Here is a 115,343-nt window from a genome sequence, read left to right as displayed (position 1 = left end):
CGTTCACGCCAACCCACTTGATGCCTCCATTCGACGAGCCAGTGTCACGCTAACCTACGCAACCGTAGGTTAGGCGACGCCGTCGCGCCAGATGAGGTAGGTCACCTGGACCATCAGTCACCGCCGACGTCGCCCGGTCAGAGCAGCTCGAGCAGGAACGGTAGCTCCTGGGTGGCATACCAGCCCAAATCGAAGTCTTCGACGTCGCCGACCGCGAGCTCCGAGTCCTCGTCGCCGAGGTCCGCGGAATCGACCAACGCGACGGCCCGGATCACCTTGTCCTCGGCGTCTGCGCCGTCGACGAGAATCGATGCGACAGCCGAAAGGGGCACCACTGCGCCGACTTTCACGACTGCGGCATCGAGATCCGGGCGCAACTTGACCTCGTCGATGTCGGCGGCAATCACCACTCGACGCGCGGGCAACGCCGGCGTATCCGTGGGCTCGGCGGGCTCGTCGTCGCTGTCGGCGGCGATGAGTCGCAACGACGCCCGCGCCGCCTCGCGGATGGCGGCTTCGGCGAGCTCCTCGTCGTCACCGTCTACATACGATTCACGCAGAGCGGGGGTGAGCGCGAACGCCGTACCACCCACCGGCCTGAAGTCGCCGGATTCGTTGAGCGCCACCAACATCGACAGCGTGGCGGGCAGATAGATTCTCATGTGACCTTTCTCGGGGCACGGCGGGTGCGGATCACCGCGTGCGGGGAAGCAATTCTTCGAACGAATCAGTGAGATACTCGCTCATCGCACCCACGTCCCACATCACCGTCCGGTCGGCGTTGAAGGCGAAGTAGATCCGGCCGTTGTAGGACGTGAGTCCCACCGACAACGCACGATTGGGGACCAGGACCGGCACTGGATAGACGGCCAAGATCTCGTTGCCCGCGAGATACTGCGCAGTCCGAGGCCCCCTGGCGATGGTGATCGGCACGTTGAACGACCGCCGCGACAACGACGCGGCCACCCGCGCTGTCATCGCGTGGAGTGTTGCCGGACCGATCTCAGGGATCCACGGTTCACCGACCGGCGAACGACGGTTCGAGTGCGAGTGTCGCTCGGCCAATTGGGCGACCTGCGACAACCGCACCGCGGGATTTGGTTCGCCCACCGGAAGGTCCGTGACGAAGCCGTACAGCCCACCCGCCATCCAGTCCCTCGGGGCTCCGGAACCCTGGGCATCGAGGTCCGCGCCAGAGTCGATGGCCTCATCGTCCGCGGGATACGCCGACATCGGCACCATGGCACGGACTGTCTCCACCTGATCTACGGCTCGCTCGCGAGACAACAGCCAACGTCGCAGTGCACCCGCGATCGCAGCCAGGATGACGTCGTTCGGGGCGCACCCGTGGCGCTCTGCGATGTCGACACAGTCATCGGCGGAACAGGAGGCAACCGTGAACCGCCGGGCAGGTGCGGTCCCACCGTTCAACGGACTCGGCGGCGCCGAACTGGTGGCCATCTTCATGACGGTCTCGACCCGTCGGGCAGCACCGAGGAGCGCCTGGCCCACCGAGGTGACCTGGTTGGTCGCGGCGCGGACTTGATCGACCATCTCCCACGGTCTGGTCAGCACGTCCGTGATCGCACCGACCACCAGCTCCCCATTGCCGGGCTCCCGATCGGGCAACCAGAGGTCTTCGGGCATTGCCGGGGGCTCACGGGTGTCGTCGACGATGATCTGGTTGATCTCCAGCGCTTCGTGACCGTCGACCAACGCCCGGTGGGTCTTCGTCAGGATCGCCATCCGATCGTCGGCGAGCCCCTCCACCAAATACATCTCCCAGAGTGGCCGGGTACGGTCCAGCGGCCGCGACATCAAACGCGCGACCAGGTCGTGCAGTTGGTCGTCGGCGCCCGGGCTCGGCAGCGCGGATCTGCGGACGTGATAAGTGATGTCGAACTCGCGGTCGTCCACCCACACCGGACGGGCCAGACCGAGCGTCACCTCACGAATCTTCTGCCGGTACCGCGGAACCAGCTGCAAGCGGCTCTCGACAGTACTGAGCAACGTGGGGTAGTCCAGACCACCGGGATGACGCTCGAGGATCAGGAGCGATCCCACCTGAGTGGTGGCGCCGCGCTCGTCCAGGTAGTAGAACATCGAGTCCTGAGGCGACAGCCGGTTCACATCGGCAATCGTAGCCGCCGGGTGAGTTCGCGGCGCGGCACGGCAAGGGCGTGGCGAGGTGGGCGCCGGGCGATTCACTCGACGGTGATCGCGACCAGCATCCAGCGCCACTGTTTGCGACGGGGTGCGGTCGGTGTGGCGGCAGGCATGGTGATCCGACGCCTCTCCACTCGCGCGCCCATCGCGTGCACCCGCTCCCCGCGCCGATAGACCACGGTGATCTCCGCTGCGTCCGGCCGGGAACTCTGACTGTGCACCCGCAGCAGGGTGGAGGTCGCAGGCGCCCTGGTGGTACCGCCGGCGTTCAGTACAACGCGGAACTGGTCGGCGATGTGCGGCAGCGCCACCCGGGCCAGATGGCCGATCGGCCGCCTTCGATCCATGACCTCCAGAACCAATTTGATTGCCCCGGTGGCGAATTGCCGGATCTCGACGTTCACGGCCTCCGGACGCGGCGGCGCCGTCCGTCGCCGGATGGGCGCCATGAGAGGCTCGCGGAGCCGCGAACCCGATTCGCGGGCCTCGGGCTCGTACCGCGGCACCGGTATCACCCGCAGACGCTCGGCCGGCTGGTCGAGGTAAGTCATCTGGGTACTGCGAGCTGAAGTCATTACGCCCCCCGGCGAGTTCGCGACACCGACCGGCATCGCCGGCCCGGTACCAAGAGAACCCGGGTACCAGCAGTACGACGTGTACCGCGGCACCCGGGTTCCCTTTCGAACTCAGATCGTCAGCGTTTGCTGCGAGCGTCAGCGCTTTCTGCGCGACTTCGGGGGCTTCGAGCCCGACCCCTTGGACCCTGCCCGGGCCGCCGCACGCCGCTCTTTGCGGGTCCCATCGGCCTGACCGTTCGACGCCCCACCCGTTTGCCGGACCGACGTGCCACCGGACTCCGAGGGGCCGCTGTACGTCAGGCGAGAATTGTTGTCGTCGTCGATCCCCTTGGCCCGCAGCGCAGCAGGTGCAGCCTGCTTCGGCGCCGCCTGCTCGGTCGGCAAGGGTGCCGGGGCGGCCGGGGCCTTCGTCGTGGACACCGCGGGCGCCGCGGCAGCCGGTTGCGCAGGCGTGGTCTCGACACTGACGTTGTAGAGGAATCCGAGGGACTCCTCCTTCAGGCCCTCGAGCATGCCCGTGAACATGTCGAAGCCCTCACGCTGGTATTCGACCACCGGATCACGTTGAGCCATCGACCGCAGATGGATACCTTCGCGCAGGTAGTCCATCTCGTAGAGATGATCGCGCCACTTGCGGTCGAGCACGCTGAGCAGGATCGTGCGTTCGAGCTGCCGCATGGCGGAGTCGCCTGCGATGGCTTCGATTTCTTTCTCGCGCTTGTCGTATGCCGCATGGGCATCGGCCACGAGGGTCTCGCGCAGTTCCTCGGCGGTGATCTCTTTGCGCTCGCCGAACTCGTTCTCCTCGAGGATCTCCTTGTAATCGAGTTCGATCGGGTACAGCGTCTTGACCGCGGTCCAGAGCTGTTCCAGATCCCAGTCCTCGACATAGCCTTCCGCTGTCGCACCGTCGACGTAGGCGCCGACGACGTCGTCGATCATGCGCTTGACCTGCTCGCTGTGGTCCTCACCCTCGAGGATGGTCCGGCGCTCGGAGTAGATGACCTTGCGCTGCTGGTTCATCACCTCGTCGTACTTGAGGACGTTCTTACGGACCTCGAAGTTCTGCTGCTCCACCTGCGTCTGCGCGCTGCGGATGGCCTTGGTGACCATCTTCGCCTCGATCGGTACGTCGTCGGGCAGGTTGACCCGGTTCATGATCGACTCGAGTGCACCGCCGTTGAACCGCCGCATCAGCTCGTCGCCGAGCGAGAGGTAGAACCGGGACTCACCGGGGTCACCCTGACGGCCGGAACGACCACGCAACTGGTCATCGATGCGCCGCGACTCGTGACGCTCGGTACCGAGCACATACAGACCGCCGGATTCGCGAACCTTGGCCGCGTCGTCGGCGACCTCTTGCTTCACCGCGGCGATCACCTCGTCCCATGCGGCCTCGTACTCTTCCGGCGTGTCGACCGGGTCGAGCCCGGCCTTGCGCAGCCGGATGTCGGCGAGGATGTCCGGGTTACCACCGAGCACCACATCCGTGCCGCGGCCGGCCATGTTCGTGGCCACCGTCACTGCACCGCTGCGGCCCGCCTCGGCGATGATCTGCGCTTCTTGCTCGTGGAACTTGGCGTTGAGAACGTTGTGCGGGATCCCGCGCTTCTTGAGCTGGCGGGCCAGGTACTCCGACCGCTCGACGCTGGTGGTACCGATCAGCACCGGCTGACCCTTTTCATGGCGTTCGGTGATGTCGTCGACCACCGCGTCGAACTTCGCCTCTTCCGTCTTGTAGATCAAGTCGGTCTGATCAACCCGGATCATCGGCTTGTTCGTCGGGATCGGCAGCACACCCAACTTGTAGATCTGGTCGAGCTCGGCAGCCTCGGTCTGGGCCGTACCGGTCATGCCGGACAGCTTCTCGTACATGCGGAAGTAGTTCTGCAGCGTGATGGTGGCCAGCGTCTGATTCTCGGCCTTGATCTCGACGCGTTCCTTGGCCTCGATCGCCTGATGCAGTCCCTCGTTGAAACGGCGTCCGTCGAGGACACGGCCGGTGAACTCGTCGACGATGAGCACGTCACCGTTCCGGACGATGTAGTCCTTGTCCTTCTCGAACAGTTCCTTGACCTTGATGGCGTTGTTCAGGTAGCTCACCAACGGCGAGTTCGCGGCCTCGTACAGGTTGTCGATACCGAGCTGGTCCTCGACGAACTCGACACCTTCCTCGTGCACACCGATGGTCTTCTTACGGATGTCGACCTCGTAATGGACGTCTTTCTTCAGCAGCGGGGCGATCCGCGCGAACTCCGCGTACCACTTACTCGACGAGTCGGCGGGGCCGGAGATGATCAGGGGCGTCCTGGCCTCGTCGATGAGGATCGAGTCGACCTCGTCGACCACGGCGAACGGATGCCCGCGCTGCACCAGATCGGCGAGCGAGTGCGCCATGTTGTCGCGCAGGTAGTCGAAGCCGAACTCGTTGTTGGTGCCGTAGGTGATGTCGGCGTTGTAGGCCTCGCGCCGCTGGTCCGGCGTCATTCCGGTCAGGATCACAGCGGTCTCGAGTCCGAGGAAGCGGTGCACGCGACCCATCCACTCGGAGTCACGTTTGGCGAGATAGTCGTTGACGGTCACCACGTGCACGCCGTCGCCGGCCAGCGCGTTGAGGTAGGCGGGCAGCACGCAGGTGAGCGTTTTGCCCTCACCCGTCTTCATCTCGGCGATGTTGCCGAAGTGCAGTGCCGCGCCGCCCATGATCTGCACGTGGAAGTGCTTCTGGGACAGCACGCGCCACGAGGCTTCCCTGGCGACCGCAAAAGCCTCGGGCAACAGCTCGTCGAGGGTCTCACCCTCTGCGATCCGCTTCTTGAACTCGTCGGTCTTTGCCCGCAATTCCTCGTCGGACAGAGCCTCGGTCTCTTTGTCGAGCGTCTCCACGTGCGAAGCGATCGCATCCAGGCGTTTGACCATTCGGCCTTCACCGACGCGCAGCAGCTTGTTGAGCACTGGTTTTATCCTCAATCCGATCGACTACACACGAAATCCGACCTACAGATCCCCGCAGGTCGGACTCCATGGTAGCCACGCTCGTGGCAGGGGTGCCCCAGTGAGGCCGATCAACCGCCGGGGAATCGCCCGGTGAGGTCGATCAGCCCTGCACCGAGCCCTCAGGCGAGGCGGATCAATCCGTAGTCGAAGGCGTGTCGGCGGTAGACGACGCTTGGTTTGTCGGTCTCCTTGTCATGGAACAGGAAGAAGTCGTGACCGACCAGTTCCATTTCGTACAGCGCATCGTCGACGGTCATCGGGATCGCCTCATGCTCTTTGATGCGCACGATCTGTCCCGGACCAGCGGCCTCGGGAAGATGATCGGCCCAGCGATCGTCGTCTGCGGAGTTCGTCTGCTTGAAGGCCTCGCCGTTGAGGATCGGGTCGGCCGCGGCGGTGGCCTCCGCCACCGAGATCGGGGTACGCAAGCCGTGGTGGACCTTGCGGCGGTCCTTGGTCCTGCGGAGTCGGGACTGCAGTTTGTTCAGGGCCGCGTCGAGGGCGGCGTAGAAGTTCTCGGCGCACGCCTCGCCTCGCACCACCGGGCCCTTACCCACGGCGGTGATCTCGAGACGCTGACAGATCTTCGACTGTCTGCGGTTCTTTTCGTGATGAAGTTCGACGTCGAACCGGAAGATCGACGGGTCGAAGCGTTCGACACGTGAGAGCTTGTCCATCACGTGGATTCGGAAATGTTCGGGGATTTCGACGTTCCGGCCACTGACCTGCACTTCGGCGTCGGGTCGGGACAGTTCATCTGAGTCGGATCGGACGTATATGCCCGGGTCGAAGGGATCGGCGCTCGTCGTCGGGTCTGAACCCGGATCGGGGCTGACACTGTTGGCTGAAACGGCATTCTTGCCGACACTTGTCGTCACTGCGGCGTACCTCCTGGGTTGGTGAACAGGACTTCCGATACCGCGACCGCACTCGGCCACATACCGGTCTGAGAGTTGGGCCTCACCTCCCCACGTCACCCGATGGGTGATCTGACCTCTGGCTTTTCGAGAGTGCACCCCCGACGTTAGTCTGCCGGGCAGGTGTTCGCCACACTTTCGACAACGCATGTTCACTTACGCGTCCAACCGGTACCGGGTCGGCCACCGCGCCGGCCGGTATTCATCAATCGCTATGCCTGCCAATCATTTCGGTACCTTCGGCTGCTCACGCGGCGGCCACCACCAGGACGAGGTGCACCTGGATCCCGGCGCGTCGTAACACCTCGATCGAGTGTGCGGCGGTACTGCCGGTCGTGAGCACGTCGTCGACCAGCACGACTGCGGCTCCCCCACCGCAGGCGGAGAGATCGGCACCCCGTCGCAATCGGACGGCACCGGACAGGTTCTCACCACGCGCAGGCGCCGACAGCCCTGCCGAATCCCGCGCCCAGGACGAGGTGAACAACGCGGGCATCACGCAGACCCCGGAACCGAGTTCACCGGCGGCGGCCGCCGCGAGCGCGGTCACGGGGTCGCCGCCCCGGCGGCGCGCGGCCCACCATCGGGTCGGCGCCGGGACGAGGACAAGGCGCGCCGACCTCGGCAACTCCGCCCACCGGTCCAGCGTCCGCAGTGCTGTTGCCAGCGCGCACCCGATCGGGACGGTGAGATCGGTGCGCCCGTGCTCTTTCAACTCGAGGATCGCCCGTCTGCGCGCTGCGGTGTATCGGCCCAGCGCGTAGGCGGGTACAGGGAGCACCACGCTCGTCCTCAGCTCGATCGGGGTGTCGGCGAACACCAGGGCACATCGGCGGCACCACCGCGTGCCCGGCGCCCCGCATCCCCCACAGATCGTCGGGATCACCAGGTCCACCACTGCGCCGGCGACCCTGGCGCCGGCGTCGTGAAAACGCATCCGCTCATCATCACCCCGCGAAGGACCTCGCCGACGGCGCAGCCGGGTGTCGCGGCGGGTTGTCCACATCTCACCGCGCCATCCACAAGGCCCGCGCCCTCGCGCGCACCGAATGCGTCGGACCTAGTGCGGCAGAACAGGTATCGCGTTCGAACCCATCGTCGGGGTGATTTCGCTCCAGTACTGATCCGGTTCGTCGTTGGTGCTGCCCAGACGCAGCACGCCGCGACTGTCGGCAGCGTAGATCGTCGACTGCCCGGCGACCACCGACGTGACCGGCGGGGTGAGATTGCCGCTCGGCAGCGCCCCCGGTGGCGTCCCGTCGATACGGAGTTGCACCACCGGACCGTCCGCGGCGTTACGGGCGATGACCAGGGTCTCGCTGCTCAGCCAATCCAGGGACACCGCGCCCGCGATGTTGAGCGCAGCAGCGCCGCGCGGGTTCGAGAGCACCAGCCTGCCGTCCGCGCGCCGCTCGACGATCGCCAGGACGACCTGGCCACCCACGATCATCGCCGCCCGGGCACCGTCCTGCGAGATCTGCAGTTCGGTGATCGCGCCTTGGGCCACCGACCTGATGGCGGTCGAATCCACCTCGGCCTCGGTCACCTGGCCGGCGCCAGAACTCTGCGTCACCTGGGTGACCCGGTCCTCGTCGACCACGACCCAGACGGTCCGGCTGTCGCCTGCGAACGACGGACGAGTGATCGTCTCGCCTTCCAATACCGGTGTCATGTCGGCGCCGTAGTCGCCGATCGTCAGGGACAGTCGCGGAGCCGGCCCCGGGACGACATTCTGCGAGACGGCGGCAACGCGGCCGGCATCGGCGGAGATGTCGGCCGCCAGAAGGCTCCTGGTCGAACCCAGCGGTCCGGGCACCGGCGCGACGGTGTTGTCCGCGACGGCCTGCAAGGATCCGCCGCGCACGATGTGCAGTCCCAGGGCCCCGGCCGGCGGACTCGGGTCGAGTGATTCGACGTCGCGGGTCTGCCAACCGGCGGCACGGCGTTCGTTCAGCGGGGCACCATCGGCGTCGATGACATACGGACCGGAGATGTCGGAGTCGCTCAAGGTCCAGATGATCTGAGCAGCGAGCCGGTTGCGGTCGGCATCGCCGAGGCCGTTGAGCCCGGCGAGATCGAGCCGGACGCCTCCCGAGGGCAACGACTCGATGGAACCGTGCAGCGACGACCTGGCCGGGAACTCGTTGGTCACCGCACCCCGCAGATCCTCGACCGGCCCGGCGATGAGCAGCCCGATCAGCTGGTCGGAGAGCTGGTCGGCCCCGGCATACAACCAGCGCGGATCTGCGACGAGATGCTGGTCGTCGGTGCTCGGATAGTAGAGAACGTGTGGGCGGTAGGAGGCCTCGAACTGTTCGCGGTCCATCATCACCCCGACCGGGAGCGGCCCGTCGATCCGCCACTGGCCGTCGACGCGGCGCAGCGACAACCGCGTCTCGATACGTCCGGAACTGGGGATCAGTTGCCCACTCGGTTGTAGTTCGCCGGTGTTCTCACCGTTGACCCGAACGGTGATCGTGTCGTCGGTCCGGTCGTCACTGAGCACGTTGATCTCGTCGAGCAGCAGCGCCCCGCCCTGGTCGTCCCACGAGTTCGAGGCGTCCTGGGTGAGGAACTGCCGCGCTGCCAAGTGGCCCGAACCGGGTTGCACCGACGCTTTCAGGAAGTCACGGACCAGGGTCTCGGGGTCCATCCCGGGACGCGGGGTCGGAACGTTGCGGGTCGGCTGATGTCGTTCGAGCGATCCGAGAGGCTGCGGGCTCGAGTTGTTGGGGATCGACACACACGCCGAGAGCAACGCCACCGCGACGAGGCCGACCAGCAACACGATGGGCCGACGCGCCCGGCCATACCGTCCCTCAGCCATTGCCCTGCCCCTGATCTCGCGCGGCCCTGCCCCGGCCCGGAGGTTTGAGCGGCAGCGGACTGCCGAGCACCTTGTGGCCACGGACCAGCGGCAGCGTCAGCCGGAAGCAGGCGCCCTTGCCGGGTTCGCCCCAGGCCTCGAGCCGGCCCTGATGCAGTCGCGCATCCTCGACACTGATCGCCAGACCGAGCCCGGTACCACCCGAGCGGCGGAACCGAGACGGATCAGAACGCCAGAACCGGTTGAACACCAACTTTTCCTCGCCCGGCCGCAGTCCTATGCCCCGGTCGCGGACGGTCACCGCGACCGCATCGCCGTCGCTGCGCATCGTCAGCGTGACAGGCTGCTGCTCCCCGTGGTCGATGGCGTTGGCGAGCAGATTTCGCAGGATCCGCTCCACCCGACGCGGATCGATCTCGGCGATCACCGGCTCCGCCGGCAGATCGAGGATCAACTCGGTGTCGGTCTCGTCCGCGAGGTGCCGCACCGTCTTGACCGCCGCATCGATCGGGATGGTCATGTTCAGCCTGTCTGCGGCGAGTTCAGCGACACCGGCGTCGTGGCGCGAGATCTCGAGCAATTCGCCCAGCAGGGTCTCGAATCGGTCGAGTTCCATGTCGAGCAACTCAACCGAACGTTTGAGCACCGGTTCGAGGTCCTCGCGACTCTCGAACAGCACGTCCGCAGCCATTCTCACCGTGGTCAGCGGGGTACGCAGCTCATGGGAGACATCGGAGGTGAACTGCCTCTGCAGACCGCCGAACTCCTCGAGGTGAGTGATCTGTTTCGACAGGCTCTCGGCCATGTCGTTGAACGACATGGCGAGTCTGGCCATGTCGTCCTCACCGCGTACCGGCATGCGTTCCTTGAGCCGGCCGTCGGCGAATCTCACCGCGATCCGCGAGGCCGACCGTACTGGTATGACCACCTGCCGGGAGACCAGGATCGCGATCGCGGCCAGCAATCCGAGCAAGACCAGACCACCCGTGAAGATCGTGCCGCGCACCAGGGACACGGTGTTCTCTTCGTTGGTCAGGGGGAACACCAGGTACAGCTCCAGCCCCGGGATGTCGGAGTTCGTCGGGGTCCCGATGATCAGGGCCGGACTCTGAGCTCCGCCGGAGCCGGTCACCGAGGAGTAGCGATAGGCGATCTGACCGCCCTGCACCATCTGCCGCAGATTCTCGGGGATCTCACCGATCGGACCCACACCGGTTGGTCCTGCGGGTCCGGATCCGGGTGCGAGCAACACTGTGTCAAAGGTACCGACCACACCGGAGGTGTCGCCGGAGTCGACGTCGCGGTCGGTCAGGATCGAGCGGGTTTGCCGCAATCGGTTCGTCAGGGAGGTGTTGCCGTCCGCGCCGGAGAGGTCGCGCTCCACGGTCACCCGCGTGCGCTCGAGCTCCTCGGTGGCGGCCTGCAGCTTGAGGTCGAGTAGACGGTCGGTGATCTGGCTGGTCAGCACGAAGGCGAGGATCACCAACACGACGAACGACAGCACGAGGGTGGACACCACCACGCGCAGCTGGAGCGAACGACGCCACAGTTGTCCGACTGCTCTACCGACCGAGCCCACGCGCCGCATCGATGGCCCGAAAGTGCCATTGATACGACGCCGAGGGCGTCCGATCACGGTGGTCCGGCCTTGTAGCCGACCCCCCTCACCGTGAGAACCACTTCAGGGTTTTCCGGATCGTTTTCGACTTTGGCCCGCAGGCGCTGTACGTGCACGTTGACCAGCCTAGTGTCGGCCGGATGCCGGTAACCCCAGACCTGTTCCAGCAGCACGTCGCGGGTGAAGACCTGCCGCGGCTTGCGGGCGAGTGCAACCAGCAGATCGAACTCGAGCGGGGTGAGCGAGATGGGCACACCCTCGCGGACGACCTTGTGCGCAGGGACGTCGATCTCGACCGGTCCGATGGACAGCAGTTCGGCGGGCTCGTCCTCGGTGCGACGCAGACGCGCCCGGACCCGGGCGACCAGTTCCTTCGGCTTGAAGGGCTTGATCATGTAGTCGTCGGCACCCGACTCCAGGCCCAGCACGACGTCCACGGTGTCGGACTTGGCGGTGAGCATCACGATCGGCACACCCGAATCGGCACGGAGCACCCGGCACACGTCGATTCCGTTCATCCCGGGCAGCATCAGATCGAGCAACACCAGGTCGGGACGGATCTCGCGGACCGCGGTCAGTGCCTGGGTGCCGTCGCCCACCACAAAGGGCTCAAAGCCCTCTCCGCGCAACACGATGGTGAGCATCTCCGCCAATGCAGCATCATCGTCGACAACCAGGATCCTGGGTTTCATGGGCTCATGGTGTCACCGAATCGTGATTAATTGTGGCTGACGCGCCGACCGCGGAGCGGCTCGGCTGCGGCGGTTATCCATCGGACGCGGTTACCCTTCGAGTGTGGGCGTATTGATTGCAGTCGAAGGTGTGGACGGAGCCGGTAAGCACACGTTGGTGACCGGGCTCGTCAACCGTTGGGCCGCACAGGGTTACCGAATCGCGACACTCACCTTTCCGCGGTATTCCGAGTCGGTCACCGCGGACATTGCCGCCGAGGCACTGCACGGACAGCACGGCGACCTACGTTCGAGCGTTCACGCCATGGCACTGCTCTTCGCACTCGATCGCAGAGACGCCGACACCGAGCTCCGTAAGTTGTTGTCTGCCAACGACGCGGTGATCCTCGACCGGTACGTCGCCTCGAATGCCGCCTACAGCGCCGCCCGACTGGGCCAGGACGCGGACGGTGAGGTCGTGAACTGGGTGGCAACCCTCGAGTTCGAACGCTTCGGTCTACCGGTCCCCGATCACCATCTGTTGCTGGACGTACCGACCGATGTCGCGATCGGACGCGCACAGTCGCGCGCCGAGAACGACGCCTCTCGCAGCCGCGACCACTACGAGCGCGACCACGACCTGCAGGAGCGAACCGGCGTCGTCTACCGCGCACTCGCCGAACGCGGATGGATGTCTCCGTGGTCGCGACTGGGCACCGAACCCGACCCGGACCTCGCGGATCGACTCATCGCCATCTGACCCGGGGTAACGACCTGGTCAAGACTCGGCGACGGCCACCGTTATGTGCGCCCGTCACCGCTGCAGGCAACTAGCGTCACACCCGACGCACACGTTGGACCGGCCACGACCGCCGGCCCGGTGGGAGGTCGGTCGATGAGTCACCTCATGCTGCACCCGGTTCACCACGTACCGGTCCGGCAGACCGTTGTCCTGTCCATGGCGGTCCTGCTGGCCAATCTCGCGTTGGTCTGGTTCGCGCTGAGCATCCGGTCCGATCCGGCCGACGACGCCACTGCGATCCGAACCGTCGTCGCGCAGCAGATCGACGCGCTGAACGCTCGCGACGCCGCCGCGTTGCAACTGACGTACTGCAGCCGGCAGGGCGAGGTCGCCGGCCTGATCATCGAGGCGCTCGGTCCCCGCACCGCCAACCGAACACTGCGTGTCGCCCGGATAACCGACATTCAGCGCATCGGTTCGACGATGGCGACGGCCCGTGTCCAGGTCGAATTCACCGGCGCCGACCTCGCCGCGATCGAGTTGCGGCCCGATACGGTCAGCACGTTCCGCAAAGGCGAAACCGGCTGGCAGATGTGCGATCCGGGTGATGGGTCGACTGATCTTCTCCACGTCTGATCGCCGCGCCCACGACCGGCACCGTGACTCGCGTGAACATCACATGTCAGCATCAGTGTTCGTGTCTGATTTCGGGCGGTGTTGTTGGCTGTCCGAAGCGGACAGTAAGGTTCGATCAGCAGCAAAGCACCGCTGCCCAAACGCTATTCACACTCGCCCCGAGCAGTGGTCCATCGCTCACGTTCTCGCCGGAGGTCCCGAATGACGCAACCACCACAAGGTCCCTACGGATCCGGCGACAACCAGGGCGACCCCCAGTGGGGCCAGGGGCCCGGCGACGGGTCACAGCAGCCCCCTTGGGGTGGACCGCCCGGGCAAGATCCCCAGTGGGGCGGAACGCCGAACCAACCGACCTGGGGTGGCCAGCCTGCGTCGGAACCGACCTGGGGTGGTCAGTCCGCGTCCGAGCCGACCTGGAGTGGACAGCCCGGCGGCGCCCCCGACTGGGGCAACCAGCCGCAGCCACAGTTCCCGCCCACCTCTGACTACCCGCAGCCGGGACAGACCGGCCAGTATCCCGCCGGCTACCAGCAATATGGGAACAACCCGCCGCCCGGTGGGCCGGGTGGCCCCGGCGGTTATGGACCACCTCCCGGCGGTGGCAAGTCGAACAAGACTCCGTGGATCATCGGGATCGCGGCGGCCGCCGTGGTCGTCCTCGTGCTCGCCGTGGTGCTGTTCGTCGTCCTCGGCGGCGACGACTCGTCCGACACCAGGGCCACCGACACCACCTCCTCGGTGACGACGACGTCGTCGCAGTCATCCGTGGCGCAGGCCGAAGAGGAGGTGGAGACGGCCATCCGGACCTACACGACCGCATTCACCGACCGGGACTGGGACACCGCGATCTCGGTGACCTGTGGCGCCGAGCAGGCCACCGTGCGAGAGATCCAGACCGACAACAGTGACACCGCGGGGATGAAGCTGAACTCCGTGACAGGTATCGAGGTCACCGGCGATTCGGCCGAGGCCACCGTCTCGTTGACCTTCGTCAACCCGGCCGACCAGGCCGCTCTCGAGACCAACCGATATACATTCGAGATGGAAAACCGTTTAGGGGACTGGAAGATCTGCACCACCCGCAAGATCTGATCGGTGTCCGAGGGAGGACTTGTTGAGTTATCCGCCAACCGGCCCGCCGGGATGGGGCACTCCCGGGCAGCCAGGTCCCGCGGGCCGGCCGCCACAGCAACCCGGACAGGGCAGGCCACAGCAGCCTGATCAGGGTCCGGGCAACCCGTACTGGCCGCAGGGCCGTCCGCCACAGCAGCCGCCCTATGGCAGAGCTCCGGGTGCTCAGGGCCCGGGCGCTCAGCGTCCAGGCGCTCAGGGGCCGGGGCGACCGCAGGGTGCCTTCGGCCCGCCCGGAGGTCGGTTTCCTCCCGGCCCGCCCGGACCGCAGGGCCCCTGGGGCCCGCCACCGCAGCCACCTCGAAAGACTCGCACCGGTCTGATCATCGCGGGAGTGATCGCGACACTGGTCGTGCTGGCCGGGGCCACCGTCGCCGCAGTGACCCTCACCGGCTCGGGTGACAGCGATACGGTCGCCGATCCGTCCACCTCGGTCTCGGCGACGACCACCTCGGGCGACGCAGGTGGTGGCAGTACCGACGAGAACGCCGTGCAGGCCGCCGCCGAGAAACGCGTCCAGCTGATCAACGATCAGGATGCTGCCGGGCTGCACGACATGGCGTGCGACGCCGACTCACGCACCGAGTCGAGAGCGGGTTACGAAGAACTCTTCGACCGCAACGGCAGCATCTTCGCCACCATCGACGTCCGAGATGTGAACGTCGACGGCAAAGTCGGCAAGGTCGACGGCGAGATGGCCATCGACAGCGAGACCGGCGACATCCATTGGGCGTTCAAAAAGGAAGACGGTGAGTGGCGGTTCTGCCCGAGCCTGTCTGAGCGACGCTCCAGTGCGGCACCGAGTACCGGCGGCGACGACATCATCACCGGTTAGCCCCCGGAAACCGAAAATGGTGGGTTCTGGCGAGTGTTTCCGCTGGTCGCGGTCGCCAAAACCCACCATTTCAGGTGTGCCGGGTGTCAGTAGCGGTAATGCTCCGCCTTGTACGGACCCTCGACGTCGACGTTGATGTACTCGGCCTGCTCCTTGGTGAGCTTGGTCAGCGTTCCACCGAGCGCCTCGACGTGGATCTTCGCGACCTTCTCGTCGAGCACCTTGGGCAGGCGGTAGACCTCGTTGTCGTACTCGTTGTTCTTGGTCCACAGCTCGATCTGGGCGATGACCTGATTCGAGAAGCTGTTGCTCATCACGAATGACGGGTGACCCGTGGCGTTGCCGAGGTTCAGCAACCGGCCCTCGGACAGGACGATGATCGCCTTGCCGTCCGGGAACACCCACTGATCGACCTGCGGCTTGATGTTGATGCGGGTCATGTCCTTCGAGGACTCGAGGCCCGCCATGTCGATCTCGTTGTCGAAATGACCGATGTTGCCCAGGATCGCCTGGTGCTTCATCTGCTTCATGTGATCGAACGTGATGATCCCGAGGTTGCCGGTCGACGTGATGATGATGTCGGCATTGCCGATCGCGTCCTCGACGGTGACGACGTCGTAGCCGTCCATCAGTGCCTGCAAAGCGTTGATCGGGTCGATCTCGGTGACCTGCACACGCGCGCCCTGTCCCGCGAGGGATTCAGCGCAACCCTTGCCGACGTCGCCGTAGCCACAGATCAGGACCTTCTTGCCGCCGATGAGGACGTCGGTGCCGCGGTTGATGCCGTCGATCAGCGAGTGGCGGGTGCCGTACTTGTTGTCGAACTTGCTCTTGGTGACCGAGTCGTTGACGTTGATCGCCGGGAACACCAGTTCACCCGCTGCGGCGAACTGGTAGAGCCGCAACACGCCGGTGGTGGTCTCCTCGGTGACACCCTGGACCGACTCCGCGATCGCCGACCACTTGCCCTTGTCGGTCTCGAAACGCTCGCGCAACAGCGCGAGGAAGACCTTGTACTCGGCAGAGTCGAGGTCGTCGTCGGTCGGCGGGACGGTTCCGGCCTTCTCGAACTGCGCGCCGCGCAGGACGAGCGAAGTGGCATCTCCACCGTCGTCGAGGATCATGTTCGCCGGTTCACCGGGCCAGGTGAGCATCTGCTCGGCGGCCCACCAGTACTCCTCGAGGCTCTCGCCCTTCCACGCGAACACGGAGACGCCCTTCGGCTCCTCGACCGTGCCGTACGGCCCGACGACGATGGCCGCGGCCGCTTCGTCCTGGGTCGAGAAGATGTTGCACGACGCCCAACGGACCTCGGCACCGAGCGCCACCAGCGTCTCGATCAGGACTGCGGTCTGCACAGTCATGTGCAGCGAACCTGAAATGCGAGCGCCCTTGAGCGGCAACACATCTGCGTACTCACGACGCAGGGCCATCAGACCCGGCATCTCGTGCTCGGCCAGCCCGATCTCCTTGCGGCCGTACTCGGCCAGCGAGAGATCCGCCACCTTGAAGTCGATGCCGTTGCGGCTTTCCGCGGTGAGCGGGCCGTTCTGGACCGATGTCATATACCACTCCTCAAAGTCCCACCTGAATGTTGCCTACCAGGCTAACCGGTGGACTCCCGGCGCCCACCCCCGGCTGCGGCATCGACGACCGGCCCGAAGATCTCGGCCACATCGTCGGCGACATCGCGGTCGGCCTCGGGGGGCATCGACACGTAACTCAACGCCATCCGCACGATGGCCCTGGCGATGAGGATGGCGGCGGTCTCATCGGCCTGAATCCAGCTGGTCCGCAGCAGGGAGACTATCCGGGTGCTCGCGGTGGTGATGAGGGGGTCGGCGTCCGTGGTGATGAGCCGCAACAGGTCGGGCTTGGCCTGTCCGGTCAACAACGACTGAATCAACGGGTCGTCCGCCGCGATCGCGAAGAACCTCGAAAACCCCTCAGCCAGAGCCACCTTCGCCTCGCCCTCATGGGCCAGGACCGCATCAGAGACCTGATCGACGAAGTGGTCGGTGAGTCGGAGTGCATACGCCTCGGCCAACCCCTGCCGAGAAGCGAACTCGTTGTAGACGGTCTGCCTGCTCACGCCGGCCGCACGGGCGACATCGGCCATCGTCACCGACGACCAGTCCCGCGTACGCAGCAGGTCGCGCATACCGTCGAGCAGACTGTTCCGGAGCAGCTTCTTGGTGGCCTGTGCATAGGGCAATGCCGGTCCACCCGCAGCGGACACCACACCGGCGGACACATCAGGCATACCGGCCAGCGTAGCGGTCACCTGGTCGACCTCCGCTCCGCTGCGTCTCCGGTAAACAGGGTCGAGCTCCGCTCCGCTGCGTCTCCGGTCACCCGGGTCGAGCTCCGCTCCGCTGCGTCTCCGGTCACGAGCGGGTGACTTCCTCCATGTAGAAGTCAGCCTTCGCCGCCCCACAGTCCGGGCAGCTCCAGTCGTCAGGGATGTCATCCCACCGGGTGCCGGGGGCGATGCCGTCTTCCGGCCACCCTTTCTCTTCGTCGTACTCGAACCCGCACTGCATACAGACGTACAACTTGAAGTTCATCGCTTTTCCTTCACACTCGGCTCGAAATCGACCTTCTCCCGGACGCCACAGTCAGGGCAGGGCCAGTCGTCGGGCACGTCCTGCCAACTGGTTCCGGGCGCGAACCCCTCCCGGGGAGCTCCGGTGGCCTCGTCGTATTCGTAGTCACAAACCGGGCAACGGAAGGCGCTCACCGGGCACCGCCCGCATGCTTGGCCAAGATCTTCTCGCGCCGCCGGGGCACGATGTTGGCCTTCCCGAGGTCTCCTGCGTAATGCTCGATCACCCTGTGATCCATTACTTTTCGCCAGATCGGCGGGAAGTAGGCCAACGTGATCATGCTTGCGTAGCCGCTCGGCAGGCTCGGTGCCTCGTCGAAGCTGCGCAGCGTCTGGTAGCGCCGGGTCGGATTGGCGTGATGATCGCTGTGCCGTTGCAGGTGGTAGAGGAAGATGTTGGTGCAGATGTGATCGGAGTTCCAGCTGTGTTCCGGGGCCGCTCGCACGTAACGGCCGCTCTCGGTCTTCTGCCGGAGCAATCCGTAGTGCTCGAGATAATTCACCGTCTCCAGCAGACTGAAACCGTAGACAGCCTGAATCACCATGAACGGCAGGATCTGCCAACCGAAGACGGCCGTCAGGACACCCCACAGGACGACGGACATCAGCCATGCGTTCAGTACGTCATTCCGGATGTTCCAGACCGAATGATCGAGTCGCTGCATCCGGGTGCGTTCGAGCTTCCACGACGACTTCAGGCTCCCCCACACGCTGCGCGGCAAGAAGGCCCAGAAGGTCTCACCGTATTTCGCGCTGGCCGGGTCCTCCGGCGTCGCCACCCGCACGTGGTGACCGCGGTTGTGCTCGATGTAGAAGTGGCCGTAAAACGTCTGCGCCAGGGTGACCTTCGACAACCAGCGCTCGAGTGAGTCCTTCTTGTGGCCCAACTCGTGGGCGGTGTTGATCCCGATGCCTCCCATGACCCCGATCGACAGCGCGATCCCCAGCTTGGAGACGATCCCCAGACCGCCGTCAATCCCGAGCCAACTCAGATCGCTGGCGGTCCAGAGGTAACAGGCGAAGATCAGACTTGCCAGCTGGAACGGGATGTAGACGTACGTGCAGTAGCGGTAGTACTTGTCGTTCTCCAACTGCTCCATCAGTTCCTCTGGCGGATTCTGGCCGTCCGGGCCGAAGAACACATCGAGGATCGGCAGCAGGACGTAGACGAGCATCGGCCCGATCCACCACCAGACCGGTGACACCGTGTCGAGTCCGAGCCCGTTGAACCCCGCGACCAACGCGGTCGCAAGGAAGAGTGCGGTCGGCGGTACGAGACCCAGCAGCCACAAGTGGCGCTTCTTGTCGCGCCACTGTTCGGGCGCCGGCCCTGTGTCGGGGCCACCGGCACCCCCGGTCGTGAGATTGGTGCTCATCAACTGCCTCCTTGCGGGATTGAACACGACTAACTGAAACCTGTTATGGACAGTACCGCCGCCTTCGTCGTATGTCTATACATATAGGCATATTTGTAAAGTGCCCCAGTTCACAAAAAAGGCCCCCGCCGAGGGAGAACCTCAGCAGGGGGCCCTTCTGGCCGTAGAAAGGTCAGCCTTTGCCGCGCTTCTCCAGATTTGCGGCACGCGTCGCGTCGCCGACTTCGTCCGACAACTCGCCGCGCTCTCGTTTGCCGACCAGCGAGTGCCGCTGGCTGTACGCGAAGTAGACGATGACACCGATGACCATCCAGATCACGAAACGGATCCAGGTCAGAGCCGACAGATTCAACATCAGCCAGACGCACGAGATGATCGCCAGAATCGGGATCACCGGCATCCAGGGCACCGAGAAGCCGCGCTGCAGGTCGGGCCGTGTCCTGCGCAGCACGATCACGCCGGCAGCCACGACGACGAAGGCGAACAGGGTGCCCACGTTGACCATCTCTTCGAGCTTGTCGATCGGGAAGAATGCCGCCACGACCGCGACCGCAACACCGACGATGATCTGGATTCGGGCCGGGGTTCCGAACTTACTGGTCTTGGAGAGTGAACGGGGCAGCAGACCGTCTCGGGCCATCGCGAACAGCACCCGCGACTGACCGAGCATCAAAACCATGACGACCGTGGTCAGACCCGCCAGCGCACCGATCGAGATCACCTTCTCGGCCCAGGTCACACCGTTCTCACCGAACGCATAGGCCAGATTCTTCGGTTCACCGTCACCCGCGGACGTTGCGAGTTCCTTGTAGTTGAGCATGCCGGTCACCACGACCGTGACCAGGATGTACAGGACGGTGACGATGGCCAGGGAACCCAGGATGCCGCGTGGCACATCCTTTCTCGGGTTCTTGGTCTCTTCCGCGGTGGTGGCGACCACGTCGAATCCGATGAACGCGAAGAACACGATGGATGCGGCTGCGAGGACGCCGTACCAGCCATAGCTGGAGTCACCGCCACCTGTGATCAGCGAGAACAGCGTCGAGTCGACCGACTTACCACCTGAATCGGAGGGCTGCGACTCTGGGATGAAGGGCTTGTAGTTGTCGGCCTTGATATAGAAGAAGCCCACGACGATGACCAGCAGTACGACTGCGACCTTGATGGTCGTGACGACGGCGCTGAACGTCGACGACAGCTTGGTACCGAGGACCAGCAGCGTCGTGATCACCGCGACGATGACCAGCGCGCCCCAGTCGACGTCGAGGCCGGCGACTTCTACTGTCCCACCGGAGAATCCGAAGACAGTTCCCAGATAGCTGGACCAGCCCTTGGAGACCACGGCTGATCCGACCGCGAACTCGAGGATGAGGTCCCAGCCCAGGATCCAGGCCAAGAACTCACCGAAGGTTGCATATCCGAACGTGTAGGCCGAACCGGCCACCGGGACCGTCGATGCGAACTCGGCGTAACAGAGCGCGGCCAGCGCACAGGCGATGGCCGCCATCACGAACGACAGCGAGATCGCCGGGCCGGCCTTGTCTCCGGCAGTCGACGCGGTGATGGTGAAGATACCGGCGCCGATGACGACAGAGACGCCGAAGACGGTGAGATCCCACCAGGTCAAACTCTTTTTCAGCTGTGAACCGGGTTCTTCGGTATCAGCCATGGATTGCTCGACGGATTTTGTCCGTGTCAGCGGATTGCTCACTACACAGCTCCTCACTTGACGGGAAGACGCTGCGGGGTGCGCAGGGTCTGCATGCGAAACTATCGGACCGGAAGGGTAACCGTTAGGCAATCACAGGACGCGAGTCGTATCCCCCGCACCGAGCGACTTCAAACGCGCTTCGGTCGGTTGCGAACCCACTGCCCGTCAGACGCCGAAACCCGCCGAAGCAACACTTCGACGGGTTTCGGTGGTACCGGTGGTCAGCTGAAGTAGCCTGCCGTCCGCTGATCCGCTGCCTGCATGTTGGTCGACGCTTCCGTCACCTTCGACGACAGGGTGGTCAGCAGGGTGCGGGAGTCGGTGAAGCTCGTATCCCAGGTCTGCTGAGCCGAGCCGTAAGCCTGTGAGGCCTGCTGTGACTGCCAATTCTCGTGCAGCCGGGCGACTTCTGACTTCAGAGTGGTCGCCAGGTGCTCCAACTGGTTGAAGTTGCTGTTCAACTGTGCGGCCAGCTCTTCCATCCGCGGGTAGTTGTACTGGATGATGCTCATGGGTAGATCCTCTCGATCTGAGTGTGGTGGTCGGTGTCTGACGCGGGCGCTACAAGCGGAGGCCGGAGCCACCCGAGACGTTGTTGAAGGTGCCCGCGGTGTCCTGGTCCTCGGCGTCGTAGCCGTTGAAACCGGTGGACAGTGAGGTCTTGAGGCCCTCGAGAGCCGTCTGCAGCTGGGTTGCCTCGTCTTTCCAGGCGGTCACCGCGGTCTGGAATGCCCCGCTGGCATTGCCCTTCCACAGAGCGAGCGCTTCATCGGCGTCGGCCGTGATACGGGCGAGCACCGTACCCATGTCGGCGACGATGTCCCCCACCGATTTTGTCGAGGCCAGGCCGGCCGAGACGTCGAGTTCGAGACCGTTGGTCATCTTTCTTCCCCTTTTTGTATGGCTGCCGCGGCATCAGATGATGTCCACGGATCTAACGTCTGGCTGCACCCCCGCAGACGCGGCGAACAAGGACTGCGTTCGCAACCTGCGTCCGTCTGTGTCCTGCGGATCATGGCAACCACCTCCCCGACGGCAGTGTTTCCACGAGAAGCTCGACTGCCTGAGAAATCCTGTGCGGACTACCACCCGACAACGTCGTCCAGATCCTTCCGTCCGGAGACTTGCTCGGACCTGCGAGAATCCGGCCGCGCACGGTGTCGTATATCGCAACGGCTCCGGCGGATCGAACCGTCCGCTCTTGTCCTGACTCGATGGCGACGATCTCGGCATGGCCGGTGCATGATTCGAACGCCGCGGCGTAGCCGGCCGCCATCTGATCGCCTGCGCCCATGGCGTGGAACGCATCCGTGTAGTCGGCTGCTGACCGTGCGCGATCGAGTCGCATGCGCAGTTCGTCGGCCGGAGCGCTGAACGCCGGGAGAGGCGGCGTCTCCGCCGACCCGAGGTGTTTCGAGACGATGGCACCCACGTCCTTCTCGGAATGAACCGATACCTCTCGGACCTCGACACCCACACCCGTGCGTCTGGCCAGTACATGCCTGGAACCCTGCCGGGCGAGACACGATCGCGCACATCCTACGGAAGCGAAAACCCTTATCTCGATGAGTCTCTCCGGATTTGCGAGGACCGATAGCGCGTCCGCCAGCGGTTCGGCCACGCCTCGGTCTGCATGCGGGTCGTCGCACAGGATCCCCAGCGAGACCAGTTGGTCCGCGGCCGACAACAGTGCGGCATCACGCGCCGGGACATGTTCGTGTCCTGGTCCGATGGCCAAGACCACAGGCCACGTCTGATGTCCCAAAAGCGATCCGAGATGATCCAGGTGGTCGTCGGTCAGTTCATAACCGGGCGCGGTCTCCATCGTCCACATGTCGCTCACCGGTCCTGATTCCCCGCGCCGAGCACTGCGGGTATCGACGTGGCCGCCGGCAGGTCGAGCAGACCGCTGCGGTACCGGGGATCAGGATGCTCGACGGCGGCAGCGGCAGGTTGATCGAAATGGGCCCAGTCGATCGTGGTCGTCGCGGCCTCGGTTCCGGCGGAATCGATTCCGGCCGCCGGCACCGAACGCGGTTGACGCACTGGTGTCTCACTGTTCGGCACAAGACCGCCCGCCATCGGAGCCATCGGCGGAATGGGAGACGTCGGCCTGGCTGGTGTGGTGGAAGCCGCGGGCTCCGCGACGATCGGCCCGGCACTCGATCCTGCCACCACCGTGGCCGCGAATCGAGACTTCTCGCGAGATGCGGTCACGGCGACCGGCATCGCAACAGGCCCCATCCCTGCCGATCCACCTGGCACCGCCGGCGACACCGGCGCCGTGGGGGTGGCGCGGTGCTGCCTGAACGCCTCCTCCGATGTCAGGGCGGTCGGCGAGACGACCTCCGGTGGAGAGTGATTCGTCCACGGACGGGCCAGCGGTTCCGACGCCGACTCGTAGGTCTCCATCACGCGGGCGGCTCGTTGCTTCTGGTCGTGTAGGGCACGTTCGGCGTCGGCTGCCACACCTCCGATAGGTGTCCCCAAAACTGCTCCGACAGCAGCGGCCGTGTCCCGCACTCCTGTGGTCACCTCTATCTCGGGAAGATTCGGCATGGCGAGCCGGGCGACTGTGGTGGCCGCGCACTGAGCCGCGACCCGTCCCGCATTGTCCGCCGCGGCCGTGGCCGCGTCGCCGAACCACGGGGCAAGTGCCCCGAGCTTCGCGAACGCCTGATCCGAATGCGCCGATTCCCACGAGATACCCAGCCTGGCCAAGATTTTCAGATAGTCGGCACCGGAGTCGGCGAGGACTGCCGACAATCGGGTCCAGCCGACGCCGGCATCTGCGAGCGAACCCACCCCGGCGCCGTCGCCGAGATCCCTCGCCAACTGCTCGGTCGGTCTGGCCTGCCAGACCACATTGGTGAAACCTGTCATCGTCTGTCCTCACCGCCTGGTCAGAGGCGGAAGGCCTCCTCGATCGTCTCCTCGGCCCCCCGGTATCCGACGGCCTGCGCACGCAGTACTGCGGCGATCTTCCGAAGCTCGTGTACGCCGGCAGAGGCTCCCCCGACAAAGGTCTCGGCGACCGCCGACAAGGTGGTCGCCGCCGCGACCGACACCTCGTCACGGCCCGCCGGGTCGACCGACAAGTTCGGCTTCTCCTGCGCCAGCGCGACTTCCAGACCGTCGGCCAAGGTGTCCAACTCGCCGGCGGCCCTCAACAACTCGTCGGAATCCACATTCAACTGATCGTTGCCCATTGTTGCCCCCCGTTGCTCTTCGGTCAGAAAATTCTTTGGTCAGACTTCTTGATCGCGGGCCGGTTGCCCCAGCCGCAGCCGCACATCCGGCGATGGTGCGGGATCAGGTGTCTGCGTCTCGCCGATCACGGCAGGTGCGACGTCCGAGATCTCACCGATGATGCGGCTCCCGTTTAGCTCGGTCACCAGGTAATCGGCGGTCTCGTGCTGATCATCTGACGCACCGGCGCCGCGTCCGGCTCCCATCGCTCCCATCGGAGCCATCGGACCCCCCATCCCGGCGGGCACGACGGCGCTCTGAGTGCGATTCGACGGTCGGACCCAACGGACTCGACTCGACGAGATCGCGGATGGTCGGATCCAGCGGCGCCGCCGCCGGATTCGGTGTGAAGTTCGGTGTGCTCACGTGGTCCCCCGACCGGTCGCTACAGCGCTGACTCGATGGCCCTGAACTGGCCGCCCGCTCCGTCGTCGGTCTCGGTGAATTCGGCGGCGGTCGCCAGGGCGGCGGCTGCAGTCCCCGCGTGCACGGCCGCAAGCTGGCCCACCGCCAGCAGATGGCCGGCCTGCGCCTGCGCGAAAGCGAGCAGGAACTCCTGGCCGATGAGGCCGAACACCGGAACCATCGTCGCGACATTGGCGGCCGCATTGATCGACCCGGCGGAGGCCACCGCCGCGGACATCACCGCGGCAGTGTCTGCGTAGGCCTCTATCGCGGCTGGCACCGCAGTGATCTCGGACATTCTTCCCCCATGTGATGTGAACCCGGAACAGCTGATGAAGTGGTTCCCAGATACCGCTCGCCAGGACCCGCCGGCCGCTGCATCTGGGTATCTGACGCCTAGGACGCCGATCCGGTTCCCCGCGTCGACGGAGTCGATGTCAGAGATGCCGGCCGCGACTCGACGAGTTCGGCGAACGAGGTGTTGAAGTCCTCGAGTATCGCGGCGCGGCGGGCGAATGCCCGACCTGCTGCGACCCCGGCAGTGGCCACGATCAGCTCGCCGAGGGCACCGGCGCCGAGGGTCAGCGCCGACGGCGCGAACCACAATCCCGTCAGCGTCCCCACCCCGTCGACCTCAGCGGTGACGTGATCGCCCGGCGATGTCTCGCGCGCGGAGATCGCGGCCAGGCGCTCGTTGACCTCGTGCAGTCCGTCGAGTTGTCGCCGGGCCCTGGCCTCCAGTTCATCCATCGCCCAGCTCATACCGACCTCATCCAACTGCTCGGCGCGCCGGCGTCGGCATCGTCCCGGTACTCGGCCCGCGCCAGATCGTCGGCCCTCGGCAGTTTCATCTGGTCGATGATGTCGGAACTCACACCGGCTGCCTTGAGCTCCTCTCGACGCGCCACCCCCGCATGCATCGATGCCTGCTGACACAGGCGAAGCACCTCTGCGGCCAGGATCGATGGATCCTTGCGTAGTTCCGTCGGTTCCAACCGAACAGCCGTCGGCAAACCCTGGTCTGTCGTCACCACTGTGATGGTCCCGGTGCGCGAAGTCGCCGCAGCCATGGATGTCCCCCCTTGTTCGACCCCTGGATCGAGACAATACCCATAACACCGGCGAAGTGGTGCTCAGACATCCACCACTTCTCCCCTTGGTCTATGCTGCCCATAACAAACGGTCGGGGGCGGCTAGAAAGTGGACAGTTTGCCTGCGTCGATTTGCCGCAGATGACCGAGCGTGCCAACAGGGGGCTGTTCCGTGAGCTACAACAATGCCGATGTGCCGGCGCCGCCGCCGTGGTTGCAGGCCGACGCCGACATAGATCTTTCGCAATTTGAACGATCGGGAATCCCAGCGCGACAACCAGATCCATCGTCCGCATTGCCGAACATCGAGGCCGACCCAGGCCGGCACGGCACTGATGACGCGCCGCAGGGAAATGCGGTCGAGCGTCAGCCATCCACCGCCGCTCCGCAGGCGGATGCACAACCCGTTCCGCCGCAGCCGGGTCCGCCCTTGCACGCACCACCTGGGTACCCACAGCCGCAGTCCTACGGAATTCCTGCGCAGTCACCGGGCGCGCCGTTCGCACCTGCACCCCTTCACGCAGAAGTGACGCCGCCCGCCACGCCACCGGGGAGTCCGGCTCAGTTCACCTCGGAACCCCGGCACGGCCAGGGCTTTGCGCCGCCGGCGGCCTATGCCCCACCGCCCGGACCCGCCCAGCAGGGGCTGCCGCAGCCCGGACCGCCGCAACCCGTTCCCGGACAGCAGTATCCCGCGGTCCAGCCCGGGCCACCCCAACCCGGACTGCAGCAGCCCGGGTACGGCCAGCCCCCGCCCTACGGCAACACTGGGTACGGCCCGGCGAGCCTCGATGAGGTCGCCCTCCTCCGTAAAGCCCGCCGCGCCCCTGCGAGCGGCTGGAGGCGTACGGTCCACAAACTGTCCGCGGGCACCATCAATCCGGGTGAGTCGCCAGATGACCTGGTCTACAAACAATTGCTGGAGCGCGTCAACCAACCCGTCCGCGGCGACTATCGCATCGCGGTGCTCTCCCTCAAGGGCGGGGTCGGGAAGACCACGACCACAGTGGGACTGGGTTCGACCTTTGCATCCTTGCGGGGTGATCGCGTGATCGCCGTCGACGCCAACCCCGACCTGGGCACACTGGCCCAGCGCATTCCGCAGCAAACCCGTTCCACGGTGCGCGATCTGCTGTCCGATGAGTCGATCTACCGCTATTCCGATGTGCGCGCCCACACCTCACAGGCGCCGAGCAGGTTGGAAGTTCTTGCCTCAGAGCGTGATCCGGCAGTTGCCGAAGCTTTCAGCGAAACCGACTACCGCGGCGTGATGACTGTGCTGCAGCGGTTCTACAACATCATCATCACCGACTGCGGCACCGGTCTGAGCCATTCGGCAATGAATGGTGTTCTCGACATGGCCAACGCACTCATCCTGGTCACCTCGCCGGCGATCGACGGCGCCCGGAGTGCGGGGGCCACGCTCGACTGGCTTCAGGCACACGGTTTCGGGCATCTCGTCAGCAGTGCAGTGGTGGTATTGAGCTCATCACGTCCGGGTGCATCGTCCATCGACACAGATCAGCTCAGCGCACACTTCTTGACCAGATGTCGGGCCGTACAACAGATCCCATTCGACGATCATCTCGCCGAGGGCGCCGAGGTCGACCTCGACCTCCTCGGCAAACAGACCCGGCGGGCACTGGTGGAAATGGCTGCCACGGTGGCGGACGACTTCCCGTCCACCACGATCAGGCGCAACGAGCCGTACACCAATTCCTGAACTTTCCCCGCCGACCGGTAAGGTAAAAAGATGAGCTATCCAGGGCCCTACGAGAATTCGGGCACACCGGAGTGGCAGAGCAGTCAGCCACCACAGGGTTCACCGGGATACCCGGCACCCTACGAGGCGCCGATGCCGATTTATCCGGCACCTGCCCCCTACGGACAACCCGCATATGGGCCTGCCGCGTTCGGGCCTGTCGCCGGATTCTCCGGCGATCCGGGCGCACCTTTCGGACGCGATCCGTACTCGGGCGAACCCCTTTCGGACAAGTCGAAGGTGGTTGCCGGTCTGTTGCAGCTGTTCCTCGGCGGCTTCGGCGCCGGCCGCTTCTACATCGGCTCCAATGGCATCGCGATCGGGCAGTTGTGCGCTCTGATCGCGGGATGGGTCCTCGCGATCGTCCTGATCGGATACATCATCCTGCTCGGGCTCGGCATCTGGGTGATCGTCGACGCGATCATGATCTTCACCGGCAGCGTCCGCGATTCCCGCGGACTCAAACTCAGGGATTGACGCCCAGCCCCCGAAAGTGTGTTGTTCTGGCGGGCCCCACCTGTGCTTTTGTTCGCCAGAACAGCACATCATCGGGGAGGGTCAGTCGCCGCAGCAGCCGTTCGGGTCGATAGCGGTGCGGGTTTCACGGGTCACGGCATTACGCAGGGCCAACTTGCTGTCGGCCGGGTAATCGACACCGACGAGACTCAGACCGCAGGCCGGCGCAACCGGGACCTCACTCGAGCGGCTCCGTTGCTGCAGCAGTCCCGCGCACCACTGCACTGATCTGCGCCCCTCACCCACGGTCGCAACTGCCCCGACGAGTGAACGCACCATCGACCAGCAGAATGCGTCGGCGCTGACGTGGGCGACGAGTACCCCGAAGTCGTCGCGCATCCAGCTGAAGTGCTGTAGCTCGCGCACTGTGGTGGCCCCGTCACGCCGGCGGCAAAACGCGGCGAAGTCGTTGAGCCCCAACAGCGCAGCCGATGCTTCTTCGAGTAGATCGGCATTCAGGGGGCGAGACCAGGCCGCGGTCGTCCGCGCCGCCACCGGTTCGGCGCCCCACGGGTCATCGGCCAACCGGTATTCGTAGTGTCTGCGGAGCGCAGAGAACCGGGCATCGAATTCGACAGGGGCCTCTTCGATGTCCTTGACCCGCACATCGGTGGGCAGCATCTTCGCCAGTCGGCGCACCAGCTTGCCCGGATCCCCCGCGATCGACCGGGTCTGAAACGATGCCTCGCTGACGTCGAAATGCGCGGCTTGCCCGGTCGCGTGGACGCCCGCATCGGTGCGGCCTGCAACCGTGAGGGTGACCGGCTCACGCAGCACCGTACTCAGCGCTTCTTCGAGAACCCCACACACCGTCCGCTGCCCCGGCTGTCTGGCCCATCCGGCGAAGTCGGTTCCGTCGTAGCCGATCTGCATCCGCAACCGCATAGCGGCCCTTCTTCTATGACGAAGCCCGCCACCGGAAATACCGGGTGGCGGGCTCGTCAGAAACGTTGACGCGCAGGCGTCTTACTTCTTGTCTTCGTCGACGATCTCGGCGGCGCTCTTGGCCGTCGTCTCATCGGTCAGACCCTCGGCGACTGCTTCGGCGTTCTCGACCTCGGCATCGGTGGCGTCGGCCTCGACGGCCTCGACCACGTTGTCGTCAGCCGAATCGGCTTCGACGACAGCCTCATCGGCCTTCTTCTTCGAAGCGGCAGCGCGGGTAGCGCGGTCGGCCTCCGACGAAGCGGTCTTTTCCTTCACCAGTTCGATCACTGCCATGGGGGCGTTGTCGCCCTTGCGTGGCAGCGTCTTGATGATGCGGGTGTAGCCACCCGGACGGTCCGCGTAGAACGGCCCGATCTCGGCGAACAGGGTGTGCACGACGTCCTTGTTACGGATGTCCTTGAGCACCTCACGACGGTGAGCCAGGTTACCGGCCTTCGCGTGGGTGATCAGCTTCTCCGCGTAGGGACGCAGCTTCTTCGCCTTGGCTTCGGTCGTGGTGATCCGGCCGTGCTCGAAGAGCGAGGTGGCGAGGTTCGCCAGCATCGCTTTCTGGTGCGAAGCCGACCCGCCGAGGCGGGTACCCTTTGTGGGCTTGGGCATTTCGAACTCCTAGGGTTCGCTCTCGACCTCTCGGTCGTGAGCTGGGGGTCTGGTTAGAGCTGTTCGGTTTCCGCGAAGTCTTCGCCGGCAGCGTCATCGGAGAAAGCAGCGTCGTCGGACCAGGTGCCGGTGGCAACGTCATATCCGGCCACCTGGGACGGATCGAAGCTGGCCGGGCTGTCCTTGAGCGCCAGGCCCAGTGCGTGCAGCTTGACCTTGACCTCGTCGATCGACTTCTGCCCGAAGTTCCGGATGTCGAGAAGATCCGATTCGGTGCGGGCCACGAGCTCGCCGACGGTGTGCACTCCCTCACGCTTGAGGCAGTTGTACGACCGGACGGTGAGTTCCAGGTCCTCGATCGGAAGGCTGAAGGACGCGATGTGATCGGCCTCGGCGGGCGAGGGGCCGATCTCGACGCCTTCTGCTTCGACGTTGAGCTCACGTGCGAGTCCGAACAGTTCGACCAGGGTCTTGCCGGCCGAGGCCAGCGCGTCCCGCGCGGTGATGGAGTTCTTGGTCTCCACGTCGAGAACGAGCCGATCGAAGTCGGTGCGCTGCTCGACGCGGGTGGCTTCCACCTTGTAGGTGACCTTGAGCACCGGCGAGTAGATCGAGTCGACCGGGATACGGCCGATCTCGGCGCCGGACGCCTTGTTCTGGACGGCGGGGACGTAGCCGCGACCGCGCTCGACGACGAGCTCGATCTCCAACTTGCCCTTGTCGTTCAGGGTGGCGATGTGCAGATCCGGATTGTGCACGGTGACACCGGCCGGAGGCACGATGTCAGCGCCGGTGACCGCGCCGGGTCCCTGCTTGCGCACGTACATGGTGACCGGCTCGTCTTCTTCCGAGCTCACGACCAGGCCCTTGAGGTTCAGGATGATGTCGGTGACATCTTCCTTGACTCCCGGGACGGTGGTGAACTCGTGCAGCACCCCGTCGATCCGGATGCTGGTGACAGCAGCGCCGGGGATCGACGAGAGCAGGGTGCGACGGAGCGAGTTACCGAGGGTGTAACCGAATCCTGGCTCAAGCGGCTCGATGACGAACTTCGAGCGGTCTTCCGCGATGATCTCTTCGGACAGTGTGGGTCGCTGTGAAATCAGCATGTATCTTCTTCTCCTCTTGAACGCCCGCTATATGACGTCCTAGACAATGAAACTGTGCGGCGGTTGCCGCGGAAACCGAATCAGCGCTGGGCTGGTTCGTGGACTACTTCGAGTAGAACTCGACGATGAGCTGTTCCTGCAGCGGCACGTCGATCTGTGCGCGCTCAGGCTCTGAGTGCACCAGGATGCGCAGCGTGCTGGGCACGACCTGCAACCAGCCCGGCACCGGACGATCGCCCTGGATTTCCTTGGCGATCTGGAACGGCGTGGTCTGCAACGACTTCGGGCGGACATCGATGATGTCGTAGCGAGAGACGCGGTAGCTCGGGACGTCGACCTTCACACCGTTGACGGTGAGGTGTCCGTGGCTGACCATCTGACGGGCCTGACGACGGGTACGAGCCAGTCCGGCGCGGTACACGACGTTGTCCAGACGGGTCTCGAGCAGACGCAGCAGCTCGTCACCGGTCTTGCCGTTGCGACGATTGGCTTCTTTGTAATAGAGACTGAACTGCTTTTCCATCACGCCGTAGGTGAAGCGAGCCTTCTGCTTCTCCTGCAGCTGGAGCAGGTATTCGCTCTCCTTGATCCGCGCGCGGCCATGCTGGCCGGGCGGGTAGGGGCGACGCTCGAACGCCTGGTCTCCGCCGACGAGGTCGACGCGCAGACGGCGAGATTTGCGGGTTGCGGGTCCGGTATAACGAGCCATTTTCTAGTCCTCTTCTTTCCCGTTAGACCCGACGCCGCTTGGGCGGACGGCAACCGTTGTGCGGCTGCGGGGTGACATCGGAAATGGTGCCGACCTCGAGGCCGGCGGCCTGCAGTGATCGAATTGCGGTCTCGCGGCCCGAACCCGGGCCCTTCACGAAGACGTCGACCTTCTTGACGCCGTGTTCCTGCGCCTTGCGGGCAGCACTCTCGGCGGCGAGCTGCGCGGCGAACGGGGTGCTCTTACGCGAACCCTTGAAGCCGACGTGGCCCGAAGACGCCCAGGCGATGACATTGCCGGCCGGATCGGTGATGGAGACGATGGTGTTGTTGAACGTGCTCTTGATGTGCGCGCTGCCGTGCGGGACGTTCTTCTTCTCGCGACGACGAGTGCCCTTCTTGGGGCCGGCGCTACGTGACTTAGGAGGCATGGATTACTTCTTCTTCCCGGCGATGGTCTTCTTCGGGCCCTTACGGGTCCGGGCGTTGGTCTTGGTGCGCTGTCCACGGACAGGCAGTCCACGACGGTGACGCAGACCCTGGTAGCAGCCGATCTCGATCTTGCGACGAATGTCGGCCTGCACCTCGCGGCGTAGGTCACCTTCGACCTTGACCGAGGCCTCGAGGTACTCGCGAAGCTTCAGAACGTCTTCGTCGGTGAGATCCTTGGCCCGCAGATCGGCGCTGAGACCGGTCGCGGCAAGGATCTCCTTGGAGGTGGTACGACCAACTCCATAGATGTAAGTCAGTGCGATCTCCAGGCGCTTTTCGCGCGGGAGGTCTACACCAGCAACACGTGCCATGTGGCGTTTCCTTTGGTTCTCGGAGGTCTGCTCCCAGTCCGTCCCCTGCTCTGCGAGGGGCCCCGGCCTCCGTGCCGGGGGTAGGCGGTGATCCGTTTATCGCCGCTGGTGCTGGGAGGTCTTCTCTAGCCTGTATTCAGTTGTGTCTCGCTCTTGCAAGCGATCTTGCGAGGGTGCTGATCAGCCCTGACGCTGCTTGTGACGCAGGTTGTCGCAGATCACCATGACCCGGCCGTTACGCCGGATCACCTTGCACTTCTCGCAGATCGGCTTGACGCTCGGCTGAACCTTCACGTCTCGATCTCCTTCAAAGCCCCGAGGCGCAGCGCAAAGCTGCACCACAGCTGGTGTTCTTACCCGGAGGTGTCCGGGAAGCCTTTACTTGTACCGGTAAACGATGCGGCCGCGGGTCAGGTCGTAGGGCGACAGCTCCACGACCACGCGGTCCTCGGGCAGGATGCGGATGTAGTGCTGCCGCATCTTGCCACTGATGTGGGCGAGCACCTTGTGGCCGTTCTCCAGCTCAATGCGGAACATTGCATTGGGCAGGGGTTCGACAACTCGACCCTCGACCTCGATCGCGCCTTCTTTGGCCATAGCCTCCACGATTCTGGTGTGTTCACCACACCTGAACAGTTCTGTTCGATTACCTTCATGGCACGCCCGTGTCCCGGATATTCGAGTGACAGCTGGCAGAGGACTCGACAGAGTTCTGCGGATCTGGGCACGAAGACAACCCGGCGCGGGTGCACCGTTGATCAACTTTACGCTGCTGCGCTGCTCAGGACAAATAAGTCCGATATCCCCCACCGTCGGCCAACCCGCCCGGCTCGAAACTGCCCCTTGACGCGATCACATCTGCCGGTTTACCGTGACTCCACTCACAAATTGAAACGTTTCAACAGCGTTTCGTCACTGACAGGCACCACATGCACAGAGTGTGTTTCACGATGAATCTGCAACCAGATCGCATCGACGACTACCTCGCCGCCCACGAGAATGTCTGGCCCGAGATGCTCGAGGCCCTTCGCTCGTCCGGCTGGCACAACTACTCGCTGTTCCTACGCCCTACCGACGGCCTGGTGGTCGGCTACCTCGAGACCGACGACTTCGAGCGGGCCCGGGAGCTGATGGCCCGGACCGAGGTGAACGAACGGTGGCAGGGCCAGATGGCCCAGTACTTCGACACCGGAACCAACCCCGACACCGCGATGACCGTTCTCGATGACTATTTCCACCTCGCATGACCCTCCCCTAGTTAGTTCCACCCCTCGCTAGTCCGCAGTACCCTCCCATCTCATAACCCCCTGAAGGAGACCCCATGAAGCTCGGGGCGAAGAAGACCACCGGTTGGAAAGCGACCATCTCGGTCGCCATGTCCAACTACATCGAGGCCGGATCGATCATCGCGATCGCCACCAGCCTCGGTTTCTGGCAAGACGAGTTCGGCATCAGCAACTTCGCCGTCGGGTTGCTCGCCGCACTCAGCGCCAACGCTTTCGGAGCCGCGATCGGCGCCGCCATCGGCGGTCCGCTGTGTGATCGCTACGGCCGCAAAGCGATCTACACCTACGACCTGATCGTCTACATGGTCGGCGTTTTGCTGGCCGCGTTCGCCATGAATTTCGGAATGCTGATGATCGCGTTCGTGGTCACCGGTATCGCGGTCGGCGCCGGCGTCCCCGCGTCGTGGACCTACATTGCCGAGCAGGCCCCTTCTGGCGCTCGCGCCAAGCACGTCGGCACCGCCCAGCTCGCGTGGTCGGTCGGACCGCTGGTCGGCTTCGCGCTGGCCGCCGCGCTCGCCCCGCTGGGACTCCTGGGATCACGGATCATCTTCCTCCACCTGTTCGTCGTCGCCGCCGTGGTCTGGTGGATCCGTCAAGGGCTGGTCGAGTCGAAGATCTGGAAGGACGAGGGCCGCGAGAACGCGGACGCACCGCAGGCGTCCGCCTCGGGAGGAGAAGGCCTGCGTGGCCTGTTCTCGAAGAAGGTCAACATCACTGCCCTGCTCGTGCTCATCGGCATCTACGGCTTCTGGAACACCGTCGCCGGCCAGGCGGGCATCTTCATGCCCCGGGTGTACGAGACCGCAGGCCTCGAGAGCGAGGTCCAGCAGAACCTGCTGCAGGTGCTGGTCTGGGGCATGACGGTACTGGCCACGTATTTCGTCTTCATGCGTCTCGCCGACCACATGTCGCAGCGCCTGCTGTTCGTACTCGGCGCCATCCCCGGCATCTTCGCCTGGGGCGTGCTGGTCCTGTTCACCGACGGCGGCATGACCACCCTTCTCATCTTCGCGATCTGCTGGGGCATCTCGAGCGGTGTCGGTGCGCAGGCCTTCTACAGCCTCTGGGCCAGCGAATTGTTCGCGACCCCGTACCGGGCCAGCGCCCAGGGCATCATGTTCTTCGTGGTCCGCACGGCCACCGGCCTGCTGAGCTACTTCTTCCCCACCCTGCTCGCCGCCACCGGTCTGGCCTGGGTCGGACTCATCCTGATGATCTGCCTGACGGCTTCACTGATCGTCGGGGTTGTCTGGGCCCCCAACACGCGCGGTAAGGAACTCAAGGACATCGAGATCGAGCGCTACGGCGAGCCGATCAGTCCCGAATTGACGACCACCACACCTGCAGCTCGACGGGATCCGGTTCGGCAGGAGCCGTCCCCGACGGTGAACGTGCCGGCGTCAGCAGGAAACGCAGGAGGAAACTGAGATGAGAAACTTCGACTCCGACGCAATTGAAACGTTTCAGAACCTGGCCATCGAACTCCCCTCCTGGGCGTTCGGAAACTCCGGGACGCGGTTCAAGGTCTTCGGCACCCCCGGCACCCCGCGCACCGTCGAGGAGAAGATCGCCGACGCCGCGACCGTGCACCGCTTCACCGGACTGGCACCGAAGGTCGCACTCCACATCCCCTGGGATCTCGTCGACGACTTCGGGGCGCTACGAACCTATGCCGCCGACCTGGGAGTCGGCCTGGGAACGGTCAACTCCAACACCTTCCAGGACGACGACTACAAGTTCGGCAGCCTGACCCACACCGACAAGCATGTGCGGCAGAAGGCGATCGATCATCACCTCGCATGCATCGAGGTGATGAACGAGACCGGTTCCCGCGACCTGAAGATCTGGCTCGCCGACGGCACGAACTACCCGGGCCAGGGCGACATCCGCGGCAGGCAGGATCGCCTCGCGGAGTCACTCGCGACCATCTACCAGCACATCGGTCACGAGCAGCGGATGGTGCTGGAGTACAAGTTCTTCGAGCCCGCGACATACATGACAGATGTGCCCGACTGGGGTACCTCGTACGCCCAGGTCAGCGCTCTCGGCGAACGCGCCCTGGTCTGCCTCGACACCGGCCACCACGCGCCGGGGACGAACATCGAGTTCATCGTGGCGCAGTTGCTGCGGTTGGGGAAACTCGGATCGTTCGACTTCAACTCCCGGTTCTACGCCGACGACGACCTGATCGTCGGCGCGGCCGATCCGTTCCAGCTGTTCCGCATCATGTTCGAGGTCATCCGCGGCGGCGGCCTCGCCACCGGGTCGCCGGTCGCCCTGATGCTCGATCAGTGCCACAACGTCGAAGAGAAGATCCCCGGCCAGATCCGATCGGTGCTCAACGTGCAGGAGATGACCACCCGCGCGCTGCTCGTCGACACCGACGCGCTGGCCGCCGCCCAGGAGGCGGGAGATGTGTTGGGCGCCAACGCAATCTTCATGGACGCGTTCTACACCGACATCCGGCCCGATCTTGCGACCTGGCGAACCGAGCGCGGCCTCCCGGCCGATCCGATGGCTGCATTCGCCGACTCCGGATACCAGGAAGAGATCGCCGCCGCCCGCGTCGGCGGTACGCAGTCTTCCTGGGGCGCTTGAGCATTCCCGCATCACCATTTCCGAAGGAACAACACCATGACCAATGAAACCGTCAACCAACTGATCGAACGCTCCAACCGGCTCGGCGCCGACCCCAAGAACACCAACTATGCGGGCGGCAACACTTCCGCCAAGGGCACCGACCGCGACCCGGTGACCGGTCAGGACGTCGACCTGATGTGGGTCAAGGGTTCGGGCGGCGACCTGGGCACCCTCACCGAGAACGGCCTCGCGGTACTGCGACTGGACCGTCTGCGCGCGCTGACCGACGTGTACCCCGGCGTCGACCGCGAGGACGAGATGGTCGCAGCGTTCGACTACACCCTGCACGGTCGCGGCGGCGCGGCGCCCTCGATCGACACCGCCATGCACGGCCTGGTCGACGCCGCCCACGTCGACCACCTGCACCCCGACTCCGGTATCGCGATAGCGACCGCCGCCGACGGTGAAGCGATCACCAAGCAGATCTGGGGCGACCGGGTGATCTGGGTTCCGTGGCGGCGACCCGGTTTCCAGCTCGGGCTCGACATCTCCGAGGTCAAGCGCCAGAATCCGCAGGCGATCGGAACAATCCTCGGCGGTCACGGCATCACCGCCTGGGGCGACACCTCCGAGGCTGCCGAGGCAAACTCGCTCGAGATCATCGCCGCCGCAGAGGAATTCATCGCGGCCAACGGCCGGCCGCAGCCGTTCGGTCCGCCGCTACGGGGCTTCGGCCCGCTCAGTCCAGCGGAGCGTCGAGCGAAGGCCGCAGCGCTGGCACCGACCCTGCGCGGATTGGCATCCACCGACAACGCCCAGGTCGGACACTTCACCGACACCGACCCGGTCCTCGAATTCCTCACCGGCGCGGAGCATCCCCGGCTCGCCTCGCTCGGGACGTCGTGCCCCGATCACTTCTTGCGCACCAAGGTCAAGCCGATGGTGCTCGACCTGCCGGCCGACGCGCCCATCGGGGACTGCATAACACGTCTCAAAGAGCTCCACCGCTCGTATCGAGATGACTACACCGCCTACTACAACCGGCATGCGACCGAGGACTCCCCCGCCATGCGCGGGGCCGACCCCGCAATCGTGCTCATCCCGGGCGTCGGCATGTTCAGCTACGGCAAGAACAAACAAACCGCCCGCGTGGCCGGCGAGTTCTACCTCAACGCCATCAATGTCATGCGCGGCGCAGAGTCGATCTCGCACTACCTGCCCATCGACGAAGTCGAGAAGTTCCGCATCGAGTACTGGGCCCTGGAAGAGGCCAAGCTCGCCCGGATGCCCAAGCCCAAGCCACTGGCCACCCGCATCGCTCTGGTGACCGGCGCCGCCTCGGGCATCGGCAAGGCCATCGCGACCCGGCTCGCCGCCGAAGGTGCATGCGTCGTGATCGCCGACCTCGACGCGGAGAAGGCAGCAGCGGCGGCCGAGGAGATCGGAGGCTCCGACGTCGCCATCGGAATCCGCGCCGACGTCACCGACGAGGCGCAGGTGCAGGCCGCGATCGATGCGTGCGTCCTCGCGTTCGGCGGTATCGACCTGGTGGTCAACAACGCCGGACTGTCGCTGTCGAAATCGCTTCTCGACACCACCGCGGCAGACTGGGACCTGCAGCACAACGTGATGGCCCGCGGATCGTTCCTGGTGTCCAAGGCCGCTGCCAAGGCACTCATCGATCAGCAGATGGGCGGCGACATCCTGTACATCTCGTCGAAGAACTCGGTGTTCGCCGGCCCCAACAACATCGCGTATTCGGCCACCAAAGCCGATCAGGCACATCAGGTTCGACTGCTCGCCGCCGAACTCGGCGAGCACGGCATCAAGGTCAACGGCATCAACCCCGACGGCGTCGTCCGCGGATCGGGCATCTTCGCCGGCGGCTGGGGCGCGAAGCGAGCGGCCGTCTACGGTGTCGCCGAAGAAGATCTCGGCGAGTTCTACGCCCAGCGCACATTGCTCAAACGCGAAGTGCTGCCGGAGAACATCGCCAACGCGGCGTTCGTGCTGTGCAGCTCCGACATGTCGCACACCACCGGCCTGCATGTGCCCGTCGATGCCGGTGTGGCCGCGGCATTCCTGCGATGAGCAAGGGCTCACGCGTGGCCGAGCTGGCCGCCGTCGACCTGGGAGCGACCAGCGGTCGCGTGATGCTGGCCGAGGTCGGCGACGGCCGACTGGACATTCGCGAGGTGAATCGATTCCCCAACGGCCCCCTCCCGATCTGGGACGGCCACCGAACCGCGTTGCACTGGGACGTACCCGGCCTGTACTCGCATATCCGCGACGGCTTGTCGTCGGCGGCACGTCAGGCCACGGATCTGATCGGGATCGGGATCGACTCGTGGGCAGTCGATTACGGGTTGCTGCGCGACGGGCGCCTGCTCGGCCTGCCGTACCACTACCGCGATGACCGGAACCACGCCGGTGTCTCGGCGGTACACCAAGGGATCGATCCCGCAGTGCTCTACGCCCGCAACGGCTTGCAGTTCCTGCCCTTCAACACCGTGTACCAACTGATGGCGGAAAAGCAGGCCGGGACACTGGAGCTCGCCGACCGGGCACTGCTGATCCCGGACCTCATCGGGTATTGGCTGACCGGTCAGATGGCGACCGAACGCACCAACGCCTCGACCACCGGGCTGCTCGGCGCGGACGGCATCTGGGACAGCGAACTCGAACGTACGCTCGGGCTGCCCACCGGGTTGTTTCCCGCGCTCATCGAACCCGGCTCCGAACTCGGTCCGGTCCTGCCGCAGATCGTCACGCAGCTCGGACTGCCGTCGTCGGTCACAGTGAGCGCCGTTGCCTCGCACGACACCGCCTCGGCGGTCGTCGCGGTGCCGATGCGCCCCGAATCGGCCGCATACATCTCATGCGGCACCTGGGGACTGGTCGGCGTCGAGCTGGCCGACCGGGTCGTCGACCCGGCGGCTCGCGTCGCCAACTTCACCAATGAGGTCGGGGCGGACAGGCGGATACGATTCCTGCGCAACGTCATGGGCCTGTGGCTCCTGAGTGAGTCCGTGCGGCAATGGCAGCGCGAAGGCACGGCCGTCGAGCTGCCCCGACTGCTCGACGAGGCAGCACAGGCACACCCTCCGGTCGAGCTCTTCGACACCGATGACCCGGAGTTCCTGACACCCGGTGACATGCCGGCGCGTATCGCGCAGTGGTACGCCGGCCGAGGCCTTCCCGCCCCGGCCGGCCACGCCCCGATGGTTCGAGCCATCCTGGAGAGCCTCGCCGGAGCTTTCGCCCGTCGTGTTCGTGAGGCGGCATCGCTCTCGGGCACCGCCGTCGAGGTCGTGCACATCGTCGGCGGCGGCTCCCGAAATCGGTTGCTGTGTCAGCTCACCGCAGACCGACTCGGAATACCGGTACTCGCGGGCCCCGTCGAGGCCACCGCGATCGGCAACATCCTGATCTCCGCCCGCACGAAAGAGCTGATCGCCGACGATCCCGAGAGCGCCCGCGCGCTGGTCGCCGCCACCTTCCCACCCGAACGTTTCGAGCCGCGCACCGCGGCCCGCCCACACCACCTGAAGGCAACCCGATGAAGCGACAACTGCCGAAGGTCAACGACCTCGCGCCCCTGATGAAGTTCAAGAAGCCGGAGTTCGACGCCAAGAAGCGGCGACTGGACGCCGCGCTGACGATCGAGGACCTACGCCGCATCGCCAAACGCCGCACCCCGAAGGCCGCCTTCGATTACACCGACGGTTCCGCCGAGGCGGAGATCTCCATCGGTCGTGCCCGAGAAGCTTTCGCAGACATCCAATTCAATCCGGCGATCTTGCGTGACGTCTCCAAGGTGAGCACCGGTTGGGAGGTCCTCGGCGCTCCGGTGTCGTTGCCGTTCGGTATCGCGCCCACCGGTTTCACCCGCATGATGCAGACCGAAGGCGAGATCGCAGGCGCCCATGCCGCGGCACGGGCGGGCATCCCCTTCTCGCTGTCCACCATGGGCACCGCGTCCATCGAGGATGTCCAGGAAGCCAATCCGCAGGGCCGCAACTGGTTCCAGCTCTACATGTGGAAAGAACGCGACCGCTCGATGGCACTGGTCGACCGGGCCGCCAAGGCAGGTTACGACACCCTGCTCGTCACCGTCGACGTGCCGGTCGCCGGCGCACGCCTGCGGGACAAGCGCAACGGGATGTCGATCCCACCTGCGCTCACCCCGGGCACAGTCCTCAATGCGCTGCCGCGCCCGAGTTGGTGGATCGATTTCCTCACCACCGAACCGCTGGCCTTCGCCTCCCTCGATCGCTGGTCGGGTACCGTTGCCGAACTGCTGGACACCATGTTCGATCCGACGGTGACCTTCGACGACCTGGCCTGGATCCGCGATCAGTGGCCCGGCAAGATCGTCGTGAAGGGCATCCAGACCGTGGCCGACGCACATGCTGTGGTCGACCTGGGTGTCGATGGCATCGTGTTGTCCAATCATGGTGGACGGCAACTCGACCGGGCGCCGATCCCCTTTCACCTGCTCCCTGACGTCGCCCGCGAGGTCGGTTCCGACACCGAGGTCCTCCTCGACACCGGCATCATGTCCGGGGCCGACATCGTCGCGGCCATCGCCCTCGGCGCCCGTTTCACCCTGATCGGCCGGGCTTACCTCTACGGCCTCATGGCAGGTGGCGAAGCGGGCGTTAACCGGGCCGTCGACATCCTCGCCGAACAGGTCGAACGCACCATGCGACTTCTGGGTGTCACCTCGCTCGAGGAGTTGACCCCTGCACACGTCACACAGCTGACCCGACTCGCTCCGCGCTAGCCTGTCGGTGGACGCGGAGTCGGGTGTCCACCCGAAGGTCGGAAAGGGAAACAGCGATGCCGGTGAGCATGCGCGACGTGGCCGCAGCCGCGTCGGTGTCCCTCGGAACCGTGTCGAACGTGCTGAACTCGCCCGACAAGGTCGCACCGGCCACTGTCGATCGAGTGCACAAGGCGATCACCGAACTCGGTTTCGTACGCAACGACGCTGCGCGGCAACTCAAAGCTGGTAGGTCGCGCTGCGTCGGCTTGATCGTGCTCGATGTGGGGAACCCGTTCTTCACCGATCTCGCCCGGGCCGCAGAGCGGCAGGCGGCGGAGAACAACCTCACCCTCCTGCTGGGTACCTCCGACGACGACGTCGCCCGCGAGCACATGTACATCGAAACCTTCGACGAACAACGGGTTTTCGGAGTTCTGGTGTCGCCGGTCGGTGATGACCTGAGCCGGCTCGAAGCGTTGCATCAGCGCGGAACGCCCGTGGTTCTCGTCGACCGGAACGGGCAGGGGACGGTGTTCCCCTCGGTCACCGTCGACGATGTCGCCGGTGGTGCGCTGGCGTGCGAGCACCTGTGCGAGACCGGGAGGCGCCGGCTCGCCTTCGTCGGCGGCCCCCGCGGCCTGCACCAGGTGGCCGACCGACTGCGCGGCGCTCGCGAGGCGATCGCCCGGGTACCCGGTGCGACGCTCGAGGTGATCGAAACGCCTGCACTGAGTGTGCTGGCAGGTCGCGCTGCGGGCGAGGAAATCCGCAGGCGTCCGGCGGACGAACGTCCTGACGCAGTCTTCTGCGCCAACGACCTCCTCGCCATCGGGATCCTGCAAGCCCTGACGATGCTCGGCGACATCGCGGTTCCACGCGACATCGCGCTCATCGGCTACGACGACATCGACTTCGCCCAGTCCGCAGTGGTCCCCCTGTCATCGATCAGCCAGCCGAGCCGTCAACTGGGGTCCAGCGCCATCGAGCTCCTCGTCGATGAGATGTCCAGGTCTCCACAGACCCCGCCTCGGCATGTGCTTTTCCAGCCGCAGCTGGTCGTACGGGCCTCCACCGCACCCGGCTGACCTGGTGACCGGGCCGGGATCGTCGAGGCCTTTCGAGCGCCATCTCTGGTGTTCCCGACCACCATTGTGGAACACTCGTTGTCAGATGTGAGACGGATCACCAGGGAGCTGCTCATGGCCGAGAACAAAACCACCTTCTGCCGAATTTGCGAACCGCTGTGCGGGATGATCGCCACCGTCGAAGACGGTAAGTTGCTGTCCCTGCGGCCGGACAAGGAGAACCCTCTCTCGAAGGGATTCGCCTGCCCCAAGGGCATCGCCTTCAGCGAGATCGTCAACGACCCCGATCGGGTGCTGCACCCACTTCGCAAGAACGAGTTCGGAGAGTTCGAACAGGTCTCGTGGACAACGGCGATGACCGAGATCACCGAGAAGCTGGCTGCGATACACAAACGGGACGGGGCATCCGGTATCGGATGGTATTTCGGTAATCCCGCGACCTTCTCGACGGGCCACACCCTCTGGGTCGCCAACTTCACCACGCTGCTGGGCACACCCCACGTCTACTCCGCAGGTTCTCAGGACGTGAACAACCGCTTCGTGGCCAGCCACTTCCTCTACGGCACACCGGTCGCCGCGCCCATACCCGACATCAACCGAGTGCAATTCCTCGTCATCATCGGCGCCAATCCCGTTGTCTCGCACGGCAGTGTGATGAGTTCGCCGCGCATCCGCGAGGGGCTCACCGCCATCACCAAACGCGGTGGTCAGGTGCTCGTCATCGACCCCCGTCGCACCGAGACGGCCCGCGAGTTCGACTGGCAGCCGATCGTCCCCGACACCGACGCCCTGTTGTTGCTGTCGCTGCTACACGTCATGTTCGACGAAAAGCTCGCCGACGCCGACCGACTGCGGGAACAGGCCACCGGGGTGGCGGCCATCACGTCGCTGACGGCCAAGTACCCGCCGGAGCTGACCTCGGAGAGCACCGGCATCGACGCCGACACCGTGCGCGACCTCGCCCGCAAGTTGGTGCTCACCGACCGCGCGGCGCTCTACGGCCGGGTGGGCACCTCACTCGGCCGGACCGGCACCCTGACCACTGCGCTGCTCGACATCGTCAACCTCGTCGCAGGCAACCTCGACACCGTGGGCGGCTCGATGTTCGGCGACCTCGGCATACCCGGGCAGCGCGCTGGAGTCACCGCCATGCAGCATGTTTCGAACTTCGCGTGGAACGGCCGGCGCAGTCGGATCGGCGGCCTGCCGCAGGTTCTCGGCACCGCTCCGGCGTCGCTGATGGCCAAGGAGATGATGACTCCGGGCAAGGGCCAGCTCAAGGCGCTGTTCGTGAGCGCGGGCAATCCGGTGCTGTCGGTGCCGAACGGCGACGAACTCGTCAAGGCCCTCGGTGGGCTCGAGCTGATGGTGTCGCTCGACTTCTATCAGAACGAGACCAACGCCCACGCCGACTACATCTTGCCCACGACCACCATGTACGAACGGGCCGACTTCCTGATCCCCTTTCAGCCCCTGTTCACCACACCGTTCAAACAGGCGACCGCCGCGGTCATCCCGCCCATGGGCGAAGCCCGCGAGGAGTGGCAGATCGTCAACGATTTCGTCGCCGCACTCGCTCCCCAGGCACCGGCGCTCCGTGGGCTGCATCTGTTCAACAAGCTGGCCGCACGGGTCGGCAAACCGTGGACACCGACGCGGCTCTCGGATCTGGTGGTCCGACTGGGCGCGGGTGGGAATCGCTTCGGGTTACGCCGCGGCGGACTGACTTTCAGCACGTTGCTGGACAAGTTCCCGCACGGCACGATCGTCGCCGACAATCTCGAACCGGGCCAGCTGCGCAAGTTCGTCACCCACCGCCATCGCAAGATCCGCCTCGACGCACCCGAACTGCTTGCCGAGATCGACCGCCTCGATCCTGATGCCGACCCGTCGTACCCGTTGCGGCTCATCGGTATGCGGGAGATCCGGTCGGAGAACAGCTGGCAGCACAATTCGCCGATGCTCCTGCGCGGCGGGCGCGCTCACAGCGCCCGCATGCACCCGACGGACGCCGGCGCTCGGGGACTCGACGAAGGCGACCTGGTGACGGTGACGTCCCGGCACGGACAGATCGCCCTTCCGATCAGCGTCACCGACGACATCAAACCCGGCGTCGTTGCCATTCCTCACGGCTGGGGACACAACGGCAGCGGAGGCTGGACGAAGGCGAACGACGCCGCGACCAATGACCTCGGCAGCGGAGGGGCGAACGTGAATGCGCTCATCTCGTCCGATCCCGAGGATCTCGAACGACTCGCCGGCATGGCGAACATGACCGGCGTTCCCATCGAGGTGACACCGCTGGAGCAATCGATTCGCGCCCAGCTGGCCACCCAAGCTCCGGAATTGGTGGATTCTGGCGAGTAAAACCGCAGGTCGAACTCACCAGAACCCACCAAGATCGGGGGGTCAGATGAGTTTCGCGAGCTCCTCGACGATGTCGACGTCACCCAGGATCTGGATGGCGACATGATCGGCACCCTGGCCGAGGTGTGAATCGAGCTGTTCGCGGACCACCTCCGCGCTGCCGTGCGCGACGAGTGCATCGATCAACGCGTCGGTACCACCGTCGGCGATGTCGGCGTCGGTATAGCCGAAGCGCTTCAGGTTGTTGGTGTAGTTCTGCAGATGCAGGTACGGCTGGTCCACATAGGGCCGGCCGACCGACCTGGCGAGTTCGGCGTCTTCGGTGAGCACCACTTTGTGCTCGGGTGCGAGGAACTTGTCCGGGCCGAGGATTTCGCGGGCGTACTCGGTATGAGCTGCCGGTACGAGATAAGGGTGCGAGCCGAGCGCGCGGTCTCGCGCCAGTCGTAACATGCGGGGGCCGAGGGCTGCGATCACCCGACGGTCAGCGGGAACCCCGGTCTCATCGAGAACGTCGAGGTAGGCCACCAGCGAGTCATAGGGACTCTTGTACTCCTGGATGGCTTCCGGATGGCTGACCCCGATTCCCAGCAGGAAGCGGCCCGGGAAATCTGTCTCGAGTTCAGTGAACTGCTGCGCGATCTCCGCGGCCTCGGTGTTCCAGATGCTCGTGATACCGGTCGCCACCCGGATCGACGACGTCGCCTCGAGGATCTTGCGCGCCGGTGAAAGCGATCGCGGCGAACCACCGAGCCAGATGGTGCCGTAGCCGAGTTCTTCGATCTCGTGTGCCTGTTGCGGGGATATCGCCGAAAAGCCGGCCCACACCCCATGAGTTCCGAATCCAGTCATACTCCAGTGCAACTCCCCCGAGGCGGAGGCCATTCCACCGGGCGTCATTCGCACGCAGCAATTCTTTCGCGCCACCAGGCCAGACCAGGACAGATGTCGATATCGTCGGCCGCATGCGGATGACCGTCGTACTCGCTGCTGTGCTTCTCGTTGGTTGCTCGACCGGAGACGATGGCTCCGCCGAACGGAGTGAGACATCCCATGGCTCCGCGACCGTGATCCGGACGATCGAGCCGGTGGACGCAGGCGGCGTCCCGCTGCCCGGTTACACCGCCCGGGACATTCCGACGCTCGCACCGCTCGATTGCTTCACCGATATCACCGGCGGCCTCCGCTGCTCGGACACTCCGGGCGGTCTTCGCTTCTGCGTCGAGGCCGGCGAGAGCACGGCGGCGTGTCTCGCCGATCCTCGAGATACCGAGTTCGGCCTTGTGGCAGCAACTCTCACGTTCATGACCGACGTGAGCCCCTACGTTCCCGCCGGCCTCGACCTGGCCGATGGCTCGCGCTGCACCCTGAGCCGCAACCCCATGGCGATGGCGACCGGAGACGCACAATTCGTCCACGTCTACGGGTGCACGGACGGCCCGACCCAGGGTGTGTACGTCGAACCCCTCGCGGAGATCGGCAATCCGGTGCGAAACGTCATCGACCGCACGTCGGATCGGTGGACGGTTCAGGGCGGTGACGACACCGGCCCGACACGAACGGTCGAGGTCGCCGTCGCTTACGAACTGTTCAGTCGTTAGGTTGGCTGGATGAGAGCTGTACTACAGCGGGTCACGTCCGCATCGGTGAGTGTCGACGGCGCGGTGATCGGCGAATTGGCCATCCCTGCCGGTTCCCACGGACTCGTCGCCTTGATCGGTGTGACGCACGACGACACTCCCGACACCGCTGTCAAACTCGCCGACAAGATCTGGCGGCTGCGCATCCTGGAGGGCGAGAAGTCCGCCGCAGACCTGGACGCACCCGTTCTCGTCATCAGTCAATTCACCCTCTACGCCAACACCGACAAGGGACGTCGCCCGTCGTGGAATGCGGCGGCGCCGGGTTCGGTCGCCGAACCACTCGTCGACACCGTGGTCGCGGCACTGAGAGCATCAGGAGCCCACGTCGAGACCGGCAGATTCGGCGCGAACATGCAGGTCGAACTGGTCAACGACGGTCCGGTGACCATTTCGCTCGAGGTGTCTGAGATTGCCTTACAGGGCCTGCGTGGCCGCAGCGAACTTCCCACCGGTTTCCCGATGTTGCCCTCGGTAGACGGTCATGTGATCACCGACGAACTCGTCGACGAATTCCGCGATGACCAAGCGTGACGCTGTTCCGGCCCGTTACCTGCTCGATGTGAACATCCTGGTAGCCCTCACCCGCGCCGACCATGTCCACCATCACCGCGCGCACGAGTGGTTCAGCGACATCGCGTCATGGGCCACCGCTGCCGTCACCGAGTCGTCCTACCTGCGACTGATGCTCAACCCAAGGGTGGCCGGGACCACATACCGCACCATCGACATCCTGGCGACACTGCGAGGCCTCCGAGCGCTGCCCGGGCATCAGTTCATCTCAGACGGAACCACTTTGGCGGACGCTGCCATCGAAGTCACCACACTCATCGGCACCAAACAGGTCACCGATTTCCATCTCGTCAATCTCGCAGCGACGAGCGGGGTGATCTTGGCGACGTTCGATGGTCGGCTGAAGAACTCGCTCGCACCGGCGGACCGCCATTACGTACACGTGATCGCCTGATCGGGCCTCGACTACGGACGCGTGGTGAGAATCCGCGGACCATCGCCGGTGACGACCACGGTGTGCTCCCAGTGCGACGCCCTGGTCCCGTCATCGGTGATCACGGTCCAGCCGTCGTCGAGTTCGGTGGTGTCGACGGTACCCAGGGTGAGCATCGGCTCGATCGCCAGCGTCGAACCGATCACCAGGACCGGGCCGCGACCCGGTTTACCCTCGTTGGCCAGGAACGGGTCGAGGTGCATCTGTCTACCGATACCGTGACCGCCGTAACCGGCGACGATCCCGAAAGAACGGCCGAAGGTCTTTTCCGCTGCGCGGGTTGCCGTTTCGATCGCATGCGAGATGTCGGTGAGCCTGCCGCCATCGACCATCGCGGCGATGCCGGCGTCGAGGGCCTGCTGGGTGGCGGCGTTCAGATCCTGATCGGCCTGCGACAACTCGCCGACCCCGAAGGTCCAGGCTGAATCGCCGTGCCAGCCGTCGAGTATCGCACCGCAGTCGATGGACACCAGGTCATGCTCGGCAAGGATCACGTCTTTCGACGGGATACCGTGCACCACAACCTCGTTCACCGAGCTGCAGATCGAACCGGTGAAGCCGTGGTAGCCGAGGAACGACGGCACCGCGCCCGCGTCGCGGATCACCGATTCTGCGATCTGGTCGAGTTCCAGAGTGCTCACACCGGGTCGCGCAGCGTCACGCACCGCCACCAGGGCGTTACCGACGATCGCACCGGCAGCGGCCATGGCATCGATTTCGCCGGCGCTGCGAAACGGCACCGGCTTGGGTTTACGAAAACCCATTCTCATACCTGCGCATTCTCGTACCGTGCCGCGAGGGACGGAACGTCAGGCGCCCAGAGCGCGGAGTACGCGCTGATGGACCTCGTTGACGTCGCCCATCGCGTCGATCGTCTTGACCGTGTCGGCGTAGTACTCCAGCAGCGGAGCGGTCTCGCTGAGGTAGACGTGCATACGGTTGCGGATGACCTCTTCGGTGTCGTCCGCACGACCACGTGCCAGCATGCGTTTGACGACGACGTCCTCATCGACGCCGAACGACAGCACTGCGTCGAGCTTGGTGTCCAGCTCGGACAGGATCTCGGTGAGCGCATCCGCCTGGGTGGTGGAACGCGGGAAACCGTCGAGAATGAATCCCTTTGCCGCATCGGGCTCGGCAACGCGCGCACGCACCATGTCGACGGTGATCTCGGACGGCACGAGGTTTCCGGCATCCAGGTACTTCTTCGCCTCGACACCGATCGGGGTGCCCTGCGAGATGTTGGCGCGGAACAGGTCACCGGTCGAGATGTGCGGGATACCCGCGCTCTCGGACAGCAGCTCTGCCTGCGTACCCTTACCGGCTCCGGGTGGGCCGAGAATAACCAGTCTCACTTCAGGAACCCTTCGTATTTACGCTGCATGAGCTGCGAATTGACCTGTTTGACGGTGTCCAGACCGACACCGACCATGATCAGCACCGCGGTGCCGCCGAACGGAATGTTCTGCACACCGCCGGAATTGCCGATCTCCAAGAAAAGGTTGGGCAGAACCGCGATGGTGCCGAGATAGATCGAGCCGGGCAGCGTGATCCGGCTGAGCACGTAGCCGAGGTAGTCGGCGGTCGGCTGACCCGGTCGGATACCGGGGATGAAACCGCCGTACTTCTTCATCTCGTCAGCACGTTCCTGCGGGTTGAACGTCACCGCCACATAGAAGTACGTGAAGAAGATGATCATCAGGAAGTAGATGAGGATGTACACCGGGTTGCTCGGATCCACCAGGTAGGTCTGGATCGCGCGCTGCCACCACGATGGCTCTTCGGTCTGACTCTGCGTCAGCTGCAGGATGAGGTTGGGTAGATACAGCAGCGACGACGCGAAGATGACCGGGATGACGCCGGCCTGGTTGACCTTGAGCGGCAGGTACGTCGACGATCCGCCGTACATCTTGCGGCCGACCATACGTTTGGCGTACTGCACCGGGATCCTGCGCTGACCCTGCTCGATGAAAACCACACCGGCGACAATCGCGAGCGCCGCCAGGATGACCAGGAAGAACACGAGGCCACCGCGGGTGTCGAGGATCGTCTTGCCCTCGGACGGGATACGCGCGGCGATGCCGGCGAAGATCATCAGCGACATACCGTTGCCGATGCCACGCTCGGTGATCAGCTCGCCGAACCACATGACCACACAGGCGCCCGCGGTCATCACCAAGACGATGATGAAGAGGCCGAAGATGGACTGGTCCCGCAGGATCTGATCGCCGTTCTGGCAGTCCCGTAGCAGGTCACCGCGATCGGCGAGGGCGACGATGCCGGTCGACTGCAGCAACGCCAGCGCGACCGTGAGGTAGCGCGTGTACTGCGTCATCTTGGCCTGGCCGGACTGGCCTTCCTTACGCAGCTGCTCGAACCGCGGGATCACCACGGTCAGGAGCTGGACGATGATGCTGGCCGTGATGTACGGCATGATGCCGATCGCGAACACCGACAGCTGGAGCAGGGCTCCGCCGGAGAACATGTTGATCAGGGAGTAGATGCCTGCGGAATCTCCACGCGAGACATCGTCAAGACATTGTTGGACCTGTTGATAGTCCACACCGGGCGACGGAATGGTCGCACCGAGACGATAAAGAATGATGATTCCCAGAACGAAGAGAATCTTCCGCCTCAGGTCGGGTGTCCTGAAGGCCGATATGACGGCGGAACGCACTAACTCCTCCTGGGCAATGTCGCTCCGGCAGCAGCGTTGCACCGGGCTACAAACAACTCTTGAACTCTAACAGTCACCTTGTTGGAACCACGTTGGGTGACCGCCGGAGTGACGGACGACGGAGCGATGATGCCGCGCCGTCCGCCACTGTAGCGAGTCCGGGGTGATCGATGGACTACGACCGCCTACAGGACGGTCGTGGATCCGCCCGCGGCGGCGATCTTCTCGGTGGCAGAAGCGGAGAACTTGTTGGCGGTGACCTGCACGGCCACCGTCAGCTCTCCGTCGCCGAGCACCTTGACCAGTTCGTTCTTACGAACCGCGCCCTTGGCAATGAGCTCCTCGACACCGATGGTGCCCCCTTCGGGGAACAGCCGGTTAATGTCGGCCAGGTTCACGACCTGGTACTCGATCCGGTTGCGGTTGGTGAAGCCCTTGAGCTTCGGCAGCCGCATGTGGATGGGCATCTGCCCACCCTCGAAACGAGCAGGCACGTTCTTGCGCGCCTTGGTGCCCTTGGTGCCGCGACCCGCGGTCTTACCCTTGGATCCCTCACCGCGACCCACACGGGTCTTGTCCGTCTTCGACCCCGGAGCGGGGCGAAGGTGATGCAATTTGATTGTCATTGCGGTTAAACCTCTTCGACTGTCACGAGGTGCCGAACCGCTTTGATCAATCCACGGTTCTGCGCGTTGTCCTCGCGGGTGACGGTCTGGCGGATCTTTCGGAGACCGAGGGTCCGCAGGCTGTCACGCTGATTGCTCTTCTGCCCGATGGTGCTCTTCACCTGGGTGATCTTCAGCTCTGCCATGTCGTTATGCTCCCTGTCCTGCACGGGCACGCAACATACCGGCCGGAGCGACGTCTTCGATCGGCAGTCCGCGACGTGCGGCCACCTCTTCGGGACGCTGCAGCAGCTTGAGCGCAGCCACGGTCGCGTGCACGACGTTGATCGAATTGTCGCTGCCGAGGCTCTTGCCGAGGATGTCGTGGACACCCGCGCACTCGAGCACGGCACGCACCGCGCCGCCGGCGATCACACCGGTACCGGGGCTGGCCGGACGCAGCATCACGACACCGGCAGCGGCTTCGCCCTGCACGGGGTGCGTGATGGTCGCACCGATCATCGGGACGCGGAAGAAGCTCTTGCGAGCCTCCTCGACACCCTTCTGGATCGCGGCAGGGACCTCTTTGGCCTTGCCGTAGCCGACGCCGACCAGTCCGTTGCCGTCACCGACGACGACGAGGGCGGTGAAGGAGAACCGACGTCCACCCTTGACCACCTTCGAGACGCGGTTGATGGCAACCACGCGCTCGAGCTGGTTCTTGTCTTCCCTGCCGCCGCCGCGCTGGTTGTCGCGCCGATCGCGGTTGCCGCCGCCACCGCGACGGTCGCCGCCTGCGTTGTTGGCGTTGGGGTCATTGCTGTTGCTTCCGGCGGGTCCGCTTCCGGTACCGCCGTCACGCCGCTGACGTCCCGGCATCAGATGGTCCTTCCGTTGCAAGTATTCGTATCAATCATCAGAACTCGAGCCCTCCCTCACGGGCGGCGTCCGCCAGAGCGGCGATACGACCGTGGTAGCCGTGGCCACCGTGGTCGAACACCACGGTCTGCACGCCGGCAGCCTTGGCGCGGGCGGCGATCAGTTCGCCGACCTTCTTGCTCTGTGCCGACTTGTCACCGCCGGCACTGCGCACGTCTGCCTCGATGGTCGAGGCGGCGGCGAGGGTGTTGCCTGCGAGGTCGTCGATCAGCTGCACGTGGATGTGCCGCGACGACCGCTTGATCGCCAGACGGGGACGCTCAGGAGTGCCGCTGACCTTCTTGCGCAGCCGGAAGTGGCGGCGGCTGTTGGAGACCCGGCGACGGGTGGAGACGTCCTTGCCCAGGGGCAGACGCTTTGGCTTTACTGTTGCTTCACTCATGTCACTTACCCGTCTTTCCGACCTTGCGACGGATCTGCTCACCCTCGAAGCGAACGCCCTTGCCCTTGTACGGGTCCGGACGGCGCAGGCGGCGGATGTTCGCCGAGATCTGTCCGACTTGTTGCTTGTCGATTCCCGAGACCGAGAATTTGGTGGGCGATTCCACCGCGAAGGTGATGCCCGCAGGCGCCTTGATCGGCACCGGGTGGCTGTACCCGAGTGCGAACTCGAGGTCGCTGCCCTTGAGCGCGACACGGTAACCGACACCGAAGATCTCCAGCTTGCGGACATATCCCTCGGTGACGCCGGTGACCAGGTTCGCCACCAGGGTGCGGCTCAAACCGTGCAGGGCGCGGTTCTTGCGCTCGTCGTTGGGACGGGTCACCACGATGGTGTTGTCCTCAACGGCGACATTGATCGGTTCCGAGATGTCAACGGACAGAGTCCCCTTGGGGCCCTTGACGTTGACGGTCTGGCCGTCGATCTTCACGTCTACTCCGGCCGGGATGGCGACCGGGTTCTTTCCAATACGCGACATTAGTTTTGCCCCTTACCAGACGTACGCGAGGACTTCGCCGCCCACGCCCGCGCTGGCGGCTTGGCGATCGGTCAACAGACCCGAGGACGTGGAGATGATCGCCACGCCCAGGCCGCCGAGCACCTTGGGCAGATTGGTGGACTTTGCGTAGACCCGCAGGCCCGGCTTGGAGACGCGGCGCAGGCCGGCGATGCTCCGTTCGCGGGTGGGGCCGTACTTCAGCGAGACGACGAGGCTCTTGCCGACTTCTGCATCTTCTGTGCGGTAGTCGGTGATGTAGCCCTCGCGCTTGAGGATCTCGGCGATGTTGGCCTTGATCTTCGATGCAGGCAGGGTCACCTCATCGTGGTACGCCGAGTTGGCGTTGCGCAGACGAGTCAAGAAGTCTGCGATCGGATCAGTCATGGTCATAACAGACCGTCAACCTTTCTCGCGGCGGTTCCCATGCAGCATGTGCGCACCGGTTCCCCGTCCTCGACTCTCGCCGAACGACTGCGGGCCTTGCACGTCACATCGTGGGCCTACTACGAAGTGAGTTTTGCGTCCTGACCGACCGTTGCCGGTCAGGGGTTTTGCTCCCTCGAATGCACGGATGCACTCGAGAGTTTTCAAAGCTCGATGGCCAAGAAAAATGGTGGTCACCAGGGGCGTTTTGGACGTGCGCGAACACATCCCACCCTGGGCAACCGTTCTAGTGTAGGGAACTGTGCTGCTCAGGCCAAATTACTGGGCAACTCCCGCCGACCACCGGATGGGTGAGTTCGCCCGTCGCCCCGGACGAAACTGGAACAATGGAGCAAGTCATGAGAGAACTTGCCCCGGGAGAGAACAGTCCCCTGCCATCGCCGCAGGTCAGCGTATCGGTGACCTGCGCGTCCCCCGTCAACACCTCGGCCGTCTTGCTGAACCAGTCGGGTCGGGTCAGGTCTGATGACGACCTGATCTTCTACAACCAGGCCTCCGGTCCTGGTGTCAGTTACAGCAGTGCCGGCCGCACAGACGTCATCACCATCGACACCACCCGGCTCCCGCGCGACATCGAGACGGTCGCGGTCACGGCCAGCCTCGACGGCACCGGACCCACCACCTTCGCGACGGCGGGCACGCTGCGGGCCGAGCTCCGCGACGGTTCCGGTGCTCCCACGGTGTCGTTCACCCCGGGGCAACTGACCTCTGAGGCCGGCGTCGTGTGTATGGAGATCTACCGACGCGGCGATACGTGGAAGGTCCGCGCGGTCGGCCAGGGATACGACGACGGACTCGCAGGTCTGGCCCGGGCCTTCGGGATCCAGGTCGACGACGATCCCCCGCCGCCCGCGCAAACTCCCGATCCGATGCCGTGGCCACCTGCAGGCCAGGGTGCACCCCCGGCCACACCGAACTCACCGCCGCCGCACCCGAACTACCCACAGACGCCACCGCCCACACCTTCGCCCCAGCAACAGGGAGCCCCCGCCATGAACAGTGACCTCTTCAATCCCGCCCATGCCGAGGTGTCTGGCAGCGGTATCCAGAAACAGGGAAGCAAGATGTGCCGCGTCGGGATGAACGGCGAGGTGATGGCCAGGTCCGGCTCGATGGTGGCCTACCAGGGCAACCTCAACTTCGAGGCGCTCGGCTCGGGCGGGATCGGCCGTGCCATCCGGAACACCCTGACCGGCGAAGGTGTTCCGTTGATGAAGGTGACCGGTCAGGGTGATCTCTTCCTCGCCGATGCGGCGAGCGATGTCCACCTCATCGACCTGGACGGTTCCGACGGTCTGACCATCAACGGGGCCAACGTCCTCGCGTTCGACTCCACGCTGACCTACGACGTCAAACGCGTCCAGGGTGCCGGCGCACAGGGCAACGCAGGGTTGTTCAACTGCGTCTTCACCGGTCGCGGCCGGATCGCGATCACCACCGACGGCAACCCGGTCGTTCTCACCGTCGATCAGCAGACCTTCGCCGACCCCAACGCCGCGGTCGCCTGGTCGTCGAGCCTGCAGACCAGCGTCAAACGCAACGACTCCTTCAATCTCGGGACGCTCATGGGGCGCAGCACCGGCGAGCGTTTCACCCTTGCGTTCAGCGGCCAGGGTTTCGTCGTCGTCCAGCCATCCGAACTCCCGCCAGGTGGACTCATCGGCGGCACCGGCGGAGGCAGCCAATCCGGCGTGCAGGGCGGCCTCGGCGGTCTACTCGGGCGGTAGGTTCAGGCGATTTTGTCCCCCTCAGGTGGGGCGGAGGGAACATTCCCCTCGGCCGGTGCTGACCGGGCCGAATTTCGCTGTCGCATCCGGTGACGATCGGTCTGGGTGATCGCCCGGACATCAGCCATGACTTCGTTCCAGCCGTACAGCACGTCGTCATACGTGATCCGCATGGTCAACCACTTGCCGACCAACGCATTTCGGTCGCGGCGTCGGTCATTCTGGTAGTTGTCGAAACCGGTGTGATGTTCTTTGCTATCGCATTCGATGAGGAGTCGTCCCACGCGCAGATCGACCCATCCGACCTCTGGTATCGACGGCTGGACATGCACGGTGAACCCCGCGGCGCGCAACCTGAGACGGGCCAGCGACTCCGTACCTGACTGAGAGCGCGGGTCACACTTGTCCATCAGGTTCCCAATTCGCCCTGAGATGGTCCCCATCTCCAGCTGCAACTTCGACACGGTCAGTCCGAGGGTGTTCAGGACCGAATCGCAGACGGCGACCCAATCCTCGGCTGACATGCACCGGGACGCGCAACCCAGCGCAACCGGAACGGAATCGAGGGCCGCGTCCGCCGGCCTCGGTCGACCGGGACCTTGGCAGGATCCGGCCCGTAGCTGCTTGCCGTGCTTGCTCGCGCGGACGTGCAGGCGCTCGTAGCCGGGCGGGACCCACAGCCCGTGCTTGCGCAAGGCCGAGACACACCCGAGAACGCCCCCGCGCCGAACCGCTTCCGCCACATCGGGATCCGGCGTGGCAGTCGCATACCAGCCAGAGCGCAGCCTGGTCAATGAGCCGTCCCGCACGCACCTGCGCAGGTGGGGTTCGTCGACCCCGAGTCGGCGCAGCTCGTTTCGGCTGTAGACACCAACATCCATGACCATCCGACGCATGGCAGATGGGTACCGGTTCACTCGTGGTGAAAATCGGCCCTTTCCGTAGTCACGGAGGGAACATTCCCGTCCGGTTGTCCTTGAGGGGACAAAGATCGCCACTTGTCAGCAGGCACTGCTCCACTGGTCTCAACATCGAACAAAGGAGCGAACATGTCGGACTACACCGAGGCGATCAGGAGCCTTCCGCGCTGGCATCCCCACCCGCTGGTCGATTCGGCGATCAGCAGGGTCAAGACAGAACGGTGGCTCATCACCGCCGTCAGCGACGAATGCGAATGCGACTCGGACGACTGCCGACCGCCCGACTGCTCATTCGCATATACGACCGGCCTGGTGATGCATTCGCTGCCCGAACTGGCGGTGTACGGACTGAACGCGAGAACCAGTGGGCGGGTGCTCGACGAACTGGGCGACCTTCTCCATGGGTACCAGTGGAGCGCCATCGTCGCGCAGGGCATCGAGTTGTCGCTGCGCGCACTGCAAGCACCGGTCCGACTGATCGAACTCGTCGACAAGAGCGATCTGCTGATCACCAACGAACTGTTCCCGAATTCGGCTGCTCTCCAGGTCGTCTGGTCCGACGAGCACGGCAGGTATCCGTGGATGGATGACTACGCTCTGTTGCCCGATGACCAACAGGTCAAGGGGGTGATTCCACTGGGGCGGCAGCAACCTGGCGGACCTCACGACATCATTCACGCACGTGGACCCAACAGAGCCCACCGACGGCAGGCACACCGGCGCCGAAAGTAGCCACAGCCCCCGGTATCTCAGTCCGACAAACGCTCCGCAAACACGAAGACGCTCCACCTAGTGGTGGAGCGTCTTCGGAAAAGTGAAGCGTTTGTGAGCCGTTGGGCTACACAGTCACCAGCTGCTCTTCTGCACACCGGGCAGCTCGCCCGCGTGTGCCATCTCGCGCAAGCAGATACGGCACAGGCCGAACTTGCGGAAGACCGAGTGCGGGCGTCCGCAACGGTTGCACCGGGTGTAGCCACGCACGGCGAACTTGGGCTTCTTGTTGGCCTTGTTGACCAGAGCCTTCTTTGCCATGTCAGTTGTCCTTCACGTTGGGGTCTTTGAACGGGAAGCCGAGCTGACGCAGCAGTGCCCGACCTTCGTCATCGTTGGTCGCGGTGGTGACAACGGTGATGTCCATGCCGCGGGGCCGATCGATGTTGTCGATGTTGATCTCGTGGAACATCGACTGCTCGTTGAGACCGAAGGTGTAGTTGCCGTTGCCGTCGAACTGGCGATCGCTCAGACCGCGGAAGTCCCTGATACGGGGCAGCGCGATGGAGACGAGCCGGTCGAGGAACTCCCACATGCGGTCGCCACGAAGAGTGACGCGCGCACCGATGGGCATGCCCTCACGCAGCTTGAACTGCGCGATCGACTTGCGGGCCTTGCGGACCTCTGGCTTCTGGCCGGTGATCAGCTCCAGGTCTTTGACCGCGCCGTTGATCAGCTTGGAGTCACGGGCGGCGTCGCCGACACCCATGTTGACGACGACCTTGACCACGCCGGGGATCTGCATGACGTTGTCGTACTGGAACTGCTCGTTGAGAGCGTCCTTGATCTCCGCGCGGTAGCGGAGCTTCAGCCGAGGCTGGATCTTCTCAGTGGTGCTCATGTCAGATGTCCTTCCCGTTCTTGCGGGAAATGCGGACGCGCTTGCCGTTGTCGTCGGTGCGGTAGCCGATGCGCGTCGGATTGCCGTCGGAATCAACAACCATCACGTTGGAGACGTGGATGGCGGCTTCCTGGGTGACGATGCCACCCGAGGATGCGCCACGTTCATTCTGCGAGGCGGAAGTGTGCTTCTTGATGCGGTTGACGCCCTCGACGAGGATGCGGTTACGCGCGGGGTAGGACTCGATGACCTTGCCCTTGGCGCCCTTGTCCTTGCCGGCGACGACGATCACGGTGTCACCCTTGTGAACCTTCATGTCAGAGCACCTCCGGAGCCAGCGAGACGATCTTCATGAACTTCTTCTCGCGCAGCTCGCGGCCGACCGGGCCGAAGATGCGGGTTCCGCGAGGATCGCTCTCGTTCTTGATGATGACGGCGGCATTCTCGTCGAACTTGATGTACGAACCATCTGCACGACGGCGCTCCTTGGTGGTGCGCACGATGACCGCCTTGACGACCTCTCCCCGCTTGATGTTTCCGCCGGGGATGGCGTCTTTGACAGTGGCGACGATGACGTCCCCGATGCCGGCGTAGCGCCGTGACGAGCCTCCGAGCACGCGGATGCACAAGATTTCCTTGGCACCGGTGTTGTCGGCAACCCGCAGGCGTGACTCCTGCTGGATCACTTTTTCTCCTTGACCTGGTTTGCAAATATGCCCGCCGGATTTCCGACCCGACGCGCGCGGTCTTGCCACCCGAGACACGGAAGTGCCCAGGCAACCGGTCTAGTGTAGGGAACTCGCTGGTGGAAAACCAAATCATGGCGAACGGCGCACTCTGGCCAGGTTCACCAGTCGTCTAGAGCGGTGATCCCATCCTGGATCGCACGGGCCAGCAGCTGCGCCTTCGTCCGGGCCGGACGGCCCACCACATCGTACTTTCCGCGAATTCTGGTGATGTGCGTGCTGACCGTCGCAGAGGTGATGAACAGTGCAGTGGCCGCCTCCCCTTTCGATTCGGCTGCGAACCAGGCGAGGAGCACCTCGATCTCACGAGCCGAAAGCGACGGGATCTGGCCCTCCGGGACCATCGGCGCCGAGAAGTAGCTGTCCACACTCATCTGAAACTCTTTCCGGTGTCATCTGGTGATGTCATCGGCGCAAGAAACGCCTGAGACCTCGTCGAGCTCCGCTCCGCGTCTCTGCTGACCAACCAAGATTAGAAAGCCCCCACCTCTGCGGTAAGTCCCAGTTCTGGGGGTAGCGAGCGCCCTATCGGGCGGCGACAGTGTCCGCGCTGTAGGAGTGTCGGACCACCTGCGCCCCGGTGTCGACGATGACCGTGACGAGGACCGGCCGTCCCGGCGGTTGAACGCGGACCGTGACTTCTCCGTCCACGGCGTCGTCGAGGTGTCGCGCGACCGCTTCCGTCAGACGCGTCCGGGTCGAATCGCCCGCACCAACGAGTCCTCCATCGTCGAGCAGTACGACCCGAACACCCCGGGCGCGCGCCGCCCACGCCGCGGCGGTCACCACCGGGCCGGCCAATGAGCGCGCCCGGATGCCATCGCGCAGCCTCGCCTCGACGAGCGCTGCTTCCGCGAGTTGCCCGTCTGTCATCGCGGTTCGGTTCACCATCGGCTCGAGAAGGGGCCTGGCCAGCGTGTTCAGCCTGTCCAACTGGAGATCGCGTTCGGTACGCGAGGCTTTCGCCGCAGCCTGTACCGCGACCTGCCGCACGGATTGCGCCCTGAGCTCGTAGATGGCTGCTGCTGCCGGCCGCAGGAGGTAGGCAAAGAACGTGGCCATCAGCATCACCGCGACGTTCCCGAGGCCCTGGCCCACGGCAATCAGCGGCCCCTGCCCTGTCGTCGCCCCCCATACGGCCAGTACCACGAATGATCCACCCAACGCGAGCCATGCCAGTCTCACCCGGCCCCGCACACACATGAAGGAGCAGAGCACGACACTTCCACCGAGCGGCGGTCCCAGCTGCAGGCTGTTCCCGAGCGGCACGGCCAGGACCGGCAGAACAAGGACGAACATCGCCGTGGGTGCCGCTGCGATCACCAGTGCAGGCCGTAGTGGAAGTGGGTCACCCGAGGCGAACAGCAGGGTCGCCATACCTGCCGCCAGTACGAGGAACCCCGCGACGAGCGGCCAGACCGATCGCACCTGCTCGAGGGTGCCCAGCGTGGTCACCAGGTATCCGAGCAGCAGTAGAGCAGCGACCACCACGGCACCCCGCGACTGCATCCCGATGATCGTCGACGCGTCCTCACGTCGCTGCTGACGAAACCTCACGATCGCGCCACCCAGCCCACCTGAACCGACGTACCGCCGCCGGGCCGGGCATCGACCAAGGCTGACCCGCCATCGATCTGAATCATGCGCTGCATGATGCTCACCTTTATGCCCAGCCGTCCCGGCGGGACTCTGACCGGATCGAAACCGACGCCGTTGTCCGCCACCACCGCCCGCACCTGGGCCTCGAGGATTTCGATCAGCACCACACGATCGGCATCCCGGCCTGCATGTACCGAGCTGTTTCGAGAGGCTTCACCGATCGCCTCTCCGAGCGCCCGGACCGCGGCCGCCGGGTACTGCATGTCGGCCGCTCCAGGGTGGATGCGCACCTCCGTCTCGAACAGATCCGATGCCGCCGAGACCGCTGCGCGAAGACTCGCCGCCACGTCGGCCGACCGCCACCAGTTCTGTTGTTGATCATCGGGCAACGACAATCGATCGAGTTCAGACAGCGCAGCTGCGGCCTGCTTCGCAAGCTTCTCGCTGCCATTTGCACCCTCGGCGGCCAGTAGTGTCGCGAGCACGTGGTCGTGTGTCAGCGAATCGAAGCGAGCGCGTTCGGCCGCCTGCGCCTTGCTCGCCGCAGCCGCGGCGGTGACCTGTTGAGCGTTTGCGCGGGTCGCGTCGAGCAACCTCCCCGTGCGCAACGCCATGATCGCGGCGACCAGGAACACCATGCTGAAAGCCACCGCCCACGTGGTCTCGTAAACGAGCTGCACCCCGATGGCATCGCGACCACCCCGACCGAGTTCGTTGATGAAAGCAACCGCGGCGGAGACGAGCACCAAATGCACGAACGTCCACATCGGTCGCCACGCCAAGGCTGCCGCCAGGCTGGTGAGGCCGGAGAAGTTCACCAGCCACGTGCTGCGTGACGAGTCGATGAGCTGGTCGTTCCACGCAGGCAGCCATAGCAGAACAGCGATCGGATACCCACAGGCACATACCGCACCCCACCGAGGTAGCCAACGCAGGCCGGCCCAGAATGTACTCAGCAGCAACGCGATTCCCGGCCCGAATGCGAGGATCAGCGCCACAGGCGTCCACCACGCGGCAACGATCGCGGCATCGGGACCGATCTCCGGCAGGGCCACGAGCAGGTAGGCCAGGAATCCGGCACCTATGAATCGCGACATCACCCGTAGAACTCGATCGCCGTCGCCGGGATCGTCGGTCGCTGCTAACGATTGCGCAGCGGGGTCGGCAGCCATCCATCCTCCACCGCGCGTTTGAACAGGTCCAGTTTGGTGTGCGCGGGACGCCCCGCCTCGGCATAGCGCTGCCGGATTCGTTTGAGGTACTCGTTCACCGTGTCGGTCTGCAGGCCCAGAGACTCCCCGACACTCGCCGAGGTCTCGCCGGAAGCGTAGAGCGCCAACACCTTCTGAAGTTGCGGCGACAATTCGACCGCGTCGAGCCTCGGGTCGGCGTCGATGGCCGCAGCCCATTCGGTGGTGAGCACAGCGTGTCCGGCGGCGGCTCGCCTGATCGCCTCGACCACAACCTCTTCAGGGGCGGATTTCAAGACGACCCCGAGCGTGCCTGCGCGAGCGGCCGATCGCAGGAGGTCAGGGTACTCACCGGAGGTGTAGACGATGGTGTGGATACCCCGCGCACTGAGCCGTTCGACATTCTCTCGGGGCGTGGTGCCATCCGTCAGCCGCAGATCGAGGACCACGACGTCGAGTGGGAGGTGAATTCCGAGCAGTTCAGCGACGCTGGTCGCAGCACCTGCGAACTCGAGGTCGTCGACGCGATCGACCACTCGTTCGATACCCCAGACAGGAGACAGGTGATCGTCGACCATCCCCACCCGGCGAACCACCGGACCCACCCCCGTCAATGCACAGACCCCTTCAACCTCGATGTCCACATGAATCTATCGCGTGTCCGTGTAATTCGCTCGACGGCAATATATTTCGCAAAGCTCAGGATCCAGCGCAGGCCCCATGCCCGCGATCCACGCACTGCAGCCGGGAGCCGACGGCGGGCGAACACGAAGACGTCGTGTTCGGCCGCCGCCGCGATCGCTCGTCGCGCCTAGGTTAGTGTTGGCTAACCAACCAGGTGTCGAGGAGTGAGAAATGAACATCCGCAAGAGTATGGCCACGGCGGCCCTGATCGGTCTGGCCGCGTTCGGTGCCGCCGCGTGCAGTGACGACAGCACCTCGAATTCGTCCACGGCGACGAGTTCTGTCGCCACCGAGACCTCGGCCGAGGCCTCGACATCGAGCAGTTCGGACGCCGGCGGTGACACCGCGAGTGCACTGGAAGCCACCGAGGCCCAGACCACCTTGCGTACCGTCCTCTCGCCCGACACAGACCCCGCGGAGTCGGCGAAGCTGGTCGACTCGACCGACCCCGGGATCGGTATGCAGCTGTCCGGACTCGCCCGCGGATTCACCGCGGCCGGGTACACCCCCGACAAGTTCACCGTCACCACCGTGACGGCCGACGGGGCCGATTCGGCGACTGCGAACGTCGAGGTCGCCAGCCCGCACACACCCGCGCCCGTCGCCATGCCGGTCACCTTCGTCAACGCCGGCGGGCAATGGAAGCTCTCGTCCACCTCGATCGCCGATCTCGCCTCGATGGGCGGCAGCCACGGCGGCTGATCCGACGGTCACCCTTCGGGCGATGCCCGGCCGCGTTCACGTGGCCGGGCATCGTTGTATCTGCACTCCGACCACCTGCAGCCCTGACGGTTCCCCGTCCTTCGAACGTCGGACAGATCACGTCGGTGCCCGCCCCGCTTCCCTTAAACTGGCGGACACATCTCGACGAGAGGCACCGATGACCGATGCTGACGGGGCTGATCGGACCACGGGCGGGGATCGGCGCACCGGGCCGGATCTGAACAAGTACCCCGCACCGCCCGCAGCCGATGCCGACTACTGGCAGCCGTACGACCCGTACATGCCGTACCAGGCCGATCACCTGGCCGCTCTCGATCAGCCTTATCCGCCCTATCCGATCGCGTACCCATCGAGTCCGTTCCCCGGGCCCTACGCGCCCAACCCTTACCTGATGGCCCCGCATCTCGGAGCCCCACCGAAGACGAACGCGATGTCGACGGCGGCGATGGTCTGCTCACTGGTCGCCATCCCGGGTGTCTTCATGTGCTTCGGAGCGGCACTCGCTCCTGTCGGTGTGGTCCTGGGGATCATCGGGCTCGGGCAGATCAGGGACCGGCCGAACGAATCCGGCGAGGCGCAGGCGTGGACCGGAATCATCGTCGGAGGGTTGCTGACCCTGCTCTGCGTGCTCATCGGCGCGCTGTGGTTCGCCTTCGCGCTGTGACGCCGCCGTACGCGCACGGGCCTATCTTTCAACTCGCCTGGGTGGTAGCCGACATCGCGGCCGCCGAGGACGAACTGACAGCTTCCTACGGCGTCGAATCCTGGCTCCGCATCCCGGATGTCGCATTTACGCCCGAGCGTTGCACCTACCGAGGACGGCCCGCCGACTACACCATCCACGTGTCTCTCGGTTATGCCGGTGGACAGCAGCTCGAACTCATCGAACCCGTGGCAGGCGAGAGTTTATACGCCGAGTTCCTGAGCTCCCACGGGCCAGGCCTCCATCACGTCGCGTGGATTCCGGAGGACTTCGACCGCACCGTCGAACAACTTCGTGCAACCGGCGTCGACATCGTTCAATCCGGCGAATTCGCAGGCGTGGGAATGGAATTCGCGTATATCGAGGGCGGCGCCCTCGGGTCGTACATCGAATTGATGAAGCTCTCTGACGACATGCGGTCGATGTTCGACGGCCTGGTGCCGCGGGGGTACGCAAACCCCTGGCAGCTGTGAGCTGATCAGCTCAGACCTCACCGCCCACTCGAGTTCAGTCGGCCGAGCGGCCGTTGTCGGCGGCGTATACGGCACCATGCACCGCGGAAGCGTCATCGCTGGCCAGGAACGCGATGAGTTTTGCCACCTCATCAGGCTTAGACATGCCGCGCGGCGATGCGGTTCGCATGATGAGGTCGAAGTCGGCGCCCTCGGGTGCGACGAAATTGCTGACCTGCGGGGTCAGCATGCCGCCCGGACAGACTGCGTTGACCCGTACGGCGGTGTGGGCGTACTCGACGGCCAACGCCCTGGTCAGACCGACCAGTCCGTGTTTCGCGGCGCAGTATCCTGCCGAATACGCCTGCCCCTGGGTTCCTGCGGTCGACGCGACGTTGACGATGTTGCCCGCCGTCTGCAGTAGATGAGGTAGCGCAGCGCGGCACAAGAAGAACGGCCCGTTCAGGTTGACGGCGAGGTCACGGTGCCACTCGTCGTCGGTGACCGCCGGGGTGTGCCGCATGGTGTGTGCGCCCGCGACGTTCACCAGCGCATCGATGCGGCCGAACTCGGTGACGGTGTCGGAGATCGCGTCGGCGCAGGCACCGGGATCGGAGAGGTCGGTGATACGCCACCTGCCCTGCGGCACGCCTGCGAACACCTCGGACAGACGACCCTCGTCTCGTGCCAGACCGTGCACTCGCGCGCCCCGAGAGGAGAGCAGACGTACAACGGCGGCCCCGAGCCCTGAGGATGCCCCGGTGACGACCGCGACCTTTCCATCGAGCGCGGACATGCCCGGGTCCTGCACGGCATCGGTCATGCGACCATATAAGCACGCACGCTTAACCGGGACCCGGCCGCCTCAGCTGATGAGTCTCCTAGAGGTCGAGAGCGGCGGCGATCGTGGGCCAGGATCGGTGGAGGTCTTCGTTCCAGTAGCCCCATGAGTGCAAGCCCTCGCGGTAATCGAAGGTGATGTCCACGCCGGCGGCTTTCGCCTTTGTCTCGAAAGACCGGGTGCACGCCAGGGCCGCCGCCTCGAGGACGCCGCCGACCGGCGAGGCGAGGCCCGCCAATCCCAGTGCCGGGTCGGGCAGGCCGCTGCCGACCGCAACGTAGAGGGGCTTTCCGCGCAACGCCGAGATGTTCATGCCCGGGTCGTGCGCCGCCCACGTTCTGTTGTATTCCGTCCCCCACATGTTGTCCGGCTCGCCGCCACGGGTCCGCACCGAGCCCGTGGTCGCATTCTGCGCTGCCGGGTCGCCGAGGTCGAGGCAACCACTGAGCAGCACGGCGCCGGCGTAGAGGTCGGGGTTGCGCACCGCGAGCATCATCGCGCCGGTCGCCCCCATGGACAGCCCCTCGACAGCGTTGCGGCCGTTGCCCTGGAAGGTCGAATCGATCAGCGGCGGGAGCTCTCGCGTCAGGAACGTCTCCCATTTGTTCCTGCCGAGCGCAGGATCGTCGCGCTGCCAGTCGGTGTAGTAGCTTCCCGTACCGCCGATCGGCAACACGACGTTGACGTTCTTGTTCGCCATGAAGTCGACGATGCCCGTGTACTGCGTCCACCCACTTTGCGTGTAGCCGCTGTACACACCGGCGTCGATCCCGTCGAGCATGTAAAGGGTGGGCCGCTTTACGCCCGGCGCACGCTTCGACGGCAGGAGCACATCGACCCGGACGGCTTTGCGCATGGCCGGCGAGAAGACCGTGAGAGCAGCCCGCTGCGGCGAAACCATGACCATCTTCTGCATCCTGGCCGTTTCCACGGACTCTCGGGCGTCAGGGGCGGCGGCCGCCGCGACATCACCCCAAGCTCACAAATGACACAGAGGATCACTGCAGTTATGATTACCGAAAGCTGCCGTCTCACTTGCGATTCCCCTGAACGTCACGACTCACGAATACGCCACCGGCGAGAAGTAAACCATGTCAACGCTCGATGTGAAGGGCTGACGATAAGCTCGGAGGTCACATGGCAGACAACGGGCCCGACCACAGGAAACGCGAGTTGCTCGACGCCGCGGAACGGCTGATCGCGACTCGCGGCTATGAGGTGCCCCTCCGGGACGTCGCCGTGGCGGCCGGGCACCGGAACAATTCGGCCGTCCAATACCACTACCGCAACCGCCAGGGACTGATCGCTGCGATCGTGGCCCGGCGCCTCGGACCGATGGAGAACGAGCGCGCCAAAATGCTGGAAGCATTTGCCGCACAAGGAGAACAACCGGCAGTTCGCGATCTGATCGAAGTGCTGGTACTCCCGATCCTGCAGATGAAGGGCACTCACTATGCCCGATTTCTCGAAGCCATCCGCCCGCATTGGCCCGATGAATCAATCCCAACAGGTTACACCGAATGGCCGAAAGTTCTTGACCAACTGAATAAATCGATAAAGGCCGACAAACCCGCCAGACTTCGCCGCGTAGCGGCGGTCGCGACCGCGATGTTCTCGCTGATCGCGGACTACGAGCGACGCGCAGAACTCGGCGAGCAGTCCGCCTCGGAGCCGGACGAGATCATCGACATGCTCACGGCGATGATGACCGCGGGATTTGCCTGATAGCCCGCAATTCCTGTAACGCGCTTAGCCAGGCAAACTTCCACCGAAGTCGACTTACGGTTTGAGGCCCCCGCTGTGCGGGGTAACGAAATCTGGATCATCACCGATCTCTGTATGCAGCATGAAACCCCTGTGCGCATTTAAGTACGGTCATCTGATCTTTAATGTCACGGATAACCCATCCGCTGTTGCCTTCAGCCCGAACGACTACCGAGATACAGACCGACTGCACAACGACAACCACGGGAGGGGCGTTGTGAAGCGAGCCTTGAGCAGTACAGATATGAGTTTTCCTTATACCGGGGACGACAAGATCATCACCACAACTGAACTTACGGAACTGGATTCGCCGGTCGACATCGATCACACCTTCGCGATGACGGAAGCCCAGCGGGGCATCTGGTACGCGCACCAGTTTGATTCTGAAGTCCCGCTTTCGGTTTCGGCCTATGTCGAGTTCCGCGGCCCGATGGACCTCGAGGCCCTGGCGAAGGCCGTGCACTACACCGCTTCCGAGACCGAATCCGGTTTGCTGCGCGTGGTGGAAACCGACGCCGAGCCACGCTTGTACGTCGACCGTGACCTGGATGTTCCGCTGCAGTTCATCGATCTGCGGAGCGAGTCGGATCCCCATGAACGCGCGATGGAATTCATGACCGCGCACCGCACCAAGCCCGTCGACCTGCAGACAGACCGGTTACTCGAGGTCTTCCTCTTCGAACTCGGTGAAGACCATCGCATCTTCTACTGCTGGGGCCACCACCTGGCCTTCGACGGCTACGCCGCGATGTTCATGATGACCGCCGTCGGGCAGCGCTACGGCGCCCTGCTCGACGGACGTGAGTACACACCCATGACGTCCGCGACCATGTCCGAGATCTCAGAGCTCGATCACGCGTATCGCGCATCCGAGGAGTTCACCTCCGACCGCGAGTACTGGAAGCAGCAGCTCGACAACATCGATCCCGAGGTCGCCGAGACCGCACGCGCCTCGCTCTCCCGGACCGAGACGGTCCGCGGCACCGCCACCGCGGAAGACGCGTCCGCATCTGCCATCGCGCGCATCGAGTACGGCCAACTGAGCTCGGAGCTCGCCGCCACGCTGCGGGCGGTCGCCGCCGACAACGGCGTCAGGCCCGCATCGGTGATCACCGCTGCGGCAGCGCTGTACCTCGCGGGTTACACCGGCCGCAACCAGACGGTCATCAGTCTGCCGGTGGCAGCGCGAACGTCGGATCTGATGCGTACGAGCGCCGGGATGACGTCCAACGTACTGCCCATCGGCGTCTCTGCGACCCCGCAGATGACGATCGCCGAGCTGCTCACCCACGCCAACTTCCAGATCAAGCATGCCCTCAAGCACCAGCGGTTCCGGCACGAGGACATCTTGCGCGACCTCCTCGGTGACAACGGATCGGAACGTGAGTTCTTCGGTCCCATGGTCAACGTGATGCTGTTCTTCAGCCACATCGATTTCGGACCGGTCAGCGGCGAGGTGCACCTGCTCTCGACCGGGCCGGTGGAAGACCTCTCGGTCAACGTGTACGAGAACTTCGGCAGCGACGAGATCATGTTCGACCTCGAGGCGAACCCCAACCGCTACACGAACGACGAGGTGCGCGAACACCATCGTCGGCTCGAGGCACTGCTCGAGTCGCTGGTCACCAGCGATCCGCAGACCACCGTGGCGCATCTCGACATCGTTCGGCCCGATGAGCGCCGGCAGGTGCTCTCCGACTGGAACGCCACCGCCGCCGACTTCTCCGCAGGCACACTCACCGAGCTTCTCGACGACGCAGCAGCTCTGCACCGCGACTCCCCGGCGCTGGTCGACGCCGATGCCGCCGGTGCCGCGCTGACCTACGGTGAACTCTCATCCAGCGCGAGTGCTCTCGCCCGGCGTCTGATCGGTCTGGGCGTCGGCCCCGAGTCGGTGGTCGCGGTGATGATCCCGCGCAGCCTCGAACAGGTGGTGGCGATACACGCCGTCATCAAGGCCGGCGCCGCCTATCTGCCGATCAATCCCGACGATCCGGCTGACCGAATCGAACACATCCTCACCACGGCCACCCCGGCGCTGGCGCTCGTCGGACCCGGCCACCAGGCCCTCCCGGTGCAGGCCGTCACAGTGGATGTCGACGAACTCCGCGCAACACCGGGTGATCCGGTCACCGACGCCGATCGCATCTCTCCCCTGCGGCCGGCCCATCCCGCGTATGTCATCTTCACCTCGGGCTCGACGGGCAAACCGAAGGGCGTCAGCGTGAGTCACGCTGCCATCGCCAACCGGTTGCAGTGGATGCAGGCGGAATACGGGCTCGATCGGCACGACCGCGTGATCCAGAAGACCCCGGCCACCTTCGACGTGTCCGTCTGGGAATTCTTCTGGCCACTGATGACGGGCGCCGCACTCGTCGTTCCCACACCGGACGGCCATCGCGACCCGTGGTACCTGCGCGACGTGATCAGCAGGCACCACGTCACCGTTGCCCACTTTGTCCCTTCGATGCTCGCGACCTTCGTCTCGGCGTTCGAATCGGGAGTCCGGCCGGACGAGGGCACCCTCGAATCCCTGCGCCTGGTGTTCACCAGCGGCGAAGCCCTCAGCACCCCCACCGCTGTCCGCTTCGGCACCATCAGTTCGGCCCCGGTCCACAATCTCTACGGCCCGACCGAAGCTGCAGTGGACGTCACCTTCCAGAACAACAGCGCCGCATCCGAGGGTTCGTCCGTCCCCATCGGACGACCGGTGGCCAATACCGCGGTCTACGTGCTCGACCAACAGCTGCGCCCGCAACCCGTCGGCGCCATCGGCGAGCTCTATCTCGCCGGCGACCAGCTCGCCCGCGGGTATGTACAGCGCCCCGACCTGACCGCCGACCGCTTCGTCGCCAATCCTCATCAGCCCGGCCGCCGGATGTACCGTTCCGGAGACCTCGTCAGGTGGCGCGCCGACGGCAGCCTCGACTACATCGGACGCAGCGACTTCCAAGTCAAGATCCGCGGGCAGCGCATCGAGCTCGGCGAGGTCCAGGCCGCCCTCGATGCGGTGACCGGAGTCCACGAGGCCGTCGTCATCGCCCGCACCGACGCGGCCACCGCGGATACCATGCTCGTCGGTTATGTCACCGGTTCGGCGATGCCGGACGCTTGGGCCATCCGCGCGGCCCTGCGTGAAACCCTGCCCGAGTTCATGATTCCGGCCGCCATTGTCGAACTCGACGAGATACCCACCACCTCGAACGGCAAACTGGACCGGCGCGCACTGCCGGAGCCACAGTTCGAGGCCGCCGAACTCGTCGACCAGCAGCCGGCCGACGACCTCGAATTGGCCCTGTGCCAATTGTTCTCGTCCATACTCGGACGCGAGAGCACCGGCGCGGGAACGTCGTTCTTCGACCTCGGTGGCAACTCGTTGCTGGCCACGAAAGTGGTCTCCCGGCTCAGCGCGATGGTGGGCGCACGAATCGGGATCAAGACGCTTTTCAACGCACCCACACCCGCCGATCTCGCCGCGGCGCTGCGGGAGATGGGCATCGACGAGAAGCAGATCGCTCCCGATCGGCGCAGCGCGATTCCGCTGGCGCCGGCCGACATCGACCGCATCCCGCTGTCTGCCGCCCAGCAGCGGGTCTGGTTCATCAACCGATCGGACCCGGAATCGGGCGCGTACAACATCCCGTTCCGGCTCAAGCTTCGCGGCGAACTGGACGTGGACGCCCTCGGTCTGGCGCTGCGAGACGTCGTCGAGCGGCAGCAGATCCTGCGCACGGTCTTTCCCCTCGACGAACAGGGCCCCTTCCAGCGAGTTCTGTCCACAGATGAGGTGTCGAAGGAACTCACCGTGACGCCGGTCGCAGTGGAACCGGCTCAGGCAGAACGCGTTTCCCGCGATATCGCCGGCGAAGGCTTTGATCTCAGCGAACAGATCCCGCTTCGGGTCACGTTGCTTCAGGTGAGCGATGATGAGCACCGTTTGGTGATCGTCCTGCACCACATCGCCGCGGATGGGCTGTCCCTGCCACCGCTGGCCCACGACATCTCCGTCGCCTACGCAGCGCGGCAGGCGGGGCAGGCCCCAGAGTGGGCACCCCTGCCGATCCAGTACAGCGACTTCAGTGTGTGGCAGCAGGACCAGCTGACCGATGCAAGAGACGCCGATTCCATTGCTGCGCAACTGGAATACTGGGTGAATACCCTGTCCGACATCCCTGCGCAGACAGAACTGCCCATCGACCGGCCACGCCCGGCCAACCCGACCATGCGCGCGGGTGGCCACAGCGTGACACTCGATGCCGGGGTCCACCGCGGCCTGCTCGCGTTGTCGGGTGCCCCCGGCGAACAGACCATGTTCACCGTCGTCCACGCGCTGATCGCCACCCTGCTACGCCGGATGGCCGCCGACGATGACATCTCGGTCGGAACCCCGGTCGGCGGCCGCGGCGACGACGCCCTCGACCAACTCGTCGGCATGTTCGTCAACACCGTGGTGTTGCGGGCGCCGGTGAGCAAGTCGGATACGTTCTCAGACCTCCTCACCCGGCTGCAGGCGGTGACCCTCGACGCGCTCGCTCATGCCGACGCCCCGTTCGAGCAGGTCGTACAAGAAGTCAACCCGGACCGGTCGAATCCCGCCCACCCGCTCTTTCAGGTCAGCATCGCGGTCAACGAGAACTCACGCGTCACCATCGAGTTGCCCGGCGTCAGTGTGGATGCCGCGCCCATCCCGACCGGTTTGATCAAGTTCGACATGCAGTTCACGATCACCGAGCACCTCGACGATCGAGGTGAACCGGCCGGCGTAGAGGTCGAGATCGAGTACGCCTCGGATCTGTTCGACAACTCGACCATCCGAGCACTGGGTAAACGCCTGCAGCGACTCGCCCGCGGAATCCTGGCACATCCGACGCGTCCGATCGGCGACATCGGCATTCTTGGTCGCGGCGAGGAAGCATCTCTGGTGCCTGCCACCGGACCCACGCCGCGCCGTCCGCGGACGTTGCCCGGAATCCTCGCTGCCGCAGTCGAGGAGAATCCGTACGCCATCGCGGTTCGCGGTACGCGCGATCAACTCACCTATGCAGAGCTCGACGCCCGCTCCGATGCGCTCGCCCATCTGTTGATCGGCCAAGGCATCGGTCCGGAAGACTTTGTCGCGGTGGCAATCCCGCGATCGATCCACTGGATCGTCGCCCTCTGGGCAACGGCGAAGACCGGTGCTGCCTGGGTGCCGGTCGATCCCAAGTACCCGATGGAGCGCATCAACCACATCGTCTCCGACTCTGGTGCACGACTGTGCCTGACGATCAGCGAAGCACCGGTCACCCCTGGGGACACCCCCACGATGGCGGTCGACCATCCCGAGCTACTCGAGCGACTGCGCACTGCGTCCGCCCGTCCCGTCACCGACTCCGATCGGACCGCCACGCTCACGTTGGACAACCCGGCGTATCTGATCTACACCTCCGGAACCACCGGCACCCCGAAGGGCGTGGTGGTCAGCCACCACGGACTGGTCGATTTCACCACGGAGCAGGTCCAGCGATTCCGGGTCGAACCAGACAGTGTCACACTGCATTTCGCGTCACCCAGCTTCGACGCATCAGTCCTGGAAGTACTGATGGCCGTAGGCGGAGCCGCGACGATGGTCATCGCTCCACCCCACATCCTCGGCGGCAACGAACTGCAGGAGGTGCTCGCCGACGCCTCGGTCACCCACGCCTTCGTGACCCCGTCCGTCCTGGCGACAATGGACCCCGGTTCTCTGCCGGCCCTGTCCACCGTGATCATCGGTGGCGAACATCCGAACCCGGAAGTCGTGTCCCGCTGGGCACGAGATCGCAGTCTGTTCAACGCATACGGTCCGACGGAGGCGACGGTGGCCGCCACCATCTCGGCCCCCATCGTCCCCGAGAGCGCGCTCAGCATCGGCGGTCCGGTGCGGGGCATGGATCTGTTGGTGCTCGACGAGCGACTGCAGCCGGTACCCGTCGGCGCAGTCGGCGAGCTCTACCTGGCGGGCGGCCATCTCGCCCGCGGCTACCATCGCCGCACCCGCCGCACATCGGAATCGTTCTTGGCAAACCCCTTCGGACGCGACGGCGACCGGATGTACCGGACCGGCGATCTGGTGCGCTGGACGTCGGCAGCCGAACTCGAGTTCCTGGGCCGGGCGGACAGCCAGGTCAAGGTACGCGGATTCCGCATCGAACTCGGCGAGATCGACGCGGCTCTGGTCCGCGACGACCTCGTCGCCGAGGCGGTGACCATCGCCCGCCCGGGCCGGGACGGCTCCACCGAACTGGTGTCGTATGTCAGCCCTGCCCGCGCGCAGACCCTGCAATCCGATTCCCTCCGAGATCGATTGACCCGCCAGCTACCGGGACACATGGTGCCCCGGATCATCATGGTCATCGACAAGCTGCCGGTGACCCCGAGCGGCAAGATCGACTACCGCGCACTGCCCGAACCGTCGCGTGGCGCCGGGGACACCTCCACCGACAACGGTGGCAGCCCTCGTGGTCGGCGCGAGCTGGAGGTCGCAGCAATATTCGCCGAGGTCATCGGCCGCGACGCTGCTCAGATCGGCCGCGCCGAAGACTTCTTCGAGATGGGCGGCAACTCGTTGATGGCCACTCAGGTCGTCGCGCGACTGGAGACGTCGATGGGCCGACGCGTACCGGTCCGCACCCTGTTCGACAATCCGACCATCTCGCGGCTGGCCCGCGCCTGCTCGTCGTCCGACAGTGAGCAGATCGCGCCACTGCCCGAACTCGTCGCGCGTGATCGGCCCGACACCGGTCTCGACTCGGTGCCCGCGCTGGCCGCGTCACGCCTGTGGTTCCTCAACCGCCTCGAGCCGGAATCCGGTGCCTACAACATCGCGTTCGCCGTCGGCCTCGAAGGCGACCTGAACGTGCAGGCCCTCCAGCAGGCACTGTCGGATGTGACCGACCGTCACGAACCGCTACGCACGATCTATCCCGAAGACGACGGCAAGCCGCAGGTCCGCGTGCTGACCGCGCCGACCTTCGATCTGACCGCCCGCGAGATCGCCCCCACCGAGCTGGCGGATCACCAGAGCGGCTTGGCTGCACAGGGATTCGATCTCCGCAGTGAGCATCCGATCCGGGCCGAATTGGCGAAGACCGGCGATCAGCACCACGTGCTGACCATGGTGATCCATCACATCGCCGCCGACGGCTGGTCTTTACGCCCCCTCGCCACAGACCTCGCTCAGGCCTACCAGGCGCGCAGCGGCGGTCAGGCGCCCGAGTACACGCCGTTGCCCGTCCGGTTCCGCGATTTCGCGGAATGGCAACGCGCAGCTCTGGGTGACGATCACGATCAGGACAGTCGGGTCAACTCACTTCTCGATTGGTGGCGCGGCACCTTGGCCGGGGTCCGCAGGCAGTCGATGCTCCCCGAGACCTTCACCGGCCTCAACGGCAGCGGGACAGTCGATTTCAGTGTCGACCCCGCCATCGTGCAGCGCCTGAACGAGGTTGCTCGCTCCCGCGACGCCAGCCTGTTCATGGTCATGCACAGTGCCCTGGCCACACTGCTGCACCGCCTCAGCACCGATCCGGCCGTACACCTCGAAGGCGCTGATTCCGACGTCGTGATCGGCAGCCCCGTCGCCGGCCGCGATCATCCCCAGCTGGCCGAATTGGTCGGTATGTTCGTCAACACCGTGGTGCTCCGCACCCTGGTTCCGGGGCACACCTCGTTCGCCGACCTGGTCGACCGGGTTCGCGACAACGACATCGATGCGTTCTCCCACGCGGATGTGCCCTATGACCAGCTGGCAGCAGCGGTTGCGGGCGATCGCCGCCAGCAGGATCCGCTGGTCAGGGTTGCCCTTGCCTTCGCCGAGGACGGCGGGCCTGATCTCGCACTGGGCGACCTCCGCGCCGAGGTATCCGAAATCGATACCGCCGGAACCCGGTTCGACCTCGAGCTTCGCGTCACCGGTGCATCGATGCGGCTCACCTACGCTCGCGGCAAGTATCGCCGCGACACCGTCGAGGCAATGGCGCAGCGCTTCACCCGGATCCTGGAGGCAGTTGCCGCCGACCCCGGTATCTCGGTCGACGACATCGACATCCTGGCCGAGTCCGAATGGCCCGCGGCCGATGTGTCGGTGGACGAGCAGGGCGATGCATGGTCGGACAACGAGATCCTCCTTCCCGACCTGCTCGCCGACGCCAGCTCGCGTAACCCCGACGCGGTGGCGCTCGAGTTCGAGCCCGGTCAGTGGTCCACCCCCGGCGCGGCGAGCGATCAGCGTGCGCTGACCTACCGCGAGCTCGACGAGTGGTCGAACCGCTGGGCGCGCTACCTACTCAGTCTCGAGATCGGGCCGGAAGATGTGGTCCCGATCGCGCTGAGCCGCAGCGCCGCCTCGGTGGCCGCCCTCTGGGCGATCACCAAGACCGGTGCGGCCTTCGTGCCCGTCGATCCCGCCTACCCGGCCGAGCGGATCGAGCACATGATCGCCGATTGCGGAGCCACCGTCGGCATCACCGACGAGGTGACCGCACCCGATCTGCCGACCGGTGTCCGGTGGATCAGTCTCGACGGGCAGCTCGGCGCTGCAGTGGAGACCATGAGTGGACGCAGGCTCAAGCGCCAGCGCTGGGCCACACCGGACAACATCGCCTACATCATCTACACCTCGGGGTCGACGGGCGTACCCAAGGGCGTCGCCGTCACCCACCGCGGATTGGCTCCGCTCGCCACCGAGCAACGTGAGCGCTACGGCATCGGGACCGATTCTCGCACCTTGCATTTCGCATCACCCAGCTTCGACGCGTCCATCCTCGAACTGCTGCTCGCCGTGTCCTCCGGTGCGACGATGGTCATCGCACCCCGCATCTACGGCGGAACCGAGCTGGAGAACTTCCTACGAGACCAGCGCATCACGCACGCCTTCATCACCCCGGCAGCGCTGGCCACCGTTCCGGGAACGGATTTGCCGGCGCTGCGGGCACTGGCCGTCGGCGGCGAGGCCTGCGGCCCCGAACTGGTCGAGAAGTGGGCGCCCGGCCGCACGTTCCTCAACGCCTACGGTCCGACCGAGACCACGGTCGTCTCATTGATGGCTGAGTTGCACACCGCGTCTGAGGGAACAGGACACACCGTCATACCGATCGGCACCCCCGTACGCGGCGAGCGAGCACTCCTGCTCGACGCCCGCTTGCGTCCGGTCCCGGCAGGCGTCCCCGGCGAGCTGTACCTGAGCGGTGCGGGCGTTGCCCGCGGCTACCTGCAACGGGCAGGTCTGACCGCAACCCGATTCGTCGCCAGCCCGTTCGGCGATTCCGGCGAAGTGCTCTACCGGACCGGCGACGTCGTCGTGTCCGATCCCGACGGCGTCATCACCTACCTCGGCCGCAGTGACAGCCAGATCAAGCTGCGCGGCTTCCGCATCGAACTCGGCGAGATCAACGCGGCACTCACCGCCCGCCCCGACATCCGTTTCGCGGTGACGGTCGTGCGGGGCCACGGTGAAGGTGCAAGCCTCGCAAGCTATGTCGTACCCGAGGAGAACGTCGGCGGATCCCTCGACCTCGAGGACGTCCGTCGCCACCTGCAGTCGCGACTTCCGCGGCATCAGGTACCGGCATCGATCACCTCCATCGACGAGGTACCGCTGACACCCAACGGCAAGTTGGACAGCAAGGCCCTGCCCGAACCTGCGGCGGTGAACCGAACCGAGCGACGCCCCGTCACCGGCGACACCCAGCAGTCGCTGGCCGAGCTGTTCGCCGACGTTCTCGGGGTTCCGGCCGACCAGGTGGGGGCCGACGACGACTTCTTCGAACTCGGCGGCACCTCGCTGACCGCCACCCAGCTGATCAGCCGGATCAATCGTTCGCTCGGCACGGACCTGCCCGTGAAGGTCGTCTTCGATCACCCGACCGTCAGCGATCTTGCCCAGTTCGCTTCCGAGGGCGACACCTCTGCAGGCGCCGAACGCACCCCGCTGACCGGCGCAGCCGAACACGTGACCAGCGCGCCGCTGTCGCTGGCCCAACGTCGTCTGTGGTTCCTCGCGAGCACCGATCCCGAATCCGCTGCCTACAACGTCCCGTTCGCGGTGGACTTCCACGGCGAACTGTCCGTGGACGCCCTGAGGTCGGCCCTCATCGACCTGCTGGACCGGCACGAGAGTCTGCGCACCCTGTTCCCCGAGGTGGGCGGCGAGGCCGTGCAGGTTCCGGAACCGGACGCCGCGAAGGTAGTGGGCAATCGCCTCCCGGTGGAGCACCACGACGACGCAGATCGCGACGAACTGGTGCTGGCCACGGCCGCACAGGGGTTCGACCTGGCCACGCAGGCCCCGGTTCGCTTCCGGTTGCTCCGCACCGGGCCGTTGAGTCACACCCTGGTGGTGGTGGTGCATCACATCGCCGCTGACGGTTGGTCACTCCCGACCCTCCTGGGCGATCTGATGACCGCGTACCGGGCACGTATCGCCGATGCCGCGCCGGAATTCGAACCGCTGCCGGTGAGTTACATCGACCACACGCTCTGGCAACACGCCACCGTGGGATCGCCCGAAGACCCCGAGAGCGCCGCGCACCGTCAGCTCGAGTACTGGCAAGGCGTATTGCAGGGCGCTCCCACCGATTCCACGATCCCCTCCCTCACCGAGAACGCGATGGGAGTAGCCGGCGCCGAACCCGATCGCAGTGGCGGGAACACCGTCCTGACCATCGACGACGATCTGCGCGGTGCGATAGCAGACCTGGCCCGGCACGAAGGTGTCAGCCCGTTCATGCTCATGCACGCTGCGCTCGCCGTGCTGATGTACCGGATGGGAGCGGGTTCCGACGTACTCATCGGCACCCCGGTCGCCGGACGGTTCGAACCCGAACTGCAACGGGTGGTCGGCATGTTCGTCAACACCCTTGCATTGCGTAGCTCGCTCGACCCGACCTCGTCGTTCACCACCCTGCTCTCGGAGATCCGCGAAAGCGACCTCGAAGCTCTTGCACACGTGGACGTACCGTTCGACGACGTGGTCGCAGCGGTGAATCCGCAGCGCGTGGTCGGCCGGCATCCGCTCTTCCAGATCGCGTTGTCGGTACACGATTGGTCCGAGAGCAGCCTCGGCGGCGACCTCGACGCCGGCCCCGGCCTGTCGGCACAGGTCACCGAGGTCGACACCCCGACAGTCAAGTTCGATTTGCAGTTCACCGTCACCGGGATCAACCCCGGTGCGGACGGTCAGGCCCGGATCAAGATGACCTACGCGAATGAGCTCTACGACGAGCGGACCGCGGAAGCCATTGCCGGGCGCCTCGTGCGGGTGTTGCGTGCCGTCACCGACACCCCCGAACGGCCGATCGGCGACACCCCGGTCACAGACTTCGTCGAAGAAGCGACCCTGGCACCGGTACGCGGCCTACCCGCGCCCCGGCCGCGGTCGTTGGCCGAGTTGTTCGCCGCAGCGGTGCGCGACAATCCCGACGGCACGGCGTTGATCGATGCGCACACCAGCGTCAGCTATCGAGAGGTCGACTACCGGTCGAACAAGCTGGCCCGGTTGTTGCTCCGTCGGGGCCTGGGACCCGACTCGCTGGTGGCCATGGCCATCCCGCGTTCTGTGGACTCGATCATCGCGACGCTGGCGATCACGAAGACGGGTGCGGCGTTCCTCCCTGTCGACCCGTCCTACCCGTCCGCCCGCATCGAACACATGTTGTCCGACAGCCGGGTTCGCGTCGGCATCACGATGGCCGAGCACGCACAGTCGTTGCCCGCGGCAGTGGACTGGTTCGTCCTCGACGACTCCGCAGTGCACGGCGCCACCACCGCGCTGTCGGCACTGCCACTGACGCGTGATGAGATCGGCGACGGGATCCGGCACGAGCAACTGGCCTACATCATCTACACGTCCGGGTCCACCGGCCGGCCGAAGGGCGTGATGGTGTCCCATCGCGGTCTCGCCGCGGTGCACGATGAGCTCAAGGCCAAAATGTGCCCCGAATCCGCTTCGCGGGTACTGCATTTCGCGTCACCGAGTTTCGATGCGTCGGTACTCGAGATGCTGATGGCGATCTCGGGTCGTGCAGCGCTGGTCATCAGTCCGGTCGACATCTACGGCGGCGAGCAGCTGGCCGACTTCCTCGAACTCAGCGCGGTGACGCACGCATTCATCACCCCGGCGGCCCTGGCGAGTCTCGACCACCGTCGAGTTCGCGGCCTGCGGACGATTGCCGTCGGCGGCGAGAGCTTCGGACGCGACCTGGTCCGAAAGTGGTCGGACGGCCGCACAATGTTGAATGTCTACGGGCCGACCGAGACGACTGTCATCACCACCTGCAGCAACCCGCTGACCCCCGAGGGACCGATCACGATCGGTTCTCCCAACCGCGGTGTCCGGGCACTGGTGCTCGACAACCGACTGCATCCGACCCCCGTCGGCGTGGCCGGCGAGCTCTACCTCATCGGCGATCAGGTGACCCGCGGATACTTCGGTCGTCCCGATCTGACGTCGGCACGGTTCGTCGCCAATCCGACCGGGGTGGGCGGCGAGCGGATGTACCGCACCGGTGACGTCGTTCGGTGGACCGCTGCCCGGACGCTGCAGTACATCGGCCGAAGCGACGATCAGGTGCAGGTGCGCGGCTTCCGCATCGAACTCGGCGAGATCGATGCAGTTCTCGCCGGATTCGACGAGGTCCGGCACTCCACGACCATCGTGGACGGCGACTCGGACCGGCAGGCACGTCTGCTGAGCTACATCGTCACCACAGACGGAGTCGACGTGGACACCGCGTCGCTGCGAGAGCAGTTGTCGCACAAACTTCCTCGGCACATGGTGCCGTCGGCGATCACGGTTCTCGACGAGATCCCCATGACGCCGGTCGGCAAACTCGACAAAGCTGCTCTGCCGAAACCTGAGGTGTCGACCACGACGGGGCGCGCGCCCGCACCCGGCACGGAGACCCTCGTGGCAGCCGCGTTCGCGACGGCGCTCGATCTCGAGACGGTCACCGCTAACGATGGCTTCTTCGACCTCGGCGGCAACTCGCTCTTGGCCACCAAGGTGATCGCCACGCTGCGGGAGGAAGCCGGCATCGCGGTTCCCGTCGGCTGGATGTTCAGTGACTCGACCACCGAGGAGCTCGCAGCCCGCATCGACAGTGAACGACACCGGGCAGCGAACGAGCCGGATGCGGCGCCGGCTGAACCCGCCGATGATCCGGCGCTGGCCCCGCTGCTGTCGCTGCGTGCCACCGGCACCCGGCATCCGGTGTTCGCCGTACATCCCGCACTGGGCGTCGCCTGGAGCTACACCTCGCTGCTCCCGCATCTCGATACCGACCAGCCGCTGTACGGGTTGCAGAACCCCGCGTTGTCCGGTGGGCCGAGGTTGCGCTCGGTGCCGGATCTGGCGGATTTCTATGTGCAGCAGCTCCGTTCGGTGCAGCCCCAGGGGCCCTATCATCTGGTCGGCTGGTCGCTGGGTGGTTCGATCGTCCACGAGATGGCGGTTCAGCTCCGTGAACAGGGCCAACGGGTGGACCTGCTGATGTTGCTCGACTCGTACGTGATCCCGGGCAGGCCGGAGCTCAACGTCGAACCTTCGGTCGGAGAACTACTCGAGGAGTTCGGTTTCTCCGATGTCCGCGAGGCCCTCGGTCACGACATGGACGCCGACCTGAGCATCGAGCAGGCGACGGAGATCGTCCACAAAGCCGAAGGACCACTGGCCCACCTGTCGGTGGCCGCTCTCGAATCGCTGTACGAGGCATACGTGGCGGCGACTGCAGTCGCCCGGGAGTGGACACCGCGGCGCTACGACGGTGACGTCGTATTCGTCACTGCAGCAGAGGATCCGCCTGCGGGGCAACCCGCGATCGAGGATTGGCGGGAGCATGTCTCGGGCGGCATCGATCACATCACCGCGCCGTGCCGGCACAGCCAGCTCCTCGACTCCGACCACGTCGCCCCGGTGGCCGACGCTCTGCGCCGTCACCTCGATGCCCTCTCCGGGGCACACCGGGCCCACGACGCGACCACAGACAAGTTCCACAGTGCCGACAAGTACGAATCAGCCAGGGAGAGGACACATCATGATGAATCCATTCGATGACGAGCGGGGTACGTTCCGCGTTCTGGTCAACCATGAGGGCCAGCACTCCCTGTGGCCGGACTTCGCGCCGGTACCCGGTGGCTGGACCTCGCAGCACGGGCCCTCGGGCCGAGAGGACTGCCTGCAGTACGTCGAGGACAACTGGCGCGACATCGCGCCGACGAGCCTCAAGCAGTCCATGTCCGAACGCAAGCACGGAGCCCGCGCGGTTCGCGACGACAAGTGGTGGATCAATGGATGAACATGCGATCGAGGTCTCCGGGCTGACCAAGACCTTCGGTGGCAAGTTCGGTCGCGGTGAACCCCATCGCGCCCTCGGGGGCGTCGACCTGCAGGTCAAGCGGGGTACCGTACACGCTCTCCTCGGACCCAACGGGGCCGGCAAGACCACGACCGTGCGGGTGATCTCCACCCTGCTCAAACCCGACGAGGGCACGGTCACCGTGCTGGGCACCGATGCGCTGGCCGATCCCGCCAAGGTTCGGCGCAGCATCGGGGTATCGGGACAGTACGCCGCGGTGGACGGGAACCTGACCGGCTGGGAGAACCTCCGCATGGTCGCGCGTCTGTACGGCCTCAAACGGAAGGCCGCGGGCGCCCGCGCCGACGAACTGATCAACGACTTCCGGCTCAGCGACGCACGAGATAGACCGTCGCGCACCTATTCCGGAGGCATGCGTCGGCGGCTCGACCTCGCCGGCTCACTGATCGCGAGGCCCGGCGTCGTCATTCTCGACGAGCCCACCACCGGCCTCGACCCACGCGGACGCCGCGAGATGTGGGCACTGATCGAGAACCTCGTCAGTACGGGCACCAGCGTGCTCCTGACCACGCAGTACCTCGAAGAGGCCGATGCCCTGGCCGACATCATCACCGTCATCGACAAGGGAGTGGTGGTCGCCAAGGGAACCGCCGCCGAATTGAAGGCCGCGTCCCAGTCCACCCTGCTGACGGTGGAAGTCTCTCAGGGTTACGACCGTGACCGGCTCATCTCGGTGCTGACCGAATACGGATCCGGCGAACCGTACAGTCACGCGCACTCGATGGCGTGGCATGTTCCTGTCGCGCACGGCAACGCCAGCGCAGCCGTGATCATCCAGGCGCTGTCCGAGACGGGCGTGACCGTATCGGACTTCACCGTCGATGCCCCCACGCTCGACGACGTCTTCTTGAACCTGACGTCGACCACCCCCGACAAGAACGAGGAGCGTGCTGCGTGACGACCACATCTGCACAGCCGACTCCTGACGCCACGAAGAAGGCGAAAGAGAAGCAGGAGAAGCCGAACAAGGTGACCGCGACGTCGATGGGCTCTGAGGACTTCCTTCCCGCGAAAGGTGGCGGGCTGTTCTCCGACAGTTCGGTCATGGCGGGACGAAACCTGCTGACCATCCGCCGGGTGCCGACGCTGCTGGTGAGCGCCACGGTGCAGCCCTTCATGTTCGTCTTCTTGTTTGCGTACGTGTTCGGTGCAACCCTGGGTGGCGCGTCGTACCGCGAGTTCCTGATGGCGGGAATCTTTACGCAGACAGTTGTTTTCAACTCCGCCTTCACCACTGTCGGACTTGCCCAAGACTTGCAGTCCGGCATTGTGGATCGTCTGCGAACGCTGCCCATGTGGTCGCTGGCGGTAGTTCTCGGCCGGACACTCTCCGATCTCCTGGTCAGCATCGTCAGCGTCGCGGTCATGGCACTGTGTGGTCTGGTCATCGGCTGGAGGATCCGTGGCAGCGCGCTCGACGCGTTGATCGCTCTCGGCCTGATCCTGTTGCTCGCCTTCGCGATGTCGTGGGTCGGCGCGTTCTCCGGCCTCATGGCACCCAATGTCGAGGTCGCGCAGAGCGTCGGCTTCGTGTGGATGTTCCCGATGACGTTCCTCTCGAGCGCGTTCATCTCGGCGCAGAGCCTGCCCGGGCCGCTCAAGACAATCGCAGAGTGGAACCCGATCACCGCCGTGGCCACCGCATCTCGGCAGTTGCTCGGCAACGCGGCACCCGCCGACTTCCCGCAGGCGACGGGCTGGGTTGCCGACAATGCTGTGCTCTATTCAGTGCTCACGTGCGCCGCGATCCTGCTCGTGTTCGTGCCGCTGTCGCTGTGGCGTTACCGCTCGGTCGCCAGCCACTAGCCCGATCTTGGTGGGTTCTGGCGACCATTTCCGCAGGTCAGCATCACCAGAACCCACCAATTCCGGGTGCCCGGGCAGGTCAGTAGTCGGACTCGGCCGCCACGATCTCGGCAAGGAAGGCGTCGGCGGGCGGGGCCGCGAGGCGCGCCCGCACGAAGGCCCGCGCCCGTTCGCGGGCTTGTACCGGTTCCGATACCGCCGCCCCCACCGTCAGTGCGGTCGACGACCAATCATGGCCCCACAACTCTGACTCCGATGGAGTGTCTTCACCGGTTCGGAGCGCGATTCTGGCGGCACCACTGCCGTCCAGTTCGGCTGCGCCGACGATCCCACCCGACCGCAACGTGACGGCGATACCCGAAGGGTCGCCTCCGATCACCATCGTCCGGACGACCGCTGTTGCCGTGGCGTCGCCGAAATCGTTCGGGACCAGCCATTCCGCTGTGTTCTCGGCGGCATCGAAGGTGTGCGGCGGAACCGCGCCCCATTTGATGGTGGCCGTACCCCGCGCGATCCCGTCGAGATTCGAGCCGGTCGGGTTGCCGGCCGCGAGGGCGTACTCGTCCTGTCGGCCGACTCCTGCCGGTGCGTGCAGATCCGACTTGTCCAGCGCGTCCGCGAGATCGAGCCACAGCGCCGAGTCAGGGCCCGCGGCGGCGCCCGTCTCTTCCACCAACTCGACCGCACGCGAGACAAGTTGCACGACCCGGTGATCGCCGCCGCGTACGTGCCGGGTCAGGGCTGCCGCGTGCGGCGCCAGCAATGCGGCCACATCTGAGTCGAAGGTGTCGGCAGGAAAGAAATGTTGGGCATCCGCCGTGAGTGTTGCGACCTCGGCATCGAGAAGGGCTGCGTCCAGCGGTCCGATCGCGTCGCGAACACTGGTCGGCCACCAGCGGCGCAGCCAGTGCCCGAGCGCGAGCCGCTGCGGCACCTCGAGTGCGCCTGCGACAATCTCGACGCCACCGATCTCGAGGGAGCCGGGCCCGACAGCCGGATCTGCCATGCCCGCGGCGAGGGCGATGTGGCCGGCTTCCCCGACCACGTGCCACAGCCAATCCGCCTGATCGTGATCGAGAAAGGTGATCTGAGGCGGGCCTGTCACATCAACAGTCCATGACATCACTGCGTCACCGACCTCGAGTACGGCGACCAACGGCGGCCCTTCGGTGTCTGCACCGATTGTCCACAGTCCCGATTGCACGTGCAGCCTCATATCACCGCCGCACCCGAAGCCGGGGCCAGTTCATTCTCCAGCATCGCCTTGATGCGCTGGCGCTGGTCCAGACTCGCCGATCGCGCCACCCCATCCAGAAGCGCTCGGACATCGTCGACGTCGGCGCATGTTTCCTGCCACACGTCGCGACCATGCAATCTGGCCCACAGCCGGCTCAGGTAGGGACGGGCGAAGGCCCGGAGATCATCGACCACCCGCTGCTGGCGCGGGTGCAATGCCGCTCCCCCGGCAAGGCAGCGCCGCGCATGCAGCACGTACGCCTCTTTGCGCAACCGCGCTTGGATCTGCATCGCCAAATCAGTGGTGGGACCGTGCTTCTCATCGAGGGGTGCCAGGTCGACAGCGACCTCGATGCCGGCGATCAACGTGGCCTGTCGATCTTCGCCGAGTAGCCCCCACGGCGCACAAGCGCGATCCACCTCCTCGTCGCACAGCAGTGGGACGTCAGGGAGCTCCGTCTGGTCGAGACCGCGGCGCAGGGTGGCGCGGACCCGCTCGGCAACCGTGCGATCGAGCGGCCGCTCGCCTCGCTGTTCTCCGATGACGGTCGGACGTTGCTGTGGGGCAGACGAACTCAGACCGACGTCGACGATAGACCACGGGAGCACTGCCACCTCGTCCCGAGCGAACGCCCCCAGGTTGAACGGTGTCTCGTCGGCGATGAGCGCCGACCACACCCGCTGCCGGGCGCCGCGGGAGCGGTGATCGTCTGCACGCCCCAGCACTGCGGACAGACCCGAGAGAAACGGCCCCGTGATAGCGCCGCCCGGCGACACGTCATTCCAGCTGTCTTCCAGTTGCCGGGCGAGTTTGTCCACCACCACCGGATCCGACAGGTGATCGGTGAGAACCGCACCAGCAGTTCGGTCCCGGTTCCCATGTAGTTCGCGCAGTATCGTCTCTGCGACGGTATCTGCATCGGCCGGCGGCTCCCCCGCGGTGACGGCGAGTTCGAAACAGACCGGAAAGTACATCTCCTGGGCATTACCGGTGGTGATCCGGAGCCGCCTGCGCGCCTTCTTCAGGTGGGTGAACCACCGAGCGGTCAGCAATAGTTCGCGGCCATGGGCTGCGATCAATGCGTCGACATCGACCGCTGCCTCGCCCGTGAGAATCGGGGTGGAGAACTGCGGATTCACGCGCAGCCGCAACACCAGCGGATCGAGGATGCGTTTGACAGTGCGACGAAGCGGTCCCCCGTCTGAACTACTGAGCACATCGAGCCCAGGACCGATGCGACGCCATGCCTCGTCGATCACCGCCCTGCGCGGACGGGCCACCGACACGTCGGTCGACACTTGCAGCCCCGTACTCATCAGGCGATCGTAGACCGAGGCCGCCGGGCGGACCAGTACCGAACTTGGGATCGGTAGCCGCCGGCGGACGAGAACCTTGTCTCATGCGAACACGACTTTCTCACCTGAAGACCACTGTGACGACCCCGATCTCTCACCGCCGCACCGCGGCAAATGAGCGCGCTCTCGTGATCGGCGTCGGGACGGTGTCCGGCACCGCAGACCGATCTCCCGGCGCCGCCGTGGCCGTCGACGTCGAAACCGTCTCAGGCGAGCGGTTCCGTGGGGCTCTCACAACCTCCACCTGCCACGGCACTCCGCTCGACCTGAGGCCCGGAGTGGTGGTCGCGGTCAGGTTCGATCCAGACCGGCCCACCGATCTCGCCCTCGCCGACGACATGATCGCAGCGCGTGCGGCGTTCGACCACATGCTGATCCGTAAAGGACTGACGACCACCGAGAAGATCGACCTCGTTCGACGGGGAAACCGATCCCAGGGCGTCGTGACCGCAATGCGTGTCACCGGCGCCGTGATCGAGGACCATCGGGAGATCACTGTCGACCTCATGGTCAGCAAGACCGACGGCGGACAGTTCGCCTCCCGTGAAACCGCCTTCATTCCAGCCACATCCGTGAATGCGGTGACGCCGGGGAGCGTGGTCGCCGTCTACTATCGCACTGCAGACGAATCGACGATCGCGATCACCGTCGCCAAGGCCTGACACCAGATGCTGGCTGAATGTCGCACACGGGAACAGTTTCGGAGTTCGTCGCCCAAGGCTCACACTATGGAATTGTCAATGTTCTAGCTGCACAAGTGTTCACCGGTGCTGCGGTAGTAGCTTGGGACTGCGTCGTCGACGTAGTTTCTCGTAAATCTGTGGGCCGTCAGGCGGCGAGTGGTTCGGTGGTCATGGTGCGGCGGGCATGGGAGCGCAGCGGTTCTGTGGTGCCCGGTTTGATGAACCAGGGGTGTCCGTCGTGGCCGATGAACACGGCCCAGCCTTTGTGGTGGATATAGTTGTGGTGCCGGCGGCACAGCAGAACGGTGTTGGCCAGGCTCGTCTCGCCGCCTTCGCTCCAGAACTTGATGTGATGCGCGTCCGTCCAACCGGCGGGGCAGCCGCAGCCAGGAAACGCACATCCCTTGTCCCGCACCGTAAGTGCTTTTCTGATTGCTGTTGTGACAGTGCGGTGTTCACGTCCCACGTCCAGCGGCACCCCGTTGTTGTCGAGCACGATCTTGGTGATCACCGCATCACAGGCGATTGTCTGCGCGGTGGCGGTCGAGACCGGCCCGGTCCACTCAAACGACGGCGCTGGCGTGGGTGTCGTGGCGCCTGGGATGCCGTTCAACTGCAACGCCAGCAGTTGCTCAGCGGAGACCGTCATCGTCACTCGCGGTTTCACGCCACCCTCGGTGGGCCGGTCCTGATGGGCGAAGAAAGAGTCCAGGACCTTGCCGAGCGCTTCGGCGAGACGTTGCGGTGTGGTGCGGGGATCGGGTGATCCGTCGGGTTCGGGAACGGGCTTGGCCAGCGGTCGCAATGCGGTGGCCAGTTTCTCCCCGACAGTCTTGTCGAGATCGAGGGTGCCGTGGGTGCGCCCATCATCACCAGTCCCGAACGTCACCTCATTTAACTCGTCGTTCTCGGCGTCCGGGATCTCTTTATCCGGCGGGGACAGGGCAATCGCCATGTCGTGGGCCCGTTCGACGACCGCGGCCGGCGTGAAGATACGGGCTTCGGTCAACAAACCACGGATGCAGTCAGCACGATCAGCCTCTGACAGGTCCGGGTCGCGTCGGTCGATGTGGTTCAATCCCTTCACGATTGCGTCCACGTGTTCTGCGGACAGGGTCCCGTCCACGGCGTACGCAGCGACCGAGGGGACGGAGACAAGGGCGCGGCCGACGCGGACATAGCGTTGCGCGACGGCTGGTGAGACCTGCACCGACTGCAGTAGTGCCGCGGTCGAGTCCGCGCCGAGTGTCTTGGCGACCCCCCGTTTGTCGAGGTCGCCGGTGAAGCGAAACAACAACGCATCGAGCACGTTCTTGGCCCGCAACGCAAAGACGGTTTCGTCAGACAATGCCAGATCGTCGAGTGAGGTGAGCAGCAGTGGATCTGCCGCCATTGTTGATAGGTGTTCGAACAGCCCCCGGAAGTCCATGGGATGAATGTACCGCGCTTTTTGGGTTAGCACAAGTGTTCGATTCTGTTTATTAGATTGTGTTGCAACGTCTTTCGATGTTCAGAGGACTGCCCGCAACCAGAATATCAAAGGGGTCTGACATCGTCGGCGCGAGCGAAAAGGGCACGCTCGATGTCCAAAGGGGCACGCTCGGCGCGAGTTTCGGCACGCTCGGCGTTCGGTAGGGCACGCTCGGCGCGAGTTTCGGCACGGTCGACGGTGATCACGACGGCAGAGTCTGATTCGCGCGCACGACAAAAGTCACGAGCGCCCCCCAGTAGATCGGGTGGGCGCTCTGATCCCCCTCCCGCCACCGCCGCATCTGCGCCCGTTGCCAGCGACCGACGGAGCGTGCCGCGTCATCGGCCCGGTGTGCGGTATCGACCGCGACGATCAGTTCCGCCATCAGGTCGGTGTCCTCGGTGGCTGCGTCCCGTGAGAATCGCCGGTAACCGGCATTCGTCGGCAGTGACCACAGGGTGGCCGTGACGACCTCCGCGCCGGAGAGGATCACCGCGGCAACCATGCCCGTCGCTTCGTCGAACCGGTAGTCACTGCCAGATGCGCAGGCGACCAAGGCCACCCGCGGCGGCATCGGCCACCGAGACGTATCCGCCAACAGATCGGCCGCGGTGAACGGGCGGTGTGTTCCCACCGCATCGGCGTATCCGGGAATGGCCTCGGGGCAGGCCAGGTGGATCGCAGCGCGCTCGGCGTACCCGGCGTCGCCGGGCGCCGCACTCGCGTGTCCGACGAACAGCAGGCGGCTTGGTTCGTCCTTCAACATTCTCGACAACCAGTTCCGGTCGATGTCGCTGCGCCGGAACAACTCCACTGCAGACCCGACATCAGGAAGGGCGGGCTCGGACTCGAGGATCCCTGCGAAATGCTGCGCGACAGGACTTGACGATGAAGGTCGTCCCAGGACCGACCCGAGTGGAGAATCTGGGCGCTGACCGGGCACGCGCGGATCAAGAATCAACACCGGCGGGTTGTGGCACCGGTCTTCCCAGCTCATTGCGCGCCGCGGCGCCCGAACGATGTTGACGGGCGGTGCCATCACCACATCGGCGATCTCCATCAGTCGGTAACCATCGGTCAGCTCGGCAATGTCCGGAAGTTCCGGGCCGACACCTGATTCGGCGGGCGCGGTCTCGACCGACCCGTTCGTCACGGGTGACGCAGTCGGCACCGCAAGCATCGCGAAAGGCGTCTGCGCGAGACGCGCAGTGGGAGTGACGAACAGCGTCGGCCGCGGATCCGCGACGCATTCCGACAGCAATGCCCACGCCTCTTCGGAGAGCAGGAGCGATCCCAGGTGGTACGACCAACGCAACTCTGCGTCGGGCGACGCCAGCGGACCGGCCGTCAACGCCCTGCCGACCGCGTCCTCGGTCGTCTCTTCCCCATGCGGTACCGGTAACGCCGCATCGAGTTCCTCCGCCACCGCGGTCAGGTGCGAGTCCGCCACCACCCACGTCACCGTCCGCGTGGGATCGCCCACGACCCGCAGACTGCCGTAGGTCGCGACCCCCACATCGGCAAACCTGAGCACCAGGGTGACACCACCGACGCCGTTCACGGCCACGTCGCCCAGAGAGGGTCGGAGCTGGTGACCACGCGGCCATAACGCCCTTGCGCCAGCGCGCGATATCGCGCCAGCACGGCCGGCCCCGCCGGATCCATCTGCAGTGACGGCAACGGCCCGAGCCTGGTCAACGCCGACGGGGTGGCGACGGCAGTACCCCCCGCGAACGCTGCCTCGGAGATGTCGGCCATTGCGGGGGTCGCGGCGGTCGCTGTCACCTCCCAGTCGGCAACCATCGAGGGGTCAGGTTCGGTGGTGAAAGTACCTCGAGCACTCTGGTATTCGATGAGTTCTGCCACCAGTGCCACGTTCTCCCACTCCCAGGCAACGGCAAACGCCCCGGCGAGCACCGGGGCCGAGACCGCCGCTGTCCAGCGCAGCCGGGCAGTCGCATCAGCGAGGGTGTGCCGCACGCTGTCGACCGCCAGAGCCGCGGGAATCTTCAGGTCCGCGGCACGTTCGAACTTCGGCATCGCCCTGTCGTAACCCTCGGTGCCGGGCGCCGCGTCTACGACGCCACGCGATCCGGCCAGTCTCGCCTCCAGCTCGCGCCACCCCTCGTCGGGTTCACCCGCCCCATCAAATCCCATGTCCGCCAGTGCTTCCGCACGCCATGCCGAACCGAGCAGATCGTCGAGCCTAGCGTACTGGAGCCACGTGGATCGCGGGCTCGAGTCGAGCATGGCGCGGGCCTGTTCGATGGCGTCGCGCGCCTGTGCGTAGCGGCCGCGAAAGATGTCGATCCAACTGCGCTGCAGCAGTATCCGACTTACGTGCAGCGGCCTGCCGAGTTCTTCCCAGTGGCGTTGGGCGTGCTGGAAGCACTCGTCGGCCGCTTCCAGTGCGCCCGCCGCCATCCGGGTGAGCCCGAAGTACAGCCAGCATCGTGAGACATCATGGGCGATTGCATGCTGTGCGATGACCGGGTAGGCAAGCGTGAGAAGACGTTCGGTGTCCACGACATCAGATCGCGACCACGCCGCCGCTGACCGCTCCAACAGCACTCGCGCCGAGGCCAAGCCCCATCCGCGCCGCTCCGCTCTGGCGCCTGCGCGACGCAGGTACGGCTCTGCCTCGTGCAGGCGTCCCGTCTCCACACAGAACCGTCCATATCCGATTCCGACGAGTACCCAGAGGTGGTCGGACTCGGCGGTCCGCTCGCTCTCGTCGAGAGCGGCGAGCACCGCGTCCCACAGGATCTCCGCGCTGACGTGATCGTCGTCGTCGGCTAGCGCGACTGCGCAGCTGATGCGGGCCCGCATGATCAGTTCGAGGGCTTCGCCGGCAAGATTGGGAGCGGAGCCGGAATTGCTCTGTCCGATCAACTCGGCGAGACCCGCAGCCGCCGCCTCGTGGTCACCGGCCGCGGCGGCGAGCCCGATCTCCAGGTGATCTGCCCGACGGGTGTACCGGATGACCATCTCGTCGACGACCGCAGCAGGAAGTGTCACCTGCGCCGCGTCCTTCGAGTACGGGTCCGCGGCGATCTGAACATAGATCGAGACACAGTCTCGAATTCGTCGAACACATTCTGCGACACCGTCGTAGGCGCTTCGGACGAGATACACCTCGCCCAGCTGCGCGAACACTTCGAGCGCCAGGTCATCTCTGTCCAACTCCACGATCTGCGGCATCAGCGACAACAACAGAGCCTGTGCGCCGGCCTGATCATCGGCAAACGCCAGCTGGCGTGCACGCTCGAGCTCACCCGGAACCGACATGAAGGCATCCTATTGAGGGCGGGATCACCGGGACAAGAAGGCGGCGGGCGTGCACTGCACGCCCGCCGCCACCCGAGAAGAGTTGATCAGTTGCAGGTGACCTTGATCGTGAACTCTTTCTTGATCATTCCTGCGGTCGGGTTCTTCATGTCCGCGCCCTCGGCCTCACCGGTGATCGTGTAGGTGTCACCGTCGACCGAGACCTCGGCGGAACCGACCGCCATACCCATGCTGTCCGAGACCGCCAGCGCGCTGCCGTCGACGACCAGACCCAGCGACTCCACCTTGGGAGTGGCCTCGTCGGTCATCACGACCGCGACACCCTGCTGGCCGCCGGAGGATCCGCTGGCCACGTTGATCTTGCCGGCCTGCTTGACGCAGGTGACCGAGTCCAGATCGACACCCGCAAGGTCCTTGCCCTCCACCTTGACCTCGGTGTTGCCGCTGGTCGAGATCTCGGTTCCGCCTGTCTGAGCGGTGCTCGCTGCCGGGGTAGCGGCGGGGCTGCTGTCACTGCTGCTGCTGTCATCAGAACAGGCCGACAAGATTCCGACTGCGGCGATCAGTCCGACGGTGGCTGCGAGGACTCGTTTCATTGGTCTTCCCTTTCGTTGATGCGTCGCCTGAAGTGGCGCCGTCATGAGAGAAGTACAAACCGCACCCTCGGCTACCGATCCCAATTTTCCTCTCACCGCTGACGGCGAGGATCTGGTCAGTCGCGACTCCCAGGAGCATTGTTGCCCTGCATCTGCCCAGGTATCCGCGTTCGCCGATATCCGCGCACGATGTCTCCCCAGAAGTCAGTCAATGACACGACAGCTCGGTCCCGAGCTCTTGACCTGCGAGGTTCAACTCTGCGAGAGCGAGTCGCCCAACAACCGAGCGAAGTTCGAGATCCCGGCCTCCTCGGTATCCACCTGCTCGGCCCGACGAACCCGCCCGCCGAGAAGCGCCGCCAGCTCGCCGGTCGCCCGTTCGACCCGATCTGCCAATGTCGCCGTATCGCCTGATCCTGCCGCCCAGTCCTCGGATGCCGCGTAGACGCCGCTCGGGACAACCACCGCGCGCAGGTAGGCGAACAGCGGTCGCAGGGCGTGGTCGAGCACCATCGAATGCCGCGGACTACCGCCCGTGGCGGCGATCAGTACCGGTTTGCCCACGAACGTGTCCTTGTCGACGATGTCGAAGAAGGACTTGAACAGCCCACTGTACGAGGCGTTGAACACCGGGGTCGCAGCGATCACCGCATCCGCCTCCTCGACGGCACGGACCGCGTCCCGGGCACCACCGATCGCAAAACCACTCAGCATGCCCTGGGCCACGTCCACCGCGATGTCCCGCAGGTCGATCACGTCCACCTGCACGGATTCCAGTTGCCCGGCAATCGAATTCGCGAGACGATCAGCCAGCAGTCGCGTCGACGACGGCTCGCTCACACCCGCACTGACAACCGCGATACGCACGATGCTCATCAACCGACCGCCTCGACGCCGGCGAGCGTCCGGGCTGCCACCAACGATGTGTGCGTCGGGGCATCGGGAACATCCGCGGGCCGGCCTTCGGCGAATCCTGCACGCAGATCAGGTAATACCTCACCCAGAAGGTCGAGTTGCTCCAGAGCGGTCTTCAGCGGCAGACCCGCGTGGTCGACCAGGAACAGCTGACGCTGATAGTCGCCGAAGTGTTCGCGGAAGGTCAGCGTCTTGTCGACGAACTCCTGCGGACTACCGACGGTCAGCGGGGTCTGCTCCGTGAACTCCTCGAGCGAGGGCCCGTGCCCGTAGACCGGCGCGTTGTCGAAATAGGGACGGAACTCGTTGACCGCATCCTGCGACTTCGGGCGGATGAAGAACTGACCACCGAGCCCGACGATCGCCTGCGAAGCGGTGCCGTGACCATAGTGCTCGAAGCGCTCCCGATAGAACCCGATCAACTGCTTGTAATGCTCTGTGGGCCAGAAGATGTGGTTCGCGAAGAAGCCGTCGCCGTAATAGGCTGCCTGCTCCGCGATCTCCGGGCTGCGGATGGAGCCGTGCCAGACGAACGGCGGCTCATCGTCGAGTGGACGCGGCGTCGAGGTGAATGACGTCAGCGGGGTGCGGAACTTGCCCTGCCAGTCCACGTTCTCCTCACGCCACAATCGGCGAAGGAGATGATAGTTCTCGATGGCCAGCGGGATGCCCTGACGGATATCCTTGCCGAACCACGGATAGACCGGACCGGTGTTGCCGCGGCCCAGCATGAGGTCAACCCGGCCGTCGGCGAGATGCTGGAGCATCGCGAAGTCTTCGGCGATCTTCACCGGGTCGTTCGTTGTGATCAGCGTCGTCGACGTCGACAACTGCAGGGTCTCGGTCTGCGCAGCGATGTATCCGAGCATCGTCGTGGGTGACGACGGGACGAACGGTTTGTTGTGGTGCTCGCCGGTGGCGAACACGTCGAGTCCGATGTCCTCGGCCTTCTTGGCCAACGCGACCATCGCCTTGATGCGCTCGTTCTCGGTCGGCTCGAGGCCGGTGGTGGGGTCGACGGTGACGTCACCGACGGTGAAGATTCCGAATTGCATGATGCCTACCTCCTAGGTTGGAAGCTACAATCACACTAACCGGACCGCGGTCCGATTTATTTCATCGTTCCCGACCATCCGACTGTCACAATCCGGTGCGGTATGAAAATACCGGCCATGTCGGCTACAGTGGTATTTAAATACCGGCCACGCGGGCCGAGGGAAGGGAGCGATCGTGCTCGAATTGAAAACGCCCACAGAGATCGAAAAGATGCGGGTCACCGGCGCATTCATTGCCGACCTGCTCGACGATCTCACGCACCGAGCCGAGCCCGGGGTCAACTTACTGGACCTCGAGCACCGCGCCCGCCGGTTGATCGACGATCGCGGCGCGCAGTCGTGCTACTGGGACTACTCCCCCTCGTTCGGGCGAGGCCCGTTCCGAAACGTCATCTGCCTGTCGGTGAACGACGCAGTGCTGCACGGACTTCCGCATGATTACGTCCTTCGCGATTCCGACCTGCTGACGATGGACATCGCGGTGTCGATCAATGGGTGGGTTGCCGACTCCGCGCGCAGCATCATCGTCGGCACCCCGCGCCCCGAGGACGAACGCCTCATCGAGGCCACCGAACGTGCGTTGGTCGCTGGAATCTCGGCCGCGAGGGCCGGCAACCGCCTGGGCGACATCTCCGCGGCCATCGGCGCGGTGGCTGCCGATTACGGGTACCCCGTCAACACCGAGTTCGGTGGGCACGGGCTGGGCCGCACCATGCACGAAGATCCGCACGTGCCCAACACCGGACGCGCGGGACGAGGCCTCAAACTCAAACCAGGTTTGACCCTCGCCCTCGAGCCCTGGCTGGCCCGAACCACCGACAGGATCGTCTATGACGACGACGGGTGGACCATCCGCTCTGCCGACGGATCCCGAACAGCTCACAGCGAACACACCATCGCCATCACCGATGGCGAACCGTTGGTACTGACACAGCAGAGCGTGTCCACCACATCCGTCCCCGCCTGAGGTCGCCGAGGGAGCAGTGCCCTCGGCGTGCCCATCCGGGGCCCGAAGTGGTGTCGAACGATCCATGGCGGGCGTCCAGTGTCAGAGCACCACGGGTACCCAGAGTCCGAAGAACCAGAATCCCCACCCCTGTTTGCGATCGTCGAAGACCGGTGTCACCGATTGGCCACGGTAGTCGAACGTCTCGAGATCAGGCCGCTTCACCGCGCCGAGCGCAGGAACAACCTGCGACGTCTGGCCGACAGCTGTTCCCTCAGGCGCAACAGCTGCGTTCGCCGTCGCCGTACCGGTCCCGATTCCCAACGCCGCCAGGCTGATTCCACCGGTGACGGCGGCCGCTGAGATGGCCTTCCTGACCTCCATGTGCCCACTCCTTCGTTGACATCGGCGACACCTCAACCGACTGCGTTCAACGATAGGGATCGAAACTTACCGGCATCCATGGTCAGCCTGTGAAGTTGCTGTCAACGACCGCACGTAGTGCGGGAACATTCGTGCCCGCTCGCGACTCTCATCGACACCAAGCCGCACACTGCAGAAGGAACACGACCATGGATGCCGGAGCCGAGTTCGACTCGCACGACGTGATATCGATCCCGGACGACACCGGCCCGGCCGAGGAGCAGGAGAACACGGCTCAGATCGGCTGGTCGGACCTCGACATCTCGCTCGACGATCCCGTCACCGACGACTCGTCGGACGAGCCCGAATCCGGTCACAGCGCCGGCGACTCCGACGAATACTCCGACCACTGGTTCCTGCAGGCGGAGAACGGCACCTGCGTTCCGGCGAGTGTCGCGCAGATCGTCGCGGAGTACACCGGCGAGGACATCCAGAGTGAAGACGCGTTCGTCGAACTGTCGCAGGAGAACGGATACTTCGTCGACGGTGAGATCAACAACGGGATGTCGATCTACGCGGCCGCAGACCTACTGGAACAGAACGGAATTCCGGCGACCGTCGAAACAGGCGACATGGACGACCTCTCCGTCGCACTCGACGAGGGTCGCGGGGTGATGCTGTACGTCGACTCCGGCGAGTATTGGGACCCTGAGCAGGAAGCGAAGGACGAGTCCGCCGGACGCGATCAGGGCGGTGACCATTGCGTGGTCATCAGCGAGATCGACTACGAGAAGGGCGTCGTCTATCTCAGCGACCCGGGGCACCCGGACGGCGACCGCATGGAGGTCCCCCTCGACGAGTTCGAACAGGCGTGGGGCGACGCGAACAACACCATGATCGTCTGCGACGAACCCTCACCGAACGCCGATACATACGACGCACCTGTGGAATCTGACGATCCGCTACTCGACTCCGACTACGACAGTGACGATCTCACCGACCTCAAGGCCGCGATCGACTGGCTCACCGAGCGTCCGTGGACGCTGCTCCCGCTCGTCATCGGCGCCAACTGATCGCACCTATCGGCTCCGACGCCTCGGGTGGAGCCACACATAATCCGGGTTCGGCCGCACCGGCCGCCGGCGCAGACGGTTCAACAACGGTGACTCATCGACACGCCCCGCGCAGATCTCGAGTTGTCGCGTCGTCCACGCCCGTCCCGGCCGGATGTCGATTTGGTAGGCACCGAGGTAGTCGGTGATCTCTTCGCTGAACGCGGTCTTGAACTGGCCCACGCCGTGGCGCTGGTGGGACTCGTCGGTGATGGTCGCCGACGACGGCGTGCCGTCGAGGTCGTACCACTCGCACCCCTGTTCACGGGCCCAACGCATGATCTCCCACTGCAAGGCGTAGGCCGCACGGCTCCCGCCGAGTCCACACTCGGTGGGGTCACCCGGCCGCTTGCGCACCGAACCCGCCCCGAAGTACAACGCAGTCTTTCCGAAGGTCGTCACAAACGCACCGACCACCACTTCGCCGCAATGTCGCGCCAGAAACAATTGGCCGCGACCGGACTGCTCGTACCGCTGGAAGACGGCGGTGGTCGTCGCCAGGCTCGGTATGTGAAATCTGCCTCCGCTGGTCGCGTCGAGCATCTCGTACAGCACTCGACAGTTGTCGTCGGTCGCCGGCACGCGATCGACGACGACGAACTCGCGGGCGGCGCGACGAATCGACTTCCGCGCGCGCTTCTTGAACCGGGCCTGCACATCGTGTTCAGAGCCTCGCAAGTCGACGAGCACCGTGCTGTCGTCGAGCCATGTCGGGGTGCGTCTCAACCCTGCTGCGCGAAGCGCCATCTCATCGTTTGCGTTCGCTCTGAGCTGGGTGCGTAATCGCACCGCGGTGATCCCGTGTCGCGCTCCGAATGCTGCTACCTCACGCGCGGCAGCGATCAGGTCATGGACGTCGGCAACCGGCGGTCCGATCAGCACCCACAGGGGACCTGACACCGGAACTCGGACTTGAAAAGCAATGACTGCAAAACCGCCCACGATCAGGTAGACGGGCGTCCCCCCGCCCACGACCATGCCGGCGATATTGTCGCTTCCGCGATAGACGTTGCCCTCGTCCGGACTTCGTAGGATCAACTCGTCCCAACGCCGAATCTCGTCGGCGTCGGCGAACCGTACGTCTGAGGCCGTCTGGGCAGCCCCCGACCGACGCGCTCGGCGTGTGTTGCCGAGGTCGTGGCGAACGGGCGGGGTCGCGCGGACGACGCTCACGGCGTCCACCACCCGGACGAGACGTCACAGACAAATGCACTGCGGCCCCACCGGCATCCCGGTTGTGGCACTTGGTTGTCGGTCATGAGATCGAACGCCCTTCGGGTAGCTCCCCGCGGCGTCAACCGCGGACAGGACTGCCCGACCCTGAATGAATCTTACCGCTCAGGGGGTCGTTTGATCAGACGACGTGCTGACGATCAGCTGTTACCTACTGCAATGGCGATGGAGATGAAGAAGTAGAGGACCCAGCCGACGACGAATACGTACCCCAGGATGAGTCCGGCCAGAGCAAGACCCTCACCGCTCTCGGCCCCGCCACTGTTCTTGACCTGGCTCAGGCCGATGTGCCCCAGGATGATCGCGATGATCGACGTGACGCAGAAGAACGGGAGCAATCCGCACACAAGCGCGGCGATGGCGAGCCCGTTGGTGCGTTGCCCGGCCACCGGAAGTTGTTGGGGGTAGCCCGGCTGACCGAACTGCTGGTGCCCAACCCCCTGGTTCGGCGGGCCGTAGCCAAATCCCGGTGCAGGGTACTGACCGGCGTAGGGATCATAGGTCTGGCCGTAGGCGGGCGGCGGCGGGTATGCCTGCTGCGGGTATCCCCCGTTGTCATATCCGCCGCTGTCCTGACCGCTACTCCCGTCTTTGTTCAGATCCGGCCGGTAGGCCTGCGTCGGGTCGTATGGATCGCTCATGTCGAAAACCTTTCGGGTGGTCGAGTCGGAGGGTCGACCATAGGCAGATCTGGCCGACATTAGTGTGCCCGCCGCTGAGCGGTCTGTAATTCGAACAGATGACGAACTGCCGCGACATCGCAGACGAGTACGTTTTCCCCATGGACTGGTCCGCTTTGCCTTCCTCGGGCGTGGTCTCTCTCACCGGTGTCGGCGTCGCCGCCATCGCACTGGCCCTCGACGACCTACCCGATGACGCACCTGCTGTCCTGCTGACACGCGTGGATCAGATCAGCGGAGCATCCCAGGTGATCGACGACCTGATCGGCCGCCTCGAACGCATCGCCTACGACCTCTACCCGGCCTGGCTCCCGGGCGCAGAGGTGTCGCCGAGGCGAAGCACGATCGACCGGGTCGCCGCCCGCTCCCTGGCCGCAACCATGGCCGAATCGTCGCCCCACTACCGTCCGTTCCTCATGGACCTGACCACCAATGCCGTTGCCGCGCACGGCAGCGGCGTGTCGTCGGATCTGTCGCAGAAGTACACCTCGGGCACTCTCATGGCCGGGCTCGTGCGGGTGATCTCGGAGAGCTTCGCCCGGGACGCCGTCGTACTCGCCCTCTACCCTGCCGCTGTGTCCACCGCCGCGCAGCAGCAGCAGCTGGCAACCGCGTGCGACTGGTTGGCAACCTACGTCGGCGTCTGGCTGCTCGACGACATCACGTCTCCGCTCGACCGTTACCCGATCCGGAGCCTCGAACCCGGCGATGCCCAGGTGGCAGATGAACAACCCTGGACCCTTCCCGCTCTGACCTTCCCTCCCCTCGCCGGGCGGCCGCATCCATCGAGCACCGCAGAGGGGAAGCTCGAATCGCACCTCGCCCGGCAGCATTGGGCGGGGAGCCGACGGTGGAACCAGCGAGTGCCGACCGGCGATCTCGCGCCGTATGTGAGAGCGGATCTCCTCTGGCCGGAGGCCTCGCTCGTAGTGGAGATCGACGGCGCCGACCACCGGACCGCCGCGAAGTACGCGGACGACCGCCGACGCGATGTCGCACTGCAACTGGCCGGGTACACGGTCGTCCGATTCACCAACGAACAGGTACTGAGCGACACCCCCCGTGTTGCGGACATAATCGAGAGGCTGCGTTTTGACCGCTTGGCTGCAAAGGAGCTCCCGTGACCACTTCGGACCTCACCGGTACGGAGATGATCGTCTTACTCGTCTTGATGGCTGAAGCACGTGGCCTCACCAACGCCGAGATCAAGGAGCGTGGGCCCGAACTCCGTGCCACCCCGTCCCGAAAGAAGCTGAACGAACTGGGACTCATCGAGAGCGACACCTCCGCGCGACCCCACCGGCACGCACTGTCCGATCGCGGATGGGCCCGGTGCAACGAACTCCTCGGAACGCAGCCGCCGGCCGGAACCACCCCGCAGGGCAAAGCGCTGTTCACCGTGCTGGCGGGGCTCGGACGCCATCTTCACACCAGCGACCTGCGTCTGGCTGACGTGTTCGCGCCGCCCCAAGACCCGGTGGTTGTCGACGAACCCGTCCCCGACGCCGCCGCCCAGCTCGAGCCTGCCGTTGACATCCGAATTGTCGAGGCCTACAGATCCCTGGCGGCCAAACCCGGAGCGTGGGTATCTCTCCGGCGACTTCGGCCGGCCCTCGGGGACATCGAGCGAGATGTTCTCGACGACGCTCTGAGATCGCTCTACACCCGGCCGGGGATCACGCTGATCCCAGAAGAGAACCAGAAGTCGTTGACCCCGGAAGATCGCGCCGCTGCGGTGTCGATCGGCGGCCAGAACAAACACCTCATCTACGTGGAGACCGTGTGACCTCGACATCCCCGCTCGAAGCTCTGGCCGTAGCTCGCAGTGGCTTCTCGAACTCCGCCCATACCCGCGACGACGTATGGGTCTCCAACAACGACATTCACGTCAACGGACTTCACTCCAAAGCCTGGCGTGCCATCGAACGTGCTGTCGCCGACGCGCAAGAGAGCCGAGGACCGAGTCCGCTCGGGGTAGTGCTGCAGGGTCCTGCAGGTTCGGGCAAGACGCACCTTCTCGGACAGGTGCGCGAATACGTCCAGGCCAAGGACGGCTACTTCATCATGCTCGATCTCCTGGACCCGAGCGACTTCTGGCGGACGCTGCTCAGTTCACTCCTCGACTCGTTGAACCGGCAGATCGAACCACCGGTCGACAAGACCCAACTGCACGAAGTCATGCGGAAACTGGCTGACCTTGCCGGCACCACCCGCAGTGCGCGGCGCGCGATCTCCGGTGACACGACCATCACTCCGGAAGTCCTGGACGAGTTCGTCAACGGGCTGCGCAAGCCCCTCCCCGCGCTCATTCGTAGCCACCACGCCACCCTCCGCGCTCTCGTTCTCACCGCAGCCCCGAACTCGCGCCTCAACGATCTGGGTATCGCGTACCTGGAGAACAACATCGAGGAGATCGAGTCGGCGGACCGGGACGAGTGGCACTTGCCCCCACGAGCGATGCCTCACGACCAGACCGTCCGCGCCATCTCCGAGTTCATGGCCGCCACCGGGCCGTCGGTTTTGGCGATCGATCAGATCGACACACTTGTTGCGCAATCGCGCTCGAGCACGGACGCCTCGGCCACGGATTCCTACGCCAACTCGATCATCGACCTCTTGGCGCACGGTCTGATGTCAGTCCGTGAGGTGCTGTTGCGCACAGTCTGTGTGATCTCCTGCCTGCCGAAGATCTGGACGATCATCGAATCTCAGGCGACCAGCACAGTCCAAGATCGATTCCGAGCGAACTTCGTCCTCGAAGGACTACCCGACGGCGCTTTCGCCCGCGCGCTTGTCGAACGCCGCCTATCGAAAGCCCTTGCGAAGTCGAACTTCACGCCGCCGTACGCCACCTGGCCGGTCAAGGATCAAGCATTCACTCAGGCATCTGAGCTCAACGCGCGCCTGCTGATCAAGCGCATCGACCGCCACATCAACGACTGTCTCGACAACGACGAAGTGATTGAGCTGGAATCGCTGGTCGATCAGCCGAAGACTGTCGTAGACGCTCCACACCGCCCCAAGATCGTTGACCGCAATGAGGCACCCGCCGGTGACCTGGACGAGGTCTACCAGCGGCACATTCGAAACGCCATCACAGCGCCCGTCGTAGACCCGAAGAAGGAAGACGACCTCGTCCCCGATCTGCTGAATGCGGGACTTCGGGCCTGGGCAATCGAAGCTGGCTCCGACGCTTTCGAGATCGATCCGGTCGGCGGCCAGTTCCGACTGCATGCGCGTCTGCGGCTGACACTCGACTCCGAAATCGACGACGAACAGCACTGGGCCTTCCGCGCCATCTCATCGCCCAATGCCGTTGCGGTGCAATCACGTCTGCGCAATGCCGCAATCGAAGCCGGCCTCGACGCCAACGTCTCTCGACGCCAACTGTTCATCCTCCGGAACATCGATTGGCCGAGCGGCCCGAAGACAGCGCAGATCGTCAGCGAGTTCACCGCCAACGGTGGCCAGGTACTGTCCCTGTCCACGGACGACATCTCGAAACTCAGTGCTCTGAACGAGATGCTGAAGAAGATGCCCGGCGGTCTGGACAGCTGGCTCCAGGAGCGCAAACCCGCTCATGACATCGAGTTCCTGAGTGCCGCCCTGGGCACAGCCGGCGACGAGGTGGACGCGCCGCTCGACGTCGTCGAGCCGCCGGTCTCACCAACGGAAGAGTCTGCGCCCGAACCGTACACACCTGCGGTATCACCCGCGCCCGCGTCGGCCGAGTTGTCCGCAGAGACCACCGCCGAGATCCCGGTGATCGATGCCGAGCAACCGTCCTCCCCTGTCGCCGCGTCGACTCCCCCATCAACGAGTATCCGACTGGGTGTTGCGCGGTCGGGACGGGAGGCCACCGTCGAACTCGAGGCCCTCCGCAAACACACGGCCATCTTCGCCGGATCGGGTTCCGGAAAGACAGTGATGATCCGCCGGCTCATCGAAGAGTGCGCCCTGCAGGGTGTTTCGGCGATCGTCCTCGATCCCAACAACGACCTCGCCCGGTTGGGGACCGCGTGGCCCCAAGCTCCGTCGGCATGGACGGGCGACGATGCCGCCAAAGCCGCCGACTACATCGCAAACGTCGAAACCGTCATCTGGACGCCACGGCTCAGCGGCGGTCGCCCGCTGAGTTTTCAGCCCCTCCCAGATTTCGTCGCCGTCCAGGAGAACCCGGACGAGTTCGACTTGGCCGTCGACGCAGCAGTGTCTGCGTTGAAACCCTATGCCGGGGTCAGCGGCACGAAAGCGTCGCTCCAAGAAGCCATTCTCAAGCGTTCGATGGCGCTGTACGGTCGGCAAGGCGGCGGCTCACTCGCCGGGTACGTCGCTCTGCTGTCGGAGATGACGGACGACATGAGTGGTCTGACCGATACCGAGAAGCTCGCGGGCATCTTGGCCGAGAATCTCAAGGCCGCGATGATCATCAACCCGATGTTGGGCGGTGGTGGGACACCCGTCGACCCCTCGGTCCTGCTCACGCCTACGGCCGGCAAGCGCGCCCGGATCTCGGTGATCAGCCTCATCGGTCTCCCCGACGAAGGCAACCGCCAGGGATTCGTGAATCAGCTCGAGCTCGCCTTGTTCGCCTGGATCAAGAAGAACCCGGCAGGCGATCGCCCGCTCGGCGCGTTGTTCGTCATGGACGAGGCCCAGACTCTGGTTCCGTCGGGCCGAGTCACACCGTGCACACGAAGCACAGTTGCACTGGCGTCTCAAGCGCGGAAGTACGGACTGGGCCTGGTGTTCGCCACCCAAGCACCCAAAGGCATCGACGCCAAGATCGTCGGCAATGCCTCCACGCAATTCTTCGGCCGCCTCAACACACCGGTGCAGATCAACGCTGCGAACGAGATGGCCTCCGCAAAGGGCAGCCGAATCAACGACATCGGGCGCCTCGGAACCGGCGAGTTCTACGTCGCCCCCGATGGCGCGTCGTTCCAGAAGGTGAACACCCCAATGTGCCTGAGCTACCACCCCGCCTCCCCCCTCTCCGACGAGGAAGTCCTGGCCCTTAGCCGGGAATAGGAACTTTCGAAGCAAATCGATCGAGATGGAGGTCAACGTGAGCGATGAACCACTCACCGCAGAGGAACGCGCAGAACTGAAACGTCTAAGGGCTCAGAACGATGCGTTAGCCAAGAAGCTCGAACAGAACGAAAAAGCGCTTGAGATCATGGAAACCGCACGCCAGAAGCTGTTACGACTTCGTGGCGAGTCGGACAGTGAAGGCGACACTCGCTGATTTACACCATATTCGTCCCGTAGAGGGGCCGCCGAGGGTTATATGCCCTCGGTGACACCAGATGGGACCGAATGTGGTGAAAACAAAAGCGGCCCGCCCCCGGTGAAGGGAACGGGCCGCTTGAGGTGTCGAACTTCTACTTGGCCTTCTCGAGGACCTCGACCAGACGCCAGCGCTTGGTGGCGCTGGTCGGGCGGGTCTCCATCAGACGAACGCGGTCGCCGATACCGGCGGTCTCGTTCTCGTCGTGGGCCTTGACCTTGCTGGTGGTGCGGATGATCTTGCCGTAAAGCGGGTGCTTCACACGATCTTCCAGCTCGACCACGATGGTCTTCTGCATCTTGTCCGAGACGACGTACCCGATCCGCTCTTTGCGGCTCGCACGCTCCTCGGTGGTGGACGTTTCTGTCACCTTCTGGTCCTCACTCATGCGTCGTCACCGTCCTTTGCTTCAGGTCCGGCGGCCAGGCCGAGCTCGCGTTCCCGCATGACGGTGTACACGCGCGCGATTTCGCGACGCACGGTACGCAGCCGGCGGTTGTTGTCGAGCTGACCGGTGGCCATCTGGAACCGAAGGTTGAACAGCTCTTCCTTCGACTCACGCAAACGTTCGACCAGTTCTTCGTCGTTGAGCTCACGGAGCTCAGCGGCGGCGATTCCGATTGACATCAGAACAGCTCCTCTCTGGTCACGATGCGGGTCTTGATCGGGAGCTTGTGCTGTGCGCGACGCAGGGCCTCGCGAGCAGTCTCCTCACTGGGGTAGCTCATCTCGAACAGGATGCGACCGGGCTTGACCGGGGCAACCCACCACTCGGGCGAACCCTTACCGGAACCCATGCGGGTCTCGGCAGGCTTCTTCGTCAGCGGGCGGTCGGGGAAGATGTTGATCCACACCTTGCCGCCACGCTTGATGTGCCGGTTGATGGCAATACGAGCTGACTCGATCTGACGGTTGGTGATGTAGGCGGCTTCCAGAGCCTGGATGCCGTAGTCACCGAACGTCACCTTGGTGCCGCCCGTGGCCTGACCCTTCAGGCTGGGGTGGTGCTGCTTGCGGTGCTTGACCCGACGAGGGATCAACATGCCTCAGCCCTCCTGGTTCTCGGCCTGCGCGGGCGCAGGCGTGGTAACTGGAGCGTCGGCTGCCGCGGGTGCATCCGCAGTTGCGGTGGCCGCACGTCCAGCTTCGGTGCTGGTCGCTGTGGTGCCCGACGAACCGCTCCGCTTCGGACGTGCGGGGCGACGCGGACGACGGTCATCTCCGGCGGGAGCAGCGGCCGAGGACAGAGCCTCGCGCTTGCCACCGACGATGTCGCCCTTGTAGATCCAGACCTTCACGCCGATACGGCCGAAGGTGGTCTTGGCCTCGTACAGGCCGTAGTCGATGTCAGCGCGCAGGGTGTGCAGCGGCACACGGCCTTCGCGGTAGAACTCGCTACGGCTCATCTCCGCACCGCCGAGACGACCCGAGCACTGGACCCGGATTCCCTTGACGTTGGGCTGACGCATGGCCGACTGGATGGCCTTACGCATTGCCCGGCGGAAAGCCACGCGGTTGCTGAGCTGCTCTGCGACACCCTGTGCCACCAGCTGAGCTTCCGACTCGGCGTTCTTGACCTCGAGGATGTTGAGCTGCACCTGCTTGCCGGTCAGCTTCTCCAGGTCGCCACGGATCCGGTCGGCCTCGGCGCCGCGGCGACCGATGACGATGCCCGGACGGGCGGTGTGGATGTCGACGCGAACCCGGTCACGGGTGCGCTCGATCTCCACCTTGGCGATGCCGGCGCGCTCGAGGCCGGTGGCCAGGAGCTTGCGGATGGCAACATCCTCTTTCACGTACTCCGCGTACTGCTTGTCTGCGTACCACCGGGACTTCCAGTCCGTGGTGATACCGAGACGGAAGCCGTGCGGGTTGATCTTCTGGCCCACTACTGAGCTCCCTTCCGGCGGTTGCGGCTGGTGGCCGCACCCTTGTCGGCGATGCTCTCGACGACGACGGTGATGTGGCTGGTCCGCTTACGGATCCGGAACGCACGCCCTTGGGCACGCGGACGGAACCGCTTCATGGTCGGTCCCTCGTCGGCGAACGCCTGTGCCACCACGAGGGTGCGACGGTCGAGGTCGAGGTTGTTCTCCGCGTTGGCCACAGCGCTGGCGAGCACCTTGGCAACCGGCTCGCTCGCGGTCTGCGGAGCGAACTGCAGGATGTCGAGGGCCTCGTCCACGTTCTTGCCGCGAACCAGATCGATGACACGACGCGCCTTCATCGGCGTGACGCGAACGAACTTCGCGGTTGCCTTGGCGGTCGGATTCGTTGTTTCAGTACTCATGATTACCGGCGCTTCGCTTTCCGGTCGTCCTTGATATGACCTTTGAAGGTACGGGTCGGCGCGAACTCGCCGAGCTTGTGACCAACCATCGACTCCGAGACGAACACCGGCACGTGCTTGCGACCGTCATGGACGGCGAAGGTGTGTCCGATGAAGTCCGGAATGATGGTGGAACGACGTGACCAGGTCTTGATGACCTGCTTGGTGCCCTTTTCGTTCTGAACATCGACCTTGCCCAACAGGTGGTCGTCGACGAACGGGCCCTTCTTGAGGCTGCGTGGCATTCTCTAACTCCCTCCTGGGTTATCGCTTGTTCTTGCCGGTGCGGCGGCGGCGGACGATGAGCTTGTCGCTCGGCTTGTTCTTGCGGGTGCGGCCCTCGGGCTTGCCCCACGGGCTGACCGGGTGGCGTCCACCGGAGGTCTTGCCCTCGCCACCACCGTGCGGGTGGTCGACCGGGTTCATCACGACACCACGGACGGTCGGGCGCTTGCCCTTCCACCGCATACGGCCGGCTTTACCCCAGTTGATGTTGCTCTGCTCGGCGTTGCCCACCTCGCCGACGGTGGCGCGGCAGCGCACGTCGACTCGACGGATCTCACCGGACGGCAGACGCAGCGTGGCGTAGGCGCCTTCCTTACCGAGCAGCTGAGCGCCGGCTCCGGCGGAACGAACCAGCTTGGCGCCGCCACCCGGACGGAGCTCGATCGCGTGGATCTGAGTACCGGTCGGGATGTTGCGGAGCGGCAGGTTGTTGCCGGGCTTGATGTCGGCGTTGGGGCCGCTCTCCACCACTGCGCCCTGGCCGAGGCCCTTGGGTGCAACGATGTAGCGCTTCTCACCATCGACGTAGTGCAGCAACGCGATCCGCGCAGTGCGGTTGGGGTCGTACTCGATGTGAGCGACCTTGGCGTTGATGCCGTCCTTGTCGTGGCGACGGAAATCGATGAGGCGGTAGGCCCGCTTGTGGCCGCCACCCTTGTGACGAGTCGTGATACGTCCGTGGGCATTTCGACCGCCGCGACCATGCAGCGGGCGAACCAGCGACTTCTCCGGGGTGTCACGAGTGACCTCCGCGAAATCCGCGCCGGAAGCGCCACGACGACCAGGAGTCGTCGGCTTGTACTTACGAATAGCCATGAGTCTTCTTGTCCTCTACTTCTTCTGAGTCCGGGCGGCGGTCAGCCGACCGGGCCTCCGAAGATCTCGATGGGCTTACTGTCGGCTGCCAGGGTCACGATCGCGCGCTTGGTGTCCTTGCGCTTGCCGTAGCCGGCGCGGGTGCGCTTGCGCTTGCCCTGCCGGTTCGCGGTGTTCACGCTCGTGACCTGCACACCGAAGATCTCTTCGATGGCGATCTTGATCTGGGTCTTGTTCGACTCCGGATGCACGAAGAACGTGTATACGTTGTCCTCGATCAGTCCGTAGGACTTCTCGGAGATCACCGGGGCCAAGATGATGTCGCGTGGGTTTGCCTGAACGGTCATGTTTCTCAGGCCTCCTTCTGCTCTTTGGAAGCACCGTCGATGAACGTGCCCAGTGCCTCACGGCTGAAGACGACCTCGTCCGCATCGAGCACGTCGTAGGTGTTCAGCTGATCCGGCGCAATCGGCAGGACGTGCTGCAGGTTCTGCACGCTCTTCCAGGCTGCGATGTCCTCGCGGCCCACGACGAGCAGGAACTTGCGGCGATCCGACAGTTCCGCGAGGAACTGACGAGCCGTCTTGGTGGACGGATCCTGTCCGGCGACCAGCTCGGTGATCACGTGGATGCGCTCGTTGCGTGCCCGGTCCGAGAGGGCTCCGCGCAGGGCGGCGGCCTTCATCTTCTTGGGGGTGCGCTGGCTGTAGTCACGCGGCTGCGGGCCGTGTACGACGCCACCACCGGCGAACTGGGGTGCCCGGGTCGAACCCTGACGGGCGCGGCCGGTTCCCTTCTGGCGGTAAGGCTTCGCACCGCCACCACGGACCTGGGCCCGTGTCTTGGTGGCGTGGGTGCCCTGACGTGCGGCGCCCTGCTGCGCGACGACGACCTGGTGCATCAGCGAGATGTTCGCCGGTGCATCGAAGATCTCGGCAGGCAGTTCGACGGTGCCGTCGGTCTTGCCGCCGAACACCTTCACGTCGACCGTGCGGGTCTGCTGCTTTTCAGTGTTGACGCTCACTGGCTATGCACCACCCTTCATTGCGTCGCGAACGATGACAATGGCGCCCTTGCGACCGGGGATCGCTCCCTTGATCAGCAGGAGGCCGGACTCGGCATCCACCTTGTGAACCTTGAGGTTCTGGGTGGTGACCTTGTCGTTGCCCATCCGGCCGGCCATCCGCATGCCCTTGAACACGCGACCGGGGGTGGCGCAACCGCCGATGGATCCGGGCGAGCGGTGCACGCGGTGCACGCCGTGGCTCGCGCCCAGGCCCTTGAAGCCGTGACGCTTCATGACACCGGCGAAGCCCTTGCCCTTGGAGGTGCCGGTCACGTCGACCAGCGCACCGTCGGCGAAGATCTCGGCCGTCAGTTCCTGGCCCACCGTGTACTCGGACACGTCGTGGACGCGGATCTCGGACACGTGCCGCCGCGGGGTGACCCCGGCCTTGGCGAACTGTCCGGCGACTGGCTTGGTGACCTTGCGCGGATCGATGGCACCGTAGGCGAGCTGCACGGCGGTGTAGCCGTCGGTCTCTTCGGTACGGATCTGGGTGATCACGTTGGGTCCGGCCTTGACGACGGTCACCGGGATCACCCGGTTGTCTTCGTCGAAGACCTGGGTCATCCCGAGCTTCGTGCCCAGGATTCCCTTCACATTTCTCTGAGTCATCTGTTAAATCCCGCCACTCACTGGATGTTGACGTCGACGCTGGCCGGCAGATCGATGCGCATCAGGGCGTCAACGGTCTTCGGCGTGGGATCGAGGATGTCGATCAGTCGCTTGTGTGTACGCATCTCGAAGTGCTCGCGCGAGTCCTTGTACTTGTGCGGCGAGCGGATGACGCAATACACGTTCTTTTCGGTGGGCAACGGCACAGGGCCGACCACGCGTGCACCCGTACGGGTCACGGTTTCAACGATCTTCCGCGCCGACGCGTCGATCGCCTCATGGTCGTAAGCCTTGAGCCGGATGCGGATCTTTTGTCCCGCCACGCTGTGTCCTCTTCCGTCATTTTCGGCTGCACAGATGAACACCTCGTGGTCGCGACGCAGTGGCCGCACCCTCGTGACCATTACCTCGCGGTGGTGATCGACGCTGTTCATCTGTCATTGTTCAAAGCCCGCTTGCGCGAGCCGTTCGTACATGCCCGCCGAGGCGGGCCTCCGGTCCACGCGCTCGGGCGTGTCGCGATCTCTACACACACGTACGCATACGCTTACCGCTTGTACCGGGTGCATCCTTGCGGACGCGGGGGTCTTGCTTGCATGTTGTGCGCCACGACGGATGCTCGAACCAGTTCGGAAACCGCTTGGTTCGTCCGGTGGTGCTCTCTGATCGACAGGCGCGTACAGCCCAGCTGCCGATCAGGGCAACCCGACAAGTATGCAACAGATCCGGCGTAGGTCCAAATTGCCCCGACCAGCAGCAATCTTGCGCCGGATCCGCACAGTCTCTTCACAACATCTGCGCTGACCGTCGACATTCCGAAGCTAACGTCGCCTTCATGACCTCACAGCCATCCGGGGATCGACCTCCGTCCGTGTTGATCGTGGACGACGAGCCCTTGATCAGGACCTCGATCGCCGATCGGATGCGGGCAGAGGGGTTCGAGGTGGACACCGCCGACTCCGGCCCCGCCGCAGTGGCGCGGCATTCCGAGAGCAGGCCCGATGTGGTGATCCTCGACCTCATGCTCCCGGGTATGGACGGATTGGAGGTCTGTCGCCGGATCCAGTCGCAGTCGCCCACACCGGTCCTGATGCTCACCGCCCGGTCCGGGGAGACCGACCTGGTCATCGGGCTCGGCGTCGGGGCCGACGACTACCTGTCGAAGCCCTTCTCCATGCGCGAGCTCGTCGCACGGACCCGGGCGCTGCTGCGGCGGGCCGAGCGCTACGGGGCACCTGAGCCCGAGGCAGCCGGCGAGCCCCCGGCAGCCCAGGTGGTCGGAGACCTGCAGATCGATCATTCCGCCCGCCAGGTCGTCGTCGATGGGGCGCCGGTTCATCTCACGCGGACCGAGTTCGATCTCCTTGCATCCTTGGCGCGGCACCCGGGCGCGGTGCTCAGCCGCACCCAGTTGCTCGAGACCGTCTGGCAGTGGCCGAGCGCCGGGGAGACCCGGACCGTCGACTCCCACGTCCGATCACTGCGGCAGAAGGTCGGAGCCCACCGGATCCGAACCGTCCATGGCATCGGTTACGCACTCGAGGGCGGCAGGCCATGACGCTCGACTTCCCGCGTCCTCTCGATGCGTTGCACTCGTTCAAGTTCAAGACCGCGGTGGTCGTCGGCTCTGCACTGACCCTCTCCAGCGTCTCGTTCTGGGTCACCGCCCAATGGCAGTTCAGGTATGCCCTGCTCGTGGCCCTGCTCGTGGCATTCCTGGTGACGCTGGTACTCGCCCACGGCATGACGTCGCCGCTACGCGAGATGACCGGAGCCGTGCGGCGGATGTCGCGGGGCGACTACACAGTGCGCGTGCGCGCAACGTCGAAGGACGAGATCGGGACGTTGGCCACCGCGTTCAACCAGATGGCCGACGACCTCGCCGACGAGGACAAGTACCGCCGTGAGGTGATCGGCAACGTCGCTCATGAGCTGCGCACCCCCGTCGCGGCGCTCCACGCCGTCCTCGAGAACCTTGTCGACGGGGTGAGCGCACCCGATCAGGACACCCTGGAGCTGACCCTGTCGCAGACCGATCGTCTGGGCCGTCTGATCAACGAGCTGCTCGACCTCTCGCGGGTGGAGGGCGGTGTCGCCCAGCTCGACGTCGCACCGATGAACGTCCTGCGTTTCGCCGCCGATGCAGTCGCCGAATGCATGTTGCGATCGCGCCAGGAGATCAGGTTCGAGACCGACATCCCGCCCGACCTCACCCTTGTCGCCGACCAGGCTCGGCTGCACCAGGTGCTGGCCAATCTGCTCGACAACGCCGCCCGCCACTCCCCGCCCGGCGGTGTGGTTCGGGTCGTCGGGCGGCAGGACCTGAATGTGATCGTCCTCGAGGTCGCCGATCAGGGCCCGGGCATCGCGCCCGCCGAACGAACGCGGATTTTCGACCGGTTCACCCGCGGCGGGTCTCGAGACGGCGGCACCGGGCTGGGTCTGGCGATCGCCCAGTGGGTCATCAACCTCCACAGCGGCGAGATCGCGGTCGTCGACGACTCCGGTGGATGCCGGATCAGGATCCGCCTGCCGGTTCGCGCCGTGCGCTGACCCCTTCTCCTTCCAACACGCTCATCATCACCCACGAGAGGCGATACCCCATGCCCAAAATCCTTTTGCCCCAGGCTCCTCCGGTCTCACTGGAGAAGAAGGTCCCACGCAACTCCAGGATGACGGTGTCCGCCGCACTTCCAGGCGCAGCACCGTCGAGGGTGCTCGCGGTGGTTGCTCTCGTCGCCCTCGTCACACCCATGCTGCTGCCGTCATCACTCGTCGGGATCGGCATCGTGCTCATCGGGATCACGGTGTTCGCAGCGTTGTTCGTCGGCTCACCGCAGCGTCCGACTCCCCCGCAACTACTCGCCGCCGCAGCCATTCTGGCACTGCTGATGGTTGCCGGGTGGCGTAGTGCCGAATGGCTGTCGGGGTGGTGCATCCTGCTCGCCGCCCTCGCGACAGGCGTGCTGCTGATCGATGGCCGCTCGATCCGCGACATGGCATTCACGCTCGCCGCGCCGATCGTGTTGTCTCTGGGCACGATCAGCTGGCTGTACCGCGGTGTGGCGACGGCACGCACCGACAAGCCGATCAAGAACCTCGGGACGATCATCCGGGTGGGTGCGACGACAGCCGTCCTGCTGGTGGTCTTCGGTGCGCTCTTCGCCGGGGCCGACGCCACGTTCGCGGCACTGTTGAGCACCCTCGCACCAGACCTGGGCGACGCAAGCGTCGGCCCAAACATCGTTCTGGGAGTGCTGATCTCCGCATTCACCGCCCTCGGGTGCTATCTCAGGTTCGCGGAGCCGCAGGTGGCGCCGCGGCCTCGCCGCCCACTCGGTGACGCGTGGACGTGGGCTGTCCCGACCGGCACCGTGCTGGCGCTCTACGTGGCCTTTCTGCTCACTCAGGCCCGGGCGATGTTCGGTGGCGACGACTACGTCCAGCGCACGTCGGACCTGACCTACGCCGAATACGCGCGGTCCGGATTCTGGCAGCTCTTCGCGATCACCGCTCTGACGATCGTGGTGGTGTCGATCGGCTGGCAGCGAGCAGATCGGAACACAGCGGGCCGTAGAGCCCTGGCGCGGACGATCCTCGGCGGGCTCTGCCTGTGCGCGCTGGCGGTCGTGGCGTCGGCATTGCACCGGATGGATCTGTACATGGACGCCTTCGGCGCCACCCGGCTCCGCGTGAGCGTCCTGGCCGCCGAACTGTGGCTCGGCGCGATCCTCGTCGTCTTGATCGCCGCAGGCATCGGCCTGGGTGCGCGCCATCTCCCCCGCGTCATCGGCGTCCTGACCATCGCTGCCGCGCTGAGCTTCGCCGTCTACAACCCCGACCACCGGATCGCGCAGGCAAATGTGGACCGGTTCGAGAAGACCGGAAAGATCGACCTCGGGTATCTGTCCCAGCTCTCCCCGGATGCGACCGGAGCGCTCCTCGAGTTGCCCGCCGACCTCCGCCGCTGCGTGCTCCGGGCCATTGCCCGGGACGTGCGCGCCGACAGCGGTCCCATGGATGCCAACATCGGGCGCGCACAGGCGAAAGAGCAGCTCGAGGGCCTGCGACTCGCCTCGGTGGGCACATTCTCAACCTGCGCACCGAGGTAACTTACCGGGCAGTAAGATCAAGGCCCATGACCATCACCAGCGCTCCGTCCAGCCCCACCTATCGCTTCCGGCAGAAGCTGCCGGCAGGGCGACTCGGAGCCGCCCTCTTCTCTGTGGGCATGTGCGTTCGGGTCCCCTACTTCGCGACGATCCTGCCCTACGTCAAGACGATGGAACCCGGGTATTGCGAGGTCACCGCACCGAAATGGTTCGGCATCCGCAATCACCTGGGAACCTTCCACGCGATCGCGGCGTGCAATCTGGCCGAGACCGCCATGGGGATGCTGATGGAGGCAACCGCCCCCACCACCCATCGATGGATTCCGAAGGCGATGACAACCCGGTACCTGACCAAGGCGAAGACCGGATTGCGCGCGGTGGCGACGATCGCCGAGCCGATCGAGTGGGCGGAGATCACCGAGGGCCGCGAGGTGATCGTGAACATCGCCATCACCGACCAACGCGGTGTCGAGGTCGTGCACTGTGACATCACCACCTGGGTGACTCCGGCGTAGCAGGGGTACGCGCGCACTCGACGGGCCGAGTGCCGGGATTGGGCCTACGCTTTCTGCACATCGTCGTCGCCCGATCGCGCAGAGGAAGTCGTGCCACCTCCCCACCCCCATCGCCCGCTGGTCTCCTACCTGAACGGCGAGCGTTCCGGCAGCGCACACGCGAGCGTGCTCGGCGAACTGAGGCGGGTCATCCTCGACGGCAGCGCCGCACCGGGCTCGCCCATTCCGGTCGGCGACGTGGCCGACCTGTTCGGCATCAGCGCGATCCCGGTCCGCGAGGCGCTCAAGACACTCATCGGCGAGGGGTTGGTGGGCCACCGGACCGGCGGCGGGTATTTCGTCGCCCAGCTGACCTTGACCGAACTGCGGGAGATCTACTTCGTCCGGGGCGTGCTCGAACAGGCGGCGCTGGGACGCGCCTGCGAACTGGCGACCGACGCTGACCTCGACCGGGCACGCGCCGAACACGAAGCTCTCCAAGAGGCGACGATCGCCGGCGATCACCGGGCCTATCACGTACATTCCCGTCGGTTTCACCAAGCGCTCGCGAATCCCTGCGGAATGCACCGGTTGCTGAACATGTTCGATTCCACCTGGGACATCACCGAGCCGTTCCAGGTGATGCAGGGCGCCACCGGCCCCACGCAACTGCAGCTGCACGGCGACCACGAGAAGATGATCGACGCGATGGCCCGCCGGGACCCGGCTGAACTCATCGCCGTGGCCAAGGCCCACCATCTGCGGCTGGAGTCCGTCATCATCGAGACCGCGGCAGAACTCAATGTCGCCGGCGAGGACCCTGCCACCGCTTAGGGCCTGAATACAAACGGGCGAAATCGCCACTCGCGCAGAATATATTCTGCGAATATATCCGGTTCCCTGCACTTGTCGCGGGCAATTTGTTACGCATGTAATCAGCGGGCAACATCGGAGACTTAGGTTTTTCTCAGCCACTGAAGAACCGGGCGACCGGTCCACATCAACAGCAGGGAAAGCCCATGACAGACGTCAAGACGTCGGGATCAGATCCCGAGGTACCGACAAGCCACAACAACGGTGCGGGCGAGAGCGTGATCAAGCTCAGCTACGACCAACGCCTGACCAACGAAGATCTCGCGCCATTGAAGAACCAGAGCTGGACCTGGTACAACATCTTCGCGTTCTGGATGTCAGACGTCCACAGCGTGGGCGGATATGTGTTCGCGGGCAGCCTGTTTGCGCTCGGTATCGCCGCCTGGCAAGTGCTGGTCGCATTGGTCATCGGCATCGTGATCGTCAACGTACTGTGCAACCTGGTCGCCAAACCATCACAGCAGGCGGGCGTACCGTACCCCGTCACGACCCGGGTGGCATTCGGCGTTCGCGGCGCGAATCTACCCGCGATCATTCGCGGCCTGATCGCCGTCGCCTGGTACGGAATCCAGACGTATCTGGCTTCCGTGGCATTCGGCTTGCTTGCACTCAAGTTCTGGCCGTCGCTCGAAAAGTACAGCGAGAGCGGCGATATGGCATTTCTCGGCCTGTCCCCGCTCGGCTGGGCCGGCTTCATGCTCATGTGGGTCCTACAGGCGGTCGTGTTCTGGAACGGCATGGAGACCATCCGCAAGTTCATCGACTTCTGTGGCCCCGCGGTCTATGTGGTGATGGTCATCCTCGCCGGTTACCTGATCTGGAAAGCCGGCTGGGACAACGTCAGCTTCGACCTCTCCGTCGGACCCAGCAAATCAGGCTGGGCATCGATCACCGCACTGATCTCAGCGATAGCCCTTGTGGTGTCCTACTTCTCGGGACCGATGTTGAACTTCGGCGACTTCTCTCGCTACGCCAAGACCTACGGCGACGTGAAGAAGGGCAACTTCTGGGGCCTGCCGGTGAACTTCCTGTTCTTCTCGATCCTCGTGGTCTGCACGGTGTCGGCCGGCGCCACCGTGATCGGCAAAGACGGCGAAGGCAACATCATCACCGACCCGGTGCACATCGTGGACAAGATCGACAACACCACCGCAGCGGTGCTCGGTGTGCTGACCTTCGCCATCGCCACCATCGGTATCAACATCGTCGCCAACTTCGTCTCCCCCGCATTCGACTTCTCGAATGTCGCGCCGACGAAGATCACCTGGCGCACCGGCGGAATGATCGCCGCCGTCGGCTCCATCCTGATCACGCCGTGGAACCTCTACAACAATCCCGACGCGATCCACTACACCCTCGACACCCTCGGAGCCGTCATCGGGCCGCTGTTCGGCATTCTGATCGCCGACTACTACCTGATCAAGAAGCAGAAGATCATCGTCGACGACCTGTTCACCATGGATGAGACGTCGACGTACTACTTCCGGGGCGGCGTCAACCCGGTCGCAGTCGTGGCCACCGTCGTGGGCGCGTTGATCCCGATCGGCGTCGTCATCTGGGGTACCGCGTACCAGGCGAGCTTCACCTGGTTCATCGGTGCCGCCATCGGATTCGTGATGTACATGGTCGGCATGAAGGTGCTGCCGAAAGAGTTCATCTACGGCACCCGCACGGCGACCGCAGCAGTCTGACAACTCTCCGATGATGGGGCCTCAGTGTGACTCTTGTGTTGCCGCTCTGGCGGTGGTTGGGTCCTGATCACCTGGTGTTTGGCTCTTGATGGGCCTACCGGCATCACCATCAAAGGGTGAGGTCTGGTCTCCAAAAGTTGTGCCAACACCAGGTGTGATGGACCGACCGATGTGGCTTGATAGGAGCGTGGCACCGCCCCCAACTGAGGATTGCCCACCGGCCGGCCCAACCGTCCCTGTCCCTGTTTCTGAATCAGGAGGCAACCACCATGGTTGTTGTTGGAGTCGATGTACACAAGTCCACTCACACATTCGTCGCCGTCGATTCCGTCGGCAAGAAGCTAGGCCACCTCACCTCTGCGGCCACCACCGAAGGGCACCACACAGCGATCAACTGGGCACTCACCGAGTTCGGTGGCGATCTGGTGTGGGGTATCGAGGACTGCCGGCAGATGTCGACCCGCCTCGAGCGCGACCTGCTCGGCGCCGGCCAGACCGCGGTGCGCGTACCCACCAAGTTGATGGCCCAAGCCCGCTCCAGCGCTCGCACCCGCGGCAAGTCAGATCCCATCGACGCCCTGGCCGTGGCGCGAGCGGTACTACGCGAACCGGACCTGCCCGCCGCTGGCGCCGACCCCCAATCCCGCGAGTTACGGCTCCTCGTCGACTACCGGGAAGTCGCTGTCGCCCAACGCACTGCGTCAATCAACCGACTGCTGTGGCGGGTCCATGAGATCAATCCCGCCTACGCTCCCAAACCCCGGTCGCTGAGCATGAACAAGCACCAAAAAATACTCGCCACCCATCTCGCGAACCACACCAGCCTCCTCGCCGACATCGCCCGCGCGGAACTCGACGACATCATCTCGCTGACAGCCCGGATCAACAAGCTCGCCACCGAGATCGGCAAGCGAGTACGCCAACTGGTGCCGACCTTGCTCGAGTTGCCCGGCTGTGCCGAACTGACCGCCGGCAAAATCGTCGGCGAAACCGCCGGCATCTCCCGCTTCCGCTCCGCCGACGCCTACGCCAGCTACGCCGGCACAGCACCCATCCCCGTCTGGTCCGGCAACAGCGCCGGCCGCGTGCGACTACCCCGACACGGCAACCGACAGCTCAATACCGCACTGCACCGCATCGCCCTGACCCAAATCCGCCTCGAAGACTCCGACGGCTACACCTACTACCGCAACCGCCTCGCCGCCAACGACACCAAAACTTCAGCCCTACGGTGCCTGCGACGACGACTCATCCGCACCGTCTACCAACGACTCACCACCGACGCCCACACGCACCCCGCACCGACCGAACAAGCCGCCGCTTGACATAGGAGCAACTT

At 64.9% G+C, this 115,343-nt stretch carries 115 protein-coding genes and 2 pseudogenes (1 of these 117 running past the window's edge); 41 read left to right on the top strand and 76 right to left on the bottom strand.

The genetic code is table 11. The features are described from left to right. The 10 genes from BH683_RS06600 to mtrA form a co-directional block, all read right to left on the bottom strand. Window positions 1-17 carry the 5' end (the start) of a ferredoxin reductase gene (locus tag BH683_RS06600; protein ID WP_084835473.1) on the bottom strand. 1,105 nt of this gene lie to the left of the window's left edge, so the window shows 17 of its 1,122 coding nt (coding positions 1-17); the start codon lies at window positions 15-17; its stop codon lies beyond the left edge, outside the window. 120 nt (window positions 18-137) lie between these two features. After that, window positions 138-662 (bottom strand): hypothetical protein, encoded by a 525-nt coding sequence (locus BH683_RS06595; protein WP_084835472.1) that lies wholly within the window; start codon window positions 660-662, stop codon window positions 138-140. A gap of 31 nt (window positions 663-693) precedes the next feature. Next, window positions 694-2,139, bottom strand: coding sequence for a wax ester/triacylglycerol synthase family O-acyltransferase (locus BH683_RS06590; RefSeq protein ID WP_094647300.1), 1,446 nt, complete (start codon window positions 2,137-2,139; stop codon window positions 694-696). Window positions 2,140-2,204: 65 nt separating this feature from the next. After that, window positions 2,205-2,717: an Rv3235 family protein gene (locus tag BH683_RS06585; RefSeq protein WP_084835471.1), complete on the bottom strand. Its 513-nt coding sequence runs from the start codon at window positions 2,715-2,717 to the stop codon at window positions 2,205-2,207. A gap of 162 nt (window positions 2,718-2,879) precedes the next feature. Next, window positions 2,880-5,699, bottom strand: a complete 2,820-nt coding sequence (gene secA / locus BH683_RS06580; RefSeq protein ID WP_084835470.1) for a preprotein translocase subunit SecA — start codon at window positions 5,697-5,699, stop codon at window positions 2,880-2,882. A 161-nt stretch (window positions 5,700-5,860) separates the two neighbouring features. Continuing rightward, a complete protein-coding gene (gene raiA, locus BH683_RS06575; protein WP_246833220.1) occupies window positions 5,861-6,520 on the bottom strand; it encodes a ribosome-associated translation inhibitor RaiA in 660 nt (219 codons plus the stop codon). A gap of 385 nt (window positions 6,521-6,905) precedes the next feature. After that, complete coding sequence (locus BH683_RS06570; RefSeq protein WP_084835468.1) at window positions 6,906-7,595, bottom strand: ComF family protein; 690 nt, start codon at window positions 7,593-7,595, stop codon at window positions 6,906-6,908. Between the two features lie 123 nt (window positions 7,596-7,718). Then, window positions 7,719-9,485, bottom strand: coding sequence for an MtrAB system accessory lipoprotein LpqB (lpqB, locus tag BH683_RS06565; RefSeq protein ID WP_084835467.1), 1,767 nt, complete (start codon window positions 9,483-9,485; stop codon window positions 7,719-7,721). Next, a complete protein-coding gene (gene mtrB, locus BH683_RS06560) occupies window positions 9,478-11,121 on the bottom strand; it encodes an MtrAB system histidine kinase MtrB (RefSeq protein ID WP_084835466.1) in 1,644 nt (547 codons plus the stop codon). The genes lpqB and mtrB overlap by 8 nt, the downstream gene beginning before the upstream one ends. Beyond that, the gene (mtrA, locus tag BH683_RS06555) at window positions 11,118-11,795 is read right to left on the bottom strand and encodes an MtrAB system response regulator MtrA (RefSeq protein WP_084835465.1); all 678 of its coding nucleotides are present in this window, start codon (window positions 11,793-11,795) and stop codon (window positions 11,118-11,120) included. Before mtrA ends, mtrB begins: the two co-directional genes overlap by 4 nt. A gap of 103 nt (window positions 11,796-11,898) precedes the next feature. On the opposite strand from mtrA, the gene BH683_RS06550 reads away from it, so the two are divergent. The 4 genes from BH683_RS06550 (at window position 11,899) to BH683_RS06535 (ending at window position 15,118) form a co-directional block, all read left to right on the top strand. Next, window positions 11,899-12,534 carry a dTMP kinase gene (locus BH683_RS06550; RefSeq protein ID WP_084835464.1) on the top strand — a complete coding sequence of 212 codons (636 nt, stop codon included), beginning with the start codon at window positions 11,899-11,901 and terminating at the stop codon, window positions 12,532-12,534. 135 nt (window positions 12,535-12,669) lie between these two features. Next, the gene (locus BH683_RS06545) at window positions 12,670-13,152 is read left to right on the top strand and encodes a hypothetical protein (RefSeq protein WP_143695985.1); all 483 of its coding nucleotides are present in this window, start codon (window positions 12,670-12,672) and stop codon (window positions 13,150-13,152) included. A 201-nt stretch (window positions 13,153-13,353) separates the two neighbouring features. Next, the gene (locus BH683_RS28595) at window positions 13,354-14,244 is read left to right on the top strand and encodes a hypothetical protein (protein ID WP_084835462.1); all 891 of its coding nucleotides are present in this window, start codon (window positions 13,354-13,356) and stop codon (window positions 14,242-14,244) included. A gap of 373 nt (window positions 14,245-14,617) precedes the next feature. Beyond that, a complete protein-coding gene (locus tag BH683_RS06535) occupies window positions 14,618-15,118 on the top strand; it encodes a hypothetical protein (protein WP_084835461.1) in 501 nt (166 codons plus the stop codon). A gap of 86 nt (window positions 15,119-15,204) precedes the next feature. On the opposite strand, the gene ahcY is transcribed toward BH683_RS06535, so the two are convergent. From ahcY to BH683_RS06460, 15 genes are all read right to left on the bottom strand, one after another. Continuing rightward, the gene (ahcY, locus tag BH683_RS06530) at window positions 15,205-16,683 is read right to left on the bottom strand and encodes an adenosylhomocysteinase (RefSeq protein ID WP_084835460.1); all 1,479 of its coding nucleotides are present in this window, start codon (window positions 16,681-16,683) and stop codon (window positions 15,205-15,207) included. Window positions 16,684-16,724: 41 nt separating this feature from the next. After that, window positions 16,725-17,381: a TetR family transcriptional regulator gene (locus tag BH683_RS06525; protein WP_084835459.1), complete on the bottom strand. Its 657-nt coding sequence runs from the start codon at window positions 17,379-17,381 to the stop codon at window positions 16,725-16,727. Between the two features lie 124 nt (window positions 17,382-17,505). Continuing rightward, window positions 17,506-17,685, bottom strand: coding sequence for a rubredoxin (locus tag BH683_RS06520; protein ID WP_084835458.1), 180 nt, complete (start codon window positions 17,683-17,685; stop codon window positions 17,506-17,508). Continuing rightward, window positions 17,682-17,858: a rubredoxin gene (locus BH683_RS06515; RefSeq protein WP_084835457.1), complete on the bottom strand. Its 177-nt coding sequence runs from the start codon at window positions 17,856-17,858 to the stop codon at window positions 17,682-17,684. Before BH683_RS06515 ends, BH683_RS06520 begins: the two co-directional genes overlap by 4 nt. Then, complete coding sequence (locus BH683_RS06510) at window positions 17,855-19,099, bottom strand: alkane 1-monooxygenase (RefSeq protein ID WP_084835456.1); 1,245 nt, start codon at window positions 19,097-19,099, stop codon at window positions 17,855-17,857. Before BH683_RS06510 ends, BH683_RS06515 begins: the two co-directional genes overlap by 4 nt. Before the next feature lie 172 nt (window positions 19,100-19,271). After that, window positions 19,272-20,768: an amino acid permease gene (locus BH683_RS06505; RefSeq protein ID WP_084835455.1), complete on the bottom strand. Its 1,497-nt coding sequence runs from the start codon at window positions 20,766-20,768 to the stop codon at window positions 19,272-19,274. 263 nt (window positions 20,769-21,031) lie between these two features. Next, on the bottom strand, window positions 21,032-21,322 hold the full coding sequence (locus tag BH683_RS06500) for a WXG100 family type VII secretion target (RefSeq protein ID WP_084835454.1): 291 nt from the start codon (window positions 21,320-21,322) through the stop codon (window positions 21,032-21,034). A 49-nt stretch (window positions 21,323-21,371) separates the two neighbouring features. After that, entirely contained in the window at window positions 21,372-21,692 is a 321-nt protein-coding gene (locus tag BH683_RS06495) for a WXG100 family type VII secretion target (RefSeq protein ID WP_084835453.1), read from the bottom strand. Between the two features lie 130 nt (window positions 21,693-21,822). Then, complete coding sequence (locus tag BH683_RS06490; RefSeq protein WP_246833219.1) at window positions 21,823-22,644, bottom strand: ESX secretion-associated protein EspG; 822 nt, start codon at window positions 22,642-22,644, stop codon at window positions 21,823-21,825. 5 nt (window positions 22,645-22,649) lie between these two features. Continuing rightward, a complete protein-coding gene (locus BH683_RS06485; protein WP_084835451.1) occupies window positions 22,650-23,693 on the bottom strand; it encodes a PPE domain-containing protein in 1,044 nt (347 codons plus the stop codon). A 20-nt stretch (window positions 23,694-23,713) separates the two neighbouring features. Further along, complete coding sequence (locus BH683_RS06480) at window positions 23,714-24,019, bottom strand: PE family protein (protein ID WP_084835450.1); 306 nt, start codon at window positions 24,017-24,019, stop codon at window positions 23,714-23,716. A 39-nt stretch (window positions 24,020-24,058) separates the two neighbouring features. Further along, window positions 24,059-24,283: a hypothetical protein gene (locus BH683_RS06475; protein WP_143695983.1), complete on the bottom strand. Its 225-nt coding sequence runs from the start codon at window positions 24,281-24,283 to the stop codon at window positions 24,059-24,061. 161 nt (window positions 24,284-24,444) lie between these two features. Further along, complete coding sequence (locus tag BH683_RS06470; protein WP_084835448.1) at window positions 24,445-24,762, bottom strand: type VII secretion target; 318 nt, start codon at window positions 24,760-24,762, stop codon at window positions 24,445-24,447. A 98-nt stretch (window positions 24,763-24,860) separates the two neighbouring features. Further along, complete coding sequence (locus BH683_RS06465; RefSeq protein ID WP_084835447.1) at window positions 24,861-25,226, bottom strand: YbaB/EbfC family nucleoid-associated protein; 366 nt, start codon at window positions 25,224-25,226, stop codon at window positions 24,861-24,863. Further along, complete coding sequence (locus BH683_RS06460; protein WP_084835446.1) at window positions 25,223-25,534, bottom strand: hypothetical protein; 312 nt, start codon at window positions 25,532-25,534, stop codon at window positions 25,223-25,225. Before BH683_RS06460 ends, BH683_RS06465 begins: the two co-directional genes overlap by 4 nt. A 193-nt stretch (window positions 25,535-25,727) precedes the next feature. On the opposite strand from BH683_RS06460, the gene BH683_RS06455 reads away from it, so the two are divergent. Then, on the top strand, window positions 25,728-27,278 hold the full coding sequence (locus tag BH683_RS06455; protein WP_084835445.1) for a MinD/ParA family protein: 1,551 nt from the start codon (window positions 25,728-25,730) through the stop codon (window positions 27,276-27,278). A gap of 30 nt (window positions 27,279-27,308) precedes the next feature. Further along, a complete protein-coding gene (locus BH683_RS06450) occupies window positions 27,309-27,794 on the top strand; it encodes a TM2 domain-containing protein (RefSeq protein WP_084835444.1) in 486 nt (161 codons plus the stop codon). Between the two features lie 81 nt (window positions 27,795-27,875). On the opposite strand, the gene truA is transcribed toward BH683_RS06450, so the two are convergent. The 8 genes from truA to infA form a co-directional block, all read right to left on the bottom strand. After that, window positions 27,876-28,718, bottom strand: a complete 843-nt coding sequence (truA, locus tag BH683_RS06445; protein WP_084835443.1) for a tRNA pseudouridine(38-40) synthase TruA — start codon at window positions 28,716-28,718, stop codon at window positions 27,876-27,878. An 81-nt stretch (window positions 28,719-28,799) separates the two neighbouring features. Then, window positions 28,800-29,381: a 50S ribosomal protein L17 gene (rplQ, locus tag BH683_RS06440; RefSeq protein WP_084835442.1), complete on the bottom strand. Its 582-nt coding sequence runs from the start codon at window positions 29,379-29,381 to the stop codon at window positions 28,800-28,802. A gap of 53 nt (window positions 29,382-29,434) precedes the next feature. After that, window positions 29,435-30,490 (bottom strand): DNA-directed RNA polymerase subunit alpha, encoded by a 1,056-nt coding sequence (locus BH683_RS06435; protein WP_084835441.1) that lies wholly within the window; start codon window positions 30,488-30,490, stop codon window positions 29,435-29,437. 103 nt (window positions 30,491-30,593) lie between these two features. Beyond that, window positions 30,594-31,199 (bottom strand): 30S ribosomal protein S4, encoded by a 606-nt coding sequence (rpsD, locus tag BH683_RS06430; RefSeq protein WP_084835440.1) that lies wholly within the window; start codon window positions 31,197-31,199, stop codon window positions 30,594-30,596. Between the two features lie 22 nt (window positions 31,200-31,221). After that, a complete protein-coding gene (rpsK, locus tag BH683_RS06425) occupies window positions 31,222-31,629 on the bottom strand; it encodes a 30S ribosomal protein S11 (protein WP_084835439.1) in 408 nt (135 codons plus the stop codon). Between the two features lie 3 nt (window positions 31,630-31,632). Next, window positions 31,633-32,001, bottom strand: coding sequence for a 30S ribosomal protein S13 (gene rpsM / locus BH683_RS06420; RefSeq protein ID WP_084835438.1), 369 nt, complete (start codon window positions 31,999-32,001; stop codon window positions 31,633-31,635). Window positions 32,002-32,181: 180 nt separating this feature from the next. Beyond that, entirely contained in the window at window positions 32,182-32,295 is a 114-nt protein-coding gene (rpmJ, locus tag BH683_RS06415; protein WP_040515091.1) for a 50S ribosomal protein L36, read from the bottom strand. 84 nt (window positions 32,296-32,379) lie between these two features. Then, the gene (infA, locus tag BH683_RS06410; protein ID WP_020109371.1) at window positions 32,380-32,598 is read right to left on the bottom strand and encodes a translation initiation factor IF-1; all 219 of its coding nucleotides are present in this window, start codon (window positions 32,596-32,598) and stop codon (window positions 32,380-32,382) included. A gap of 332 nt (window positions 32,599-32,930) precedes the next feature. Between infA and BH683_RS06405 the strand changes: the two genes are divergently transcribed. The 8 genes from BH683_RS06405 (at window position 32,931) to BH683_RS06370 (ending at window position 44,090) form a co-directional block, all read left to right on the top strand. Next, a complete protein-coding gene (locus tag BH683_RS06405; RefSeq protein WP_084835437.1) occupies window positions 32,931-33,248 on the top strand; it encodes an L-rhamnose mutarotase in 318 nt (105 codons plus the stop codon). Between the two features lie 74 nt (window positions 33,249-33,322). Continuing rightward, window positions 33,323-34,717 (top strand): MFS transporter, encoded by a 1,395-nt coding sequence (locus BH683_RS06400; RefSeq protein WP_246833216.1) that lies wholly within the window; start codon window positions 33,323-33,325, stop codon window positions 34,715-34,717. 1 nt (window position 34,718) lies between these two features. Beyond that, on the top strand, window positions 34,719-35,888 hold the full coding sequence (gene rhaI, locus BH683_RS06395) for an L-rhamnose isomerase (protein WP_084835436.1): 1,170 nt from the start codon (window positions 34,719-34,721) through the stop codon (window positions 35,886-35,888). 36 nt (window positions 35,889-35,924) lie between these two features. Next, entirely contained in the window at window positions 35,925-37,961 is a 2,037-nt protein-coding gene (locus tag BH683_RS06390) for a bifunctional rhamnulose-1-phosphate aldolase/short-chain dehydrogenase (RefSeq protein ID WP_084835435.1), read from the top strand. Further along, window positions 37,958-39,433: a rhamnulokinase family protein gene (locus tag BH683_RS06385; protein ID WP_084835434.1), complete on the top strand. Its 1,476-nt coding sequence runs from the start codon at window positions 37,958-37,960 to the stop codon at window positions 39,431-39,433. The genes BH683_RS06390 and BH683_RS06385 overlap by 4 nt, the downstream gene beginning before the upstream one ends. Beyond that, entirely contained in the window at window positions 39,430-40,656 is a 1,227-nt protein-coding gene (locus tag BH683_RS06380) for an alpha-hydroxy acid oxidase (RefSeq protein ID WP_084835433.1), read from the top strand. Before BH683_RS06385 ends, BH683_RS06380 begins: the two co-directional genes overlap by 4 nt. Before the next feature lie 56 nt (window positions 40,657-40,712). Next, window positions 40,713-41,723 (top strand): LacI family DNA-binding transcriptional regulator, encoded by a 1,011-nt coding sequence (locus BH683_RS06375; RefSeq protein WP_084835432.1) that lies wholly within the window; start codon window positions 40,713-40,715, stop codon window positions 41,721-41,723. A 114-nt stretch (window positions 41,724-41,837) separates the two neighbouring features. Beyond that, window positions 41,838-44,090 (top strand): molybdopterin-dependent oxidoreductase, encoded by a 2,253-nt coding sequence (locus tag BH683_RS06370; RefSeq protein ID WP_084835478.1) that lies wholly within the window; start codon window positions 41,838-41,840, stop codon window positions 44,088-44,090. 42 nt (window positions 44,091-44,132) lie between these two features. On the opposite strand, the gene BH683_RS06365 is transcribed toward BH683_RS06370, so the two are convergent. Continuing rightward, window positions 44,133-44,942, bottom strand: a complete 810-nt coding sequence (locus BH683_RS06365) for an LLM class F420-dependent oxidoreductase (protein WP_094647296.1) — start codon at window positions 44,940-44,942, stop codon at window positions 44,133-44,135. Window positions 44,943-45,055: 113 nt separating this feature from the next. Between BH683_RS06365 and BH683_RS06360 the strand changes: the two genes are divergently transcribed. The 3 genes and pseudogenes from BH683_RS06360 (at window position 45,056) to BH683_RS06350 (ending at window position 46,697) form a co-directional block, all read left to right on the top strand. Continuing rightward, window positions 45,056-45,691 (top strand): hypothetical protein, encoded by a 636-nt coding sequence (locus BH683_RS06360; protein ID WP_084835430.1) that lies wholly within the window; start codon window positions 45,056-45,058, stop codon window positions 45,689-45,691. A gap of 9 nt (window positions 45,692-45,700) precedes the next feature. After that, a pseudogene (gene dtd, locus BH683_RS06355) lies at window positions 45,701-46,135 on the top strand (D-aminoacyl-tRNA deacylase); the annotation flags it as partial. Window positions 46,136-46,250: 115 nt separating this feature from the next. Beyond that, window positions 46,251-46,697 carry a TA system VapC family ribonuclease toxin gene (locus BH683_RS06350; RefSeq protein ID WP_084835428.1) on the top strand — a complete coding sequence of 149 codons (447 nt, stop codon included), beginning with the start codon at window positions 46,251-46,253 and terminating at the stop codon, window positions 46,695-46,697. Between the two features lie 11 nt (window positions 46,698-46,708). On the opposite strand, the gene map (BH683_RS06345) is transcribed toward BH683_RS06350, so the two are convergent. The 9 genes from map (BH683_RS06345) to rpsH all read right to left on the bottom strand — a co-directional run bounded on the left by map (BH683_RS06345) (window position 46,709) and on the right by rpsH (window position 52,288). Next, window positions 46,709-47,500, bottom strand: coding sequence for a type I methionyl aminopeptidase (map, locus tag BH683_RS06345; protein WP_084835427.1), 792 nt, complete (start codon window positions 47,498-47,500; stop codon window positions 46,709-46,711). A 45-nt stretch (window positions 47,501-47,545) separates the two neighbouring features. Further along, window positions 47,546-48,091, bottom strand: coding sequence for an adenylate kinase (locus tag BH683_RS06340; RefSeq protein ID WP_084835426.1), 546 nt, complete (start codon window positions 48,089-48,091; stop codon window positions 47,546-47,548). Then, window positions 48,088-49,413, bottom strand: coding sequence for a preprotein translocase subunit SecY (gene secY, locus BH683_RS06335; RefSeq protein ID WP_084835425.1), 1,326 nt, complete (start codon window positions 49,411-49,413; stop codon window positions 48,088-48,090). The genes BH683_RS06340 and secY overlap by 4 nt, the downstream gene beginning before the upstream one ends. A gap of 185 nt (window positions 49,414-49,598) precedes the next feature. Beyond that, on the bottom strand, window positions 49,599-50,039 hold the full coding sequence (gene rplO, locus BH683_RS06330) for a 50S ribosomal protein L15 (RefSeq protein WP_084835424.1): 441 nt from the start codon (window positions 50,037-50,039) through the stop codon (window positions 49,599-49,601). 5 nt (window positions 50,040-50,044) lie between these two features. Continuing rightward, window positions 50,045-50,224: a 50S ribosomal protein L30 gene (rpmD, locus tag BH683_RS06325; RefSeq protein WP_084835423.1), complete on the bottom strand. Its 180-nt coding sequence runs from the start codon at window positions 50,222-50,224 to the stop codon at window positions 50,045-50,047. Between the two features lie 4 nt (window positions 50,225-50,228). Beyond that, entirely contained in the window at window positions 50,229-50,897 is a 669-nt protein-coding gene (gene rpsE, locus BH683_RS06320; protein WP_084835422.1) for a 30S ribosomal protein S5, read from the bottom strand. A gap of 37 nt (window positions 50,898-50,934) precedes the next feature. Further along, complete coding sequence (rplR, locus tag BH683_RS06315) at window positions 50,935-51,339, bottom strand: 50S ribosomal protein L18 (RefSeq protein WP_084835421.1); 405 nt, start codon at window positions 51,337-51,339, stop codon at window positions 50,935-50,937. Window position 51,340: 1 nt separating this feature from the next. Continuing rightward, complete coding sequence (rplF, locus tag BH683_RS06310; protein ID WP_084835420.1) at window positions 51,341-51,877, bottom strand: 50S ribosomal protein L6; 537 nt, start codon at window positions 51,875-51,877, stop codon at window positions 51,341-51,343. Window positions 51,878-51,889: 12 nt separating this feature from the next. Then, entirely contained in the window at window positions 51,890-52,288 is a 399-nt protein-coding gene (gene rpsH / locus BH683_RS06305) for a 30S ribosomal protein S8 (RefSeq protein WP_084835419.1), read from the bottom strand. Between the two features lie 380 nt (window positions 52,289-52,668). On the opposite strand from rpsH, the gene BH683_RS06300 reads away from it, so the two are divergent. Further along, a complete protein-coding gene (locus BH683_RS06300) occupies window positions 52,669-54,069 on the top strand; it encodes an AIM24 family protein (RefSeq protein ID WP_210405169.1) in 1,401 nt (466 codons plus the stop codon). Between the two features lie 2 nt (window positions 54,070-54,071). On the opposite strand, the gene BH683_RS06295 is transcribed toward BH683_RS06300, so the two are convergent. Continuing rightward, window positions 54,072-54,965 (bottom strand): hypothetical protein, encoded by an 894-nt coding sequence (locus tag BH683_RS06295; RefSeq protein WP_348639215.1) that lies wholly within the window; start codon window positions 54,963-54,965, stop codon window positions 54,072-54,074. A gap of 153 nt (window positions 54,966-55,118) precedes the next feature. On the opposite strand from BH683_RS06295, the gene BH683_RS06290 reads away from it, so the two are divergent. After that, entirely contained in the window at window positions 55,119-55,721 is a 603-nt protein-coding gene (locus BH683_RS06290) for a DUF4262 domain-containing protein (RefSeq protein ID WP_084835418.1), read from the top strand. Window positions 55,722-55,835: 114 nt separating this feature from the next. Here the strand turns inward: BH683_RS06290 and BH683_RS06285 are convergent, their stop codons facing one another. The 8 genes and pseudogenes from BH683_RS06285 to BH683_RS06250 all read right to left on the bottom strand — a co-directional run bounded on the left by BH683_RS06285 (window position 55,836) and on the right by BH683_RS06250 (window position 60,714). Beyond that, window positions 55,836-56,021: a type Z 30S ribosomal protein S14 gene (locus BH683_RS06285; RefSeq protein WP_023955966.1), complete on the bottom strand. Its 186-nt coding sequence runs from the start codon at window positions 56,019-56,021 to the stop codon at window positions 55,836-55,838. A 1-nt stretch (window position 56,022) separates the two neighbouring features. Next, window positions 56,023-56,601, bottom strand: coding sequence for a 50S ribosomal protein L5 (gene rplE, locus BH683_RS06280; RefSeq protein ID WP_084835417.1), 579 nt, complete (start codon window positions 56,599-56,601; stop codon window positions 56,023-56,025). A 1-nt stretch (window position 56,602) separates the two neighbouring features. Beyond that, window positions 56,603-56,917, bottom strand: coding sequence for a 50S ribosomal protein L24 (rplX, locus tag BH683_RS06275; protein WP_084835416.1), 315 nt, complete (start codon window positions 56,915-56,917; stop codon window positions 56,603-56,605). Window position 56,918: 1 nt separating this feature from the next. Continuing rightward, a complete protein-coding gene (gene rplN, locus BH683_RS06270) occupies window positions 56,919-57,287 on the bottom strand; it encodes a 50S ribosomal protein L14 (RefSeq protein WP_084835415.1) in 369 nt (122 codons plus the stop codon). Between the two features lie 161 nt (window positions 57,288-57,448). After that, window positions 57,449-57,670, bottom strand: a pseudogene (locus BH683_RS06265) (LuxR C-terminal-related transcriptional regulator); the annotation flags it as partial. Between the two features lie 202 nt (window positions 57,671-57,872). Further along, complete coding sequence (locus tag BH683_RS06260; RefSeq protein ID WP_084835413.1) at window positions 57,873-58,904, bottom strand: hypothetical protein; 1,032 nt, start codon at window positions 58,902-58,904, stop codon at window positions 57,873-57,875. Further along, on the bottom strand, window positions 58,901-60,118 hold the full coding sequence (locus BH683_RS06255) for a hypothetical protein (RefSeq protein ID WP_084835412.1): 1,218 nt from the start codon (window positions 60,116-60,118) through the stop codon (window positions 58,901-58,903). The genes BH683_RS06260 and BH683_RS06255 overlap by 4 nt, the downstream gene beginning before the upstream one ends. Beyond that, on the bottom strand, window positions 60,088-60,714 hold the full coding sequence (locus tag BH683_RS06250) for a response regulator transcription factor (protein WP_084835411.1): 627 nt from the start codon (window positions 60,712-60,714) through the stop codon (window positions 60,088-60,090). The genes BH683_RS06255 and BH683_RS06250 overlap by 31 nt, the downstream gene beginning before the upstream one ends. A 277-nt stretch (window positions 60,715-60,991) precedes the next feature. On the opposite strand from BH683_RS06250, the gene BH683_RS06245 reads away from it, so the two are divergent. The 3 genes from BH683_RS06245 (at window position 60,992) to BH683_RS06235 (ending at window position 62,719) form a co-directional block, all read left to right on the top strand. Further along, entirely contained in the window at window positions 60,992-61,522 is a 531-nt protein-coding gene (locus tag BH683_RS06245) for a hypothetical protein (RefSeq protein ID WP_084835410.1), read from the top strand. Between the two features lie 178 nt (window positions 61,523-61,700). After that, window positions 61,701-62,207 carry a DUF4190 domain-containing protein gene (locus tag BH683_RS06240; protein WP_084835409.1) on the top strand — a complete coding sequence of 169 codons (507 nt, stop codon included), beginning with the start codon at window positions 61,701-61,703 and terminating at the stop codon, window positions 62,205-62,207. Between the two features lie 41 nt (window positions 62,208-62,248). After that, complete coding sequence (locus tag BH683_RS06235; protein ID WP_246833215.1) at window positions 62,249-62,719, top strand: VOC family protein; 471 nt, start codon at window positions 62,249-62,251, stop codon at window positions 62,717-62,719. 34 nt (window positions 62,720-62,753) lie between these two features. Here the strand turns inward: BH683_RS06235 and BH683_RS06230 are convergent, their stop codons facing one another. Then, window positions 62,754-63,494: an SDR family oxidoreductase gene (locus BH683_RS06230; protein ID WP_084835475.1), complete on the bottom strand. Its 741-nt coding sequence runs from the start codon at window positions 63,492-63,494 to the stop codon at window positions 62,754-62,756. Between the two features lie 85 nt (window positions 63,495-63,579). Then, window positions 63,580-64,446 (bottom strand): alpha/beta hydrolase family protein, encoded by an 867-nt coding sequence (locus BH683_RS06225; RefSeq protein WP_348639214.1) that lies wholly within the window; start codon window positions 64,444-64,446, stop codon window positions 63,580-63,582. Window positions 64,447-64,676: 230 nt separating this feature from the next. On the opposite strand from BH683_RS06225, the gene BH683_RS06220 reads away from it, so the two are divergent. From BH683_RS06220 to BH683_RS06200, 5 genes are all read left to right on the top strand, one after another. Further along, window positions 64,677-65,264 (top strand): TetR/AcrR family transcriptional regulator, encoded by a 588-nt coding sequence (locus tag BH683_RS06220; RefSeq protein ID WP_084835406.1) that lies wholly within the window; start codon window positions 64,677-64,679, stop codon window positions 65,262-65,264. Between the two features lie 283 nt (window positions 65,265-65,547). Continuing rightward, window positions 65,548-79,374, top strand: coding sequence for a non-ribosomal peptide synthetase (locus BH683_RS06215; RefSeq protein WP_168186980.1), 13,827 nt, complete (start codon window positions 65,548-65,550; stop codon window positions 79,372-79,374). After that, window positions 79,355-79,615: an MbtH family protein gene (locus tag BH683_RS06210; protein WP_084835404.1), complete on the top strand. Its 261-nt coding sequence runs from the start codon at window positions 79,355-79,357 to the stop codon at window positions 79,613-79,615. The genes BH683_RS06215 and BH683_RS06210 overlap by 20 nt, the downstream gene beginning before the upstream one ends. Beyond that, the gene (locus BH683_RS06205) at window positions 79,608-80,594 is read left to right on the top strand and encodes an ATP-binding cassette domain-containing protein (RefSeq protein ID WP_084835403.1); all 987 of its coding nucleotides are present in this window, start codon (window positions 79,608-79,610) and stop codon (window positions 80,592-80,594) included. The genes BH683_RS06210 and BH683_RS06205 overlap by 8 nt, the downstream gene beginning before the upstream one ends. Window positions 80,595-80,719: 125 nt before the next feature. Then, entirely contained in the window at window positions 80,720-81,502 is a 783-nt protein-coding gene (locus tag BH683_RS06200; protein ID WP_084835474.1) for an ABC transporter permease, read from the top strand. 79 nt (window positions 81,503-81,581) lie between these two features. Here the strand turns inward: BH683_RS06200 and BH683_RS06195 are convergent, their stop codons facing one another. After that, on the bottom strand, window positions 81,582-82,706 hold the full coding sequence (locus BH683_RS06195; protein WP_348639213.1) for a hypothetical protein: 1,125 nt from the start codon (window positions 82,704-82,706) through the stop codon (window positions 81,582-81,584). Between the two features lie 8 nt (window positions 82,707-82,714). Beyond that, window positions 82,715-84,055, bottom strand: coding sequence for a hypothetical protein (locus BH683_RS06190; RefSeq protein ID WP_084835401.1), 1,341 nt, complete (start codon window positions 84,053-84,055; stop codon window positions 82,715-82,717). Between the two features lie 83 nt (window positions 84,056-84,138). Here BH683_RS06190 and BH683_RS28820 point away from each other — a divergent pair, with 83 nt between their 5' ends. Further along, window positions 84,139-84,756 carry a hypothetical protein gene (locus tag BH683_RS28820; RefSeq protein WP_210405168.1) on the top strand — a complete coding sequence of 206 codons (618 nt, stop codon included), beginning with the start codon at window positions 84,139-84,141 and terminating at the stop codon, window positions 84,754-84,756. Between the two features lie 166 nt (window positions 84,757-84,922). Here the strand turns inward: BH683_RS28820 and BH683_RS06180 are convergent, their stop codons facing one another. The 6 genes from BH683_RS06180 to BH683_RS06155 all read right to left on the bottom strand — a co-directional run bounded on the left by BH683_RS06180 (window position 84,923) and on the right by BH683_RS06155 (window position 92,102). Then, window positions 84,923-86,206 (bottom strand): HNH endonuclease signature motif containing protein, encoded by a 1,284-nt coding sequence (locus BH683_RS06180; RefSeq protein WP_246833214.1) that lies wholly within the window; start codon window positions 86,204-86,206, stop codon window positions 84,923-84,925. A gap of 244 nt (window positions 86,207-86,450) precedes the next feature. Next, window positions 86,451-87,815, bottom strand: a complete 1,365-nt coding sequence (locus BH683_RS06175) for a CHAT domain-containing protein (protein ID WP_094647288.1) — start codon at window positions 87,813-87,815, stop codon at window positions 86,451-86,453. Further along, the gene (locus tag BH683_RS06170; protein ID WP_084835398.1) at window positions 87,806-89,536 is read right to left on the bottom strand and encodes a hypothetical protein; all 1,731 of its coding nucleotides are present in this window, start codon (window positions 89,534-89,536) and stop codon (window positions 87,806-87,808) included. Before BH683_RS06170 ends, BH683_RS06175 begins: the two co-directional genes overlap by 10 nt. 86 nt (window positions 89,537-89,622) lie before the next feature. Next, on the bottom strand, window positions 89,623-90,132 hold the full coding sequence (locus BH683_RS06165) for a lipoprotein LpqH (RefSeq protein ID WP_084835397.1): 510 nt from the start codon (window positions 90,130-90,132) through the stop codon (window positions 89,623-89,625). A 252-nt stretch (window positions 90,133-90,384) separates the two neighbouring features. Beyond that, window positions 90,385-91,008 (bottom strand): FMN reductase, encoded by a 624-nt coding sequence (locus tag BH683_RS06160; protein ID WP_084835396.1) that lies wholly within the window; start codon window positions 91,006-91,008, stop codon window positions 90,385-90,387. Next, complete coding sequence (locus BH683_RS06155; protein WP_084835395.1) at window positions 91,008-92,102, bottom strand: LLM class flavin-dependent oxidoreductase; 1,095 nt, start codon at window positions 92,100-92,102, stop codon at window positions 91,008-91,010. The genes BH683_RS06160 and BH683_RS06155 overlap by 1 nt, the downstream gene beginning before the upstream one ends. 175 nt (window positions 92,103-92,277) lie before the next feature. Here BH683_RS06155 and map (BH683_RS06150) point away from each other — a divergent pair, with 175 nt between their 5' ends. Further along, window positions 92,278-93,069: a type I methionyl aminopeptidase gene (gene map, locus BH683_RS06150; protein ID WP_084835394.1), complete on the top strand. Its 792-nt coding sequence runs from the start codon at window positions 92,278-92,280 to the stop codon at window positions 93,067-93,069. An 81-nt stretch (window positions 93,070-93,150) separates the two neighbouring features. Here the strand turns inward: map (BH683_RS06150) and BH683_RS06145 are convergent, their stop codons facing one another. Then, entirely contained in the window at window positions 93,151-93,432 is a 282-nt protein-coding gene (locus tag BH683_RS06145; protein WP_084835393.1) for a hypothetical protein, read from the bottom strand. A 188-nt stretch (window positions 93,433-93,620) separates the two neighbouring features. Between BH683_RS06145 and BH683_RS06140 the strand changes: the two genes are divergently transcribed. After that, window positions 93,621-94,484: a C39 family peptidase gene (locus BH683_RS06140; protein ID WP_084835392.1), complete on the top strand. Its 864-nt coding sequence runs from the start codon at window positions 93,621-93,623 to the stop codon at window positions 94,482-94,484. Between the two features lie 6 nt (window positions 94,485-94,490). Here the strand turns inward: BH683_RS06140 and BH683_RS06135 are convergent, their stop codons facing one another. Together BH683_RS06135 and BH683_RS06130 are read right to left on the bottom strand one after the other, a co-directional pair. Then, a complete protein-coding gene (locus BH683_RS06135) occupies window positions 94,491-95,696 on the bottom strand; it encodes a peptidoglycan bridge formation glycyltransferase FemA/FemB family protein (RefSeq protein ID WP_143695982.1) in 1,206 nt (401 codons plus the stop codon). A gap of 200 nt (window positions 95,697-95,896) precedes the next feature. Continuing rightward, on the bottom strand, window positions 95,897-96,397 hold the full coding sequence (locus BH683_RS06130; protein WP_168186979.1) for a DUF4190 domain-containing protein: 501 nt from the start codon (window positions 96,395-96,397) through the stop codon (window positions 95,897-95,899). A gap of 140 nt (window positions 96,398-96,537) precedes the next feature. Between BH683_RS06130 and BH683_RS06125 the strand changes: the two genes are divergently transcribed. Genes BH683_RS06125 through BH683_RS06110 form a run of 4 tightly spaced genes read left to right on the top strand, consistent with a single transcriptional unit; the run spans window position 96,538 to window position 101,684 of the window. Beyond that, complete coding sequence (locus BH683_RS06125) at window positions 96,538-97,560, top strand: DUF559 domain-containing protein (RefSeq protein ID WP_168186978.1); 1,023 nt, start codon at window positions 96,538-96,540, stop codon at window positions 97,558-97,560. Next, entirely contained in the window at window positions 97,557-98,222 is a 666-nt protein-coding gene (locus BH683_RS06120; RefSeq protein ID WP_084835388.1) for a hypothetical protein, read from the top strand. Before BH683_RS06125 ends, BH683_RS06120 begins: the two co-directional genes overlap by 4 nt. Continuing rightward, window positions 98,219-101,467, top strand: coding sequence for an AAA family ATPase (locus tag BH683_RS06115; RefSeq protein ID WP_084835387.1), 3,249 nt, complete (start codon window positions 98,219-98,221; stop codon window positions 101,465-101,467). Before BH683_RS06120 ends, BH683_RS06115 begins: the two co-directional genes overlap by 4 nt. A gap of 37 nt (window positions 101,468-101,504) precedes the next feature. Then, window positions 101,505-101,684 carry a hypothetical protein gene (locus BH683_RS06110; RefSeq protein WP_143695981.1) on the top strand — a complete coding sequence of 60 codons (180 nt, stop codon included), beginning with the start codon at window positions 101,505-101,507 and terminating at the stop codon, window positions 101,682-101,684. A 136-nt stretch (window positions 101,685-101,820) separates the two neighbouring features. Here the strand turns inward: BH683_RS06110 and rpsQ are convergent, their stop codons facing one another. Genes rpsQ through rpsJ form a run of 11 tightly spaced genes read right to left on the bottom strand, consistent with a single transcriptional unit; the run spans window position 101,821 to window position 107,157 of the window. Then, on the bottom strand, window positions 101,821-102,114 hold the full coding sequence (rpsQ, locus tag BH683_RS06105) for a 30S ribosomal protein S17 (protein ID WP_084835385.1): 294 nt from the start codon (window positions 102,112-102,114) through the stop codon (window positions 101,821-101,823). After that, a complete protein-coding gene (rpmC, locus tag BH683_RS06100; RefSeq protein ID WP_084835384.1) occupies window positions 102,111-102,353 on the bottom strand; it encodes a 50S ribosomal protein L29 in 243 nt (80 codons plus the stop codon). Before rpmC ends, rpsQ begins: the two co-directional genes overlap by 4 nt. Then, on the bottom strand, window positions 102,353-102,769 hold the full coding sequence (gene rplP, locus BH683_RS06095) for a 50S ribosomal protein L16 (RefSeq protein ID WP_084835383.1): 417 nt from the start codon (window positions 102,767-102,769) through the stop codon (window positions 102,353-102,355). Before rplP ends, rpmC begins: the two co-directional genes overlap by 1 nt. Before the next feature lie 3 nt (window positions 102,770-102,772). Further along, window positions 102,773-103,615 (bottom strand): 30S ribosomal protein S3, encoded by an 843-nt coding sequence (gene rpsC, locus BH683_RS06090; RefSeq protein ID WP_084835382.1) that lies wholly within the window; start codon window positions 103,613-103,615, stop codon window positions 102,773-102,775. Beyond that, complete coding sequence (gene rplV, locus BH683_RS06085) at window positions 103,615-104,016, bottom strand: 50S ribosomal protein L22 (protein ID WP_084835381.1); 402 nt, start codon at window positions 104,014-104,016, stop codon at window positions 103,615-103,617. The genes rpsC and rplV overlap by 1 nt, the downstream gene beginning before the upstream one ends. Before the next feature lie 2 nt (window positions 104,017-104,018). Next, window positions 104,019-104,300: a 30S ribosomal protein S19 gene (gene rpsS / locus BH683_RS06080; protein ID WP_084835380.1), complete on the bottom strand. Its 282-nt coding sequence runs from the start codon at window positions 104,298-104,300 to the stop codon at window positions 104,019-104,021. Window positions 104,301-104,319: 19 nt separating this feature from the next. Then, window positions 104,320-105,156 carry a 50S ribosomal protein L2 gene (gene rplB / locus BH683_RS06075; protein ID WP_084835379.1) on the bottom strand — a complete coding sequence of 279 codons (837 nt, stop codon included), beginning with the start codon at window positions 105,154-105,156 and terminating at the stop codon, window positions 104,320-104,322. 41 nt (window positions 105,157-105,197) lie between these two features. Beyond that, window positions 105,198-105,503 (bottom strand): 50S ribosomal protein L23, encoded by a 306-nt coding sequence (gene rplW, locus BH683_RS06070; RefSeq protein ID WP_084835378.1) that lies wholly within the window; start codon window positions 105,501-105,503, stop codon window positions 105,198-105,200. A 5-nt stretch (window positions 105,504-105,508) separates the two neighbouring features. Continuing rightward, window positions 105,509-106,180 (bottom strand): 50S ribosomal protein L4, encoded by a 672-nt coding sequence (gene rplD / locus BH683_RS06065; RefSeq protein WP_084835377.1) that lies wholly within the window; start codon window positions 106,178-106,180, stop codon window positions 105,509-105,511. Window positions 106,181-106,183: 3 nt separating this feature from the next. Then, the gene (gene rplC / locus BH683_RS06060) at window positions 106,184-106,834 is read right to left on the bottom strand and encodes a 50S ribosomal protein L3 (protein ID WP_084835376.1); all 651 of its coding nucleotides are present in this window, start codon (window positions 106,832-106,834) and stop codon (window positions 106,184-106,186) included. Between the two features lie 17 nt (window positions 106,835-106,851). Continuing rightward, window positions 106,852-107,157, bottom strand: coding sequence for a 30S ribosomal protein S10 (rpsJ, locus tag BH683_RS06055; RefSeq protein WP_003938093.1), 306 nt, complete (start codon window positions 107,155-107,157; stop codon window positions 106,852-106,854). 512 nt (window positions 107,158-107,669) lie between these two features. Between rpsJ and BH683_RS06050 the strand changes: the two genes are divergently transcribed. The 7 genes from BH683_RS06050 to BH683_RS06020 all read left to right on the top strand — a co-directional run bounded on the left by BH683_RS06050 (window position 107,670) and on the right by BH683_RS06020 (window position 115,329). Beyond that, on the top strand, window positions 107,670-108,392 hold the full coding sequence (locus tag BH683_RS06050) for a response regulator transcription factor (protein WP_084835375.1): 723 nt from the start codon (window positions 107,670-107,672) through the stop codon (window positions 108,390-108,392). Then, window positions 108,389-109,387 carry a HAMP domain-containing sensor histidine kinase gene (locus BH683_RS06045; protein ID WP_084835374.1) on the top strand — a complete coding sequence of 333 codons (999 nt, stop codon included), beginning with the start codon at window positions 108,389-108,391 and terminating at the stop codon, window positions 109,385-109,387. Before BH683_RS06050 ends, BH683_RS06045 begins: the two co-directional genes overlap by 4 nt. A gap of 50 nt (window positions 109,388-109,437) precedes the next feature. Then, window positions 109,438-110,946: a DUF4173 domain-containing protein gene (locus tag BH683_RS06040; protein WP_168186977.1), complete on the top strand. Its 1,509-nt coding sequence runs from the start codon at window positions 109,438-109,440 to the stop codon at window positions 110,944-110,946. 26 nt (window positions 110,947-110,972) lie between these two features. Then, entirely contained in the window at window positions 110,973-111,461 is a 489-nt protein-coding gene (locus tag BH683_RS06035) for a hotdog fold domain-containing protein (RefSeq protein ID WP_084835372.1), read from the top strand. A 90-nt stretch (window positions 111,462-111,551) separates the two neighbouring features. Further along, window positions 111,552-112,274: a GntR family transcriptional regulator gene (locus BH683_RS06030; protein WP_084835371.1), complete on the top strand. Its 723-nt coding sequence runs from the start codon at window positions 111,552-111,554 to the stop codon at window positions 112,272-112,274. A gap of 185 nt (window positions 112,275-112,459) precedes the next feature. Next, window positions 112,460-114,004, top strand: coding sequence for an NCS1 family nucleobase:cation symporter-1 (locus tag BH683_RS06025; protein WP_084835370.1), 1,545 nt, complete (start codon window positions 112,460-112,462; stop codon window positions 114,002-114,004). 269 nt (window positions 114,005-114,273) lie between these two features. Further along, on the top strand, window positions 114,274-115,329 hold the full coding sequence (locus tag BH683_RS06020) for an IS110 family transposase (protein ID WP_084834247.1): 1,056 nt from the start codon (window positions 114,274-114,276) through the stop codon (window positions 115,327-115,329). Window positions 115,330-115,343 lie beyond the last annotated feature (14 nt).

Source organism: Williamsia sp. 1138 (genome assembly GCF_002095435.2).
Taxonomy (GTDB): domain Bacteria; phylum Actinomycetota; class Actinomycetes; order Mycobacteriales; family Mycobacteriaceae; genus Williamsia.
The sequence above is the reverse complement of the archived record's forward strand: the minus strand, read 5'-3'. Positions and strand labels throughout refer to the sequence as shown.

Coding starts and splice junctions, on each gene's coding strand:
- BH683_RS06510 (WP_084835456.1), bottom strand. CDS start 19,099: ATGAGCACCAATCTCACGACCGGGGGTGCCGGTGGCCCCGACACAGGG.
- BH683_RS06460 (WP_084835446.1), bottom strand. CDS start 25,534: ATGGCTGCGGCGACTTCGCGCACCGGGACCATCACAGTGGTGACGACA.
- rplP (WP_084835383.1), bottom strand. CDS start 102,769: ATGTTGATCCCTCGTCGGGTCAAGCACCGCAAGCAGCACCACCCCAGC.
- BH683_RS06390 (WP_084835435.1), top strand. CDS start 35,925: ATGACCAATGAAACCGTCAACCAACTGATCGAACGCTCCAACCGGCTC.
- BH683_RS06020 (WP_084834247.1), top strand. CDS start 114,274: ATGGTTGTTGTTGGAGTCGATGTACACAAGTCCACTCACACATTCGTC.
- BH683_RS06215 (WP_168186980.1), top strand. CDS start 65,548: ATGAGTTTTCCTTATACCGGGGACGACAAGATCATCACCACAACTGAA.
- rplO (WP_084835424.1), bottom strand. CDS start 50,039: ATGACAATCAAATTGCATCACCTTCGCCCCGCTCCGGGGTCGAAGACG.
- rpsQ (WP_084835385.1), bottom strand. CDS start 102,114: ATGAGTGAGGACCAGAAGGTGACAGAAACGTCCACCACCGAGGAGCGT.
- rpsS (WP_084835380.1), bottom strand. CDS start 104,300: ATGCCACGCAGCCTCAAGAAGGGCCCGTTCGTCGACGACCACCTGTTG.
- BH683_RS06385 (WP_084835434.1), top strand. CDS start 37,958: ATGAGCAAGGGCTCACGCGTGGCCGAGCTGGCCGCCGTCGACCTGGGA.
- BH683_RS06300 (WP_210405169.1), top strand. CDS start 52,669: ATGGAGCAAGTCATGAGAGAACTTGCCCCGGGAGAGAACAGTCCCCTG.
- BH683_RS06250 (WP_084835411.1), bottom strand. CDS start 60,714: ATGGTCGACGATCACCTGTCTCCTGTCTGGGGTATCGAACGAGTGGTC.
- rplX (WP_084835416.1), bottom strand. CDS start 56,917: ATGAAGGTTCACAAGGGTGACACCGTGATCGTCGTCGCCGGCAAGGAC.
- rpsD (WP_084835440.1), bottom strand. CDS start 31,199: ATGGCTCGTTATACCGGACCCGCAACCCGCAAATCTCGCCGTCTGCGC.
- rplQ (WP_084835442.1), bottom strand. CDS start 29,381: ATGCCCAAGCCCACAAAGGGTACCCGCCTCGGCGGGTCGGCTTCGCAC.
- infA (WP_020109371.1), bottom strand. CDS start 32,598: ATGGCCAAAGAAGGCGCGATCGAGGTCGAGGGTCGAGTTGTCGAACCC.
- BH683_RS06290 (WP_084835418.1), top strand. CDS start 55,119: ATGTCGGACTACACCGAGGCGATCAGGAGCCTTCCGCGCTGGCATCCC.
- lpqB (WP_084835467.1), bottom strand. CDS start 9,485: ATGGCTGAGGGACGGTATGGCCGGGCGCGTCGGCCCATCGTGTTGCTG.
- BH683_RS06225 (WP_348639214.1), bottom strand. CDS start 64,446: ATGGTCATGGTTTCGCCGCAGCGGGCTGCTCTCACGGTCTTCTCGCCG.
- BH683_RS06180 (WP_246833214.1), bottom strand. CDS start 86,206: ATGGACTTCCGGGGGCTGTTCGAACACCTATCAACAATGGCGGCAGAT.
- rpsE (WP_084835422.1), bottom strand. CDS start 50,897: ATGCCGGGACGTCAGCGGCGTGACGGCGGTACCGGAAGCGGACCCGCC.
- BH683_RS06585 (WP_084835471.1), bottom strand. CDS start 2,717: ATGACTTACCTCGACCAGCCGGCCGAGCGTCTGCGGGTGATACCGGTG.
- BH683_RS06285 (WP_023955966.1), bottom strand. CDS start 56,021: ATGGCAAAGAAGGCTCTGGTCAACAAGGCCAACAAGAAGCCCAAGTTC.
- BH683_RS06595 (WP_084835472.1), bottom strand. CDS start 662: ATGAGAATCTATCTGCCCGCCACGCTGTCGATGTTGGTGGCGCTCAAC.
- BH683_RS06450 (WP_084835444.1), top strand. CDS start 27,309: ATGAGCTATCCAGGGCCCTACGAGAATTCGGGCACACCGGAGTGGCAG.
- BH683_RS06465 (WP_084835447.1), bottom strand. CDS start 25,226: ATGAGCTGGGCGATGGATGAACTGGAGGCCAGGGCCCGGCGACAACTC.
- rplF (WP_084835420.1), bottom strand. CDS start 51,877: ATGTCGCGTATTGGAAAGAACCCGGTCGCCATCCCGGCCGGAGTAGAC.
- BH683_RS06210 (WP_084835404.1), top strand. CDS start 79,355: ATGATGAATCCATTCGATGACGAGCGGGGTACGTTCCGCGTTCTGGTC.
- rplR (WP_084835421.1), bottom strand. CDS start 51,339: ATGAGTGAAGCAACAGTAAAGCCAAAGCGTCTGCCCCTGGGCAAGGAC.
- BH683_RS06365 (WP_094647296.1), bottom strand. CDS start 44,942: ATGACTGGATTCGGAACTCATGGGGTGTGGGCCGGCTTTTCGGCGATA.
- rplC (WP_084835376.1), bottom strand. CDS start 106,834: ATGACTCAGAGAAATGTGAAGGGAATCCTGGGCACGAAGCTCGGGATG.
- map (WP_084835427.1), bottom strand. CDS start 47,500: ATGGGTTTTCGTAAACCCAAGCCGGTGCCGTTTCGCAGCGCCGGCGAA.
- BH683_RS06230 (WP_084835475.1), bottom strand. CDS start 63,494: ATGTCCGCGCTCGATGGAAAGGTCGCGGTCGTCACCGGGGCATCCTCA.
- BH683_RS06125 (WP_168186978.1), top strand. CDS start 96,538: ATGGACTGGTCCGCTTTGCCTTCCTCGGGCGTGGTCTCTCTCACCGGT.
- BH683_RS06485 (WP_084835451.1), bottom strand. CDS start 23,693: ATGACAGGTTTCACCAATGTGGTCTGGCAGGCCAGACCGACCGAGCAG.
- BH683_RS06025 (WP_084835370.1), top strand. CDS start 112,460: ATGACAGACGTCAAGACGTCGGGATCAGATCCCGAGGTACCGACAAGC.
- BH683_RS06470 (WP_084835448.1), bottom strand. CDS start 24,762: ATGTCCGAGATCACTGCGGTGCCAGCCGCGATAGAGGCCTACGCAGAC.
- BH683_RS06035 (WP_084835372.1), top strand. CDS start 110,973: ATGACCATCACCAGCGCTCCGTCCAGCCCCACCTATCGCTTCCGGCAG.
- BH683_RS06145 (WP_084835393.1), bottom strand. CDS start 93,432: ATGGAGGTCAGGAAGGCCATCTCAGCGGCCGCCGTCACCGGTGGAATC.
- BH683_RS06370 (WP_084835478.1), top strand. CDS start 41,838: ATGGCCGAGAACAAAACCACCTTCTGCCGAATTTGCGAACCGCTGTGC.
- BH683_RS06375 (WP_084835432.1), top strand. CDS start 40,713: ATGCCGGTGAGCATGCGCGACGTGGCCGCAGCCGCGTCGGTGTCCCTC.
- BH683_RS06475 (WP_143695983.1), bottom strand. CDS start 24,283: ATGGCTCCGATGGGAGCGATGGGAGCCGGACGCGGCGCCGGTGCGTCA.
- BH683_RS06190 (WP_084835401.1), bottom strand. CDS start 84,055: ATGAGTACGGGGCTGCAAGTGTCGACCGACGTGTCGGTGGCCCGTCCG.
- rplW (WP_084835378.1), bottom strand. CDS start 105,503: ATGACCGTTCAGGCAAACCCACGCGACATCATCTTGGCCCCGGTGATC.
- BH683_RS06520 (WP_084835458.1), bottom strand. CDS start 17,685: ATGAACTTCAAGTTGTACGTCTGTATGCAGTGCGGGTTCGAGTACGAC.
- rplV (WP_084835381.1), bottom strand. CDS start 104,016: ATGAGTACTGAAACAACGAATCCGACCGCCAAGGCAACCGCGAAGTTC.
- BH683_RS06405 (WP_084835437.1), top strand. CDS start 32,931: ATGCACAGAGTGTGTTTCACGATGAATCTGCAACCAGATCGCATCGAC.
- ahcY (WP_084835460.1), bottom strand. CDS start 16,683: ATGACATCGGTCCAGAACGGCCCGCTCACCGCGGAAAGCCGCAACGGC.
- BH683_RS06045 (WP_084835374.1), top strand. CDS start 108,389: ATGACGCTCGACTTCCCGCGTCCTCTCGATGCGTTGCACTCGTTCAAG.
- BH683_RS06495 (WP_084835453.1), bottom strand. CDS start 21,692: ATGACCAACGGTCTCGAACTCGACGTCTCGGCCGGCCTGGCCTCGACA.
- mtrA (WP_084835465.1), bottom strand. CDS start 11,795: ATGAAACCCAGGATCCTGGTTGTCGACGATGATGCTGCATTGGCGGAG.
- rpsH (WP_084835419.1), bottom strand. CDS start 52,288: ATGACCATGACTGATCCGATCGCAGACTTCTTGACTCGTCTGCGCAAC.
- BH683_RS06295 (WP_348639215.1), bottom strand. CDS start 54,965: ATGCGTCGGATGGTCATGGATGTTGGTGTCTACAGCCGAAACGAGCTG.
- BH683_RS06545 (WP_143695985.1), top strand. CDS start 12,670: ATGAGTCACCTCATGCTGCACCCGGTTCACCACGTACCGGTCCGGCAG.
- BH683_RS06040 (WP_168186977.1), top strand. CDS start 109,438: ATGCCCAAAATCCTTTTGCCCCAGGCTCCTCCGGTCTCACTGGAGAAG.
- BH683_RS06400 (WP_246833216.1), top strand. CDS start 33,323: ATGAAGCTCGGGGCGAAGAAGACCACCGGTTGGAAAGCGACCATCTCG.
- truA (WP_084835443.1), bottom strand. CDS start 28,718: ATGCGGTTGCGGATGCAGATCGGCTACGACGGAACCGACTTCGCCGGA.
- BH683_RS06570 (WP_084835468.1), bottom strand. CDS start 7,595: ATGCGTTTTCACGACGCCGGCGCCAGGGTCGCCGGCGCAGTGGTGGAC.
- BH683_RS06050 (WP_084835375.1), top strand. CDS start 107,670: ATGACCTCACAGCCATCCGGGGATCGACCTCCGTCCGTGTTGATCGTG.
- rpsM (WP_084835438.1), bottom strand. CDS start 32,001: ATGGCACGTGTTGCTGGTGTAGACCTCCCGCGCGAAAAGCGCCTGGAG.
- BH683_RS06500 (WP_084835454.1), bottom strand. CDS start 21,322: ATGAGCATCATCCAGTACAACTACCCGCGGATGGAAGAGCTGGCCGCA.
- BH683_RS06220 (WP_084835406.1), top strand. CDS start 64,677: ATGGCAGACAACGGGCCCGACCACAGGAAACGCGAGTTGCTCGACGCC.
- BH683_RS06480 (WP_084835450.1), bottom strand. CDS start 24,019: ATGGGCAACGATCAGTTGAATGTGGATTCCGACGAGTTGTTGAGGGCC.
- BH683_RS06130 (WP_168186979.1), bottom strand. CDS start 96,397: ATGAGCGATCCATACGACCCGACGCAGGCCTACCGGCCGGATCTGAAC.
- BH683_RS06380 (WP_084835433.1), top strand. CDS start 39,430: ATGAAGCGACAACTGCCGAAGGTCAACGACCTCGCGCCCCTGATGAAG.
- BH683_RS06140 (WP_084835392.1), top strand. CDS start 93,621: ATGGATGCCGGAGCCGAGTTCGACTCGCACGACGTGATATCGATCCCG.
- BH683_RS06245 (WP_084835410.1), top strand. CDS start 60,992: ATGAACATCCGCAAGAGTATGGCCACGGCGGCCCTGATCGGTCTGGCC.
- rpmD (WP_084835423.1), bottom strand. CDS start 50,224: ATGGCAGAGCTGAAGATCACCCAGGTGAAGAGCACCATCGGGCAGAAG.
- rplB (WP_084835379.1), bottom strand. CDS start 105,156: ATGGCTATTCGTAAGTACAAGCCGACGACTCCTGGTCGTCGTGGCGCT.
- BH683_RS06505 (WP_084835455.1), bottom strand. CDS start 20,768: ATGGCTGATACCGAAGAACCCGGTTCACAGCTGAAAAAGAGTTTGACC.
- BH683_RS06165 (WP_084835397.1), bottom strand. CDS start 90,132: ATGAAACGAGTCCTCGCAGCCACCGTCGGACTGATCGCCGCAGTCGGA.
- rhaI (WP_084835436.1), top strand. CDS start 34,719: ATGAGAAACTTCGACTCCGACGCAATTGAAACGTTTCAGAACCTGGCC.
- BH683_RS06170 (WP_084835398.1), bottom strand. CDS start 89,536: ATGTCGGTTCCGGGTGAGCTCGAGCGTGCACGCCAGCTGGCGTTTGCC.
- BH683_RS06160 (WP_084835396.1), bottom strand. CDS start 91,008: ATGAGCATCGTGCGTATCGCGGTTGTCAGTGCGGGTGTGAGCGAGCCG.
- BH683_RS06255 (WP_084835412.1), bottom strand. CDS start 60,118: ATGGCTGCCGACCCCGCTGCGCAATCGTTAGCAGCGACCGACGATCCC.
- BH683_RS06435 (WP_084835441.1), bottom strand. CDS start 30,490: ATGCTGATTTCACAGCGACCCACACTGTCCGAAGAGATCATCGCGGAA.
- BH683_RS06525 (WP_084835459.1), bottom strand. CDS start 17,381: ATGCCTGATGTGTCCGCCGGTGTGGTGTCCGCTGCGGGTGGACCGGCA.
- BH683_RS28595 (WP_084835462.1), top strand. CDS start 13,354: ATGACGCAACCACCACAAGGTCCCTACGGATCCGGCGACAACCAGGGC.
- rplE (WP_084835417.1), bottom strand. CDS start 56,601: ATGAGCACCACTGAGAAGATCCAGCCTCGGCTGAAGCTCCGCTACCGC.
- BH683_RS28820 (WP_210405168.1), top strand. CDS start 84,139: ATGCGAACACGACTTTCTCACCTGAAGACCACTGTGACGACCCCGATC.
- BH683_RS06360 (WP_084835430.1), top strand. CDS start 45,056: ATGCGGATGACCGTCGTACTCGCTGCTGTGCTTCTCGTTGGTTGCTCG.
- BH683_RS06240 (WP_084835409.1), top strand. CDS start 61,701: ATGACCGATGCTGACGGGGCTGATCGGACCACGGGCGGGGATCGGCGC.
- BH683_RS06490 (WP_246833219.1), bottom strand. CDS start 22,644: ATGTGGACGATGGAGACCGCGCCCGGTTATGAACTGACCGACGACCAC.
- BH683_RS06155 (WP_084835395.1), bottom strand. CDS start 92,102: ATGCAATTCGGAATCTTCACCGTCGGTGACGTCACCGTCGACCCCACC.
- BH683_RS06350 (WP_084835428.1), top strand. CDS start 46,251: ATGACCAAGCGTGACGCTGTTCCGGCCCGTTACCTGCTCGATGTGAAC.
- BH683_RS06205 (WP_084835403.1), top strand. CDS start 79,608: ATGGATGAACATGCGATCGAGGTCTCCGGGCTGACCAAGACCTTCGGT.
- rpmC (WP_084835384.1), bottom strand. CDS start 102,353: ATGTCAATCGGAATCGCCGCCGCTGAGCTCCGTGAGCTCAACGACGAA.
- rpsK (WP_084835439.1), bottom strand. CDS start 31,629: ATGCCTCCTAAGTCACGTAGCGCCGGCCCCAAGAAGGGCACTCGTCGT.